Annotated in this window: 97 protein-coding genes and 1 riboswitch; of the genes, 60 read left to right on the top strand and 37 right to left on the bottom strand. The window is 37.9% G+C overall.

Going from position 1 to position 115,343, the window contains the following annotated elements; genetic code table 11:
- Positions 1–645 precede the first annotated feature (645 nt).
- Positions 646–1,380, top strand: a complete 735-nt coding sequence (locus OW492_RS09525; protein WP_290039724.1) for a hypothetical protein — start codon at positions 646–648, stop codon at positions 1,378–1,380.
- Positions 1,371–2,420, top strand: a complete 1,050-nt coding sequence (locus OW492_RS09520) for a 3-oxoacyl-[acyl-carrier-protein] synthase III C-terminal domain-containing protein (protein ID WP_290039723.1) — start codon at positions 1,371–1,373, stop codon at positions 2,418–2,420. Before OW492_RS09525 ends, OW492_RS09520 begins: the two co-directional genes overlap by 10 nt.
- 66 nt (positions 2,421–2,486) lie before the next feature.
- Here the strand turns inward: OW492_RS09520 and OW492_RS09515 are convergent, their stop codons facing one another.
- Positions 2,487–2,918 (bottom strand): hypothetical protein, encoded by a 432-nt coding sequence (locus OW492_RS09515; RefSeq protein WP_290039722.1) that lies wholly within the window; start codon positions 2,916–2,918, stop codon positions 2,487–2,489.
- Between the two features lie 1,138 nt (positions 2,919–4,056).
- Between OW492_RS09515 and OW492_RS09510 the strand changes: the two genes are divergently transcribed.
- The 4 genes from OW492_RS09510 (at position 4,057) to OW492_RS09495 (ending at position 9,699) form a co-directional block, all read left to right on the top strand.
- On the top strand, positions 4,057–5,334 hold the full coding sequence (locus OW492_RS09510; protein WP_290039721.1) for a hemolysin family protein: 1,278 nt from the start codon (positions 4,057–4,059) through the stop codon (positions 5,332–5,334).
- A gap of 322 nt (positions 5,335–5,656) precedes the next feature.
- Complete coding sequence (gene speA, locus OW492_RS09505; RefSeq protein WP_290039720.1) at positions 5,657–7,567, top strand: biosynthetic arginine decarboxylase; 1,911 nt, start codon at positions 5,657–5,659, stop codon at positions 7,565–7,567.
- The gene (speB, locus tag OW492_RS09500; RefSeq protein ID WP_290039719.1) at positions 7,568–8,533 is read left to right on the top strand and encodes an agmatinase; all 966 of its coding nucleotides are present in this window, start codon (positions 7,568–7,570) and stop codon (positions 8,531–8,533) included. It abuts the gene before it with no gap.
- Between the two features lie 227 nt (positions 8,534–8,760).
- On the top strand, positions 8,761–9,699 hold the full coding sequence (locus tag OW492_RS09495) for a LysR family transcriptional regulator (protein ID WP_290039718.1): 939 nt from the start codon (positions 8,761–8,763) through the stop codon (positions 9,697–9,699).
- A gap of 17 nt (positions 9,700–9,716) precedes the next feature.
- On the opposite strand, the gene OW492_RS09490 is transcribed toward OW492_RS09495, so the two are convergent.
- Positions 9,717–10,607, bottom strand: coding sequence for a LysR family transcriptional regulator (locus OW492_RS09490; protein ID WP_290039717.1), 891 nt, complete (start codon positions 10,605–10,607; stop codon positions 9,717–9,719).
- Between the two features lie 198 nt (positions 10,608–10,805).
- On the opposite strand from OW492_RS09490, the gene OW492_RS09485 reads away from it, so the two are divergent.
- The 5 genes from OW492_RS09485 (at position 10,806) to OW492_RS09465 (ending at position 14,718) form a co-directional block, all read left to right on the top strand.
- Complete coding sequence (locus OW492_RS09485; RefSeq protein ID WP_290039716.1) at positions 10,806–11,051, top strand: hypothetical protein; 246 nt, start codon at positions 10,806–10,808, stop codon at positions 11,049–11,051.
- On the top strand, positions 11,044–12,558 hold the full coding sequence (locus OW492_RS09480) for a sodium:solute symporter family protein (protein WP_290039715.1): 1,515 nt from the start codon (positions 11,044–11,046) through the stop codon (positions 12,556–12,558). Before OW492_RS09485 ends, OW492_RS09480 begins: the two co-directional genes overlap by 8 nt.
- 16 nt (positions 12,559–12,574) lie before the next feature.
- Entirely contained in the window at positions 12,575–13,504 is a 930-nt protein-coding gene (locus OW492_RS09475) for a carbon-nitrogen hydrolase family protein (RefSeq protein WP_290039714.1), read from the top strand.
- 252 nt (positions 13,505–13,756) lie between these two features.
- Positions 13,757–14,401, top strand: coding sequence for an alpha-ketoglutarate-dependent dioxygenase AlkB (locus OW492_RS09470; protein ID WP_290039713.1), 645 nt, complete (start codon positions 13,757–13,759; stop codon positions 14,399–14,401).
- 11 nt (positions 14,402–14,412) lie between these two features.
- The gene (locus OW492_RS09465) at positions 14,413–14,718 is read left to right on the top strand and encodes an NIPSNAP family protein (RefSeq protein WP_290039712.1); all 306 of its coding nucleotides are present in this window, start codon (positions 14,413–14,415) and stop codon (positions 14,716–14,718) included.
- Between the two features lie 72 nt (positions 14,719–14,790).
- Here OW492_RS09465 and OW492_RS09460 read toward each other — a convergent pair whose 3' ends face one another.
- From OW492_RS09460 to hydA, 5 genes are all read right to left on the bottom strand, one after another.
- The gene (locus OW492_RS09460; RefSeq protein ID WP_290039711.1) at positions 14,791–15,792 is read right to left on the bottom strand and encodes an ABC transporter substrate-binding protein; all 1,002 of its coding nucleotides are present in this window, start codon (positions 15,790–15,792) and stop codon (positions 14,791–14,793) included.
- A gap of 143 nt (positions 15,793–15,935) precedes the next feature.
- Positions 15,936–16,886, bottom strand: coding sequence for an ABC transporter permease (locus tag OW492_RS09455; protein WP_290039710.1), 951 nt, complete (start codon positions 16,884–16,886; stop codon positions 15,936–15,938).
- A complete protein-coding gene (locus OW492_RS09450; protein ID WP_290039709.1) occupies positions 16,879–17,751 on the bottom strand; it encodes an ABC transporter permease in 873 nt (290 codons plus the stop codon). The genes OW492_RS09455 and OW492_RS09450 overlap by 8 nt, the downstream gene beginning before the upstream one ends.
- Before the next feature lie 28 nt (positions 17,752–17,779).
- A complete protein-coding gene (locus OW492_RS09445) occupies positions 17,780–18,613 on the bottom strand; it encodes an ABC transporter ATP-binding protein (RefSeq protein WP_290039708.1) in 834 nt (277 codons plus the stop codon).
- A gap of 31 nt (positions 18,614–18,644) precedes the next feature.
- On the bottom strand, positions 18,645–20,084 hold the full coding sequence (gene hydA / locus OW492_RS09440) for a dihydropyrimidinase (RefSeq protein ID WP_290039707.1): 1,440 nt from the start codon (positions 20,082–20,084) through the stop codon (positions 18,645–18,647).
- Between the two features lie 468 nt (positions 20,085–20,552).
- On the opposite strand from hydA, the gene OW492_RS09435 reads away from it, so the two are divergent.
- Positions 20,553–21,782 carry a Zn-dependent hydrolase gene (locus OW492_RS09435; RefSeq protein WP_290039706.1) on the top strand — a complete coding sequence of 410 codons (1,230 nt, stop codon included), beginning with the start codon at positions 20,553–20,555 and terminating at the stop codon, positions 21,780–21,782.
- 96 nt (positions 21,783–21,878) lie between these two features.
- On the opposite strand, the gene OW492_RS09430 is transcribed toward OW492_RS09435, so the two are convergent.
- A complete protein-coding gene (locus OW492_RS09430) occupies positions 21,879–22,529 on the bottom strand; it encodes a TetR family transcriptional regulator C-terminal domain-containing protein (protein ID WP_290039705.1) in 651 nt (216 codons plus the stop codon).
- A gap of 296 nt (positions 22,530–22,825) precedes the next feature.
- Between OW492_RS09430 and OW492_RS09425 the strand changes: the two genes are divergently transcribed.
- From OW492_RS09425 to OW492_RS09400, 6 genes are all read left to right on the top strand, one after another.
- Positions 22,826–24,172 (top strand): NAD(P)-dependent oxidoreductase, encoded by a 1,347-nt coding sequence (locus tag OW492_RS09425; RefSeq protein ID WP_290039704.1) that lies wholly within the window; start codon positions 22,826–22,828, stop codon positions 24,170–24,172.
- A 1-nt stretch (position 24,173) separates the two neighbouring features.
- Complete coding sequence (gene preA / locus OW492_RS09420; RefSeq protein ID WP_290039703.1) at positions 24,174–25,448, top strand: NAD-dependent dihydropyrimidine dehydrogenase subunit PreA; 1,275 nt, start codon at positions 24,174–24,176, stop codon at positions 25,446–25,448.
- Positions 25,449–25,479: 31 nt separating this feature from the next.
- Positions 25,480–26,817 carry an aspartate aminotransferase family protein gene (locus OW492_RS09415; RefSeq protein WP_290039702.1) on the top strand — a complete coding sequence of 446 codons (1,338 nt, stop codon included), beginning with the start codon at positions 25,480–25,482 and terminating at the stop codon, positions 26,815–26,817.
- A gap of 37 nt (positions 26,818–26,854) precedes the next feature.
- Positions 26,855–28,348: a CoA-acylating methylmalonate-semialdehyde dehydrogenase gene (locus OW492_RS09410; protein WP_290039701.1), complete on the top strand. Its 1,494-nt coding sequence runs from the start codon at positions 26,855–26,857 to the stop codon at positions 28,346–28,348.
- A gap of 229 nt (positions 28,349–28,577) precedes the next feature.
- Positions 28,578–28,787 carry a hypothetical protein gene (locus OW492_RS09405; RefSeq protein ID WP_290039700.1) on the top strand — a complete coding sequence of 70 codons (210 nt, stop codon included), beginning with the start codon at positions 28,578–28,580 and terminating at the stop codon, positions 28,785–28,787.
- A gap of 133 nt (positions 28,788–28,920) precedes the next feature.
- Positions 28,921–29,787: a carboxylate/amino acid/amine transporter gene (locus OW492_RS09400; protein ID WP_290039699.1), complete on the top strand. Its 867-nt coding sequence runs from the start codon at positions 28,921–28,923 to the stop codon at positions 29,785–29,787.
- A 64-nt stretch (positions 29,788–29,851) separates the two neighbouring features.
- Here OW492_RS09400 and OW492_RS09395 read toward each other — a convergent pair whose 3' ends face one another.
- The 4 genes from OW492_RS09395 to OW492_RS09380 all read right to left on the bottom strand — a co-directional run bounded on the left by OW492_RS09395 (position 29,852) and on the right by OW492_RS09380 (position 33,916).
- The gene (locus OW492_RS09395) at positions 29,852–31,204 is read right to left on the bottom strand and encodes a PepSY domain-containing protein (RefSeq protein WP_290039698.1); all 1,353 of its coding nucleotides are present in this window, start codon (positions 31,202–31,204) and stop codon (positions 29,852–29,854) included.
- A gap of 224 nt (positions 31,205–31,428) precedes the next feature.
- A complete protein-coding gene (locus OW492_RS09390) occupies positions 31,429–32,244 on the bottom strand; it encodes a mechanosensitive ion channel domain-containing protein (RefSeq protein WP_290039697.1) in 816 nt (271 codons plus the stop codon).
- A 308-nt stretch (positions 32,245–32,552) separates the two neighbouring features.
- On the bottom strand, positions 32,553–32,843 hold the full coding sequence (locus tag OW492_RS09385) for a hypothetical protein (protein ID WP_290039696.1): 291 nt from the start codon (positions 32,841–32,843) through the stop codon (positions 32,553–32,555).
- Between the two features lie 5 nt (positions 32,844–32,848).
- A complete protein-coding gene (locus OW492_RS09380; RefSeq protein ID WP_290039695.1) occupies positions 32,849–33,916 on the bottom strand; it encodes a YHYH protein in 1,068 nt (355 codons plus the stop codon).
- A gap of 243 nt (positions 33,917–34,159) precedes the next feature.
- On the opposite strand from OW492_RS09380, the gene gloA reads away from it, so the two are divergent.
- The 3 genes from gloA (at position 34,160) to OW492_RS09365 (ending at position 36,712) form a co-directional block, all read left to right on the top strand.
- Positions 34,160–34,543: a lactoylglutathione lyase gene (gene gloA, locus OW492_RS09375; RefSeq protein ID WP_290039694.1), complete on the top strand. Its 384-nt coding sequence runs from the start codon at positions 34,160–34,162 to the stop codon at positions 34,541–34,543.
- A gap of 17 nt (positions 34,544–34,560) precedes the next feature.
- Positions 34,561–35,658, top strand: coding sequence for an alkene reductase (locus tag OW492_RS09370; protein ID WP_290039693.1), 1,098 nt, complete (start codon positions 34,561–34,563; stop codon positions 35,656–35,658).
- Between the two features lie 205 nt (positions 35,659–35,863).
- Entirely contained in the window at positions 35,864–36,712 is an 849-nt protein-coding gene (locus OW492_RS09365; protein WP_290039692.1) for a DMT family transporter, read from the top strand.
- A 68-nt stretch (positions 36,713–36,780) separates the two neighbouring features.
- On the opposite strand, the gene OW492_RS09360 is transcribed toward OW492_RS09365, so the two are convergent.
- The 3 genes from OW492_RS09360 to OW492_RS09350 form a co-directional block, all read right to left on the bottom strand.
- Positions 36,781–37,701, bottom strand: coding sequence for a bile acid:sodium symporter family protein (locus tag OW492_RS09360; protein ID WP_290039691.1), 921 nt, complete (start codon positions 37,699–37,701; stop codon positions 36,781–36,783).
- A 333-nt stretch (positions 37,702–38,034) separates the two neighbouring features.
- The gene (locus OW492_RS09355) at positions 38,035–38,697 is read right to left on the bottom strand and encodes a DUF3047 domain-containing protein (RefSeq protein ID WP_290039690.1); all 663 of its coding nucleotides are present in this window, start codon (positions 38,695–38,697) and stop codon (positions 38,035–38,037) included.
- Positions 38,698–38,943: 246 nt separating this feature from the next.
- On the bottom strand, positions 38,944–40,143 hold the full coding sequence (locus tag OW492_RS09350) for an MFS transporter (RefSeq protein ID WP_290039689.1): 1,200 nt from the start codon (positions 40,141–40,143) through the stop codon (positions 38,944–38,946).
- Between the two features lie 391 nt (positions 40,144–40,534).
- On the opposite strand from OW492_RS09350, the gene OW492_RS09345 reads away from it, so the two are divergent.
- The 4 genes from OW492_RS09345 to OW492_RS09330 are packed head-to-tail and all read left to right on the top strand — an operon-like array spanning position 40,535 to position 44,764.
- Complete coding sequence (locus tag OW492_RS09345; RefSeq protein ID WP_290039688.1) at positions 40,535–41,344, top strand: phosphate/phosphite/phosphonate ABC transporter substrate-binding protein; 810 nt, start codon at positions 40,535–40,537, stop codon at positions 41,342–41,344.
- A 17-nt stretch (positions 41,345–41,361) separates the two neighbouring features.
- On the top strand, positions 41,362–43,458 hold the full coding sequence (locus tag OW492_RS09340) for an ATP-binding protein (protein ID WP_290039687.1): 2,097 nt from the start codon (positions 41,362–41,364) through the stop codon (positions 43,456–43,458).
- A 3-nt stretch (positions 43,459–43,461) separates the two neighbouring features.
- On the top strand, positions 43,462–43,833 hold the full coding sequence (locus OW492_RS09335; RefSeq protein WP_290039686.1) for a response regulator: 372 nt from the start codon (positions 43,462–43,464) through the stop codon (positions 43,831–43,833).
- A 28-nt stretch (positions 43,834–43,861) separates the two neighbouring features.
- Positions 43,862–44,764 (top strand): HD domain-containing phosphohydrolase, encoded by a 903-nt coding sequence (locus OW492_RS09330; RefSeq protein WP_290039685.1) that lies wholly within the window; start codon positions 43,862–43,864, stop codon positions 44,762–44,764.
- A 140-nt stretch (positions 44,765–44,904) separates the two neighbouring features.
- Here the strand turns inward: OW492_RS09330 and OW492_RS09325 are convergent, their stop codons facing one another.
- Genes OW492_RS09325 through OW492_RS09315 form a run of 3 tightly spaced genes read right to left on the bottom strand, consistent with a single transcriptional unit; the run spans position 44,905 to position 46,131 of the window.
- Entirely contained in the window at positions 44,905–45,357 is a 453-nt protein-coding gene (locus OW492_RS09325; protein ID WP_290039684.1) for a YeeE/YedE family protein, read from the bottom strand.
- A 15-nt stretch (positions 45,358–45,372) separates the two neighbouring features.
- The gene (locus OW492_RS09320) at positions 45,373–45,774 is read right to left on the bottom strand and encodes a YeeE/YedE thiosulfate transporter family protein (RefSeq protein WP_290039683.1); all 402 of its coding nucleotides are present in this window, start codon (positions 45,772–45,774) and stop codon (positions 45,373–45,375) included.
- 39 nt (positions 45,775–45,813) lie between these two features.
- On the bottom strand, positions 45,814–46,131 hold the full coding sequence (locus OW492_RS09315; RefSeq protein WP_290039682.1) for a metalloregulator ArsR/SmtB family transcription factor: 318 nt from the start codon (positions 46,129–46,131) through the stop codon (positions 45,814–45,816).
- 357 nt (positions 46,132–46,488) lie between these two features.
- Here OW492_RS09315 and OW492_RS09310 point away from each other — a divergent pair, with 357 nt between their 5' ends.
- Entirely contained in the window at positions 46,489–48,153 is a 1,665-nt protein-coding gene (locus OW492_RS09310) for an FAD-dependent oxidoreductase (RefSeq protein ID WP_290039681.1), read from the top strand.
- 71 nt (positions 48,154–48,224) lie between these two features.
- On the opposite strand, the gene OW492_RS09305 is transcribed toward OW492_RS09310, so the two are convergent.
- Entirely contained in the window at positions 48,225–48,476 is a 252-nt protein-coding gene (locus OW492_RS09305) for a DUF2999 family protein (RefSeq protein ID WP_290039680.1), read from the bottom strand.
- A gap of 446 nt (positions 48,477–48,922) precedes the next feature.
- Here OW492_RS09305 and OW492_RS09300 point away from each other — a divergent pair, with 446 nt between their 5' ends.
- The 5 genes from OW492_RS09300 to OW492_RS09280 all read left to right on the top strand — a co-directional run bounded on the left by OW492_RS09300 (position 48,923) and on the right by OW492_RS09280 (position 52,765).
- The gene (locus OW492_RS09300; protein WP_290039679.1) at positions 48,923–50,125 is read left to right on the top strand and encodes an HDOD domain-containing protein; all 1,203 of its coding nucleotides are present in this window, start codon (positions 48,923–48,925) and stop codon (positions 50,123–50,125) included.
- Positions 50,126–50,338: 213 nt separating this feature from the next.
- Positions 50,339–50,914: a YceI family protein gene (locus OW492_RS09295; protein WP_290039678.1), complete on the top strand. Its 576-nt coding sequence runs from the start codon at positions 50,339–50,341 to the stop codon at positions 50,912–50,914.
- A gap of 158 nt (positions 50,915–51,072) precedes the next feature.
- Positions 51,073–51,603, top strand: a complete 531-nt coding sequence (locus OW492_RS09290; protein WP_290039677.1) for a redoxin domain-containing protein — start codon at positions 51,073–51,075, stop codon at positions 51,601–51,603.
- Between the two features lie 87 nt (positions 51,604–51,690).
- The gene (locus OW492_RS09285) at positions 51,691–52,335 is read left to right on the top strand and encodes a LysE family transporter (RefSeq protein ID WP_290039676.1); all 645 of its coding nucleotides are present in this window, start codon (positions 51,691–51,693) and stop codon (positions 52,333–52,335) included.
- Positions 52,336–52,366: 31 nt separating this feature from the next.
- Positions 52,367–52,765: an NUDIX domain-containing protein gene (locus tag OW492_RS09280; RefSeq protein WP_290039675.1), complete on the top strand. Its 399-nt coding sequence runs from the start codon at positions 52,367–52,369 to the stop codon at positions 52,763–52,765.
- Between the two features lie 60 nt (positions 52,766–52,825).
- Here OW492_RS09280 and OW492_RS09275 read toward each other — a convergent pair whose 3' ends face one another.
- Positions 52,826–54,022, bottom strand: a complete 1,197-nt coding sequence (locus OW492_RS09275; protein ID WP_290039861.1) for an MFS transporter — start codon at positions 54,020–54,022, stop codon at positions 52,826–52,828.
- Between the two features lie 271 nt (positions 54,023–54,293).
- Here OW492_RS09275 and OW492_RS09270 point away from each other — a divergent pair, with 271 nt between their 5' ends.
- Complete coding sequence (locus OW492_RS09270; RefSeq protein ID WP_290039674.1) at positions 54,294–54,746, top strand: hypothetical protein; 453 nt, start codon at positions 54,294–54,296, stop codon at positions 54,744–54,746.
- Between the two features lie 75 nt (positions 54,747–54,821).
- Here OW492_RS09270 and OW492_RS09265 read toward each other — a convergent pair whose 3' ends face one another.
- Entirely contained in the window at positions 54,822–55,205 is a 384-nt protein-coding gene (locus tag OW492_RS09265; protein ID WP_290039673.1) for a PaaI family thioesterase, read from the bottom strand.
- Between the two features lie 420 nt (positions 55,206–55,625).
- Between OW492_RS09265 and OW492_RS09260 the strand changes: the two genes are divergently transcribed.
- A complete protein-coding gene (locus OW492_RS09260) occupies positions 55,626–56,579 on the top strand; it encodes a sensor domain-containing diguanylate cyclase (protein WP_290039672.1) in 954 nt (317 codons plus the stop codon).
- A gap of 57 nt (positions 56,580–56,636) precedes the next feature.
- Here OW492_RS09260 and OW492_RS09255 read toward each other — a convergent pair whose 3' ends face one another.
- A complete protein-coding gene (locus OW492_RS09255; protein WP_290039671.1) occupies positions 56,637–57,263 on the bottom strand; it encodes a phosphoribosyltransferase family protein in 627 nt (208 codons plus the stop codon).
- 115 nt (positions 57,264–57,378) lie between these two features.
- On the opposite strand from OW492_RS09255, the gene OW492_RS09250 reads away from it, so the two are divergent.
- The 7 genes from OW492_RS09250 (at position 57,379) to OW492_RS09220 (ending at position 70,356) form a co-directional block, all read left to right on the top strand.
- On the top strand, positions 57,379–57,954 hold the full coding sequence (locus tag OW492_RS09250; protein ID WP_290039670.1) for a phosphoribosyltransferase family protein: 576 nt from the start codon (positions 57,379–57,381) through the stop codon (positions 57,952–57,954).
- 310 nt (positions 57,955–58,264) lie between these two features.
- Positions 58,265–59,890: a methyl-accepting chemotaxis protein gene (locus OW492_RS09245; RefSeq protein ID WP_290039669.1), complete on the top strand. Its 1,626-nt coding sequence runs from the start codon at positions 58,265–58,267 to the stop codon at positions 59,888–59,890.
- A gap of 581 nt (positions 59,891–60,471) precedes the next feature.
- Positions 60,472–62,121, top strand: a complete 1,650-nt coding sequence (ushA, locus tag OW492_RS09240; RefSeq protein WP_290039668.1) for a bifunctional UDP-sugar hydrolase/5'-nucleotidase UshA — start codon at positions 60,472–60,474, stop codon at positions 62,119–62,121.
- 164 nt (positions 62,122–62,285) lie between these two features.
- Complete coding sequence (locus OW492_RS09235) at positions 62,286–63,365, top strand: porin (RefSeq protein WP_290039667.1); 1,080 nt, start codon at positions 62,286–62,288, stop codon at positions 63,363–63,365.
- 47 nt (positions 63,366–63,412) lie between these two features.
- On the top strand, positions 63,413–66,550 hold the full coding sequence (locus tag OW492_RS09230; RefSeq protein WP_290039666.1) for an ExeM/NucH family extracellular endonuclease: 3,138 nt from the start codon (positions 63,413–63,415) through the stop codon (positions 66,548–66,550).
- Between the two features lie 93 nt (positions 66,551–66,643).
- Positions 66,644–68,620, top strand: a complete 1,977-nt coding sequence (locus OW492_RS17025) for an endonuclease (protein WP_354669229.1) — start codon at positions 66,644–66,646, stop codon at positions 68,618–68,620.
- Between the two features lie 677 nt (positions 68,621–69,297).
- On the top strand, positions 69,298–70,356 hold the full coding sequence (locus tag OW492_RS09220) for a porin (protein WP_290039665.1): 1,059 nt from the start codon (positions 69,298–69,300) through the stop codon (positions 70,354–70,356).
- A gap of 103 nt (positions 70,357–70,459) precedes the next feature.
- On the opposite strand, the gene OW492_RS09215 is transcribed toward OW492_RS09220, so the two are convergent.
- Positions 70,460–72,040, bottom strand: a complete 1,581-nt coding sequence (locus tag OW492_RS09215) for a BCCT family transporter (protein WP_290039664.1) — start codon at positions 72,038–72,040, stop codon at positions 70,460–70,462.
- A gap of 483 nt (positions 72,041–72,523) precedes the next feature.
- Positions 72,524–73,495, bottom strand: a complete 972-nt coding sequence (locus OW492_RS09210; protein WP_290039663.1) for a polysaccharide lyase family 7 protein — start codon at positions 73,493–73,495, stop codon at positions 72,524–72,526.
- A 510-nt stretch (positions 73,496–74,005) separates the two neighbouring features.
- Between OW492_RS09210 and OW492_RS09205 the strand changes: the two genes are divergently transcribed.
- The 5 genes from OW492_RS09205 (at position 74,006) to OW492_RS09185 (ending at position 79,337) form a co-directional block, all read left to right on the top strand.
- Positions 74,006–74,962 carry a TRAP transporter substrate-binding protein gene (locus OW492_RS09205; RefSeq protein ID WP_290039662.1) on the top strand — a complete coding sequence of 319 codons (957 nt, stop codon included), beginning with the start codon at positions 74,006–74,008 and terminating at the stop codon, positions 74,960–74,962.
- Between the two features lie 67 nt (positions 74,963–75,029).
- A complete protein-coding gene (locus OW492_RS09200) occupies positions 75,030–75,506 on the top strand; it encodes a TRAP transporter small permease (protein ID WP_290039661.1) in 477 nt (158 codons plus the stop codon).
- A gap of 20 nt (positions 75,507–75,526) precedes the next feature.
- Complete coding sequence (locus OW492_RS09195; protein ID WP_290039660.1) at positions 75,527–76,834, top strand: TRAP transporter large permease; 1,308 nt, start codon at positions 75,527–75,529, stop codon at positions 76,832–76,834.
- Positions 76,835–77,123: 289 nt separating this feature from the next.
- A complete protein-coding gene (locus OW492_RS09190; RefSeq protein ID WP_290039659.1) occupies positions 77,124–78,788 on the top strand; it encodes a methyl-accepting chemotaxis protein in 1,665 nt (554 codons plus the stop codon).
- Between the two features lie 153 nt (positions 78,789–78,941).
- Positions 78,942–79,337: an ATP-binding protein gene (locus tag OW492_RS09185; protein WP_290039658.1), complete on the top strand. Its 396-nt coding sequence runs from the start codon at positions 78,942–78,944 to the stop codon at positions 79,335–79,337.
- A 43-nt stretch (positions 79,338–79,380) separates the two neighbouring features.
- Here the strand turns inward: OW492_RS09185 and OW492_RS09180 are convergent, their stop codons facing one another.
- Positions 79,381–80,760 (bottom strand): ATP-binding cassette domain-containing protein, encoded by a 1,380-nt coding sequence (locus tag OW492_RS09180; protein WP_290039657.1) that lies wholly within the window; start codon positions 80,758–80,760, stop codon positions 79,381–79,383.
- Positions 80,761–81,029: 269 nt separating this feature from the next.
- Between OW492_RS09180 and OW492_RS09175 the strand changes: the two genes are divergently transcribed.
- From OW492_RS09175 to OW492_RS09165, 3 genes are all read left to right on the top strand, one after another.
- Entirely contained in the window at positions 81,030–82,034 is a 1,005-nt protein-coding gene (locus OW492_RS09175; RefSeq protein WP_290039656.1) for an ABC transporter substrate-binding protein, read from the top strand.
- Positions 82,035–82,186: 152 nt separating this feature from the next.
- Positions 82,187–83,077, top strand: a complete 891-nt coding sequence (locus tag OW492_RS09170; protein ID WP_290039655.1) for a proline/glycine betaine ABC transporter permease — start codon at positions 82,187–82,189, stop codon at positions 83,075–83,077.
- A 1-nt stretch (position 83,078) separates the two neighbouring features.
- Entirely contained in the window at positions 83,079–84,317 is a 1,239-nt protein-coding gene (locus OW492_RS09165; protein WP_290039654.1) for a glycine betaine/L-proline ABC transporter ATP-binding protein, read from the top strand.
- Between the two features lie 75 nt (positions 84,318–84,392).
- Here the strand turns inward: OW492_RS09165 and OW492_RS09160 are convergent, their stop codons facing one another.
- The 3 genes from OW492_RS09160 to OW492_RS09150 are packed head-to-tail and all read right to left on the bottom strand — an operon-like array spanning position 84,393 to position 88,924.
- The gene (locus OW492_RS09160; RefSeq protein WP_290039653.1) at positions 84,393–85,805 is read right to left on the bottom strand and encodes a TolC family protein; all 1,413 of its coding nucleotides are present in this window, start codon (positions 85,803–85,805) and stop codon (positions 84,393–84,395) included.
- A gap of 2 nt (positions 85,806–85,807) precedes the next feature.
- Positions 85,808–87,748, bottom strand: coding sequence for a MacB family efflux pump subunit (locus OW492_RS09155; protein WP_290039652.1), 1,941 nt, complete (start codon positions 87,746–87,748; stop codon positions 85,808–85,810).
- 3 nt (positions 87,749–87,751) lie between these two features.
- Positions 87,752–88,924, bottom strand: coding sequence for an efflux RND transporter periplasmic adaptor subunit (locus tag OW492_RS09150; protein ID WP_290039651.1), 1,173 nt, complete (start codon positions 88,922–88,924; stop codon positions 87,752–87,754).
- Positions 88,925–89,328: 404 nt separating this feature from the next.
- Between OW492_RS09150 and OW492_RS09145 the strand changes: the two genes are divergently transcribed.
- A complete protein-coding gene (locus OW492_RS09145) occupies positions 89,329–90,207 on the top strand; it encodes a crotonase/enoyl-CoA hydratase family protein (RefSeq protein ID WP_290039650.1) in 879 nt (292 codons plus the stop codon).
- A gap of 13 nt (positions 90,208–90,220) precedes the next feature.
- Here OW492_RS09145 and OW492_RS09140 read toward each other — a convergent pair whose 3' ends face one another.
- Both OW492_RS09140 and OW492_RS09135 read right to left on the bottom strand, forming a co-directional pair.
- Positions 90,221–92,794 carry a hybrid sensor histidine kinase/response regulator gene (locus OW492_RS09140; protein ID WP_290039649.1) on the bottom strand — a complete coding sequence of 858 codons (2,574 nt, stop codon included), beginning with the start codon at positions 92,792–92,794 and terminating at the stop codon, positions 90,221–90,223.
- A 123-nt stretch (positions 92,795–92,917) separates the two neighbouring features.
- Positions 92,918–93,967 carry an HD domain-containing phosphohydrolase gene (locus OW492_RS09135; protein ID WP_290039648.1) on the bottom strand — a complete coding sequence of 350 codons (1,050 nt, stop codon included), beginning with the start codon at positions 93,965–93,967 and terminating at the stop codon, positions 92,918–92,920.
- Positions 93,968–94,372: 405 nt separating this feature from the next.
- Positions 94,373–94,470, top strand: a riboswitch (guanidine-I (ykkC/yxkD leader).
- 51 nt (positions 94,471–94,521) lie between these two features.
- Here OW492_RS09135 and OW492_RS09130 point away from each other — a divergent pair.
- The 9 genes from OW492_RS09130 to ykgO all read left to right on the top strand — a co-directional run bounded on the left by OW492_RS09130 (position 94,522) and on the right by ykgO (position 104,798).
- Entirely contained in the window at positions 94,522–95,610 is a 1,089-nt protein-coding gene (locus OW492_RS09130) for a putative urea ABC transporter substrate-binding protein (RefSeq protein ID WP_290039647.1), read from the top strand.
- A gap of 20 nt (positions 95,611–95,630) precedes the next feature.
- Positions 95,631–96,443: an ABC transporter permease gene (locus OW492_RS09125; protein ID WP_290039646.1), complete on the top strand. Its 813-nt coding sequence runs from the start codon at positions 95,631–95,633 to the stop codon at positions 96,441–96,443.
- Positions 96,443–97,234, top strand: a complete 792-nt coding sequence (locus tag OW492_RS09120) for an ABC transporter ATP-binding protein (RefSeq protein ID WP_290039645.1) — start codon at positions 96,443–96,445, stop codon at positions 97,232–97,234. Before OW492_RS09125 ends, OW492_RS09120 begins: the two co-directional genes overlap by 1 nt.
- 9 nt (positions 97,235–97,243) lie before the next feature.
- Entirely contained in the window at positions 97,244–98,014 is a 771-nt protein-coding gene (locus tag OW492_RS09115) for an urea amidolyase associated protein UAAP1 (RefSeq protein ID WP_290039644.1), read from the top strand.
- A 2-nt stretch (positions 98,015–98,016) separates the two neighbouring features.
- Complete coding sequence (locus tag OW492_RS09110) at positions 98,017–98,655, top strand: urea amidolyase associated protein UAAP2 (protein WP_290039643.1); 639 nt, start codon at positions 98,017–98,019, stop codon at positions 98,653–98,655.
- 109 nt (positions 98,656–98,764) lie between these two features.
- Entirely contained in the window at positions 98,765–102,370 is a 3,606-nt protein-coding gene (gene uca, locus OW492_RS09105; RefSeq protein WP_290039642.1) for an urea carboxylase, read from the top strand.
- Complete coding sequence (gene atzF / locus OW492_RS09100) at positions 102,370–104,214, top strand: allophanate hydrolase (RefSeq protein ID WP_290039641.1); 1,845 nt, start codon at positions 102,370–102,372, stop codon at positions 104,212–104,214. Before uca ends, atzF begins: the two co-directional genes overlap by 1 nt.
- A gap of 201 nt (positions 104,215–104,415) precedes the next feature.
- Positions 104,416–104,664 carry a type B 50S ribosomal protein L31 gene (locus OW492_RS09095; protein ID WP_290039640.1) on the top strand — a complete coding sequence of 83 codons (249 nt, stop codon included), beginning with the start codon at positions 104,416–104,418 and terminating at the stop codon, positions 104,662–104,664.
- Between the two features lie 8 nt (positions 104,665–104,672).
- Complete coding sequence (gene ykgO, locus OW492_RS09090) at positions 104,673–104,798, top strand: type B 50S ribosomal protein L36 (RefSeq protein WP_113819944.1); 126 nt, start codon at positions 104,673–104,675, stop codon at positions 104,796–104,798.
- 47 nt (positions 104,799–104,845) lie between these two features.
- Here the strand turns inward: ykgO and OW492_RS09085 are convergent, their stop codons facing one another.
- Positions 104,846–106,021, bottom strand: coding sequence for an MFS transporter (locus tag OW492_RS09085; RefSeq protein ID WP_290039639.1), 1,176 nt, complete (start codon positions 106,019–106,021; stop codon positions 104,846–104,848).
- Between the two features lie 127 nt (positions 106,022–106,148).
- Here OW492_RS09085 and OW492_RS09080 point away from each other — a divergent pair, with 127 nt between their 5' ends.
- Positions 106,149–107,060 (top strand): LysR family transcriptional regulator, encoded by a 912-nt coding sequence (locus tag OW492_RS09080; protein ID WP_290039638.1) that lies wholly within the window; start codon positions 106,149–106,151, stop codon positions 107,058–107,060.
- A 135-nt stretch (positions 107,061–107,195) separates the two neighbouring features.
- Here OW492_RS09080 and OW492_RS09075 read toward each other — a convergent pair whose 3' ends face one another.
- Together OW492_RS09075 and OW492_RS09070 are read right to left on the bottom strand one after the other, a co-directional pair.
- On the bottom strand, positions 107,196–107,486 hold the full coding sequence (locus OW492_RS09075) for a DUF2218 domain-containing protein (protein WP_290039637.1): 291 nt from the start codon (positions 107,484–107,486) through the stop codon (positions 107,196–107,198).
- Between the two features lie 63 nt (positions 107,487–107,549).
- Entirely contained in the window at positions 107,550–109,538 is a 1,989-nt protein-coding gene (locus OW492_RS09070; protein WP_290039636.1) for a TonB-dependent siderophore receptor, read from the bottom strand.
- A 123-nt stretch (positions 109,539–109,661) separates the two neighbouring features.
- On the opposite strand from OW492_RS09070, the gene OW492_RS09065 reads away from it, so the two are divergent.
- The gene (locus OW492_RS09065; protein ID WP_290039635.1) at positions 109,662–110,672 is read left to right on the top strand and encodes an AraC family transcriptional regulator; all 1,011 of its coding nucleotides are present in this window, start codon (positions 109,662–109,664) and stop codon (positions 110,670–110,672) included.
- A 3-nt stretch (positions 110,673–110,675) separates the two neighbouring features.
- Here the strand turns inward: OW492_RS09065 and OW492_RS09060 are convergent, their stop codons facing one another.
- The 4 genes from OW492_RS09060 to OW492_RS09045 are packed head-to-tail and all read right to left on the bottom strand — an operon-like array spanning position 110,676 to position 114,285.
- On the bottom strand, positions 110,676–111,431 hold the full coding sequence (locus OW492_RS09060; protein WP_290039634.1) for an ATP-binding cassette domain-containing protein: 756 nt from the start codon (positions 111,429–111,431) through the stop codon (positions 110,676–110,678).
- 24 nt (positions 111,432–111,455) lie between these two features.
- The gene (locus OW492_RS09055) at positions 111,456–112,406 is read right to left on the bottom strand and encodes an iron chelate uptake ABC transporter family permease subunit (RefSeq protein ID WP_290039633.1); all 951 of its coding nucleotides are present in this window, start codon (positions 112,404–112,406) and stop codon (positions 111,456–111,458) included.
- Positions 112,396–113,334 carry an iron chelate uptake ABC transporter family permease subunit gene (locus OW492_RS09050; RefSeq protein ID WP_290039632.1) on the bottom strand — a complete coding sequence of 313 codons (939 nt, stop codon included), beginning with the start codon at positions 113,332–113,334 and terminating at the stop codon, positions 112,396–112,398. Before OW492_RS09050 ends, OW492_RS09055 begins: the two co-directional genes overlap by 11 nt.
- Positions 113,335–113,388: 54 nt before the next feature.
- Positions 113,389–114,285 carry a siderophore ABC transporter substrate-binding protein gene (locus OW492_RS09045; RefSeq protein WP_290039631.1) on the bottom strand — a complete coding sequence of 299 codons (897 nt, stop codon included), beginning with the start codon at positions 114,283–114,285 and terminating at the stop codon, positions 113,389–113,391.
- Positions 114,286–115,343 lie beyond the last annotated feature (1,058 nt).

Genomic DNA, 115,343 nt, shown 5'->3' with positions numbered 1-115,343 from the left:
AGATATAAAAACTTACTTTTTCGGTAATGATTATCATTAACGTGATTTGCAGGGGATTAGACTTTATATTGATATTAAAGGCAATCATTCTCATATGCATTTAAGAGATATTGATTATGCGCATAATAAATGTAAGTTATGTAAAGATTTTTATCATGTTGATTTTAATGTTTTTATTTTTTAATAGAATCATTGATAAAATAATGAAGCATTGTGTTGTATTAAATAATAATAACATTCGATGTTTAAATTTTGATTTTTTTGCTTATTCGGGGTTAGATCTAGGTCAATCAATACCTATAAGCAAATAAACTAAGTATTTCTCAACTTTCCCTTTTGCCCATCACCACTTTTGTCGTCACTTTTAAGCATTTAATGCGCTGAACGCATGCCATCACGATTGCTCTTTTTTATATCAGCAAAATATAAGTCATTTATTATGTTTGCCGTTCATCACGAATAATTGAATTAAAAACGGCTTTATTGAGGTCTTTTATTAGTAATAAATTATTTATATTACTGAGGAAAGTGAGCTGATGACTTTGAATGACAAAGGAAGCATTTATATGACTGTGTATGTACTGGTTTCTGTGAAATCCCAAGTAGTTTCCGCTGATGATTGTTGTATTCAGCAAGGTGGGTGGTATGCCTCATAATCAGTCGCGTTGCTTTCTATTACCTAATGCACATCAAGCTCATGTGCCGATAATATCTAACGCCAATGGCCAACGTATTAGTGACTGGATCAATAACCCTGATAATTGTGCTGCAGATTGGTCTGCTGACGAGCAATTCATCCTGGCTCATTTGATCCCGCTATTACTATGTGGTGAACAATCTGCACAGTTAGTTTTTAATCAAGAAATTACGCGCTTATTTTCGCAATCAACTGCTGAAAACCAAGTTATGATTAATAGCTTAATTGAGGTAGAACAAGACGAGTCTCGTCATGATCAAGCCTTGCAATGGATACTTGAGCATTTACCGGTTGTGCCAACACAGAAAAAGATACAAGGCCAAGCAAGATTGTTTTATGCCAAGTTAGGCAGGAGAGAGTGGCGGTGCCAGCATTTTATTAAAATTGCCGTATTAGATGCTTGTGTTACTCAAATTATGCATGAATTTGAGCATTCATTATTAGGCAGCTCTCATCCTTTTGCCATACTTTGCGGTTTGATTAAAAAAGATGAAGCTAAACACGTTTATATAGCAAAACATCATGCTCAAGTGCTAGGAGCAACATCTGCTATGTTTAAGTTAGAACAAGCAGTGGTTAGTCAGAGTTTACACAAACTACTAGCAACACAAGAGCAGCATTTTTCAGCATTAGGCGTAGATCTAGCACGTATCTTTAGTGCTTTGGAGGCCAAATGGCAGTAACTTTTGCACCGAATGACCTTAATTTATTATCAATTAATGCAGTATTACCTCCTCAACAAGTAACCAATAAAACTTTGTTTGATACCCTTGAAACCTTATGTGGTCGAACTATAAAAAGAAAGGCTGAAATCATTGCTAATCGCTTAGGGGTTCAGAAGCGACATTTGGTACGAGATTTAACTACCCCCCTGAGTGCCTGTATTCCATCAAGTATTGATATGAGCAGTGAAGCTTTAACAAATGCTCTTTTGTCAGCTAATCTATCTGCCTCTGATCTTGGTTATTTATTAAGTCATACTTGCACGCCACATACACAAGTTCCGCCTAATGCTTCATGGATTGCTGATAAGCTTGCGGTGAATGCTCCTTACTTGGAACTACGACAAGCTTGTACTGGTTTTGCTAATGCCTTACAAATTGCTAGCGCCTTTAGCTTAAGTGAGCCTAAGCCTTTAGCAATTGTCGGTTGTGAAACTGGCTCAGTATATTTTGATATCAATAAAGACTTTATTAGTACCTCTCAATTGGTCAATTATATGCAAATGGGGGATGGTTGTGCCGCGGCGATAGTGCAACATGCAACTCAATCAAAGCAACGTATTAGTGATATGTATATTGGTCAAATTGGCCATGGTAAGGAACCTGGTTTTTACTTAGATGGTGGATCAAATACGGTTGGCGCAGGAGAAATGGCGCGCTTTCACCATAATACTGAAGCGGTTAAAAAAAGCGGGGAAAAGCTGTTTGAGCTTGGTTTGCAGGCAGTGCTATCACGTGGTTATCAGGTAGAGGATTTTGATTATATTTTACCACATCAAGCTAATGGGCATATCGATACTATGATCGCAAAAAAACTAGGTGTCCCCATACAAGGTGTGATTAATGATGGCAAAGTGTTAGGTAATTTAGGCTCTGCTGCTATTTGGGTTAGTTTAGCAAGAATGATCAATTCAGGTAAGTTGAAGAGGGGAGATAAAGTGGTTGTATTAGGGGCTGAAGCAACTAAGTACCTCTATGGTGGCTTTGTGTATACTCATTAGAGTAAATAGGCAGAGTTTGTCAGCTTTATTTAACAAACTCTGTCCTTATTGTTCATACTATTTAACTTAATATTGGTATTGGTACTTTTGCGTTAATCTTTGTAGTTTAAAAAAGTATTCGTTGTTATTTATTTCACCGTTTTTGTATTGAAACTCTAATATTAACAGCTCTTCCTCATGTTGCTTTTTGAGGCGATAAGCGGTCATATCATAGTTAATTTTCATGGCGCCATTCCAACCATTGACTGGTTCCCACAAAATAGAAATTGGCCATAGCAGCAGGTTAGTAATACCGCGTCCTGGGTTGCCTGTATAAAAGGACCCAGCACCAGGTAATACACCTAGTAAGGCACCTAAAGTAGGTGTTTTTTCTTCTACTAATACACCATCGTTTTCAAATGCGGCATACTCTCTTTCTTGTCTATCAGTTAATCCACCCACACATCCAGATAATGTTAAAAAAGCACAATTTAACATTATAATTTTTGCAAACTTCATTATTTTTCCTTTTAAAATTTAGGACTGATAATTTTTAAAGGTGATATTGGTTGAAAAGTGTAGGGTTACCATTAACTAAACAGCATTGACTACCTTTAAAACTATCATTTTTATTATTATTGTTATTAAAAAATAATGAGTCTGTTCTAATACTAATTTCATTAATTAAATGAGCTATCTCCTGCTTTAAGTGACTTATTTAAAGGGGAATTAATTGTGCAAAAAGGGATCTATTTACATTAAATTCTACTTTTAGTTTAGCCATTGCTATTCAGGATACTATTCACTTTTTTAATGTTATCGGTATGACAAGCTATTTTCCTTCCTTTGATTAAATATTATGCTCAATAACAGCTATTTTATTATAATAATCGATGCCATTTGAGCAGCCTATTTACCTAATGTCACTTTAGGTATCGCTTGATGCGACTCACCTAGGTTTTTAACAATATTATTTTTGTTATAAAGTTTAAAAACCAGCGCACATAATAAACTAATTGAGATGAAGAATGCAGTGTTAGTTGTAGCAGTTTCAAATAAAAATTGTGTGTATTTAAAGCAAAGTGAAGATATTGAGCGCATCGTAGTGATGTATATTTACCTCCAGCAAGAGGGGTAATAAAGTATGTTAACCGCTTTTAAAATACCCAGAAGTCAATCATCTAAAGAGTTGATTATGTGAAATGGATTACAACGGTTATTCAACTTATTGCTTAATCGGCTTACACTTCATGTTATCGAATATTGATGAATTTAGTCGGATTACAATGTGGTTGATGGTGGATGTAATGTGGAAAATTAGAAGGATTTTGATTGCTCTCGAGGGCTTTTTATCTTTGTTAATTGGTTATAACAATACCTGACATTTATTCTCCTTTATAGTCGGTAGTTAGAGTACGTGCTTTTTGTTGTTGTCCGTTGCTTTTTAGACTCAGAAATAGCCACTTCATGTAAACTTATTTCTTTATATTCAGCCGGTTAAGTTTCGACTTAAAACAAACGCTTACTTTTCAAAAAATAAGCGTTGTCGAATGCTAAACTCACACTATAATGCGCCTGATTTTACGGCTAAATGGGTTAGCCTTTAATACAGTAACAATCGCCTTGAGCTGATTTGTTGCTATAAAAGGGTGTAAAAATGAGTGATGTGTTGAGCATTGTTTTATTAATATTAGCAGGCGCAGTATTTGCTATGTCAGAGATATCTATTGCTGCTGCACGCAAGATAAAGCTGCGAGTGATGGCTGATGAAGGCAATACAAAAGCCTTAGAAGTGTTGGAGTTACAACAGCAACCAGGTAACTTTTTTGCGATGATGCAAATCGCTTTAAATGGTATTTCCATCTTAGGTGGGATTATTGGTGAGCAAGCCTTAACACCTTATATTAAGCAGGTGATTAGCCTGTTTTATCAAGGCGCATTGTTAAATCAAATCAGTTTTATCCTCTCTTTTATTTGTTTGACCTCCCTGTTTATTTTATTTGCTGATCTGTTACCTAAACGATTAGCGATTATCATGCCTGAGTCAGTCGCAATTCGCATTGTATCGTTAATGCGCAGCATTACTTTCCTATTGATGCCGGCGGTATTTTTATTTAATGGTTTGACCAATATGATGCTACGTTTATTGCATATTCCAACTGAACGCACTGAGTTAGTGACCACTGAAGATATTATCGCGATGATGGATGCGGGTGCTGAAGATGGTAGTTTGCAAAAACAGGAATATCAGTTAATTGGTAATGTGTTTGACCTAGATGTTCGCACGATTGGCAGTGTGATGACTCCTCGTGATCAAATTATCTATTTTGACTTAGATGATAGCAGCGAAGATATTAGTCAGAAAATTATTGAACAACCACACAATGACTTCTTAGTATGTAATGGTGGTTTAGATAATATTGAAGGTAGTATCGAATCGAAGGAGATTTTGCGTTTAGTGTTAAAAGGAGAGTTAGCACAAATTCACCCTACACAAGTGGATAAAGATCTTTTCTATCTGCCTGAAACGTTAACTCTTTCTGAGGCATTGAATGCGTTCAAAGTGGCAACTCAGCCTTTTGCTGTGATTGTGAATGAATACGCTACTGTGGTGGGGATTGTGACGGTTAAAGATTTGTTAAGCAGCTTTATGGGGGAATTAATCACGCATCAAGATGAAGAGCAAATAGTACAACGTGATGAATCTTCTTGGTTAATTGAGGGGTTAACGCCTATTAATGATGTGATGCGCTGTTTATCTATTGAAGATTTTCCAGATCGGACTCAATACGAAACCATCGCTGGGTTTATGATTTATACCTTGAAACGATTACCAAAACGTACTGATCACTTTACCCATCAAGACTATAAATTTGAGGTGCTTGACCTTGAAGGGGTACGTGTTGAACAAATTTTAGTGACAAAACTTAAGTAAGATTAATCATTCTTAATTAACTATTCAAAACACTCGCCATGTTAAAAGCCTTTATTGGCTGTTCTTTATTTTACTCAAACACCGATATTACTTGGTGTTTGAGTTTGTTCTTTTGTTTAATTTCCCTTTTTCATGTTTCGTAATCAATAAAAATGTATATACACAACCTATCAAACAATTTTTTTGATTAAAAACTATAAAATTATTAGTTAGACGTCCTCGCTTTCTTCACCAATAATCCGCGCCAATAAAACGGTTTGTTAACAGATGGCTTCAGTTTTCTGGGTCATCATTATTTCTACCTTATTTGTGAGATACGAATTTGCAACATTCAATTGATATGGAACGCATCCGAGCTGAATACAATGTTCGCTACTGGAGCCAAGGCTTTTACGGCATTAACGATCAAGGTGAGGTGTATGTATCACCTCGCAGTGATAGTGAACATCAAGTCGCATTAAGTGACATTGCTGCGCAATTAGAAGCACGCAATTTAAGTATGCCTGCATTAGTGCGTTTCCCACAAATTTTGCATCAACGTGTGCATAATATTTGTGATGCTTTCAACCAAGCAATCAAAGAAGTTGAATACGATAATAGCTATTTATTAGTTTATCCAATTAAAGTGAATCAACAGAAAGAAGTGGTTGATGAGATCTTAGCGAGCCAAGCAAAGCTAGCACAAAAACAACTCGGCTTGGAAGCTGGTAGTAAACCTGAGTTATTAGCGGTATTAGCGTTAGCACATCAAGCGAGCTCAGTGATTGTATGTAATGGTTACAAAGACAGAGAATACATTCGTTTAGCCTTAATCGGTGAAAAACTAGGGCATAAGGTTCTGATTGTTTTAGAGAAACTATCAGAGTTAGATTTAGTGCTAGAAGAGGCACGTGCGCTAGGTGTTAAACCGCGTATGGGTTTACGTATTCGTTTAGCGTCACAAGGTGCAGGTAAATGGCAATCAAGTGGTGGTGAAAAGTCTAAATTTGGCTTAGCTGCATCACAGGTGTTAACTGTGGTTGAGCGTTTAAAAGCTGAAAACCAATTAGATACATTACAGCTTGTGCATTTCCATTTAGGTTCGCAAATGGCGAATATTCGTGACGTGCGTAATGGCGTTAGTGAAGCGGCTCGTTTTTACTGTGAATTACGTGCGATGGGCGTGCCATTAGATTACTTAGATGTGGGTGGCGGTTTAGCGGTAGATTACGACGGAACACGTAGTCAATCTCATAACTCAATGAACTATAGCTTAGCAGAGTATGCGCGTAATATCGTGATTACGATCAGCGATGTATGTAGCCTTTATGAGCAACCAAAACCAATGATTATTTCTGAGTCTGGTCGTTCGTTAACTGCACATCACGCGGTGTTAATTACTAATGTTATTGGCGCGGAAACCTATAAACCAGAAGTCATTGAAGCACCTGTTGAACAAGGTTCATTGTTGCTGCAAAACATGTGGAATAACTGGAGTTTATTATCTGGTGGCAGTGATGACCGTGCACTTATTGAGATCTACAATGATACACAAAGTGACATTGTGGAAGTACATAATCAATTTGCAACGGGTGTGATTAATCTTCAACAACGTGCTTGGGGTGAACAAGTTGCTTTACGTATTTATCACGAATTAAGCTTGCAAATGAGCACTAAAAATCGTTTTCATCGTCCTATTTTAGATGATTTAAATGAGCGTTTAGCGGACAAGTTCTTTGTTAACTTCTCGCTATTCCAATCGGTGCCAGATGCGTGGGGGATTGACCAAGTATTCCCAATTTTACCACTGTCTAACTTGCAAAATGCAGGTGAGCGTCGTGCAGTATTATTGGATATTACCTGTGATTCTGATGGTGTTATTGATCAGTATGTTGATGGTCAAGGTATTGAAACTACGTTACCAGTTCCTGCGTGGTCTGCGGATAAGCCTTATTTAATGGGCTTCTTCTTAGTGGGTGCATACCAAGAGATTTTAGGCGATATGCATAATTTATTTGGTGACACACACAGTGTGGTCGTAAATGTGAATGAACAGGGTGGTTTAGATATTGAGTCGGTGAATGAAGGTGACACGGTTGAAGATGTGATGAAATATGTACATATCGATGTGGAAGCTATTCGTGATAATTACCGTGCATTAGCATCTTCTCGTGTTTCACCTGAAGAGCAACAAAGTATTTTAGACGAGCTAGAGCAAGGTTTAGCGGGTTACACTTATTTAGAGGGTTTTTAGATGTCAGCTGTATCTCAAGTTGCACCTAAGCATGGTTTTGACGATTTATTTACTAAAGAGGACTTCTCTTTGTATTCTAATGCGATGACCTTTATGCGTCGTCCATTAGTGAAGAATCCAATACCGGTAGAGGCGGATGTTGTGGTGTTAGGTGTGCCATTTGATATGGCCACTTCGGGGCGTTCTGGTGCACGCATGGGCCCTGATGCTATGCGTCGAGCATCGGTAAATTTAGCCTGGGAAAGTAAAAAGTTTCCATGGCAATTTAAGCTGTTTGATCACACTAAAGTAATTGATGCGGGTGACTTAGTATTTGATTGTGGTGATGCAGAGGATATGACTCAACGTCTTGAAGCTGCAGCAGATCAAATTCTCAACAGTGGTAAAATGCTATTGAGTTTAGGCGGTGATCATTTTGTGACTCTGCCTCTATTACGCGCTTATGCAAAGCAACATGGCGAAATGGCCTTGATTCATTTTGATGCTCATACGGATACTTATAATAATGGTAGCTGTTATGACCATGGCACTATGTTTTACCATGCACCCAATGAGGGGTTGATTGATCCTGCTTCATCTGTGCAAATTGGTATTCGCACTGAATACAAACAGCAAGATCACGGCTTTAATGTGATTAATGCAATGGAAGCGAATGACCGTAGTGTCGATGACATTGTGGCACAAATTAAAGCAACAGTAGGCAATAAGCCTGTCTACTTGACCTTTGATATTGATTGTTTAGACCCTGCATTTGCACCGGGTACTGGAACGCCTGTTTGCGGCGGAATTAGTTCGGATAAAGCATTAAAAATTATTCGTGCTTTGCAAGGTATTAATCTAGTGGGTATGGACGTGGTGGAAGTCTCTCCCGCGTACGACCAAAGTGATATTACAGCCCTAGCTGCAGCGACTATTGCGTTGGAATTGTTGTATGTTTGGACTGCCAATAAATTAGCCGCTAAATAAGTGGTTTAAACTGATATCTGTGCATCATATTGTGCCTAATACAATAGCTCAATATGATGTAACAGATATGACTAATAGCTGGTCATCTCTTTTCTTATCTCTCAGAGTAAATCCCCCACATATCGTACATTGATAGTTTCTAAGGCTTTCTATATTAATTGATAGTTATTATCTGTTACAAGTTGATATAATAGTGATAATCAATAAGATTAATGTAAAGGATGACAATGAACCTCGCTCAAATTGATTTGAATTTGTTATATGTTTTAAAACATTTATTAGAAGAGAAACATGTTTCTAACACCGCACTAGCGCTTAATATGAGTCAATCTGCAGTTAGCCGTTCATTGCAAAAAATGCGTGTGTTTTTTGATGATGAGTTATTGGTGCGTAAGCAGTATGGATATGAATTAACCTCTAAGGCCGAAACGATTAAGCCAGATATTATGACGGTGATTGCGAGCTTAGAAAAGTTAGCGCATAAACAGTCATTTGATCTTGCTACGATTAGCAGTGAAGTGCGCTTTTATGGTCTGCAACCACAATTTAATGACTTCATGCCTAAGGTCATTGCTAAAGTCAGAAAGTTAGCTCCTAATATGGTGGTTAGCCTAGATTCTACGCCAAAGCGCCACTTTGAAGCTTTGATAGCGGGTGATGTGCATTTCTCTTTATCTGCTCATGAGCCGTCAACGTCAGAGCAGAATATCTATCGTATGAAGGTTGCCAGTAGGACATTTAAATTGTTGATGAATAAGCAACACCCTCTAGCAAATCAACCGTTAACGCCGGAACGACTAGTAAACTGTGACTTCGGACAAATCTCTTTGCAAGGTGAGAAGAAATTGCCCTTTGACCATAAGTTTCAAGAATTGGGCTTAAGCAGTAGCAAAAATTTATTGTCAGTACCTGTGCTATTAAGCAATTTTAGTTCCGCGCCGAGCATTGCCGCTGAAACAGATATTATATTTTATTTACCTGCTACGTTTGCTGAAGCTGCCTGTCACGATGATCGTTTAATCACCCGTGATATACCTGATGGGTTACAAATTGGTTTTGACTGTGTTTATTTATATTGGCATAAACGTTTTCACGATGACCCAATGTGTATCTGGATACGCTCATTATTTAAAGCATTATACGATAGTGAGCGAACCCTTACTTAAGATTTACTAGCCCTTTACTAATTAGTAATATCATGTCTAATTATATTCAAAAATTTTTCGGCAGCTTTGGTCATTCTTCGATCCTTTTTCACACATAAGACTGTAATGCTCTTAGGCATCTCTTGTTCACTAATATCTGCGATAACTAGATTGCCATTATGGATCTCTTCGGTAACTGCGTAGTCTGGGAGTATAGTTATACCATTACTTTCTAATACAAAACTTTTGAGCATGCCAATATGGTCTAGATTACAAGTAATAGTAAAATCTAATTGACGTTGAATAGCGATACTATTAAGTAATTGCCGAGTAAGAAAATTATCATTCAACATTGACAATGGGTGAGGTGTTAATTGCGGTAACGTTAAGGAATTAAAGCTGGCGAGTGAGTGGTTTGGTGACATAGCTGCCTTGAAACCAGTAGCAAATTTTTCAATGATCTCAATATCAACTCTTGGAATATCTTGCATTGCAATCCCAAAGTCCACTTGATCACTCGCAACAGCATCATATACAGCCTCTGAAGCGGAAATCCTCCCATCAAAATAGATATTAGGGTGCTGACTTTGAAAGCGATTCATTGCCGGTAATAACCAAGAGCTAATGACACCTTCTATGGAAGCAAATGAAACACTGCCACTTAATAAACCATTAATTTCATTAACTTCTGCTTCAGCTAATTCCATTTCTCGCATAGTGCGTTGCATATGCTGAGCAATAATTTTTCCTTCTTCAGTTAATACCATCCCTGATATACGCCTTTCAAAGAGAGTACATTTAAAACTGTATTCCAAGTTTTTAATTTGTCTGCTAATAGCTGATGCACTGACGTGTAAATTAGTGGCTGCTTTGCGTACTGAGCCTGTATCAGCGACAGCGAGAAAGTACGTAAAAGAAGATATCTGCATAATTTACCCTATCCTTTTGTCTTTAAAACTGTTTATTTAACAACCACTATTAATTTTCATGGTGTGCGGTTTTTTGCAACGAGTTGTACTCAAAATTGTTATATGTGAAACGCAAAATGTGAGCGTAATATAACAAAGGTTAAAGATTATTGAAGTAAAGGAACAGCTTTTAAAATATCTGTATTAGGAGAATACACTATGAAAAGAATGAGAAAACTATTATGGCTAGTTATCTGCGTTTGCTTAGTTTTAACTTGGCTACCTTATTTTGGCTTTTTTAATTCGCCAAATTTAATTGGCTTTATCCCAGAACCGTTGGCATTAACTCTAATTTGTAATGTGATATTAACCTTGTGTGTACTTGCTATGTACCCACTTTATTTTATCCCATTTGTTAATAAATTAAATGAAAAGCCGATGCCTTGGGGGAAAGACGATGAATAACTCGATTACGATTGTATTACTGGGCATTTTTATAGGTGCTTTTTTATTAATCTCTTTCTTAGCAAAGCAAAGTGATAAAGGAACTGGCGCAGGTTCTTCTGAAGACTTTGTTATTGGTGGGAGAAATACTGGCACTATCGTTTTATTGTTATCGATGGGGGCAACTTATTTTTCTACTTGGACACTTTTAGGTTCATTCGGTGCCTACTTTCGGGAAGGTATCTGGTTTATAGGCTTTGCCGTTTGGACCATTTTTCATGGCATATTTATCTGGCTATTCGGAGCAAGAATTTGGTTAGCAGGTAAACGATATAGCTTTATTACACCGGGGCAAATGGTAGAACATTACTATCAAGGTAAACGCCTTCGGACCACTGTGGCGCTTATTGGTATTCTAGCACTAGTACCTGTGATGCTCATTCAAGTCAGTGGTGGGGCGTTAGCGTTAGATACTATGACTAATGGTGCAGTACCCTATGTTGTTGGTGTAACCATTACCTCATTAATGGTGGGCATCATTGTATTATGGGCTGGTTTTAAAGGGACCGCCTGGACCGACTCATTTATGGGGCTTTTCTTTGCCACTATTCTTATTTGTACTGCTTTATACATCGCTTATCTTGCTGGTGGGTTTTCAATGTTCGAAAATGTAATGTCTTACAAACCAGAGTTAATGGTGAATTCAGGTAAACCACTAAAAATGATTGAGATATGGTTAGGCCTAGGTTTTGGTGCTTGGGTATTACCGCACATGTGGCAAAAGTTTTATTCGGCTTCATCTCCCGCTGTATTAGGGAAAGTAGCAATGATGACACCATTTTGGAACTCTTGGATGATGGCGATTATCCCGCTCGTCATCGGCACTGCTGCTGCGATTCCCGGTATTGTTCCTGGGGTAAGTAAAGAAACCAGTGACACCATTTTACCACTTATTTTTGCTGAATATGCGCCTATCCTAGGAGCATTTGTAGTAGCAGGTATTTTAGCGGCAGCCATTTCCACCATCAATAGCCAGTTATTGTCATCGGCAAGTATAGTTGCAGAGGATGTGGTTGGAAGTTTGCGTAAAAAGCCAATGTCTAGTAAAGGCGTGACAAAATTAACTCGTTTTGTGGTAGGAACTTTAACCCTATTAGTACTTGCATTAGCACTTGCCCCTGGCGGTGCAGGGTTGATTGTTCCGATTGCTTCATTAGGATTTGGTTTAGGCTTGCAACTTGTGCCTTCTGCTTTAGGCATGTTGCATTTCCGCTTTATCACCGAGTCAGGTGCTTTTTACGGTTTAATCAGTGGCGCATTTATCATGGCATTAATTGCAATAATTAAACCTGATATTCCTTTGGGGCCTGGCCTTTCTGCATTCATTGTTAATGTGTTAGTGACGTTAATAGTAAGTAAATTTAGTCAGTCAGTATCGAAACGTTCGATTTCGGGTTATCACGATATGTTTGATGAATATATGAAAAATAACATAGATGAAAATAAACGATCTATTGCCTCTAAATAAATAGTCGGAGAAAGAAATGATGAAATCAACATGTAAAGTTGCAGTTGTGCAAGATAGTAGTGTGCCTTTTGATGCGCAAGCAACCACTGAAAAGACCTGCATTTTAGTTGCTGAAGCAGCGAATAATGGCGCTGAACTAGTGGTCTTTCCTGAAGCATTTTTAGGAACTTATCCAAAAGGTTTGAATTTTGATACTCCCGTAGGTACTCGATTGCCAGAAGGCCGTCATGACTTTATGCAGTATTTTGAAGGTGCGGTGGATATTGATGGTAAAGAGTTACAACAGATTAAAGAGTGCGCTACAGAATATAATATATTTGTGGTGCTAGGAGTTATCGAAAGAGGTGGGTCAACACTTTATTGTTCCATTGCATTTATTGACCCGAAACTCGGTTTAGTAGGAAAGCGTCGTAAATTGATGCCAACGGGGGCTGAGCGTTTAATTTGGGGATTTGGCGATGGTTCTACGTTAGATGTTATCAATAGTGAATTAGGTAAGATAGGCGGTGTGATTTGTTGGGAAAACTATATGCCAGCCATTCGTTCTGCTATGTATGCTCAGGGGGTTGAAATCTATTGTGCTCCCACTGCTGATGACCGAGATACTTGGTTATCTTCAATGCAACATATTGCTATGGAAGGGCGTTGTTATGTATTGAGTGCTTGTCAGTATATAACTCGAGGAGAATATGGAGAAGACTACCGTAGCATACTCACGAATAACCCTGATGATGTAGTAATGCGAGGCGCAAGTGTTATTGTTGGTCCTTTAGGGGAGATAATTGCGGGGCCTGTATTGAATGAAAAAACTATTCTTTATGCTGAACTTGAGCGTGCGACATTAATTAAAAGTAAAATGGATTTTGACCCTGTCGGTCACTATTCTCGCTCCGATATTTTTTCATTAAATGTAGATAAGCGACAGAAAAAACCAGTTCATTATTAAAAGCTAATACTCACGTACTTTCATCAAGGATAATGTGATTAATTTGATCGCTTCCTTGATGAAAGTAATGAATCGAATAACAATTATATTTACTCTCTACCTCTTTGATCCTTTTTTGAATGTTTGCAGCTTCCCTGTTAAATTGTTAATTTATAATAACTGTCGTCTTTAACTTATTATGCATATTTAATCTTATAACGATCATTACTTTAAATAAGTCTTATTTGCTCTCGGATTTAAAAAGGCACTTAAATGTACAATATGGACTTGTTTGCTGAGTTGGCTCCCGCACCTATCAATATTATCGAACACGATGGTATTGTTGAGTATTACGGGATGATGCTGTCTTATCAACAAGCAGATGATTACTTTGAAAAATTGTTAACACAGATTCAGTGGAAACATGATCAAGCTAATATACAAGGTCAGTTTATTGTTACTGCTCGTAAAGTCGCTTGGTATGGTGATCAGCCTTTCCATTATACATACTCTAATACCACTAAAGTTGCACTACCTTGGACAGCTGAACTATTACAACTAAAGCAGCTGGTGGAGCAACAAACAGGTTATCAATTTAACGCGTGTTTACTTAATTTATACCACAGTGGTGAAGAGGGGATGACTTGGCATAGTGATGCAGAGAAAGACTTGCAAAAAAATGGTGCTATAGCATCTGTCAGCTTAGGTGCTGAGCGTAAATTCTCTTTTAAACATAAGTATAATCAACAAACCCTTTCCGTTTTATTACAACATGGTAGTTTATTAGTGATGCGAGGTGAAACGCAAAGCCACTGGTTACATCGTTTACCGCCGACTAAAAAAATCAGTACAGCACGTATCAATTTAACTTTTAGAATGATTAATCAGCGCAATATTAACCAGCCATCTATTTATTAGGAGACATCGTTTTGGTCACTTGTTATTTGAATTACGTTATCGATCCCTACAAAGTAAAAGAGTTTGAACGTTATGCAAAGCTCTGGATACCTTTAGTCAATAAATTTGGTGGGCAACATCATGGATATTTTTTACCTTCTGAAGGGGCGAATAATAAAGCATTAGCTTTGTTCTCTTTTGATAGTTTAGCCAGTTATGAACAGTATCGTATTGACTCTATGTTTGATGCGGAGTGTATTGAGGCTTTTAGGTACGCTGAAGAAACGCAATGTATTATCAGCTATGAGCGAAGCTTTTATCGTCCAGTTTTTGAGTAACGTTACACCTCAAAATAAAAAACACCGAATGTTTGCATTCGGTGTTTTTGTTTAAGTTATTTTATAAACTATTTAAAGCTCTTTGTATTTGTCATAAACAACATGAGAGTAGGCTCCGACTGGTTTTTTGGTAATAACCGGCGCTGATTCGCTACCTAATAAAATATCGACAGTCCGCTCATATGCAGCAGGATCTAAGTAACCCATATCATCACCAGAACCGAGCAGTTTAGCCACTTCGGTCATCATTCTCGTTTGGTGGGACTCTGTTTGTGCACCTGTATCATCGTATTCTAAAACAATCATAGCTGCTTCTTTTGGATTATCTGCTGCCCACTTCCAACCCTTTAATGAAGCTTTTAAGAACTTAGCGTAAGTTTCTACTTTCTTGTCATCTTTTAGGTCTTTTTCTAGTACATATAGGCCATCTTCTAATGTAGCAACACCTTCATCTTCATACTTAAAGAGCACTAATTCTTCAGGAGTTAAGCCGCCATCCATGATTTGTCCATACTCATTGTAAGTCATGGTTGAAACACAATCTGCTTGTCCTTGGAAGATTGGGTCTACATTAAAGCCTTGTTTCAAGACAGTAACACCTTCATCGCCACCGGTCGTAGGGTAGCCCAATTTTGACATCCAGCTAAGGAATGGGTATTCGTTACCAAAGAACCACACCCCTAAGGTTTTACCTTTAAAGTCTGCAGAAGTTTTGATGCCACTAGATTTCAAACAGGTTAGCATCATGCCAGACTTGCTATAAACCTGAGCAATGTTCACCATAGGTAAACCTTTTTCACGTGTTGCTAATGCTGAAGGTAACCAATCAACAATGACATCCGCACCACCGCCTGCTAATACTTGTGCTGGGGCAATATCCGGACCACCAGGTTTAATGGATAGGTCAATGCCTTCATCTTTATAATAACCATTCTCTAATGCAGCGTAGTAGCCAGCAAATTGAGCTTGTGTTACCCATTTTAATTGCAAAGTCAGTTTATCTGCAGCGCTAGCGCTGAAGCTTGACGCAAATAATGCCGCGCCCGTTGCAAGTGTGATTAGCGTTCTTTTCATAGTTTATTCCCTTTTCTATTGTAAAGTGACGTAAAACTAATTGAATTCAACAGCTTGTTGTATTAATTGGTGTTGTACCCATTGTGCACTACATGAATACAGCACCCATTTTTATCTTTGCTGGTTGAATTAATTAGATAGCATTAACTGTTTTTACCTTCTCGGTACGAGGGGTGCCAAAACAATAAGGACTTCTCTAATAAAGCAAGTGCCCCATAACTTAATGAACCTGCAATAGCAGCCACTACGATAGTGGCCCACACCAAGTCCATATTCATTCGACCTACCTCGGTCGAAATTCGAAATCCCATGCCAACGATTGGTGTGCCAAAGAATTCAGCAACAATCGCCCCGATTAAGGCTAATGCAGAATTTAACTTCAATGCATTAAAAATAAATGGAAGGGCATTAGGTAATTGATTTTTGAAGAATATTTGTGATTTTTTAGCTGCATAGGTATGCATTAAATCGTTATGTAGCGCATCAGTCGACTGTAAGCCTGTTAGAGTATTAATGAACATAGGAAAGAAGGTCATTATAACAATTACCGCCGCTTTAGACTGCCAGTCGAACCCAAACCACATCACCATGATCGGTGCGATACCAACAATCGGAATTGCAGACATAAAGTTACCTAATGGCATGAGCGCATCTTTCAGCACTTTATTTCTGACCGCCCATTGCGCCACCAGAAAACCAGAAAGACAACCAATGAAATAACCAGCTAATACGGCTTTTAAGTAGGTTTGTTTGAAGTCGGCCCATAACATTGGGATATTATTGATTAATGCATAAAATATATTACTAGGGGTTGGCATTAAAATAGGCGAAATAGCAAAACCTTTCACAATACTCTCCCAGGTTAATATCAGCATAAATGCAAATAGCCCTGGGATTAATGGTTTGATTGATGTGTGTTTATTTTCCAGTGAAGTTAATTGCCCTAAAAGCATTGCCATACTGTAGGCAGCTGCGATTAATAACAAAACGAGCAATGAAAAGGCATCGTAGAAACCTGTTTCGGTAAATATCACTAAACCCAATTGCAGTAGTATTAAAGCGATATAAATACAATTTTTTAATGTCTTAGGCATGATCAAGTTCTCCTCGGCGGCGTAACAGGACTCTTTCTGCAATGCCTACTAACCACACTAAAATAGAGCCTAAAGTAGCGGCAACAATCAGTGCAGACCAGATTTGTTCTGTTTGACCATAATAGGAACCACTGAGTAAGCGAGCACCTAATCCACCTTGTGCGCCAGTGGGTAATTCAGCCACAATTGCGCCGACTAAAGCAGCTGCAATAGCCACTTTTAAACTAGCAAACAGGTAAGGTTGTGCTGAGTACCAACGTAACTTCCAGAAGATATCCTTAGCAGTAGCGCTGTAGGTATGCATTAACTCTTCATGTAACTTATCCGATGAGCGTAAGCCTTTTACCATGGCAATGGTTACCGGAAAGAAAGACAAGTACATGGAAATAATCGCTTTAGGGATCACGCCGGTAATGTTAATCGCACCTAATACGACAACTATCATTGGAGCAATGGCTAAGATAGGGATGGTTTGAGAAGCAATTACCCAGGGCATTAAACTTGATTCTAAGGTTTTGTTATGTACTATGCCCACTGCAATTAAAATCCCTAATAAAGAGCCAAATACAAAGCCTAACAAGGTAGAGTTTAAAGTGATTTGCGCATGGTAAATCAATGAACGCTTAGAGGTGACAGGGCGATCGATAATCGATTTAATCAGCTCTTGTCCTACTTGATGAGGTGCAGGTAACATAGGGCGTTTCACATCATAAGCACCCGCGATGATTTGTTGGTAAGTCCATGATTGATTTTTACGCTCTAGATTATTAATCAATTGATTGCCGTTCATCAGTAATGCCGCGATATACCATATGGCAATCACGATGACGAATAAACTGACGAAAGAAAATAGCTTTTGTTTCATAAATGTCTAATCCTTTAGTCGGTTATGATTAATCGATAGCATGCTCGTGAGCAAGTGCCGTTCGAATCTCACTGGCCAACGCATGAAAAGCAGGATCGTCACGTAACGCTAAGGTTTTTAATCTTGGTAACGGGCTCTCAATCACTTTTACAACGCGTCCTGGGCGAGGTGACATCACTACAATATGCGTTGATAATAAAACCGCTTCATCAATAGAGTGGGTGACAAAGACCACGGTTTTTTGAGTTTCACTCCAGATCCGTAATAACTCTATATTCATGTGGTCACGGGTGATCTCATCCAATGCGCCAAAGGGCTCGTCCATTAATAATAAATCAGGGTTTAAACACAGTGCGCGAGCGATAGAAGCACGTTGCTGCATCCCACCAGACAGCTGCCAAGGGAATTTTTTATGGAAGTCTTGAAGACCAACCATTTTCAGATATTTATCAATCTGTTTGTTTTGCTGAGCAGGAGATAAACCCGAAATCTCCATAGGCAAGGCACAATTTTGTTGAATGTTACGCCAAGGTAATAAAGCCGCCGCTTGGAATACATAACCATATAAACGGTTTAAACGTGCATCTTGTGCATCGGTACCATTAACTTTTAAGTTACCTGATGTGGCTTTTTCTAAATCGGCGATAACCCGTAATAAAGTGGTTTTACCGCAGCCAGAAGGGCCGATAAAAGAAACAAAATCACCACTTTTAATACTTAAATTAATATTAGACAGCGCATGCACATCACCATCTTTACTGGGAAAAATAAGCGACAAATCATCAATGGCGATCATTTCTCGCTTAGGTTTATCAGTGGCTTCTGGCGTAGAAACAATTGTCGTTTCTTCTGTTGCTAACATATGACCTCTCTTATCTATTTGTTATTCAGTATTAACGTTCAACTGTATAAGGTGCATGCTCTTGGTTATATTTTTTAACCGCATCGAATATGGTTGGATAAGCAGGGCGTTTAATATAACGTCCAGCACCTTCAACAACATTTAGTTGGCCATCTTTAAAGACCACTTTTCCTTGGCTGATGGTAATACTTGGAGAGCCAGTAACGGTACGTCCTTCAAAAATATTAAAATCAATTTTTTGGTGGTGTGTTTTGGCTGAAAGTGTATGTTCTTTAGCTGGATCCCAAATCACGATGTCAGCATCAGAGCCCACTGCGATACAGCCTTTTTGTGGATAAATATTAAATATTTTGGCGGTATTAGTAGAGGTCACTGAGACAAATTCATTCTCAGTTAAGCGGCCTTTGTTAACGCCTGAGTCCCATAGCACCATTAGGCGATCTTCAACCCCAGCTGTGCCGTTAGGTATTTGTGTGAAGTTATCTTTACCCATGGCTTTTTGATCTTCACAAAAGCAGCAGTGATCGGTTGCTGTAGTTTGCACTGTGCCCCCTTGTAACGCTTTCCATAAGGCTTCTTGATGCCCTTTAGGACGGAAAGGAGGGCTCATTACATGTGCTGCTGCGGTTGCCCAATCTGGGTTTTTGTAGACGCTATCATCTAATTCTAAGTGGCCAGCCAAACATTCACCATAAACACGTTGACCTTCGGATTTTGCACGTGCAATTTCATCAATTGCTTCAGTACAGGAAACATGAACTAAATACAAAGGAACACCAATAGATTGTGCAATACGAATGGCGCGGTTTGAAGCTTCACCTTCAACCTCTGGGGGACGTGATTGTGGATGTGCTTCAGGGCCGGTAATACCTGCTTTAAGCATTTTTTGTTGTAAGTGGTGCACTAATTCGCCATTCTCGGCATGTACTGTTGGCATCGCGCCTAATTCTAAACAGCGGTTAAAGCTGTTTACCAAGGTTTCATCTTCGGCCATGATGGCATTTTTATAGGCCATGAAATGTTTAAAGCTATTTACGCCTTCTTCTGTCACTAAGGTTTGCATGTCTTTAGAGACTGACTCATCCCACCAAGTAACTGCTACATGAAAAGAGTAATCGGATACCGAGCGTGATGCCCAACCTTTCCACGTTTCAAATGCTTCCATTAGAGGTTGTTGTGGACTCGGAATAACAAAATCAATAATCATAGTTGTACCGCCAGCTAAACCAGCAGCTGTACCTGAATAGAAATCTTCGCTTGCTACTGTACCCATAAACGGTAATTGCATATGCGTATGAGGGTCAATGCCTCCGGGCATTACTAATTTTCCTGTTGCATCGATCACTTCGGTACCTGCGGGTACCTCAAGCTCATTACCTATTGCTTTTATAACGCCATCTTCACAATACACATCTGTAAACAGACTTTGATCTGCGTTAACTAGCTTTCCGCCTTTGATTAATAAACTCATTGTGATCAACTCCTCCATGAAGGTGGCCTTGCGCGCACCAATAATAAAATCGAGATGCTTATCTTGAACATGATATTTACAAGATAAGATTTGTGTTTATTAAGAGGTTTGCAATTAACAAGCCAATAACTAACTAACTGACCAATTGGACGGGAAATGTTGTTTTGATAGGCGTCATTACTTACTTGTAGGCAATTAAGCTCCCTTTTTAAAAGGTTTGGCAAATAGTAATGAGGAGATGGCCTTGCTCAATATCAGGGCATTTGCTCACCATAGTGGTGCACAAATATTGTACTGTTAATGATTGTTATCTATTCTTTTTGTTTTAAATGTATGCAGTTCGCTATATATAAGGCTTGTTGTTAAACTTAAAACTTGTTGTCCTGTTGGTCAGTATCTTGCATTGTAATAAATTAATTATGTTGTGTGCGTAATGTCCGTTTAAATCAACTTGTATTGGAGTCAAACATGGAAGCATTAAAAATTAATAGTGATCGTCTCTGGGATAGTTTAATGGTAATGGCGAAAATAGGCGGGACGGCTAAAGGCGGATGTTGTCGCCTTGCATTGACCGATTTGGATAAGCAAGGGCGTGAGTTATATATAAAGTGGGCAGAAGAAGCTGGCTGTACAGTCAAGGTCGATGCAGTAGGTAATATTATGTGTACTCGCCCCGGTGAAGATATGAGCCTACCGCCAGTGGGGACGGGTAGCCACCTTGATACACAGCCAACTGGGGGGAAATTTGATGGTGTATATGGCGTATTAGCCGGATTAGAAGTGGTGCGGTCAATGAATGATCAAGGCATTAAAACCAAACATCCCATTGAGATTTCAGTATGGACCAATGAAGAGGGATCACGCTTTGCTCCTGCTATGATGGGCTCAGGTGTGGTTTCTGGACGTTTTACTTTACAGGAAATATTAGATACTAAAGATGTTGATGGTTTACGTTTGGGTGATGAACTAGAGCGCATTGGGTTTGCGGGTGATACGCCAGTAACAGGTCGTCAATTTCATGCATTCTTTGAAACTCATATTGAACAAGGCCCTTATTTAGAGGCTGAAGAAAAGCAAGTGGGTGTAGTAACTGGCGGGCAGGGGCAGCGTTGGTATAATGCTGTATTAACTGGACGTGAATCACATGCAGGTACAACGCCTATGCACTTGCGTAGTGATGCATTAATCGCTAGCTCTCAATTAGTGTTGAAGGTTGAAGAGATAGCCAAAGCACATCCTCCAGGCTGTGGCACAGTGGGCTTTATGCAAGTTATGCCTAACTCACGTAATACTATTCCAGGTGAGATCTCCATGAGTATTGACCTGCGTCACCCGATTGATGAAGAACTGACTAAGATGGATGCCGCGTTAAAAGCTGCTATCAAAGAAATAGAGGCAACGGGCCCAACGATTGCTCTTGACCCGTTTTGGTATTATGAACCTATTCATTTTAATGAAGACTGTGTAAATGCCGTTCGCCAAGCGACTAAAGACTTAGGGTATAGTCATATGGATATCATTGCTGGTGCTGGGCATGATGCCTGTTATGTCTCTGACTTTGCGCCTACGAGTATGATATTTACACCTTGCTTAGATGGGATTAGTCACAATGAAATTGAAAGTACAACACAGGAAGAATGTGAAGGAGGCTGCTCTGTATTGTTGAATGCTATGTTAACCATGGCAGAAGTGGTTTAAGATTAGCCTTATCTAAGACAATCAATCAGTTGTTTAAACACATTGTAAATAAAGTTATAAATCCTTAATTTACAATGTGTTATTAAGAATAAAAGTTTACAATTGCTTAATGCCGCAACCTCTTAATACTATTTGTGTGATCAATTCTGCACCGGTTTCAAAATCATCATCATCCAATTCTGCTTTTCCCATCAATATACTACTTTGTAGCCCATAGTCCGCATAGGCCTGTGTTGATGACCAAATCATAAACAGTAAATGTTCTGGGCTTATAGGGTTCATCCACTGCTTCGCTATCCACTCACGAATCACTTGGCAGGTACTGATAAACTGTATTTTTAAGTCCGTTTGTAATTTATCACGTAAAAAGGGCGCCCCGTGAAGCAGCTCTGAAGCAAATATGCGGGAAGCATTAGAATGATCCTTAGACTGCCTTATTTTAAGCAGAATATAGTGTCTCAGTGCTTCTTTAGGGTGTTGCTCGGCAGTCATCTCTTCCATATCTACCATCCAAATCTTTAAAATTTGGCTAAGCACCTCTTTATAAAGCACCTCTTTGGTTTTGAAGTAATAGAGAATGTTTGACTTTGGCAGGTTAGCTTGTTCGGCAATAGAAGAGATAGTCGTGCCATTGTAGCCATATTCAGCAAAGCGTTGCTCTGCTACGGTTAAAATTAACTGTAGGTTATCTTTACGAATATCTGCTGATTTTCGGCGTTTTACTACACTTTTTTTAGTGTCATTCATTAATGATTCTCCGCACTGTTTTATCGCAACAGCCTTGTCATGGTGCAGTATTACTCCACATTCATATCTTAGATCGAAGTGATTACTATTTAAAGCCTTATAAGCGATCTCAGTAATTAATATAAGCTTAATTTTTATACTAAGCAAAACAATCGCTTAGACTCGTGTTTGTTTTTTAATCTAACTTGTTGACTTCGTGGTCAGGTAGTTGGCTTGTTGTTTGCATTGTCCAAAGGGTTAACCATAAAAAGATAGTGCAACATTAATTATAAATAGGAGAGGTTATAGTGATGAATATGGACAATTCAGTAAACTATTCACAGCAACAATTAGCATTAGACCAAATGTTTAAGGACATCAATCCAGCTTTAAGTGCGCGTCAGGCAGGTATCGAAAGTTCACGTTGTTATTATTGTTATGACGCACCTTGTATCAAGGCATGCCCATCTAAAATTAATATTCCTAGTTTTATCGCTAGTATTCATGCCGATGATTTAACCGGTGCTGCTAAAACTATCTATAAAGAAAATATTATGGGAGGGAGTTGTGCGCGTGTTTGTCCGACGGAAATTCTTTGTGAGCAAGCTTGTGTACGTAACCATGAAGCTGAGAAAGAACCCGTGAAAATAGGGCTATTACAACGTCACGCAACGGATAATGCTGAATTTGAAGGGCATCCTTTTGAGCGAGCTGCATTAACAGGCAAAAGGGTAGCGGTTGTTGGTGCTGGTCCTGCTGGATTAAGTTGTGCACATCGTTTATCTCTGCTAGGTCATGAAGTTGAAGTGTTTGAAGCACAGCAAAAAGCGGGTGGCTTAAATGAATATGGTATTGCTAAATATAAGTTAACCGAAAATTTTGCTCAGGAAGAAGTTGATTTTATCTTAAGTATTGGCGGTATTACTGTGCATTACGATCGCGCATTAGGCAAAGATATTAGCTTATCGGCACTCAAGGATGAGTTTGATGCCGTGTTCCTTAGTATTGGTTTACAAGATACGGCATCGCTTTATTTAGATCATGAAGATAACGATTCAGTATTAAACTCTGTTGATTTCATTAAAGAGTTACGTCAAGCCACAGATATCGAACAACTTGATATTCCAAAGGACAGTGCGGTGGTGATTGGTGCGGGTAATACGGCGATTGATATCGCGTGTCAATTGAAGCGATTAGGTACAGAAGAAGTGACCTTGGTTTATCGTCGTGGCGAAGCACAAATGAGTGCAACAGGGCATGAGCAACAAATCGCTAAAAACCACCAAGTTCGTATAAAAACATGGAGTCAACCAGAAAAAATTAACCTCGATGAGCAAGGTAAATTAAGCTCAATGACCTTTAGTAAAACTTACCTTGATGAAGGCAAGTTAAAAAGCACTGGGGAGCAGTTTGAAGTGCCTTGTAGTGCCGTGTTTAAAGCCGTTGGCCAAAAAATGGCTTACCCGCAAACGGAACAGCTTATCCCTACCATTAGTAACGGTAAAGTGGCGACTTTCCATAACCAATTAACCAGTATTGAAGGTGTCTTTGCTGGCGGTGATTGTACAGGGGTAGGGCAAGACTTAACCGTTGAAGCAGTGCAACAGGGAAAACTAGCGGCATTAGCAATTCATCAAGAACTAACTTCATCTGAGGAGAAATAATATGGCTGATTTATCAATTGATTTTGTAGGTATTAAAGCACCAAATCCATTTTGGTTAGCCTCAGCGCCACCAACAGACAAAGCGTATAACGTTGAACGTGCCTTTGAAGCAGGTTGGGGTGGAGTAGTTTGGAAAACGTTAGGTGAAGATCCTGCTGCCGTGAATGTTTCATCGCGTTATTCAGCACTGTATGACCATAATGGTAATGTGTCTGGTTTTAATAATATTGAATTAATCACTGACCGTAGTTTAGAGATTAACCTACGAGAAATTGAAGCGGTTAAAAAAAGTTGGCCTGATCGCGCGTTGGTCGTATCACTAATGATGCCCTGTGAAGAGCAAATTTGGAAAACTATTTTAAAACAAGTAGAAGCAACAGGTGCAGATGGTATTGAGCTTAACTTCGGATGTCCACATGGTATGCCTGAACGTGGGATGGGTGCTGCTGTTGGTCAGGTGCCAGAATACGTTGAAATGGTGACTCGTTGGTGTAAAGAACACAGCAAAATGCCGGTAATTGTTAAGTTAACCCCAAACATTACCGATGTACGTTTTCCTGCTCGTGCTGCTAAAAGTGGTGGTGCTGATGCAGTGTCGTTAATTAATACCATCAATTCTATTACTAGTATTGACCTAGATGCGATGGCTGCTCGTCCAATTGTCGATGGTAAAAGTACACACGGCGGTTACTGTGGTCCAGCTGTTAAACCAATTGCATTGAATATGGTGGGCGAAATAGCACGTGATCCAGAAACGGCAGGTTTACCAATTTCAGGAATAGGTGGTATTGGTAACTGGCGTGATGCAGCTGAGTTTATCTCTCTAGGTGCAGGTTCTGTGCAGGTTTGTACTGCTGCCATGATCTACGGATTTAACATTGTCACTGAAATGAAAGAAGGTCTATCAAATTGGATGGACAGTAAAGGCTACGAAACGATTGAAGATTTCAAAGGTTTGGCTGTACCCAATACAACAGACTGGAAAAAACTCAATATGAATTACAAGGTGGTTGCAACCATCGATGAAGATAAATGTATTGGTTGTGGTCGTTGTTACCAAGCCTGTGAAGATACTTCACATCAAGCTATCGAAGTTACCGCAAATGAAGATGGTACTAATAGTTTTGGCATTATCGATGATAACTGTGTGGGTTGTAACCTCTGTGAAATTACTTGCCCAGTTGATGACTGTATCACCATGGATGAGCGTTCAAAAGGCCAGCCATATATGAACTGGATGCAAGATGAGCGTAATCCGCATCGCGAAGAAGCTTAATAGGTTATTGATAGATTTTTTGAGGTGAATTATGAATAAAAAGCAAGTTAATCATAGTCTGACACAGTCACAATTAGATGCACATTGGATGCCTTATTCTGCAAATCGTGAATTCAAAAAAGATCCAAGAATAATTGCATCGGCGTCTGGTCGATACTTTACTGATGATGCTGGTCGCAAAATATTTGATGGTTTATCTGGGTTGTGGTGCACAGGCTTAGGTCATGGCCGTCCAGAGATTGCTGAAGCAGTTAGCGAACAGCTCAAAACACTTGATTACTCGCCAGGTTTTCAGTTTGGTCATGAGAAATCATTTCAATTAGCTGAAAAGATTACCGAGTTTATGCCACAAGGCCTAAACCGTGTTTTCTACACAGGCTCAGGCTCTGAAGCTGCAGAGACCTCTTTGAAAATGGCGCGTGGTTATTGGCGTAAAAAAGGTCAAGCGACTAAAACTAAATTGATTGGTCGTGGTTTGGGGTATCACGGTAGTAACTTTGGCGGTATCTCTGTGGGGGGGATTGGTGGAAATCGTGCAATGTTTGGCCCTGCTGTTGAAGCCGACCATCTGCGTCATACTATGCTGCCAGAAAATATATTTAGTCAAGGACAGCCTGAACATGGTAAAGCGTTAGCGGAAGAGTTATTGGATGTAATAGCATTACATGACGCTTCTAATATTGCTGCGGTGATCGTGGAGCCGTTATCTGGCTCTGCAGGTGTAATCCCTCCACCTATTGGTTACTTAGATCGTCTACGTGAAATCTGTACAGATAATAATATTCTACTGATATTTGATGAAGTCATTTGTAGTTTTGGGCGAATGGGGGCAAAAACTGGTTCGGAAGCTTTTGGTGTCGTACCGGATATGATTAACATTGCTAAACAAGTTACTAATGGCGCTATTCCGATGGGTGCTGTGGTGGCTAAGCAAGAAATTTACGATACCTATATGGATAACAGTGGTGGCGATCATATGATCGAGTTTCCACATGGATATACCTATTCAGCACATCCTGTTGCTTGTGCCGCAGGTTTGGCTACATTAGATCTGTTGCAGCAAGAAAAATTGCCGGAAAGAGTGAAAGCAATGAGCGATTACTTTCAACAGGCTGTACATAGTTTAAAAGGTTGTAAGCATATTGTAGATATTCGTAACTATGGTTTTGCTGCTGGCTTTACCATTGCGCCGAATAATGGCGATCCTGCACTACGACCTTATCAAATTGGTATGAAAATGTGGCAAAAGGGTTTTTTCATTCGTTATGGCGGAGCCACTATCCAACTCGGTTTACCCTTCACCACTGAAAAATCTGAAATTGACTCTTTAATAAATGCGTTAGGCGAAACATTTAACGAAATAGTTTAGAAAATTAATAGCGTGGTAAACCCACATGGAGATTGTTATGACACAAATAGTAGGCCATTTTATCGATGGTGAAGTAGTAGAAGATAGTAGCCGTACGCAAGACGTATTTGACCCAGCATTGGGCGAAGTTGCAACACAAGTTGCTTTAGCTTCAAAAGATACGGTAGAAATGGCGATAGCATCTGCTCAAAAAGCTTTTCCGGAATGGCGAAACACTCCACCTTTAAAACGTGCACGCATTATGTTCCGCTTTAAAGAGTTGTTGGAAGAAAATAGAGATAAAATTTGTCACCTTTTAGGTAAAGAACACGGAAAAATTTTGCATGATGCAGCGGGGGAGTTGCAACGTGGTATCGAGAATGTTGAATATGCTTGTGGTGCCCCTGAGTTATTAAAAGGTGAATACAGTAAAAATGCGGGCCCCAATGTCGACTCTTGGAGTGAGTTGCAATCGATTGGTGTGGTTGCTGGGATCACCCCATTTAACTTCCCTGCTATGGTGCCGATGTGGATGTTTCCACTTGCCATTGTGTGCGGTAACTGTTTTATTTTGAAACCTTCTGAAAGGAACCCAAGTGCGCCATTATTTTTAGCGCAGTTATTACAACAAGCGGGCTTGCCTAAAGGAGTCTTAAATGTGGTGAATGGCGATAAACAAGCTGTTGACGCCATACTAGAAGACAAGCGTGTCAAAGCGGTCAGTTTTGTTGGATCGACTCCGATTGCTGAACATATTTATACCAAGGCAACGGCAAGTGGTAAACGTTGCCAAGCATTGGGTGGAGCTAAAAACCACGCGATTATTATGCCTGATGCTGATATGGATAATGCCGTTAATCAACTGCTAGGGGCTGCTTTTGGTTCATCTGGCGAGCGTTGTATGGCCTTATCTGTGGTAGTGGCAGTAGGCGATAAAGCCGCTGATGCATTGATTGAGAAAATGACAGCTGCAATGCAGAGCTTAAAAGTAGGGGTGTTTGATAATACTGATAATGATTTTGGTCCAGTGATCACTAAACAACATCAGCAAAAAGTAATGGGTTATATTGATAGCGCAGAGGCCGATGGTGCAAATATTGTTGTCGATGGCCGTAACCTAATAGTTGAAGGTTATGAAAATGGTTATTTTGTTGGCGCAACCTTAATTGATAACGTTAAAGCTGAGATGGATAGCTATAAAGCTGAAATATTCGGTCCTGTATTACAAGTGATGCGTGTTGAGTCTATGGAACAAGCAATGCAGTTAATCAATGACCATGAATACGGCAATGGTACTTGCATCTTCACTCGTGATGGCGAGGCCGCTCGTTATTTCTCAGATAATATTGAAGTGGGTATGGTTGGAATTAATGTGCCATTACCAGTGCCTGTTGCCTACCACAGTTTTGGTGGTTGGAAACGTTCACTGTTTGGTGATTTAAGTGCTTACGGTCCAGATGGTGTTAAGTTCTACACAAAACGTAAAACTATCACACAACGCTGGCCATCAAGTGGAGTAAGAGAAGGAGCAAGTTTTGCTTTTCCTAGTTAAAGCGTAATCATTAACGGGGGTAAAATTAGATCATTAAATAGAAAGCCTTTGTTTGTTAAATGCAAGCAAGGGCTTTTTATCATCAGTTTGCTAATTATCATACTTTGTACTTACTTAGGGGTGTTTGTTTCATTTATTTTTCTCTTTAATGTGCTATATTGACTTTTTTATTCTATTGCATTGATTTGTAATGGGTAATTAGCTTTTAATATTATTAATGGATTATAAAATGAAAAAAGAATTAAATATTTTGGTTTGTGGTGCAGCTTTAACAGTTTTAACCGCTTGTAGTATTCCGACTTATCAGAAAACAATTTCATCTGAATATAACGCTAAAGGCGAATTAGTTAGTAAAACTGTGACAGAGACTATTACACAGCCTTCACCTGTATCTGCCCCAATGAAAGTTAAAATTACAGAAGGTGAATTAGAGAAGTAATTTTAAGTATAAAAATTACTAAATAATATTCACTTACTAAAACCCTATATTTTATAATATAGGGTTTTTTTATGACGTTGATTTATATATCCAGTAAACTACACAGCCTTATTTAATTGAAAATGGATTTACTATGGCTTATTTATTATCAGTGACGTTACTGTGGGCGTTCTCTTTTAGTTTGATTGGCGTGTATTTAGCTGGGCAAGTTGATGCTTGGTTTAGTGTATTTATTCGTATAGCGTTAGCAGCATTAATTTTCCTACCTTTTTTAAAAATAAAGCAAGTTGATAAGCCTTTGGCCGTACGCATTATGCTGATAGGTGCGGTGCAATTAGGGCTAATGTATGTGTTTTATTACCACTCCTTTTTATTTTTATCGGTACCAGAGGTGTTGTTGTTTTCGGTCATGACGCCTATTTATGTCACCCTACTGAATGATGCGCTGGATAAACGCTTTAAGCCTCAATTTTTTCTCGTTGCTGTTATTTCTGTCGTAGGAGCGGTAGCTATTCGTTACGGTAATATTAGTAGTGACTTTTGGTTTGGTTTGTTATTAGTGCAAGGCGCTAATCTTTGTTTTGCGATAGGTCAGGTGGCATATAGTCGTTTAATGTCTGAAAGTGAGTTAGATCATAAAACGATATTTGGCTGGTTCTTTATTGGTGCTTTGTGTGTTGCCACGGTTTGTTATGCTTTGTTTGGCGATACCAGCAAATTGCCTACAACGAGTACACAATGGGGAATATTACTTTACCTTGGAACTGTTGCATCTGGTCTTGGTTATTTTGCTTGGAATAAGGGGGCGACTATGGTGAATGTAGGCACCTTAGCTATCATGAATAATCTGTTAATCCCCGCTGGTATTTTAGTTAATTTACTTATTTGGAATAAACAAGCCGATTTACTTAGGTTAAGTATTGGTGCAATTATTATTGTTAGTGCGTTAATTCTTAATCATTATTTAAATAGAAGATCAGTAATTAGCTCTGTGAGATGATCTTTCATAAGTGTTAACCAAGCGACTACATTAAGTATTGAGCTTGGTTAACTTTAATGGTTATTTAATCAAATAAGGCTCTTGTTTTAGGAGAGATAAACAATACAATTCGGTCCAATATTAAAACAGCAACTATTGCGGCAGCTGCAAGTGGAAATAAGAATGAAACCGGTAATAATAACCAAGTTGCTTGTTTCCAACGTGTTAGGTTCTTAGGCTTTTGAGGTGCTGCTAATAGCATTTTTCCTTGTGGTCGACGCATCCACCACATTACAACACCTGTTATAGATATCAATAAGATAGATAAACAAAATAAGGTGTTAACTATATAGTTCCAAATACCCCATTGTCCCATGTGTAAAGAGATACCCACTGCCATTGATTTTGCAGCTAAACTATATTCAGCATAACCAACATCGGCTAATATTTTTCCTGAGTATTGATCAAAATGCACAGTACGATCATCAGTTGCATTCTCAATATCTTTACTCATCGAACTGGCTGAAGTGGTATAAACACCAGTATCACCTGATGGGAAAAACACTTGGAATTGCGTGAAACCTAAGGCTTGGGATTGCTTAATGATGCTATCCAGGCTTATTTGGTGTGTTGCCTTGGTTTTTTCAGACTCTGGCAATAAAGACTGTTCTAATCCCCAAGGGATTTGCTTTAATCCTGGTACATTTAAACTTTCGTGAGTGATAGTTGATGAAACACTGCTTGCACTTTTTTGCATTGGAAAAGTGCTCCAGGCTTGTAACATTGAGCCACCCCATACGCTTGCCCAAGCTAACCCTGACACACAGAAAAATAATAAAATTACTGAAATCCAGACACCAATTACTGAATGCAAGTCACGCCAAAAAGCGCGCCCTTTATTCGCGGTGATGGAGAGTGCCTCTTTGAGTGTTTTACCAGACTCTGGCCACCATAGGTAGATGCCTGTGATAACTAATAAAATAGTAAAGCTAACTGCAATTTCAATCATTTTATCACCAGTATCTCCAATCATGAAAGTACCATGTGTATCGTCAGCCCACGCATAAAGAGAATCTGAAATTGATAGTTCACCTAAAATTTTTGCTTGGTAAGGGTCTACGAAAACCGTTAAAGCATCACCATTATGCATTACTTGGAAACGTGTTGAATTATTAGGGTTGCGCGGAGAATGTATAGATTTAATAACATCACCAGGATAAGCCTGCGCCACTAATGATTTTTGTGCTGAGTAGGTAATAGGTGATTGAGAAACTTGTTCAACTTGATATAAATCTTGATTTGTCCACTTTTCAACAACAGGGGAGTAAAGCATTAATAAGCCTGTTACGGCGAGCATTATTAAGAATGGAATAGTGTAAAGTCCTGCATAAAAATGCCAGCGCCAAACTGACATATAGAAAGATTTTGGGTTACTCATAGAAATCCTTGAAAGAATGGTATTGTTTCATTATTTTTAAATTATTCGGTTCAATGACTGAAGTAGGTTTTAAGTAATGAGATTCATTATTTAGTAGTTAAAAGCGGGGGCAAATTATACGTGATTATCTATCTAATTAATTGAAAAATTAGGCATAATTTTAATTTTTAGGCATAAAAAAACCGAATGTAGTACATTCGGTTTTAGAAGGGGCTTAAGTAAGATTAACCTTGTTTGTGTACATGTACATCCATTTGTGGGAATGGGATACTAAGTCCTTCATTTGCGAATGTTTTGTATACATTTTCATTCATAGCGAAGAATACACCCCAGTAATCTGGTGCTTGAACCCATGCACGGACAGTGAAGTTAACTGAGCTATCTGCTAGTGCAGATACAACGATAACTACTTCAGGATCTTTAAGAATACGTGTATCAGCATCACACATTTGTTTGATTACTGCGCGTGCTTTATCAACATCATCACCGTATGCAATACCAATTGTCCAATCTACACGACGCTTCTCTTCCGTTGAGAAGTTAGTCATTGAACCAGTTGAAAGACCACCATTTGGTAAAATGATTGTTTTATTATCACCTGTTTTTAAGATTGTGTTGAAAATTTGAATTTCACGAACAGTACCAGCATGCCCTTGTGCGTCGATGAAATCACCCACTTTGAATGGTTTGAATAGTAAGATCATTACACCACCTGCAAAGTTTTGCAGCGTACCTGATAATGCCATACCTACTGCTAAACCAGCTGCAGCTAGAATTGCAACAAATGATGTCATTTCAATACCAAGCATGCCCAGTACTGTAATACCTAACATCACTTTCAAGATCATGCCTGTTAAGCTATTTAAAAATGGCTTTAACGAGGCATCAACTTTACTTTTAGTCATTAATTTATCTAAACCACTTAATAGCAGCTTAATAATCCAAGAACCGACGATCCAAACCACAATTGCAGCTATTAGTTTAGGTCCATATATCAGCGCGATTTCTGTTGCTGAATCAATCATTCCATTTGCGTCCATCTTTCTTTCCTTAGTTTTAGAAGTACATAAAATTGATAATGTATAGAAAACTGTGAAATACATCCAGTACTGAATTGAATTAATACTAATTGCAGTGAGCTATATCATATTTGTACATATAATTGACACTTTTTTGCTTGATTACTACTCCAAAGGAGGTGTGTTTTGTAGTGGGTAAATTACTCGAAAAGTCTGTTTATTCGATTCTCAACGCGTTAAATAAAGAAAAAGCAAAGGCACTATAAACGCCTGTTCATAGTGCTTTTGCTTGCCATTATAGAAATACACATTATCAATTTTTGAAAAAGTTAGTCATGGTTATGTGTTGTTTGAGGCTCAGTTTGTTCTTTTACAATTTTTTGAATAGGCTGATTTCTAACACACATTAGTTCAGTTGGCATATATTGGCATGTACCAATATATAAATCATTGTGCATACCTTCATATTGGCAAATTTGTGATCGTTCTTTTTCTTTGCAGGCTGTTAATGCAAATTTATTCAAAGGGCCTGAATGAGCAAAGGCAGTATTAGACGCGATTAATGACATTGTGGTTAGTGACAATAAAAACCATGGATGTTTTAATTTTCGTTTACTCATTATGCTTACTCCTGCGGTTTTGGTGGACGTTGCCCATTCTGCGGACCACCGTCTGGTGGACCGCCAGCAGTTCGAACTGTTTCACCGTGCATACAACCGATAAACATATTTTCGCTTGGGCTGGCAGCATGGTAATGATAACCGCGGATTGTATCCGTGGTTCCTCGACACTCATCAAGCATTTCTTCTTCCCCTTTAGCATTTTTCATCGCATATATAGGGTAACCGTCCATTGCATAACCAATTAATGGTGCATGCCCATCGTTGGTCGTTTCTGATTTATCGGTACAACCATTTGTCGAGTGGTAATGGTAGCCTTGGTGAGCATTAATATGTCCGCCACAATCATCGAATGCGGCAATGGTATAACTACCTAAAATAGCATTAATGGGGGCTGGGCCAGATAATTCAGCTCCATCTAGTGCAATTCCCACTGTATGTACTCGGCCTGCGGTTTTAGTTGCAGGAATAGGCGAGGTTGGAATTAAGTAAGTTACATTAAAGTCATCGTCAAGGTAAGCGAGTTGGCATTCAATACAATTTTGTTTGTATTGTTCTTCAACGTCTGGCCGAGCAGCACCTAAACAAGCGGCTTTAGTGGCTGTGTAGCGTACTTTGTTAGTTTTTGCATCGTACACCGCCCATTTATCATCTTCATAGTATTCATTTAATTTTAAAATAAACTCACCGGTAATATCGACTAATTCTCCCGAACCTTCTTTACTAAACCATTTCCCGCCATCTTCTGGGCCATCACTAGTGGTTCTTGGACAAAATGGACCTGGCTCTCTACCTGCAGGTGCGCCAGAGGTCACTAATTTGTAACAGGTTGTTTCTGTACCTTCTGCTGTTGTGCAATCGACTATGGTTGGATCTTCAGTAAATGCTCCTTCTTTAAACATTGAAAGGTTGATTCCTTGAGATACTTGATTGACTTTAGCGATTGGAGTTGTTGTTTCTACAGTCGTTGATGTACCAGCATTTACTTCTGTTTCACTGTTACATCCTAGTAAAGTGGCTAATGCACTAAAGGTAACGAGTCCTGTTAATATTCGCTTTTTTGTTAAGCTCATGATGAGATCCTTTTTATTGAGGGCACTGGTTTTGATACTACTTATTCTAGATATGTATGAGTTAATGAAAGGTTAATGTATGCCATTGATAAACCGCTTTTTACCTTGATATCGACAAGGTGATTTTTTGAAAGTTCCTACCTCATAATTTTTAATTATTATGATCATAATAAATGATAATTTTATTCTTGCTGTGAGCCACAGTACTATCACTCGAATGATGTAATCATTAATAGGACTTCAATGAAATTTTTGCATACCATGCTCAGAGTGAGCGACCTTCAACAATCTATCGATTTTTATACCAAGGTATTAGGTATGAAGGTGTTAGAGAAAAGCATCAATGAAGCCTACCGTTACACTTTGGTTTTTGTTGGATATGGTAGCAAAAATAAAGGAGCGAGTATTGAGTTAACCTTTAATTGGGATACCAATGAATATGAATTAGGCAATGCGTTTGGTCATATCGCTTTAGGTGTTGAAGATATTTATGCGGCTTGCGAAAAAATAGAGAGTTTGGGTGGGAAAGTGACACGCGAACCAGGACCAGTAAAAGGTGGAACTACCCATATTGCCTTTATTACTGATCCAGATGGATACCAGATAGAGTTAATCCAATTAGGTTAATGTAGAGGAGTTATAAGATGAAAGAAGCATTATTTCAAAGTATACAATTAGGTAAATTTACCTTAAAAAATCGTATTGTTATGCCACCAATGACCCGCTCTCGTTCTACCCAGCCGGGTAACATTGCAAATGATATTATGGCTGAATATTACGCACAACGCGCAGGTGCTGGTTTAATTGTCAGCGAAGGAACACAAATTTCGACACTGGGGCAAGGCTACGCTTGGACACCAGGTATATACAGTAAAGCACAAATTGCAGGATGGAAAAAAGTAACCGATGCAGTACACAGCAAGGGCGGTGTCATGTTTGCACAACTTTGGCATGTGGGCCGTGTGACACATACAGATAATACTCAAGGTGTGCAGCCTATTTCATCATCTGCGTTAGCAGCAGAAAATGTGAAAGTGTTTGTGGACAATGGTATTGGTGAGCCGGGGTTTGTTGATGTTGTTGAGCCACGTGAAATGACCAAAGCAGATATTCAAGAGGTGATTGAACAATATCGTCAAGCAGCATTAAATGCACTTGAAGCTGGTTTTGATGGAATTGAATTGCACGCAGCTAATGGTTATTTAATTAACCAGTTTATCGATTCAAATGCGAATAACCGTACAGATGAATATGGCGGCAGTATTGAAAACAGATTACGTTTCCTAGGTGAAGTCGTTGCCGCTATGGTTGAAGCGATTGGTGCCGATCGAGTCGGCGTTCGTTTAGCACCTTTTACGTCGTTAAATGGTACGGTTGATGAAACACCTGTAGAAACGTATGTTGCAGCCGCCGCATTATTAAACCAACATAAAGTGGTTTATATCCATATTGCGGAAGTCGATTGGGATGATGCACCAGAAACACCACTAGCTTTTAAGGAAGGTGTTAGAGAGGCATATCAAGGTATATTAATTTATGCAGGACGTTATGACGAAAATAAAGCTGAGCAAGCTATACAAGATGGTTTAGCAGATATGATTGGTTTTGGTCGCCCATTTGTGGCTAATCCAGATTTACCAAATCGTATTAAACAGGGGTACCCATTAGCAGAGCATAATCCAGATACCCTATTTGGTGGTGCTGAAGTTGGCTTAACAGATTACCCTGAATATAGTGCTTAGTATCAAAATAATATAATGATAAGTATTTCGTTTTAAAGCATAATGCGCTCTTATAAAGTGAACCATGTAAAAGCAACCTTGCAATTTTGTTAGGTTGCTTTTGTGTTTTTATTTATCACATTTTTATTAACGAACGTATCAAGCTTATTGTTTAAAGCAAATATGTTAATTAATTTCATTGGTCATTATCATAAAAGAGAAAATTATGCGTGGAGAAATCCATTTAGTCTTAGCTACCTTACTCGCTGGCATCGGTTGGATCGCCTCAAAACTTGTAATAACAGGCATACCTGGCGACCTTTTTATTGCTACTCGTTTCTTAATTGCTAGTTTTATTCTACTGCCTTTTTGTTATAAAAGTGTCTTCCGTTTAAGTTTACAACAAGTGCTTTCGGTGTGTGGTGTTGGGTTAATGCTCACCGTGGGTATACAGGTCTGGATCTACGCAGTTTCTATTACTAATAGCCTTTCAGAAGGGGCATTTATCATGAGTTTAGCGATGATAATTGCGCCATTTACTGCTTGGATATTTTTTAGAGAAAAACCCAACAGGGCGTTTTGGCTCGCGTTACCGATTGCGGTTGTTGGTATGATGTTACTAACCTTGACAAATGGGTGGCAAGTAGAAAGCAGTCAATGGTGTTTTCTACTCTCATCGGCACTTTTCTCTGTGCATTTTATCTTTAATAAACGTGTTGTTACCAATACAGTTAAACCTTTAGTCTCTATCTATCTTCAGTTGCTTACGGTAGGTTGTGTCAGTTTCATTTATGTATTCTTAACCCAAGAGATTGAATATCAGTTAAATAATACCGTTATTTTTTGGTTTATCGTCTCGACTTTAATTGCTACATCGATTCGTTACCTTTTCCAAAGTGTTGGACAATTTTCAGTAAAGATTGAAACAGCGGCACTGATTATGATTTTAGAGCCGATTTGGACATTATTATTAAGTATAAGTATGCTAGGTGAAGAGATTAAATTGCAAAAACTATTAGGTGCTGCGGTGATTTTCTTATCTTTATTTGTTTATGTAAAATTATCTCGAAGATAGTCCCTCATTGATAAAGCTGACCACCTCGCCCTCGAATATTATCGTTCTAGGGCGAGGTGAATCATAGGTTAGGCTTTACCTTGCTTAGCGCTACGTGACCAATAACCCGCTAATAGAGAGCCACTAATGTTATGCCACACAGAGAAAATTGTACCTGCAATAGCAGCTGTTGGTGCGAAAAACTTCATGGCTAATGCCGCCGCTAACCCTGAGTTTTGTAAACCCACTTCGAAGGCGATAGTACGACACACCTTTTCTTCAAAGCCTAGTTTTTTGGTAATAAAGTAACCAGCCAGTAAACCAAATGAGTTATGTAATATAACGGCTATCGCTACCATTGGCCCTACAGCAATCAAGTTATTAACATTTAGAGCTACTACTATCGCGATGATCACCACAATTGCAGCCATCGAGATAAGCGGCAAGGTTGGTGCAATAAAGCTAATCGGCTTATGTAGGAAAGTGTTAATTACAACGCCTAATACCACCGGAATTAGCACAATTTTAATTAAGCTGATGATCATACCGGCGACAGGGATATCAATTGCTTTTCCTGCTAGTAATTCAACTAATAGTGGTGTGAAGATAACACCTAATAAGGTGCTGATAGCTGTCATCGAGATTGATAAAGCAACGTCACCTTTGGCTAAAAAACACATCACGTTACTACTTGTACCGCCTGCAACAGCACCAACAAGCACTAAACCAACGGTTAGGTTAGCATCAAAATTGAGTAGAATGGCGATTGCTAAGGCGACGATTGGCATGACTGTAAATTGTAATATTACACCCACAGTGACGGCTTTGATGTTTTTGCTGACTTGTGCAAAATCTTTAGCTGTTAAGGTTAAGCCCATTGCTAACATAATAAGTGTTAACAATGGCACAATGTAAGCCTTTAAGGCGATAAATAAGCTAGGTTGAAAGAAGGCTAACACAGATAATGTGATAGCCCAGATTGGAAATAAGTTGGTTATTGTTGCGATCATAATGATTCCGATTTTACGTCACTGATACTAATTAACTGACCTATTTTACTTGTTAAAATAACTTATTTTTTCGTTGTAAGTTTGGTTAATTCTTTCACTTACACCTTAAACTAAGTCATTTTTTCTATGTAAAATGTAGAGCACTTATTTAATATAGTTGGTATTAGATATTTTTAAGGACAGTGAGAATAAACAGTTGATTTTAAATATGCAATAAAGGCTTTCTTAATATGCGCTTTAAAAAGACAAAAAAGAAGTGGAGCCACCTAAGAAAAGGGTAAAGTGGCTGTCTAATAGGCTGATTCGAAATATTAAGAAGAGATTCAATGTCAGTTATTGAGCACTAAAACTAATATCTCCATAATAAGATTCAGCCTGTCTGCCGCTATTATCGGTATCCGTCATGATCGCTATGACATCAATATAACGGTAAGCTTTTTGATTCTTTTGTTCACTGCCTTTATCCCCAAATTGATCGATTAGATCTTGATAAACGTTGCGTTTCTCTTGGTACCATTGGTTGATATTGTCTTGTTCGCCGCGCACAGCAATCATTCTTACCCTATCGCCTATAAAGGCGTTATTCCATACTGTTCCTTGTGCTTGATTACTGGACCAAACATAACTTAGACATTTGCTGCTCCAAACTGCAAAACCACCATCGATCACCACATAGATTCTAGCGACATAATCGTCGCCCGGTTTTGCTTGCTCATTTAATCCAGAAAGCTTAGAGGTAGTGAGCCAATCCCACTGTATGTAAGGTGTTTTGAGTAGATCAACACGTTTCTTTAACACTAGCCCGGAAGCACTGTTATTACTTTCTGCTTTAAGTACTGTGCGTTGCCCATATTTCACAATGTTATAGGTTGATTGGCCTTCAAAGGATTCCTCTTCCCAGTTCGCTAGGCCATTATTAGCAAATACACTGATTTCCGTTGCTGCAGTAGCCTGTAAACTTATTAAAAAACAAAATAGTAATAATGTTATGCGCATGTTATTTCTCTTTGATTGACAGCTGAGTTTGCATCATAGCGCTCTATAAAGTCATAGTGCAATGTGCTTTTACCGCAATGATAATCTATTGATTAATACGCGATATTGTCTTTGTAATTTTAATTTAATTGCTCATTGAAGGGTGATTGAATGTGAAAGAGGAGAGTGCTAAATAGGAAAATGCTAAACAGAAAGGCACTAAATAGAGGGGTAAAATGCCTCTTCAACAACAAGAGGCATCTTAATTTATGAGGTAAGCATAGATTGGTTTTTGCGACTCAGTTGAAAGTAACTTAGCCCCCACATGATAAATCCACCTAAGAATAGGGCTGCTGCTACATACCCTGTTTGATTTGGTTGGGCACCTTGTGCAATGGCCATTCCACCAACCCAAGGACCAATTGCATTGGCAACATTAAAGGCACATTGTACCAGAGCACCAATCATCGCATGACCATCCGGAGAAACATCCATTAGTAGGGTTTGAATTAACGTTGCTAATCCGATACTGCAACCAATTAAGAAGATCACCGCATATAATTGCCAGATGTTATGACTTGCGCCCACATACATCAGAGCAAAAATTATGGTAAATACTAGGCTTAATCCTGTTGCTTTTATCGCTGAGCCATCGGCAGCTTTTCCTAAAAAGTAATTACCGATAGTACAACCAATACCAAACATCACCATGGCAATAGAAATAGTATAGGCAGGGCTATGCGTGACATCCAAGATAGTGTCAGCAATATAAGTATAGATACAGAATACGCCACCAAATCCAACAATCACTATGCCTAGAATCGACCACACTAACTTGTCTTTTAATACACTCAACTCATTAAGTAGATTAGAAGGTTTATTGTTGTCCATATTGGGTACTACAAAGTACACCAAGATCAGGGCGATCAAAGATAATACCGATGCGCCTGCTAAACAGTATCGCCAACTTAAATTCTGTCCAATTAACGTCACTAATGGCACACCAACAATAGTGGCTATGGTTAATCCCATAAATATTTTAGACATAAAAGTAGCACGCAGGCCTTTGGGGGCAATATCTGCAGCAAACAGTATTGCAGCTCCAAAATAGGCTCCGTGTGGTAAGCCACTTAAAAATCGGAATAAGATGAGTTGATTTAAAGAGGTTGAAAGAGCACTTAATCCATTGGCTATAAACATTAAGCTTAAGAAAATAAGCAATGCTTTACGTTTTCGCATATTAGCCGTGGTAAGCATTAAAACTGGTGCACCTACCACAACCCCCATCGCGTAGGCACTGATTGCGTGTCCTGATTGTGTGGGAGTCACATTAAAAGTATCACTGATTAAAGGCAACATCGGCATCATAGAGAATTCGGTTAGCCCTAGTATAAAAGTGCCGAGCGCGAGAACTATCATAATAGTAACTCGGTTAATAGGTTGTGCTACGTGGCCTGAGGTCATCATTTTCCTTGTGTCACAAGTATGGTCTTCGATCAAATCGATTTATACATACAAGTGATAAATATCATTATTTTATAAAAGTAAATAGTAATTGGAAATGTGACCTTAGTCACCTTAATTTTTGGGTGTTTAATCAGTGCAAGCTATTTAAATTTGCTAACGGTCAAATTGTTGGAAAAGTAATCTGTTTTTCATTAATCATCACATTTTTCATCTTAAATCAGTAGGCTTTCTTTGATTTTAATCTACACTTAAGGAGTAATTATTATATTTATAAATGATCTTGGCTTGTGATTTTGCTGTATTAATTGTTGCCACGTTTTATTCTAGTGTCATCAAGTGATTAATAGAAGCGTAGCAACTAGATTTTTCATTCACATTGGAGGTGATTGATATGCAGAAATTTTTTATTGCAATAATCATGATGTTTTTATCGAGCAATATCTTGGCAGAAGGAAAGGTATTAAAGCTCGGTGTTGTTCCTCAGCAATCAGCTTCTAGCTTAGCTAAAGTTTGGTTGCCATTAACTCTCTCTTTATCTGAGAAAACCGGGTATCAAATTCGTTTCGCTACTGCCCCTAATATTCCGGAGTTTGAAAAGCGAGTTGCGGCGGGTGAATACGATATTACTTACTTAAACCCTTATCATTATACCGTGTTTAGTAAATCTATCGGTCTACGTGCGATTGCTCGTCAAAAAGACAAACGTATTCATGGCATTATGGTGGTACGTAAAGACAGTGATATTTCGGATTTATCGATGTTATCAGGTGTTGAAGTGGCTTTTCCTGCTCCCGCAGCCTTTGCTGCAACCGTTTTACCGCAAGCACATCTTCGCCTAGAAGGCGTTTCATTTATGCCTCAATATGTTTCATCTCATGATTCTGTTTACAGTGGCGTTGTAAAAGGTTTATTTCTTGCCGGTGGTGGGATTGACCGTACTTTATCTACTTTCCCTAAGGCGCAGTCAGACCAATTAAAAGTTATATGGCGCTCTAAAGGTTATACACCACACGCATTTGCTGTTTCTGAGGAGTTAAGTGATGAAGAAACTGAACGTATCCAAAGCGCATTGTTATCGTTAAATAGTCAACCAGAAGGCATGGAAATATTGACCGGATTAGGGTTCAAGACTGGGTTAATGAAAAGTGAAGACAGTGATTGGAATGATGTTCGTGCTTTAGAAATTGACTTGCTCAAGTAAGTAGAGAAACGACTTATATGCTGAACTTTAAATTCTCTTTTAAAATGAAAACGATTTTCGGTATTGCTATTATCGAAACATTCTTTCTGTTTATATTAGTACTGAATAGCCGGTCTATTCTATACGAAACAATTGAATTAGATATTAAAGATCAAGCGAGTAATATCTCTACTCTGTTAGCGACTGCATCTGTAGATGCAGTGGTATCTCAAGATATTGCGACACTAGACTCTATTTTAAATTCCACTATTAACACTTCCAAAATATTGTATATTCGAGTTGTAGGGCTCGATGGAGTTTTAGCTGAAGTTGGAAACCAACATTTTTTAAACCAGCCTTTTAAAGAAGACAACTCGATTGTTGATAGTGAAAGCGATGGGACTTACGACGCTTATGCCAATATCATGATCGATGGATATCAGTTTGGTCGGGTTGAGATTGGGTTATCTATCGAAGAGCAGCAATCGATCATCGACCAAGCAACGAATCACCTTTCTACGATTGCATTTGTTGAAATGTTATTCGTTGCCCTGTTTTCATTGTTATTAGGTGTTGCGTTAACCAAGCGATTAACAGTGTTGCAGGAAGCTACATTAAAAGTGTCACAGGGGGAGACTGGGTTACAAATACCGATTGAAGGCAGTGATGAAGTAACAGATGCCTCCAATGCATTCAATCTGATGTCTAAAAAAATAGGCCAAGTCACCCAAAAATTAAAATCCGATAATTCTCGTATGGATACGGTAATGAATACGGTCACCGATGGTATTTTTATGGTAAGTATCGAAGGTGATATCCATTCAATGAATCGCTCTGCTTATCGATTGTTTGGACTTGAAGAAAGCTTAATAGTGACGCAGAGTATTTTTGATTTTATTCCCGAGTTTAATTTGAATGGCATTATTAATTCAAAAGAAAAGCATATACAAAATGTAGAAGGTCTTACCTTAAAGGGTAAGCATGTTGCACTTGAAATACATTGTAATCAGATGGAGTTCAATAATCAGCAATATATTGTTGGCGTCATTCGTGATAAAACTGAAATTAATCGTCTTCAATATGAGCTTCAAGCTGTATTTAATTTGAGCCCGAATGGTTTTTTGATATTAGCTAATGACCTAAGTATCTCTTATGTTAACCCTGCGTTTTATTCTATGTTTTCTATTGCACCTGAACGTTGCTTTCTAGGTGGAAATAATTGGGCTTGTTTTACTGATTTAATAGATAATTCTATCGATTATTCTCACCATAAAGATTTGTCATTATTGGATGAATTATTAACTGAGAATATTTTATATTTAAAATCCCCTGTTGAGAAAGTGTTAACTATTTCTCGCCAGAAAATCGATATAGCTGACCCAGATTCTTCGGATATTCTTTTCTTTGTTGATATCACCCATTTAACCATTGTCGATAAGATGAAAAGTGAATTTTTGACTACTGCAGCTCACGAGTTACGGACACCTTTAGTAAGTATTTGTGGTTTCTCGGAGTTGTTACTAGCTCGAGATTACGATAAAAGTACTGCACATGAAATGTATAGCATTATTCATCGCCAATCACTTCACTTGAAATACTTATTAGATGAGTTGTTGGATTTATCTCGGATTGAGGCGAGGGCTGGCAAGGGTTTTAATATTTCTATACAAGATATTGAAGCTGTTATTAAAGAATCTTGCGTGGAAGTTGAAGGCGCCTTTAAAGGGCGAAAAGCCATTATTAATCCTGCTGTAGCATGGCCAACTGCGCTCGCTTTTGATATTGATAAAATACGCCAAGTTTTAAGAAACCTATTGAGTAATGCGTTTAAGTATTCATCTAAAGATATCACCTTAGTAACTCATTTAAAGGAAGAGCAAGGTAAGACGTTCTTTGGCATAAGCATTATTGATAGAGGCATTGGTATGACGCCGCAACAGTTATCGCGTTTGGGTGAACGTTTTTATCGTGCCGATGATTCTGGTGCAACGCCAGGTAGTGGTTTAGGGGTTTCTTTAGTTAATGAAATTGTCTCTATCCATGGTGGAAAAACCGAATATAGCAGTGAAAGTGGGCAGGGTATGACAGCAACCTTCTGGTTACCACTGACAGTCCATAAATTTAATAAGGAGTAACTAATGAATAAAAAAAGGGTGCTTATTGTCGATGATCAAGGTGAGTTGCGAAAGTTGGTACGTATGACATTAGAGTTTGGTGGCTATGAACTTCATGAAGCCGGTTACGGTGAACGGGCATTGGAGCTAGCAGCAGTTATTCAACCTGATTTAGTTATTTTAGATGTCATGATGCCTGGTGAGATTGATGGTTATCAAGTCTGTGAAAAACTAAAAAGTGGTTCATATGAAAAGGTACCTTACGTGATCTTGTTAACCGCAAAAGGTCAAAGTTCTGATCTACAAGAGGGCAATCGTGTCGGTGCTGATGATTATTTAATTAAACCATTTAGCCCATTACAACTGATTGATACGGTTAAATTAGCATTGCAATAATGGTGTTAATTTGATTATAGGAGGACTTATGTCTGTTAAATATAGCATTGATACTAGTGTTAATTCATTAGTCAATAAACTTGATTTTACTTTATCTTCACTTGAGCCATATCATCATGCATTGAATACGTTAAAAGCTGAAAATGCGGCATTACAATCACAGTTATTTCGATATGCGGAGGATTTTCAAAAGCTATTAAGTGATCGTAATTTAGCCGAAGAAAGTGAAAACGAGAAAAACGCCGCCTATAAACAATTAGAAAGGTTCAATCAAGACTTTATGATTTTGTTAGAGCAAAAAGAGAAGTCTTATCGTGCTCTAGAGTCTTCACACTTAGATACTATTAGGCGATTAGCTACTGCCGCCGAGTTTAAAGACGATGATACAGGCGTTCATATTGTAAGGATGAGTCGGTTTTCAGCCATGATTGCTGATGCTTATGGTCAAAATAATGAGTATTGTAATTTGCTTGAACAAGCCAGCCCAATGCATGATATCGGCAAGATCGGCGTGCCTGATAGCATTCTTAAAAAATCAGGGGTGTTAACGCCTGAAGAATGGGTTGTTATGCGTAAGCATCCAGAATATGGTGCAAATATACTCAGTGGATCCGATGTCCCTGTTTTAAAAATGGCAGAAGAAGTTGCTCTTGCGCACCATGAGAAATACGATGGTTCTGGTTATCCTTCGCAACTTAAAGGAGAAGAGATTCCTTTAAGTGGGCGCATTGTCGCTTTAGCTGACTTTTTTGATGCTTTGACAATGGATAGATGTTACCGAGCTGCTTTTTCTGATCAAAAAGCATTAGCAATGGTTGAAGAAGGCAAAGGAACACATTTTGATCCGAAAGTAGTTGATGCATTTTTCTCTGTCAGCGATAAAATAATTGAAGAGCGAGAAAGAATTAATGAAGCTAACAAGACGAATTAAATTGCAATGTTTGAAGCGGTATAGACTCTACTTTCAGTCATCTAACGACAGTATCTAATTGGTTTCTCATTATTTATTTTATGTGATTATGAGTGATTACTTTAATTGCCCAAGGATATTGTATTCGGTCAATTGTGTTGTTATCGACCCATGATTTGATTTTTAACATTTATTGTTAATTTTTTAAATACTTTCTCTACCAATAGCATACCTATCGACATGCTTATTATAAAACATAATAAGTATAAAGACCCGCTTCCTATGCTGGTTAATGCTGGACCCGGACATAAGCCCACTAATCCCCATCCCATGCCAAATAAAGTCGCACCTAATACTAGTTTTCTATCGACAGCGGTATTTGTTGACCAATTCATTTTATCGCCATTCAGTGCATGAGTTCGTTTTTTAATCATTAAGTGATAGCAAGGTGCAAAGACGACTAATGCACCTAAGATAACAAACGCTAAACTTGGATCCCATTGCCCTGTTATATTTAAAAAACCAATCACTTTAGCTGGATCAATCATGTTGGAAACTATCATTCCGGTACCAAATAGTAGGCCTGAAATTGATGCAGACAGTAATTTTAACATTAGTGACTCTCTCTATTATCTGAATAATACAACAATAATGGCACTACTAATAAATATACAGGTAGCGAAGATAGAACGTTTTGATAGGCGTGCAATACCTATAATGCCGTGTCCACTTGTACAACCATTTCCAAGTTTTGTCCCTATACCCACTAATAAACCAGCGATGGTATACAAGACTATAGAGGGAGTGATTAACGAAGAAGAAGGTAGTGTAGGTGATAAAATAAAGAAACTGATCACCATACCGCCAATAAAAAGCAGACGCCATAAAAAGTCTTTTTTATGAGGTTGCAAGAGACCACTAAAAATGCCACTTATACCTGCCACTTTACCAGAAAATAGCAATAAAATAACTGCTGAGCATCCTAGTAAAGCTCCACCTGCTAGGGATGACCAGGGTGTAAAATTTTCCATAATAGGCCTTTCTTCTTGCTTATATTCTACGTTAATTGGTTATTCTTCGGAGACTAATGTTGGACAGAAGGCTTGTTGCATTGCCTTAAGTAAAATATTAACTCTTTCATCTGCTAAAGAATAAAAAACGGCTTGTGCTTCTTTTCGAATGCTTACCAGCTTATTTTTTCTCAATACAGTTAAGTGTTGTGAAAAAGCTGATTGGCTTAATTTTGTATGTTCGCGTAACTCTGCTACGCCCATCTCACCTGCAGACAATAAACATAAAACCACCATACGATCTTTATGAGCCATTACTTTAAGTAGCTCACTCGCTTCTCCGGCATTTTCATGAATCAGTGCTAATTTGTTGTGCATATAAACTCCTTGGGATAACTGGGAGCACATTATACTCATTAGTGGCCATTTTTATTGGTAAAGGCGGTTTTTTTAGTGCTTTAGTAAATAAAAATAAACTCTTACAGGTTACTCACTCTCTGTAAAAAATCTAAAAATGAGTTGGTCGCTAATATCATTATTACGACACTGTTTATTATCTTAGCAATATAAATTAGATTGATCTACATTAATTAAATCTAAATTAGATTTTTCTATATTAGTTTTATCTAATTTTGTTTGTTATGCTCTCGTATGAATCGTTCATTATTGGTTATTTGATCAATTGTTACGTTTAAATATGCCATTTTGTATTTAGCATTTGTATTGGGAGGTTTTATGTCTAAAAAAATATTAATTGTTGGTGGTGTTGCTGGTGGCGCTTCTGCTGCCGCGCGAGCTCGTCGACTAGACGAACAGGCTGAGATTATTATGTTGGAGCGTGGCGCTTATATCTCATTTGCGAACTGTGGTTTGCCATATTATATTGGCGGCGAAATAACCTCGCGTGATGCATTAATTTTGCAAACACCGGAAAGTTTTAAAAGTCGTTTTAATGTTGATATTCGTGTGCAACATGAAGTGTTGTCTATAGACAAACGGACTAAAACAATCACAGTTAAGAACCTTGTTACTGATATTGAATATGTAGAGTCCTATGATGCGCTTATTTTAAGCCCTGGAGCGAGTCCTTTTGTGCCTAATATTGATGGAGTCGATAATCACTTAACCCATCGCTTACGTACTTTGCCAGATATGGATGTGATAATGACTTCTATAGAGGCTCATAAACCACAACATGCAACAGTATGTGGTGGTGGTTTCATTGGATTGGAGGTAGTAGAAGCACTGCGTCATCGGGGCATAAAGGTGACTTTAGTAGAGTTTGCGCCACAGGTGATGAGCACAGTAGATATTGAAATGGCGAATATGTTACATAATGAATTAATCGCACAGGATGTTACTTTACTACTAGGAAAAGCCTTACAACAAGTTAAACCCTGTAACACTAGTGATACTTCGTTAACTCTAGTATTAAATGATCAGACACAATTAACCACAAATTTGTTAATTATGGCTGTAGGTGTTAAACCTGAAACATCATTAGCCGTTGATGCAGGACTTACTATTGGTGCGTTAGGTGGAATTCAAGTGAATGAATTTATGTGTACCAGTGATCCATCAATATATGCCGTTGGTGATGCGATAGAAACGCCTGATTATGTCACTGGTGATGCAGTGCTCGCGCCATTAGCAGGCCCTGCAAACCGACAAGGGCGATTAGCGGCGAATAACATATTTGGTGCAAAGGAGCATTACTCAAAAACACAAGCAACGGCTATTTGTAAAGTCTTTGATCTAGTTGTGGCGAGTACAGGTTTGAATGAAAAGACGTTATTACGTAAACATATCCCTTATCAAAAAATATATGTGCATACCGCGAATCATGCTGGGTACTATCCTGGTGCTCACCCTGTTAGCTTAAAGTTATTATTTTCACCAGAAAAAGGAGAAATATTAGGTGCGCAAGCTGTCGGCAAAGAGGGAGTTGATAAACGAATTGATGTTATCTCTGTTGCACAACGTGCTGGTATGACGGTATTTGATTTACAAGATCTTGAGTTATGTTATGCGCCTCCATTTGGTTCCGCACGTGATGTCGTCAATCAAGCTGGGTTAGTTGCTTCGAATGTGATTAAAGGTGAAGAAATTGTTTTTCATAGTGATTTTTTAAGCAAGGGTTCTGAACAATATTTGTTAGTAGATGTGCGTGGTGAAGGTGAAGTTGCTAACTCTGGTATGATACCTGGTGCTATTAATATTCCTCTTGATCAACTTCGACAATCGTTAGCTAAATTATCAAAAGATAAAGAGTTATTGGTTTATTGCCAAGTAGGGTTACGTGGTCATGTTGCATCATGTTTGCTAACTAATTTAGGGTATAAAGTGAGAAATATGAGTGGCGGTTATAAAACCTGGCTATTAGCCAATCAAGGGTTATAAGCACAGTTGTTCTCAGTTTATTTATCAAGCATTGAGTCAATAACAGAATGACTCAATGCTTGTATTGATAATTATGAATTTAACTTTTCTTTGGCTGCTTCAACCTTAGCAAAATCTAACCCTAGCTCATCTGTTGCTTCTTTAATCAGCTCTGGATTTGCCATGATTGTTGCCATTAATTGCTTTAATTGCTCTGGTGGAATACCTAGTTGTTGCACTAAACCGAGTGCCATCATCGGGTTGTCAGTAAGTGCTTCAAATAACGAGGCGATCTTTTGGTCGCTAACATTGTGTTTTTTAAGAATAGCTAAAATTGGGTTCATGGGAGACCTTTCTATTTGGTGAATCTGTTATAGCCTATGTAACAGGCGTAATATAGTAGATGAGCTATTATTCAACGAGTCAAATCACTTTACCAGTTATTTCACTATTTACTCACATACTATGCATCTTTTAGGGTTAAAAAAGTAATAACCTGGAAATTTGTAAATGACACTTTTAATACCTAAAAATAGGATTTTAAAGCTTTATTCTTTGTGTTTTTACGGCTATCTGTAAAGGCTAACATTTATCCGTGTTATGCTATATTTTTTACGCTTAATGATCTCCTATTTGTATTTTTAGTGATATAGTTTCTTAAAAAATCTATCATTCTTGTTAAATATCAATTGTTAGCATATTTATTACTAGCATACTTAGCAACAAGGAAAAGGTTGCTAAACTCATGATTAGTTAGCCAAGGAAATGATCATTTTATTATGGGTGGGATATGTCTTCTTATGTAGCGCGACAACCGATTGTCGATATAGATAAAAAAACCGTTGCTTTTGAGTTATTGTACCGAGATGGGGAAGAGAATTCGTTTCCTGATGTCAGTGCAGATTACGCAACTAAAAGTATACTGGTTAATCAAATACTCGTTCATCAAAAACGTATTCTTGATGAGAAAACTGGGTTTGTAAATTTTGGTTACGATAGTCTTTTAGAACGCCTGCCATTTGATTTTCCACACAAAAACTACGTTATTGAAATATTAGAAAACTGCCCACCTAGTGAGGAGTTGTTTAATATAGTTGTTGAGCTTAAACAGAAAGGTTATACCGTTGCACTAGATGACTTTGTACCTAGTAAAGAATGGCGTCGTTTTTATCCTTATATCGATATTATCAAGTTCGATATTACTACCTACCCGTTAAATAAAGCAGCGGAATATTTAAAGAAGCTGGCAATTTACGATATCAAGTTCTTAGCTGAAAAAGTAGAAACTTATGATGAGTTTAATCAAGCTAAAGGTGCCGGTTTTGAGCTATTTCAAGGGTACTTTTTTAGTAAGCCTGAGATTATTCAAAGTAAAATTTTAGATTCTACGGTGAGTTCAAAAATTCAGTTGTCAGTTGCTATTTCACAGGAAGAATTAGACCTTGTTTTAATAGAAAATATCATTGCAAGTAATCCTGGCTTGTCTTTTAAACTGTTAAACTTTGTTAATGAATATTCAATGTTAAGGTCTCCTATAAAATCGCTGCAACAAGCATTAGTTTATCTCGGAGAAGATAGAGTTCGTAAATTTATCACCTTTGCCGTTATCAAAACATTAAATTCTGATAAGCCTTCTATATTAAGTAATATGTCACTGCAACGTGCAAAATTCTTTGAAATGTTATTGTCTTCAATGGGGTTAGAGCATAAAAAAGAGTTAGGCTATTTATGTGGGATGTTATCAATCATTGATGCGTTGTTGGATGCTGATATGGAAGCTATTTTAACCCCGCTTAATATCAATCAAGAGATAAAAGATGCGTTGTTAGGAGGTGAGGGGATCTTGAATAAGCTCATTAAACTAGCCGAAGCTGTTGAAATATCTGATTGGAAGACAATTGATCAATTAACGAAAGTATTGGGTATTACTGAATCACAAGTTATTAACTCTTCTGTTGAATCTACTCTTTGGGCTGATGAAATATCTGCCTGATCCTCATACCGATTATGTGCATTAACTAATCGGTATTATTAAATCTCTGTTAACTGATTGATTAAATGTTCATCTTTGATATTGTTGTTAGGCTTTACTATAAGCACTGTAGTCAACTATCCACCGTAAATATGGAATGATTGTACTTAACATGATGTTAAGACGATGGTATTTGTAGGTTTTTTAATTTAACTAAAATTAATGGAGATTTTCATGAAAGTGCTATCAGGACTTGCATTATTTCTTACTTTTTTATCACCAAATGTTTGGGCTCAATGGGACTTATCCAATGAAGACTCTCAACTTAATTTTGTAACAGTAAAAAGTTTGAAAATAGGTGAAGTTCATCGCTTTGAACATTTAATGGGGTCGATTAGCGATACCGGCCAAGTGACTTTAAGTATTGATTTAGATAGTGTTGAAACCAATATTGGTATTCGAAACGATAGAATTAAAAAAGAGTTGTTTGAAACAGACAGCTTTTTAAAAGCGACAGCTAGTGGTTTTATTAATGTTAATAAACTGGGTCGATTGGAAGTTGGCGATACCTATAAAGAGTCGGTGCAACTTACCTTGTCTTTCCATGGTATTGCGCATAAAGTCATTAATGAAGTGCAAGTGACCAAACTTAATAATAACAAACTATTAGTCACATCATTAATGCCGGTAGTACTTAATGCAAGTAACTATGGTATGACTGAGGGGGTTGAAAAGCTGAGAGCATTAGCTGGGCTACCTTCAATCAGTGATGCAGTACCAGTTACTTTTAGTTTGATCTTCAATCCTTGACACGTTCTTAGGTCTATTACATCCATCACTCTCAATGATTAACTCAAAGTAAATGGGTATCATTAATGATCGGTAATATGTAAGCAAATTGAATATTACTGATAGTCGTTAAACTAAATATATTCACTTATCTTCACTATTTTAAGGAGTCATATAAGATGCATTCATCATTAACAGCGGGTTCATTGTTTCCTAAACTAATGGTTACTGACCTAGACGAAAATACCATTGAATTAGGTAAAATATCAGCTAATGCCGATTGGAAAATGGTTGTTGTTTATCGCGGAAAACATTGTCCATTATGTACAAAATATCTTAATTTATTAGAAACTTATAAAGAAAAAATAGAAGCGAATGGCGTTGAAATTGTTGCCGTATCTGCAGACAGCAAAGCACAACTAACAGAGCACTTGTCAGCCTTAGAAGTCTCTTTTCCTGTTTATTACGGTTTAACTATAGAGCAGATGCAGTCGTTAGGTTTATATATTTCTAACCCTCGTTCAGAGAAAGAGACCGACCATCAATTTGCAGAACCTGGCATGTTCGTTATTAATGAAAAAGGGCAGGTACAAGTCATTGATATTTCTAATGGCCCATTGGCGCGTCCTGAAATAGGCACATTAGCGGCAGGCTTAGAGTTTATTAAATCACCGGAAAATGATTATCCTATCCGCGGGACTTACCAATAAACCATTAGCTTTCAGGTAAACAGTATTAATGTTTACCTGAAACTGTTAGGTAATTAAGGGACTTAGTCGTTAATAAGAGTTAATAAAATGGAATTAAATGTTTGGTTAGTTTATATCAGTGTAATCAGTTTATTGCTATTTAGTCCCGGTCCCTCTGCTATTTTGTGTATTTCAGACGGTGTTAAATTTGGTTATAAAAAAGCGATTCCAACCATTTTAGGTGGCGCATTATCAGCGTTAATTTTGATGACTATCTCTGCTATAGGGTTAGGTGCGGTGTTGGCCGCTTCTGAGACCTTATTTTTAGTGATTAAATTACTTGGTGCAATCTACCTTGTTTATTTAGGTTGGAGTGCGTGGCGGGAAGGTGCGATTAAACTACCTGAGACCCAGATGAATACACCTGTTTTAGCAACTTACGCCGCCCATAAGTTATTTAAAAAAAGTTTTATGGTTGGGATCAGTAACCCTAAAGATCTGTTATTTTTTATTGCTTTGTTCCCTAGTTTCATGAGCTCAGAAGCACCTCAATTGCCGCAGTACATTATTTTAGCCAGTACTTGGTTTTGTCTCGAATACTTGTTTATGTCTATTTATACCGGTTTAGGTGCAAAAATGGCACCGTTGTTTACTAACCCTCGTCCAATGCGTTGGATAAATCGTATTTTAGGCAGTGTATTTATTAGTTTAGGCAGCATGTTGGCTATTTCAGCATTATTAGGCAGAAAGTGATAAATCTTATTTATGTTAGTTAAGGAAAAATGTGTCAAAAGAAATAGATAAATTAGCTTGGTTATTGGTACATGACGGTAAGTTATTAGTTGCTCGATCACATAACAAATCTTTGTTTTATTTACCCGGTGGAAAGCGTGAATCAGGGGAGTCTGATCAGCAAGCTTTAAGCCGTGAGGTAAACGAAGAGTTATCGGTTAACCTGATTAGCAATAGCATTGATTACGCAGGTACATTTAGTGCAGTGGCAGATGGTCAACGAGAGCCTGCTACCGTTAAACTTACTTGTTACTTTGCGAAGTTCGCAGGGGAATTAAAGGCTAGTGCAGAAATAGCCGAAATTAAATGGTTAACTTATCAGGATAAAGCACTTTGTTCAGAAGGGGCGATTCAGGTATTAGAATGGCTTAAAAAGAAAGGGTTAATATAATTGTTATAACCCTTGAATTGATTTTAAGTAAGCGACAGGTAGCCATTACCTGTCACGTCATTAGACATCTTTATCCAGTTTAATATCACGTCCCCCTAGATAGCCAAACACACCCGATAAAAGGCACGTAATAGCGCATAACCAAATAGTTGTTGTCCAGTTTTCAAAATAAGCGTGTAGCATACCTGTGAACATTGGCCCTATCGCAGCTAAGCTATAACCTACACATTGTGCCATGCCAGATAGAGATGCTGCCTGCTGCGAGTGATTTGTGCGATAACTAATATAGGACAATCCAAGAATAAATATAGCTCCAGAAGAAAAGCCTATAAAAATAGACCAAATTAATGCCGCACTTGGTAAATACAATAAACCTAAGAAGCAGATAAAACCAATCAGCGCTAAAGAGATAGCTAAAATACGTTGATCTTTTAGCTTTGCTAGTAAGGGGATCAAAACAAGTCCGGGCGTTGCCGTTGCTAATTGGAAGGTCCCATGTAAAACACCTGCTTGTTGTGCTGAATAGCCGCCATCCATTAGGATGTTTGGCAACCAGGCGATAATGATGTAAGTAAAAAATGAATTTAGGCCTAAGCATAAAGTGATTTGCCAAGCTAAGGCATGATGCCATATTTTACTATTTGGCGCGGACGCTAAAATATCTTTGGTCGGTTTTGTATGTAGTTTTAATTGTGGCAACCAGACAATTATACTTGCTAAAGTCATGACGCCATAACAAGATAAGGCAACAGCCCAACCGATATTTTTAAAAGTAGCTAATGGAATAATTAACGCTGAATAACTCCCTGCAAATATACCCATGGCCAGTACATAGGCAGAGGTCATCAATGCAACTTTATGTGGGAAGTCACGTTTAATTAAACTCGGCAACAACACATTACCAATCGCAATACCGACACCAATAATCGCAGTACCAATATAAAGGATAAATACAGAGTCAATAAGGCGAGAGCTTAAGCCTATACCAATCAATATTAAGGCAATAAATAGTGATATTTCTAAGCCTTGCTTCTTGGCTAAATTAGCGGCAACCGGAGAGGCAAGGGCAAAGGCTACTAGTGGTAAGGTTGTTAACATTCCAGCCTGTGAAGAGTTAAGTCCAAAATATATAATGATTTGATCTAATACTGGGCCAATACTGGTGACTGGACCACGTAAGTTAGCAGCTATTAGCAATATACCTAAAACTAAAATAGAAGTGGCAAAACGAGAACGTGTGGGCATGGGCAATGACATAGTAAGCTCAGGTAATAAAAAAGAACCAGGATAATAGCAGATAGGCATAGTTAATCGTATGATCTTCATACTTTTTATTGATTTATTTTTAGGTAATAAAATAGATACTTGTTGAGATTAAATTTTACATGTCTTATTAGCTTCGCTTCAGGTAAGATCTTGCCTATTTTTATCCATAATACTCAGCAAGTGATCGTGATGATTCTGTTGAATACAAGTTATTTCAAAGCATATGATTGAAGTAACCTTATAAATCTTTAATAGGAATAACATGTTAATTGTTGATTACCAAAGTAAAAGCTACTTCCGTTTTTTAAGTAATTTGCCGCAAATTGCACTGCATAAAACGCGTTTTTTAATTACCTTTAATGGTGGAGATGAATCTCAACTTTCTGATTTTAACAAAGCACTAACCTCTGAAACGAATAGTGGCATACAAAGTAATAATGTCATTGAACAAAAAGCATCTGAAGAAGAGGTTGCTGCGCTATTTTCTCAAGCACGTGATACGCGAGATATATTAATTTTTGAAAAGGCAGATCGTTTATTCGATAAAAAAACTGCTGTGAAAGCATCGCATGAGCGTGATAACGGCTTTGATTTAAACAATCTATTTAAGCAGATAGCTAAACATAACGGTATTATCGTACTAGCACCTCAACACAAACAAATTTTAAGTGCTTCTATGTCAACAAAAATGGACGTAATGATTCGTTTTAAATAAATGACATAGCAATGACAATGAGCATATTTGATAGTTCATTGTCACAGATATTTCAATCTCTAACGAACAGTATTACTAAGTGTCTGCGATAACAGCATAAGTTCCAGTGGCATAGGCAACTAACACTTCTTTTTCATCGAATAATTCAATGGTCACAAATGTGGTTGTTCTGCCTTGTCGCTTAACACTTGCCGATGCTAATAAATACTTTCCTAATGCAGGCTTTAAGTAGTTAATTTTAATTTCCATGGTAACTGCGGTAAAGCCTGCATCTAAGTTGGAAACAGCTGCATACCATCCCGTATTGTCCATTAATGTAGAAATAACTCCCCCATGAACAAACCCTTTATGCTGAAGGTGATAAGGCTCAACATATAATTCAACGTTTGCTTGGCCATGCGTAAAATCTTTAAGTTTAGCGCCAGTGTGCTCTAAAAAAGGGAAGTAGATCTCTTTCATTAATAGGTTCCTTAAGAAACATTAGATTTATTTGTAATATATTGTTTGCTAGATAACTAGCGAATCAGGTGAGATATCTTTTAGTTATCTCGGACAGGTAATCAACAACACAGGTAATCTTTCACTGGTATTAATATACATTATTCAGGCATTGTATAAGGTGAGAAATTGATTACAACTAATTGTTGTTTAGAGAAAAATAACTTAATTGAATGCTCGGTAAGTTTCAAATAGTTTACTTTGCCGAGTTACTTTAATAAGCTTGAAATCTCTATCTTAAACTAAGTTATTTTTAAGTATTATGGATAAAATCAATACTGGATGTTATTGTTTCAATATATCAAAATTAACACTTAAGTATTAATTTCAGTGTTTAAGTTGCTATAGTCTAAGGGCTTGATTTTTTATTTAGGATTATTTATGAATAAACCAGATATTCCGAGTAATGAAAAACAACGTTTGGCCATGCTTAGGTCTTTGGAAGTATTAGACACATTGGCAGAAGAGCGTTTTGATCGCATTACTCGACTTGCTAAACGTTTGTTTGATGTACCGATTGCTTTAGTGAGCCTAATAGATGAAAACCGTCAATGGTTTAAGTCATGTATTGGACTTGACGTTAATGAAAGTCCGCGCGAAACTTCTTTTTGTGGTCATGCGATTTTAGGTGATGATGTATTCGTTATTCCAGCTGCAAGTGAAGATTTGCGTTTTTATGATAGCCCGTTAGTCGTTGATGAACCTAAAGTAGAGTTTTATGCTGGTTGTCCTTTAGCGATCAATGGGTTCAGATTAGGAACAATGTGTATTGCCGATCATCAAGCACGTGAATTCAGCAAAGAAGATTGTGATATTTTAAAAGATTTAGCGAAAACAGTTGAGTTAGAGTTATCTGCTATGCAAATGGCGACTCATGATGACTTAACTGGATTATTGAATCGCCGTGGTTTTCTTTCTTTAGCACAAAACTCTCTAAACCTATGCAATAGAAACGAACTCCCAGCGTCTTTAGCTTATCTTGATTTAGATCGTTTTAAAGCCATTAATGACAATTTTGGACACGCAGTTGGTGATCAAGTAATAAATATTTTTGCAAAGTTACTCGGGGATACATTTCGTTCTTCAGATGTGATTGGACGTTTAGGAGGCGATGAATTTGTGGTGCTATTTAGTAATACTGATGCGGATAATGCTGAGCAGTTAATGTCAACTTTAGCAATGTCTTTAAAGGTTGAACTTGATAATAATAATGTAGACTTAGATGTTTGTTTTTCATTTGGTATTACTGAGTATGAGGTAGAAAAACATCGAGATATACAAGCTCTATTATCTGATGCAGATAAAGCCATGTATAAATTTAAGCATAAGGAATAAAACGAGAAAAATAACTAAGTGGTTAAAGGTACTAACCACATTAACTAGCTTATCGACTCAGGCGTTAGTATTATTTACTTGACCAATCGATTTTTCAGTGAAAAGTTCTGGCACGATAGAAGTATAAGCAAAAGATTTATGTTGTTTTATCTCGTCTAATGATAACCCCTGAAGCTCATAGGGAAACACTACCCAATCATCTGTAGCGTGTATAAAATAATCAGGCCCAGTGGCATCTTCAGCTAATGTTTTTTTCTTCCATACGGTGGCAATACGTACATCCTCAGGCATATTGCGCTTGAGCCTTGCTTTTAATTCATTGATAACCGCATCTGCATTTTTTCCTGAGCGATACATATCATCAACTATCAGTAGTTTATCTTCAGCATTAAGCTTTTTAACCAAGTAGGTAAGACCATGAACATGAATCGGGTGATCTCCTTTTGCTTGCTGGTGATAACTATCGAAACCACCGTAAGAGGTGCGGATTGATATATGATCAGTATGTACACCTAATGTTTGTAAACACTCTTGTACATAAATACCCACAGAACTACCGCCTCTCCATAAGCCCACAATGAACGTTGGTTTAAAGTCACTGGCAATAATTTGTGTTGCTAATTGGAAGGATTCCTCGATTAAGGTGTCTTCATCTAAAAATATTTTTTCGTCGTATTTAGCCAAGAAATCACCCATATATTATGATATGTTTAAAGGAATTTAATCAAAAAATTAGAACATAAAGTCACTTTATATTCAATCATTAGTGGCATTATCTTTAACTAGATTTGGAAGTCATATGGCAGAAAAACAATATTTAACCGCACAGAATTTATTAGAAGACTCTTATGCATTAGCTCGGCAAATATTGGATAGTGGTTTTAAACCTACCTTTATTGTTGCCATATGGCGTGGTGGAGCACCTATTGGGATTGCTGTCCAAGAATTTTTAGCAGTACACGGTATTGATTCTGACCATATTGCTATTCGTACTTCTTCTTATGCTGCGGCGATTGACCAGCAGCAAAAAGAGGTTAAAGTGCATGGTTTAAATTATCTGGTTAAAAACCTTGAACATCATGATCGCTTATTATTAGTCGATGATGTTTATGATACGGGGCGTTCAATTGAGGCTATTATCCAAGAGTTACAACGTAAAACACGATTAAATATGCCAGAAGATGTGCGCGTTGCAGTACCTTATTTTAAGCCTTCACGTAATCAAACCAATAGAGTACCTGATTATTATCTACACGAAACCGATGCTTGGTTAAAGTACCCTCATTCTTTAGAAGGCTTATCGGCTGAAGATATTGCAGTTAAACGTCCACGTTTATATGAAATTATTAAAGACTTTTTGCCTACTGAAAAATAAGTAACGTTGGCAATATTTATAATGAAGAGCGGGCTTCCTGTACGCTCTTTTTGTTTTTCCTAGATAGATCTCAATAAAGAGGCGACTATTCAACCGTTTTTAAATAAAACTACCTTCCTATGACACCTTGATTTTCAATAAACTAACTAATCTAACCTATTAAATCTAATAGAACTTTTTTACTTTTTCTCTTTTTTATATTTTATCTCAATATAAGTAATTTTTTTATCTTTAAGTGGATTAATTGAGAGTTACACACTAGGCTCATTAATTGAATAATCCTATTTACCCCCTTATTTTGAGAAACTATATGACCATTAATTTACGGTTAGTCATTGGCTTTGGTGTTGTTATTTTAATGATGCTTGTTTTGAACTTTATTAGTATTCACCGAGTTAACTTTATTGATTCAACGATCACACAGATAACCGATGTAAACTCTGTTAAACAACGTCATGCTATCGATTTCCGAGGTAGTGTCCATGATCGCGCTATTGCGCTTCGTGATATTACGTTAGCTAGGACAGAAGTGGAGCTAAATACAGCTATTGATGATTTACAACGACTAGGTAAAAGTTATCAGCGCTCAGCGGTAGAGATGGATAAGATTATCTCGTCTGATAAAGCGACTAACAAAGAGAAAAACATTTACGAAAAAATTAAAAAAGTTGAATCTCAAGCAATGCCATTGGTGTCTCTAATCATTGAAGCTAAGCGAGCTGGTGGTATGACTGAAGCTAATAATATACTACTTAATCAGGCAAAGCCTGCTTTTGTATCTTGGCTATCTACCATTAATCAGTTTATTGATTATCAAGAATTGGCGAATCAAAATGCAACAAAGGAAGTAAGGCTTGTTGCTAGTACATTTCAAGGATGGATGCTTAGTCTAACAAGTATTGCGATTATCTTAGGGGGATTCATTGCATACCGTATTAGTTACCAAGTCAAGATGTCTGTTGGTGGAGATCCACAAGAAGCGGCAAAAGTAGTCTCTAAGATTTCTCAGGGCAATTTAGCTGGTGAGGTAAAGTCATGTTGTCCTAACAGTATGATGGCTTCTATCGGAGTCATGCAGCAGCAACTAAAATCAACAGTGAATAATATTATGGCTTCTTCTTCTGAATTATCGGAGCGAGCTACTTCAGTTGCAGCCGGTTCTTTACAAGCATTAACGGCCGCTGATAAACAAGTCGAACAGACTCATAGTGCACAACTAAGCCTAGAGTCGATGAGTCAGAGCATAGATAATGTTGTTGATACAGTGAGACAAACTGAGGACAACTCAAAGGTTACTGCAGAGTTAACACAACACGGTAAATCAGCAGTTCAGAATGTCGCGACTGAAATTGAAAACATATCCACCACGGTTAATTCTACAGTTAAACAAATCAGTGTATTACAAGATAGAACACGAGAGATTGGTGAAATTATTAATGTAATTCGAAGTATCTCTGATCAAACAAATTTATTAGCATTAAATGCAGCAATAGAAGCTGCTCGTGCTGGTGAATCTGGCAGAGGGTTTGCCGTTGTTGCTGATGAGGTACGTCAATTAGCGATAAGAACAGGCGATGCGACTGGTGAAATTGAAGCTATGATTAACCAAGTTCAGGGAGATACAGAAGCATCTGTAGCTGCAATGGAAACAACCGTACCACAAGTTGAAAAAGGATTAACGTTAACTCATCAAGCCAATGAGTTACTAAATGATATTCAGCGCCAAGCAGATGATTCCTTAGTTAAAGTGCTTGAAGTGGTCAGTGCAACTAACCAACAGGTTGCTACTATATATGAGGTCTCTAAAGGAGTTGAAGCGATATCTGTTATGTCGAAAGAGACAAGTGAAACTTTACAAAATAACTTCAATCAAGCAGAGTTATTGGAAACCTTATCTAAAAGCCTAAAAAAAGAGACTGAATACTTCAGTGTTTAAATACGAATCAAAGCGAAAAAAGGGGGGGGTATAGCGTTAATAACCTCTTTTTTACGCTTATATTGTATGATTTATTATTCGATTTTTGATTATACTCTGAGCCGTAATTAAGAGAATAAATTATTCCGTTATTGGGTGCTTAACATCCAAAATTATCAACGCATAAACTCTCCTAACAAAAACTTGAAATACCCTACAGAGTGTTATACGTGCTCAAAAATAGTTATTTTAAGTCAATAAAATGTCATTTATTAATTAATTTGAATAAATGGTCAAGATTGCTTAGCACCAATAAAGAGCGTTACTTGACCTTTTGGTCAGCAATGATTTCCCTTTTAGCTATTCATATCGCACATTTTTTAAACTTCCAGCCTTTTTATTACCCTTCTCTTTCACCAATTTGGGGCATTAAAGCACCAAAATTGGACTATTTTTGGATATCAATTAACCATAAGTTGTATTGATTTTGATCAATATTTGTTAGATGGTTTAAGTAGCGATTGGGTTCATGGAGCGGTAATAACCCATTTAATAAAACACCTATTGAGCAAATAGTTTACCGAGTTTAAAGGATTAAATTGATGGATAAGAAACAGATTAAATACTCAAGTTTAGCGTTGATCATGCTTGCTGGTAGCACTAGCTTACAAGCTGAAACTTCTATCCAACATGATTGGGTTGCGGACCAAGAATACAAACTCACCATATTACATACCAATGACAATCATGGCCATTTTTGGCAAAACAAATACGGTGAATATGGCATGCCGGCTAGGGCAACATTAATTAACTACATTCGTGCCGAAGTTGAGGCCGATGGTGGCTCAGTTTTATTGCTGTCTGGTGGTGATGTTAATACTGGTGTGCCTGAATCTGATCTGCTTGATGCTAAGCCTGATTTTATTGGTATGAATATGATTGGCTATGATGCAATGGCTGTAGGCAACCATGAGTTTGATAACCCTTTAGACGTTCTCGCTCAGCAAGCAGACTGGGCTAACTTCCCCTTTTTAGCCGCTAATATTTATAAAGATGGTAAGCGTATGTTTGATGCTTACAAAATTTTTGATAAGGCTGGTATTAAAATAGCCGTGATCGGTTTAACTACTCAAGATACGGTTAAAATTGGCAACCCAGAATTTATTAAGCAAGTTAAATTTACTGACCCTAAAGTAGAAGCTAAGCAAGTGATTGCTGAATTAAAAGCAAGTGAGAATCCTGATGTCATCATAGCAGCAACACACATGGGGCATTACCTTAATGGCGACAGTGGTGCGAATGCACCGGGAGATGTGCAATTAGCTCGTTACCTTGAACCTGGTGACCTTGATATGGTCGTTGGTGGACATTCTCAAGAGCCTGTTTGTATGGAGGGTAAAAACCAATATGCAAAATTTAGTGCAGGTGATGATTGTACGCCAGACCAACAAAATGGCACTTATATTGTGCAAGCTCATGAATGGGGGAAATATGTAGGACGTGCAGATTATACTTTTAAAAATGGCAATTTGACTTTGCAGTCATATAAATTGATTCCCGTTAACCTTAAACAAAAAGTGGTTGGTGAAGATGGTAAAAAAGTACGTGTTTTTGTAGAGCAAGAGATTACACAAGATGAAAAAGTACTTAACACCTTAAAACCATTCCAGGAACAAGGCCAAGAAGCCTTGAATATCGTTGTAGGTAGCAGCGATGGACTTTTACAGGGCGAGCGAAAAGTCGTGCGTAATAACCAAACTAACCTTGGGTACTTAATTGCAAGCTCACATAAGCAACGCGTACAAGCTGACTTTTCAGTCATGAATTCAGGTGGCATACGTGCTTCTATTGAAGCCGGTAATATTACTTATAAAGATATTTTAACTGTGCAACCTTTTGCTAATACTATTACTTATGTTGATATGAGTGGTGCTGAAGTAATGGAGTACTTAAAACAAGTTGCCACTAAACAGAAAGATTCTGGCGCTTATCCGCAATTTGCTGGTATTACTATGGACGTAAGCGATATGCAGGTTAGTCAGGTGATTATTTCAGGTAAACCAATACAACTTGATCAACAATATCGTTTCAGTGTCCCCTCATTTAATGCCGCGGGTGGAGATGGATACCCGAATATTACTCAGCATACTTCCTATGTAAATACCGGTTATGTAGATGCGGAAGTGTTGAAGGATTATATTCAGTCTCACTCTCCAATTAAGACTGCTGCCTATACACCTAAGTATCAATAATCACATACGATTCCCTAATCACTTATGAAATAAAAAGTAAATAATTTATCAGTTAAACAAAACTGTCATAAAGCCCTGTTACTTTCATGCGCTTTGTGACATCTGGCGCGTCTATTTTTATAAGGGTTCGTCATATATCAAAAACATTATATAAGGATGATGAAATGTTAAACAAAACAATGCTCAGCATTGCCGTCGCAACGGTATTAGCTAGCCCTATAACACATGGCGCGACTATCTATGAAAAAGATAATGGTGATAATTTACAAGTCTATGGTGAAGTGGGGGTAGGTGGACATATCGGTGCAGATTATGAGTACGGTGAATTTTATACTGATGATGAATCTTACATTGATGATAGCTTTGCGACCTTAGGGCTAAAAGGTGAATATGACGATGTTTATTATCGTTTAGAGCTGGATTATGAGCGTGAAAACTGGGAGTACGGATCAGGTGATATGGTTCTGGCAATCGATAAATTGTTTATTGGTTACAAGTTTTATAAGCAACATGCTATCGAAATTGGTTTAACCGATACGGCGTTAGACGATTACGATAAATTTGGCGACTTTACTTTTGATACCACTGTAGAAACTGGTGAAGGTGGTGACCAAGAGAATACCGTTAAATATGAAGGCATGATGTCTAACTTCAAGATGGGCCTATCTTATACTTACGATGGTAAAAGCTCTTCTGGCTCTGAATTAGGTGATGTGATCAATGGTTATGTTGGTTACTTTAGTGATTATGCAGATGTTGTCCTGGGTGCAGAAACACGTACCGGATCCGAAGGCATTTCTAAGTATGGTGAGCAAATGCTCTATACCTTAGGGCTACGCGCTTATTTAACAGATGATTTATCAATAGGCTTAAATGGTTTTATTGAGTATGAAGATATTGCACAAGATTCAACACTGGTCTCTATCAGCGATGACCTAGAAGAAACATACAGTTATAACGATTATCAAACCCTCGAGAATAAAGGTGCTTTAATTTCAGCACGCTACATTGCTAATGAAAAAGTAGAATTAACAGGTTCGTTTAACTATGAAGCCTATGAAGAGTGGGATATTTATAGCCCATACGGTGTTGCACCTGATGATGAATATTCATGGGGTAAAGAGCGTATTTGGGGCACATTAGGGTTTAATTTTAAACCTACAAAATCAGTGGTTTTTGCATTGGAAGCTAACTTTGGTGAAGCGGCTCAAGACGCTTATGCATATGGTCGTGTTTATTTCTAATTTGCGAAGCGCAGTTAATAATCAAAGAATAATTTAAGGATAAAGTGATGAGTAAAAATCTAAAAAGGACCACACTAGCCCTCGCTATTGGTGGTATTTTTGCAGCCAATGCTAACGCGGCGATAACCGATATTATTATTAGTGAGTATGTTGAAGGCTCTGGTGATAATAAAGCGATAGAATTAACTAATACAGGTACAAGCAGCTACACATTCACTAGTAATATTGAATTACAATATAGCTCTTACGATAACCAAGTTCGCACACCAGATGGTGACAATGTACTTGATGGTGTAACGATTGCTGGTGGTGCAACATTAGTCATTTATAATAGTGCTGCGGATGCAGATTTATCAGCCGCTATTGCGAGTTCCGCTTCGACTGTCATTGCGGCAAGTTATGACGAGCAATCTTATTATAGTTTAAGTTTTAATGGCGATGACCATGTTGCCATTATTGATACTGATACTAATACTACTTATGACACTATTGGTACTGATGGAACTTACTGGGGTAGTGGTCAAACCTTACGTCGTCGAGCTGGAGAGGGAGGTGCAACACCCGTTCAATCATCATCTTATTCTTCTTCTGATTGGGAAGACTTTGGGGAGGATGTATTTGATGATCTAGGTACTGCAACCTATTCAGATTATGTGGAAGTCGTTGCGTCTACGTGTTCTTTAGATACGCAAACCACCATTGCCGAAATTCAAGGTTCTGATTCAGCTTCTCCAATGATCACTAGTGGTTTTGAGTCAACTGAAAGTTATAATGTCACAGGTATTGTTACTGCCGTTACTACTTACCCTGAAAAAGGTTTCTACTTACAAGATATTGTTTCAGATGGTGATGAAATGACATCAGATGGTATTTTTGTCAGCACTGCAAATGCAAGTGATGACATGGTTGGTAATACTGTTTGTGTGACTAGTACCGTGACTGAATATTATACATTGACGCAGTTAGAGACTGATGAGTGGGATATCATCGATACCAGTACCTCAGTCCCTGCGGCAACTGATATTGAAATGATTGCTGATGATAACGGATCATTTAATGCCACTTTAGAGCGCTACGAAGGTATGTTGGTTAATTTACCTGAAGATATCGATATGACCACTAGTGGTAATCAAGATATGCGCGTCACTAAAACGTTTGGTTTTAACTACGACAGCTACCGTAATGATTTAATCTTGTCTTATCTACGTCCTAATATGAACCCTACACAAAATAATGTTGCGGGTAGTGATGAAGCATTTGCTGCAGAAGATGAAAATGATGATTATCGTTTAATTATAGAAAGTAGTGAAAGTGCCGATGATGGGGAAATCCCATATTACCCTAACTTTAATTCAAACCCTGAAGATAACTATATTCGTATTGATGATAGCGTGATCGGTATGGAAGGGGTAATTACTTATAGTTACGGTAACTTTAATATGGTTGTGACTAACGAGTTAGTGAGCAGCAACTTTACTCATAATACGGATAGAACATCGTCACCAGATCTCAGTACAACAACTGATGATGATAGCTTTGTGATCAAAGTAGGCACACAAAATTTACTTAATCTATTCAACTCACCATACGGTGGAGATAGCAATAGTTTTGGTGATAATCGTGGCGCTGATGATGAAGATGAGTACACCAAGCAGCTTGCTAAATTAGTTTCCGCTATTAAAGGTTTAGATGCTGATATTGTCGGTTTGATGGAAATTGAAAATAATGGCTTTGGTAGCGATAGTGCTATTCAAGCACTTGTTGATGCGATTAATGATGAATACTACGATGAAGATCCTAAAGATGTAGATAGTGATGTGTCAATCAGCAACCGTTATGTATTTGTTGGCTATGATTCAAATAACGACCTAGTGTTAGACGACTTAGATGCCTTAGGCTCTGATGCGATTAGCACAGGTTTATTATACCGCCCAACAAAAGTTAGCATTGAAAGCATGCAAGTTATTTCTATGCCTGAGCAGCATGCACCTGTCGTTGTTAATGACAGTAACGTTGTTGTAAAAGATAGCAGCGGTGAAGTGTTAGAGAGCGGTGATAACTACCAACGAGAAACAATAGCAGCAACGTTTAAAATTCCTAATACAGGCAAAACCTTAACTGTTGCAGTCAACCATTTTAAATCAAAAGGCTCAACATGTTGGGAAGATTGGGATGGTGTTGAGTTTGGCGACGAAAGCACGTGGAGTGATGATGCACCAGATGCTGATTTACAAGGATCTTGTGAAAATCTACGTGTTGCTGCAGCTGTTCAATTAGGTGAAGAACTTGAAGAAATTGGTGGTGACCTTGTTATTGTCGGAGATTTAAACTCTTACGGTAAAGAAGACCCAATCCTAGTATTAACAGAAAATACAACGGGTAAAGAGATCACAACTGCACGTGATACATTCATCGGGGATAAACCACAATTTAATGTAGATGGTTCGGCTGAAACTATCACTAAAACTTATGGTTATCTAAATGCAGTTGCATTAAAAGATGCAGAAAAAGATCAACAAAGCTGGAGTTATTCTTACGATGATGAAATTGGCTCGTTAGACCATATCTTAGTAAGTCCTTCATTAGAAACTCGTCTTATTGATGCCGTTGATTGGCATATCAATGCTGCAGAGTCTGCTTTGTACGATTATAACAGTGAATATAAAGGTGATGTACCAGATAACTTCTATGTCGATGATGAATACCGTTCATCTGACCATGACTCTGCAATTATCTCATTAAGCTATGAATATGGTGAGGTAGGTGAAGGCGAGCCAGTTTATCTAACAATCAGCAGTAGTTCAGTGACTGTGCCTTATGTGCTTGCTGAAGGTGCATTGGTCGGTGATGTTGTACAAATCGCTTTATCGTCTTCTGAAGATATGAGTGATGTTGTATTACCAAACATTACCATTACTGAGGATGATCAATCGTTAGTAGAAATCGAAGTTTATGGTATCGAAGCGGGGACTTATACAGCTAAGATGACACTAACACGTGATGCAGAAGTGCTTTCTGAATACACACAATCGATGACTTTTGAAGCGGCCTCTGAAGATTCAACTTCTGCAACAATTGCTCCAGCTGAGGAATACGATGGTTCTGGTGGTGGTTCGTTTGGATTGTACAGCTTATTGTCGCTTTTCGGTTTAGCATTCTTACGTCGCCAAAAAGCAAAAATCTAACAGGGATCATAATGATGCCAATACAGTGTCAATTAACACTTTGTTGGCATCGCTATAACGTTTACTTTTAAATGGTATTTTAAGAGAGATAAAATGGATAATAAATTAAAAGCAGCATTACTGTTATCATTGATGGGTGGGTTAACGGCTTGTGAAAGCAGCGATGACAACTCAACGATCACGAGTAATGACTATATTACAGCGATTCAAGAAAGTGAGTCGACTGAAGAAGCAACAGACATCGAAGACGAAAGCAGTACTGACGACAGCACAAGCGAAGATGCAAGTGATGATAGTACTACAACTAGCTTATTATTAAATGGTGATTTCGAAAGTTGGACAGAAGGTGTCCCCGATAGTTGGACAACCATTGAAGATGGGATCACTGTTGCACAAAGCACCGATGTATTTAATTCAGGTGAAAGTTCTGCAGAAATTACAGTTACAACAGCCACACAGGGGGACACAGATTTTCGTCAATCGTTTGATGTTGAAGCGGGAGTTACTTACACAGTAACCACATGGATTTATCATACGGAAGGCATGGTCAGTGCTCGTTTGTATGTGGATGGCTATCAAAACTATTCTGATGCAGATTTAGTTTATCAATGGCAAGAAATGACCTATAGCTATACTGCTGATGAAGATAAGAACATCGAAGTAGGCTTGCGTTTTTATGATCAAACTGGTTTTGATGAAGAAGAGATTGTTTATGTAGATAGTTTCTCGTTTATTACTGAAAGTGAAGACGATACAACAGAAGAAGCTACTGACGAAACATCAACAGAGGAAGTCGTAGAAGAAACTACGGAAGAAACAACGACTGAAGAGTACACAAGTGACGAGAGCGAGAGCACTTTATTACTCAACGGTGATTTTGAAAGCTGGACTGATGCTATACCTGATAACTGGACAACTATTGATACAGGTATCGTGGTTTCTCAGAATACAAGTACCTACTACGAAGGGACTTCTTCGGCACAAGTGTCTGTTAATACGGGAACTCAAGGCAGCACTGATTTTCGTCAAAGTATTGATGTGGTGGCGGGTTCTACATATACCTTTACTACTTGGATTTACCATACCGATGGTTTTGTAAAAGCAAGGTTGTTCCTTGGTGATTATGCCACTTATTCTGATAATGCAATTTTGAATGAATGGCAAGAGGTGACTGCTACTTATGAAGCTTCAGAGACTACAAGTATAGAAGTGGGAATGCGTTTTTACGACCAAACTGGATTCACCGATTCTGAGATCGTTTATATTGATGGTTTGTCAGTGACTACTGGTTCAAGCTCAGATACTTCTGTTTACTATGCGAGTGCTGAAGGTCTATCTGACCTTGAGTTAAAAACTGCGTTATATAACATCATTAAAGACCATACCACTAAAACTTACAGTAATATTTGGGATTTCATGGGGACGAATTCATTAGATAGCTACTATGAAAATGATGGTACTATTTTAGATATGTATTCTGAAAATGTATCGACATCAGATAGTTATAACTATACGCCTGTTACTGATCAGTGTGGTAATTATATTGATGAAGGGAGCTGTTATAATCGTGAGCATTCATTTCCAAAGAGTTGGTTTGACGACGAATATCCAATGTATACAGATATTCACCATATCTATGCCACTGATGGTTATGTGAATGGTCAACGTAGTAGTTACCCATACGGTGTAGTTGGAACAAGTACATATGTTTCAGATAATGGCAGCAAAGTAGGCTCTGCTAGCAGCGACTTAGGATATTCTGGTACGGTATTTGAACCAATTGATGAATTTAAAGGTGATTTTGCACGTGCTTATTTCTATATGGCAACACGATATGAAGATATTATTTCTACTTGGGAAGCTAATTCTGACAATGCAGCTGCAGTTTTAGATAGTAGTTCTGATTATGTATATGAGGAATGGGTAATAACACTGCTTAAAGAGTGGCACGAAAGTGACCCAGTAAGTCAAAAAGAGCTTGATAGAAATGAAGCGGCTTATGAGTTTCAGGGTAATAGAAACCCATTTATTGATCACCCTGAATACGTCAGTGAAATATGGGCTGATTAAGCAATTAATAAAATCGTTGTAAGTCAATTAACTTACTCTATTTCCACTTCCCAAAGGCCTGTATTGTACAGGCCTTTTTATTATTCTTTTACTGCATTCATCTCCATAGCCTATTAAGTAACTTACTGCAGTTTTTATGAGCTGTGCCGTTTATAATCTATTTCACACATCAGCCTATCTCAATAAAATAACTTATCTCATCACGCTTAAAATTTAATCAAGTGATTGATTGTTAAGCTTAAAAGTTAAAGTTCCATAAATATTAGTCATTATTAAATCATTTATTTGGAAAGTTTTAAATATCAACTTATTATGCAAAAAGTATGCGATTTATATCTATTTTGTATGCATTTATTGTTGCTTTATAGACCCGCTTTAAGTCTATTAAGTGATCTCAAGCGTGTAGTATCAATCACATCAATAAGGGATCTATTTTTCTGGTTAAACGACTTATTTTCATGTTTTGTCGTTAAGGGAAGAACCATAATAGGGACAACCTTTTATTATTTCCTCTAACAGTTATGCCTTACCATTAATCTTCATAGGTATTCATTTACGGGGTAAGTTAAGTTCTTTGTTTAACCCAAATCTAGTTCAGCTGCTTGTTGTGCTTGATATCAATTATTATAAAAAGAGATGCACGTGGTATTTAAAACATTAAATTAAGGAACTTTTCAATGTTCAAAAAATCGATTCTTTGTATGTCGATAGCAACCGTATTAACTCATTCTGTTGCGCAAGCTGCCACTATTTACGAGAAAGAAAATGGCGATTACTTAAAGGTATATGGTGAAGTTGGTGTAGGTGGTCATTTTGGGGCTGATTATGAATATGGGGAATTTTATACGGACGAACAATCATATATTGATGATAGTTTTGCCACATTAGGATTAAAAGGTGAAACCGAAGGGATTTATTACCGTTTAGAGCTTGATTACCAACGTGAAAACTGGGAATACGGTTCGGGTGATATGGAACTGGATGTAGATAAACTATTCTTAGGTTATAAGTTTTACAAGCAGCATGCTATTGAGGTTGGTTTAACCGATACCGCATTAGATGATTACGATAAGTATGGTGACTTTACCTTTGATACGACAGTAGAAACTGGTGAAGCGGGTGACCAAGACAATACGATTAAATACGAAGGTGTGGCTGACGCGTTTAGAATGGGTATCTCTTATACCTATCAGGGCGAGAGCTCATCAGGTTCTGAGCAAGGTGATATTATTAATGGTTATGTTGGTTACTTCAGTGACGTTGCTGATGTGGTGATTGGCGCAGAAACACGTAGAGGATCTGACGGTGCTTCAAAATACGGCGAGCAAAACTTGTTTACTTTAGGTTTACGCGCGTATGTATTAGAAGACTTAGCGATTGGTGTAAATGGTTTTATTGAGAATGAAGATATCTCACAAAACAATACAACAGACACTGATGGCGATACAATTTACAACGATTACCACACACTAAAAAATAAAGGTGGTTTAGTCTCTGCACGCTTTAATGCAACAGATAAAATTGAACTGACAAGCTCAATTAACTATGAAGAATATGAAGCCTGGGATAGCAGCAGTGCTTACGGTGATGGAGTTGATTATTCTTGGGGTAAAGAACGTATTTGGGGAACTGTTGGCATCAACTTTAAACCTAGTCGACCAATTATTTTAGCCATAGAGTTAAACGTAGGTGAAGCTGCTCAAGATGCTTATGCTTACGGACGTGTTTATTTTTAATTGTTAACCAGCACAGAGGTTAGTTAATAAATGCAGTTATAAGTAATAAAAAAGCTATCAAACTGAGTTTGATAGCTTTTTGTGTTTTAGGTGTGGATATCACTTATTTGTATAGAGTACGTTCAGTATTTAAGCCTTTAATCAAACTTACGCACATAATAAGCAATACAAAGGTGAAAGGTAGTGCTGTGGCGACTACACCTGACTGTAAAGCTTGTAATGCTTCTTTACCACCAATCCATAACATTACCGCTGCAATAGCACCTTCTGTTGTTGCCCAAAAAATACGTTGTGGCACAGGGGCATCAATTTTTCCGCCTGCCGTAATACTATCTATTACCAGTGAGCCCGAATCAGAAGAGGTCACAAAAAAGATCAATATTAATACAATCGATAAAACTGAAATAACATTTCCAAAAGGAAGTTGATCATAAACATGGAACAAAGTTAACGAGATATCTGTTAAGCCATTAGTACCTAGTTCACCTACTTTATTAACCACTTGATCTAATGCAATACCACCAAATACGCCCATCCAAATGATGGTTAATAGTGTCGGCACAAAAATCACACAAAAAAGGAATTGACGGACGGTACGGCCTTTAGAGACGCGAGCAATGAACATACCAACAAATGGTGACCATGAAATCCACCATGCCCAATAGAATACAGTCCAGCCATGCATCCAAACTTCATCTTCACGGCCATGGGGATTACTTAATGGGATAATATTGTTTAAATAAGCCATTAATGTTTCTGGAATAGAGATAATAACGACATCAAAGCTCACCGCGGTCACAAATACCAGTAATGCAAAGGCAAAAAACATATTGATATTACTGAGTAGCTTTACACCTCCCTCTATACCACGAATAATAGATAAAATAGCAATGAAAGTAACAAAGGCAATCACAGCGAACTGCATACCAATACCGCCGTCAGTTCCAAATACATGATTGATACCACTGGTTGCTTGTTGTGCTCCTAACCCTAATGAGGTCGCTAGACCAAATAAAGTGGCTAATACCGCTAAAATATCGATGATATGACCTAACCAACCCCAAGCTCTATCACCAAATATCGGATAGAAAACCGAGCGAATCGATAGAGGTAAACCTTTGTTATAGGCGAAAAAGGCTAGTGCCAAGGCTACGATTGCATAGATAGCCCAACCGTGAATGCCCCAGTGAAAAATAGTAGTGCCCATAGCTAATGCTTTTGCCTCTGGTGTATATGGCTCAACATTAAAAGGGGTTCCCCACCAATCGGTGAAATAGGCTGTTGGTTCTGCAACTCCCCAAAACAGTAATCCAATACCCATTCCTGCAGCAAATAACATCGCTAGCCAAGAGCCTGTTGTGTATTCTGCCTTGGCTTCTTTTCCACCAATACGAATTTTACCTAATGGACTAAGCATTAAAATGATAGCAAACACCAAAAAGAAGTTAGTTGACCACATAAATAGCAAATCAAAATCTTTCATGATGCCATTTTTAAGGTCATTTAATACTGCTTTCGCTGTTGCTGGTTCAACCATTAATGTCATAGTAATGAATAACAATATCAGGCCTGCACTTATTCCAAATACTGGGTTATGTATATCAAATCCCCATTTTTGAAGGTTATCTTGACCCACCTGGTAGTCGGTTGTCTCAATACTGTATTTATTTTGTTGATTATCCATAATATTTCTAATGTCTGCCCTTAAAGCGATGATTGATTATAAAAAGAGAGGTAAGGAGTTATAAATGAAAATTTAATAAAACTAATTTACTAACGCTAAATTAATATTAACAAAATGAAATCTTTTATCATCTTTTATTACTAATTCGTTCTCATACGGAAAATACACCAAATTGGATTTTTGATTATCATACCAATCACATTCATTAACATTTTTTCGTTCATTCTCAGGCCGAAGATTAACGTAGTTAATTTTTGATAGGTTCAACTTACACCTTAAATTAAGTCATGTTTCATACGCAAAATCAGCGCACTTATTTAATGTCATTGATATTATTAGCTTTGCTAAAATATTAGATAAATTTCAAGTGGGTAGGGTAAATATAAGAGTCAATATATTGTGAAAGGAGAGGGCACGACTGAGAAGTAGAAAAAAGGCTGGAAAACCAGCCTTACTTATTTTGCAACGAACACTAATTAGACATTAGTGTGTAACTTTTAAATCGTAGAAGGTTGCTTGAACATAGTCTTTAGCATTACCGGTTTTGTTTTGGTTGTAGACACCTGCTTTAAAGTACATATATTGCCCGCCTACATCATAGCGACTTTCAGACATATCAACATGTTTAGTGATATCTGCTTTACCTGGACGCATCACTGTTACTGCTAAATCATGTCCAGTGACCCTGATACGGTAGCTGAATTTCTCGCCTAATTTGATACCATCTTCTGGCTCTGCTGGCATTGTATCCTGATTCCAGTAGTTTGGTAATGAGTTACCTATGATATCTACCCATTGCTCTTCTGCTTCACTGTTTGGTTCGTGTGCAAAGTAGATTGACCCTTTTTCATGTTGTGGTAATTTGCGGTAATACAAACGAATTGGTTCATCGTCATTGGCATGAATTTGGCCTATGATCACTCGTCCTTGTTGCCAGTTAACACCTGTAGTTGTGACGTGATTAACTGCTAGTGTTGCTTCCAATGTACCGTCCACTCCACCGGCATTTTTTAGATCTGCAGCTGGAGCTGTAGAAAATACCCAGTTATTACCACCCACGCCTTTTGTACTGTATGAAGTATTGCCTCGACGTATCATTTCACGTAATTCTGAACGGGTATATTTAGTGTTTTTAGAGGTTTTAGCTCCTTTAACGGGGGACTTAAAGACCATACCTCCGTCATCGGCTAGATAAAAATATTCTGGATCAGAATAACCTGCGGCTAACGCTTTCTCTTTAATTTGGTCAGATTTACCATTGCCATCAGAGTCAACCGGTACACTGATAGTCCAACCTAATAGGTCAAATTGACTTGCAGGAGACCCTACTGTAGCGAGTATTTTTGTGTCCTTGTCTGCCGTATTTGCACAACCAAGTAATGCAAATGAACAAGCTATTGCAGCTATTTTATAGCTATTTTTAACGACAGTATTAGGAGTTTTTTTAATTAACATGTGAATGCCTATTTTAATAATTGATTGGGTTCAACAGTTAGAAGCACTAATAATATGGTTTGGTTGCTAACCTTTAGAGGAGGAGTAAATTCGTTCGAGATATTATCCATTAACATTATGTGATTAGCTTTATTATCTAATAATGTTCTAACTATGTTTATATTGTCATACATATAGGAAGTGTTTCGTTACTTATCTCTCTAAATTGAGATTTATTTAAAATACTCATCTATTTATTTAATTCTTGAATTAATGGCTATTCTAAGTAATTGAATTTGTAGTTTTAATTAAATTTCAGTGTGTTACATAACACTTTTGATTTTATTTATACTATTAAGTAATTTGTGGTGACAAAGATCTGATTTTTATATAAGTAAAAGTGAGCAATGTCATAGGAATATATTTTATTATTGTAATACTTAATGTTGTTTGTAATATCTGCGTTGTTTGTCATTGATGCATTAATGATGTTCACAAAATATTGCCACTTTAAATAAGGAAATGAAGACAATGAAAAAGATACTGCTACCTTTACTTACTACCTTACTTCTTAGTCCAAGTGTTTATGCAAAAACATTAAATTTGGGTCATGCCATGTCATTAGAAAGTGCTGCACATAAAGGCATGATGATCATGGCTGAAAAAGTAAAAGAAAAATCGGATGGTGAATTAACTATTCGTATATTTCCGAATGCGCAACTAGGTTCAGAGCGTGACCAAGCTGAACAGGTAGTAACTGGTGCAATTGATATGGCTAAAATTAATGGTGGTTTAGCAGAGTCTTTTGAACCAACGTTTAAAGTGAATGCATTACCCTTCTTATTTCGCGATGTGCCGCACATGAGAAAATTCATGAAAAGTGATGTTGCTGAAGAGATGCTGATGTCGAGTAAAGGCAAAGGCTTTATCGGATTGACATTTTATGATTCAGGCACGCGTAGTTTTTATGCAAAAAAAGCAATTAACTCTCCAGCTGATCTTGCCGGCATGAAAATTCGTGTTCCAGGGTCACCAACTATGATTGAAATGGTTAACTTATTAGGTGGTAAAGCAACACCTGTTCCATTTACTGAAGTTTACACGGCACTACAACAAGGTGTCATCGATGGCGCTGAAAACAATATTTCTAGTTTAGTTGAAATGAAGCACAGTGAAGTTGCTAAGTTTTACTCGATGGATCAACATTTAATGACACCTGATGTGATTATTATTTCTGAAAACGCATTTAACTCACTAACTCCAGAAGAGCAAAAAATATTAAAAGAAGCGGCTGCAGAATCGCTTGAAGAGCAAATCAAAATCTGGGATGCAACTGATGAGATGAATAAAGCGAAGGGAATTAAAGCAGGCGTGACATTTGTAGAAGTGGATAAAGCCCCATTCCGCGCAGCAGTTAAACCTATGATTGATGAAGCTAAGAAAGATCCTAAATTAGCTACATTTATTGAAAAAATTGAAGCGCTTTAAATAAGTAACAGTAACACTATCATTTTGCTCTGGCTTTGCTAGAGCAAAATTTTTGAGGTATGTAGACATGTTAACAACGTTAAGAAACCTATTGGATAGGATCATTCTTGGTATTTCCTCCTTTGCATTGATGCTGTTGGTGGTAACGGTAACTTGGCAAGTTTTTAGTCGTTATGTTCTAAATGATCCGAGTAATTGGACTGATGAGCTTTCTCGTTACATTATGGTGTGGCTTGGTTTATTAGGAGGAAGTTATTTATTTGGAGCAAAAGGGCACTTAGCGATTACGTTGCTTGATAATTACCTCAAAGGTAAAGCACATATAGCATTGCAATTATTGATTAATGCGATCTGTTTTTCATTTGTATCCTTAGCTATGTTAAAAGGTGGCTTAGCATTGATGGAAAGAACAACACAGCAATTATCACCCGCGTTACAACTCCCGATGTCTACTGTTTATTCGATATTACCCATTTCGGCAGTCATTATTCTCATTTATTTAGCTTTAAATACCTTAGATTTATTTAAAAACAAAGCAGTATAAAATTTAAAAGGACTTATATTATGGACTTGTCCATTGGTGTTTGGTTGTTATGCCTCTTTTTATTCATGATTGCGATAAGCGTTCCGATTGCGGTGGCAATTGCAATGTCGTCATTAACCATCATGTATTTTATTTTACCCTTTGATGTGGCAAGTATAACAGCAGGCCAAAAAATCATTACGGGTATTGATAGTTTCAGTTTGTTAGCAATTCCATTCTTTATTTTAGCCGGCAACATAATGAATGTCGGAGGTATTGCTGGGCGATTAATTAACTTAGCCAAGCTTATGGTAGGTTGGATCCCTGGTTCTTTACTACATGTAAATATTTTTGCCAACATGATGTTTGGTGCGGTTTCTGGATCTGCAGTAGCAGCAGCGGCAGCCGTGGGTAAAACATTAGGCCCTGAATTAGAGAAAGAAGGCTACGATAAAAATTTAGCAACAGCCGTAAATGTTGCCTCTTGTCCTGCTGGATTATTGATTCCACCAAGTAACTCTTTAATTGTATTTTCAGTCGTATCTGGTGGAACCTCAGTTGCTGCATTATTTATTGCAGGTTATGTCCCAGGTATTTTGATGGGATTAAGTTGTATGGTTGTTGCTTATTTCATTGCTAAGAAGAAAGGCTACAAAACCAGTGCTAATGATGGTTTTACGGTACGGGATGTACTACGTATTATTTGGGAAGCTGTGCCCAGTTTAGGGCTTATTTTTGTAGTTATTGGTGGCATTATTGGCGGTGTATTTACGGCTACGGAAGGGGCATGTATAGCGGTTCTTTATTCCTTTGGTTTGTCACTCTGCTATCGAACACTGAAGTGGTGTCATTTCTCCAAAATTTGCAATGAAACAACGCAAATTACTGGCATTATGTTATTCCTGATTGGTGCTTCAACCATTATGTCATGGGCAATGGCTTTCACAGGTTTGCCAACTATGATCAGTGATTGGATGCTATCTATTTCTGACAACCCGATCATCATATTTATTTTAATGAATATTATCTTACTCATTATTGGTATGTTCATGGATTTAACGCCTGCAGTTTTAATCTTTACACCGATCTTTATGCCGATTGCAACCACGCTTGGTATGGATCCGATTCATTTTGCAATGATGATTATTTTTAACCTATGTATTGGTATTGCAACACCGCCGGTCGGTACAGCACTGTTTGTTGGGTGTAGTGTCAGTGGTACTAAAATAGAAAATGTAATAAGAAGCATTATGCCGTTTTGTGCAGTATTGATTGTAACCTTATTATTAATTACGTTTATTCCTGAAATCAGTTTATTCCTACCAAGATTTTTTGGTTTAATTAACTAGCCAAGTCAGATATTACTGAATGTTTACAGCCAACTTTAATAGTTGGCTTTTTTATTGCTTATTTCTTTTCGACGATCGATTAATGACGCTTTATTTCCGCTATTTAATCACTCTATGTACTTTTTTAATCCGATAGGCTAATTACTTAAAGTGATACATCACAGTTTTCTGACATTTTATAAAAAGTTCGCAACTAAGATGAGACGTATTTGGAATTTGCCAATATACTCACTAAAACTAACTATCTTTAGGTATTTTATTAACCCTTAATAAAAGGGATGGAATCTACATGAATAAACTAACTATGCTTCAAAAATTACTACTTTTAACCTTAATTCCGCTGATTAGTATATTAGCGTTATTATCGTTCATTTCTTTTTCTTTAGAAAAGAAAGGATTAGAGGATAATATTGCTGAGTTCCGCAGTGCGTTAATTAAAGAGAGAGAGCAGCAACTCAGGGAAATTACGGAAGTGGCATCTAATGTCGTGTCGCATCAGTTATCTTTGCCTAACCAAGGTAATGTTAACGCTGCTTTACGTAATCTTCGTTTTGGCAACGCTGGTTACTTTTATATTTACGATACTAAGGGTGTCAATATTTTCCACGCAATTAAACCGGATCTAGAAGGTAAAAATCTGATTGATTTAACGGATACTAAAGGCAATAAGTTGATTGTGGGTCTGTTAAATGCAGCACAAAAAGGTAATGGGGTTTATTCATTTTATTTCCAAAAACCAGGATCTCAGGAGCAGTTTGAAAAATTAGGTTTTGCCGCAATGGTACCCAATACTAATTGGATGATTGGTACCGGTGCTTATATTGATGATATCCAAACCGTTATTAATGCTTATACAGCCACTACGACTGAGAGATTAAAAGGTAAGCTCTGGTTGACCTTATATATTTCTATCGCATTAATTGTATTAACGGTTGTGATTGTTGTATTTGCTGCCTCTCGAATGGTTAAACCAATTAAAGGCATGGCTGATAACCTTAATGATATTGCACAAGGTGAAGGGGACTTAACTTTACGTCTTGAGATTAATGGCCAAGATGAGATTGCACAATTAGGACGATCTTTTAACTTATTCGTGGATAAATTACGTAATACCATCACTGATATTAATACTGCCACCATAGGTATCAATCAGGCTGGTCGAGATATGAATGCGCAAAGTACAGAAATTGCATCACAGTTACAGCATCACAACAATGAAACTGACCAAGTTGTTTCAGCGATCACAGAGATGTCTTCAACGGCAAACGAGGTAGCGAATAATACCAATCAAGTTGCGGAAGCAACGCAAGCGGTAACATTAGATGTGATAAATGCACAAGAGTGCGTTGAAACTTCATTAGCAGAAGTGACTGCCTTAGTGGAAGAAATAAACGGTGCAGCAATGAGTGTCAGTGCATTAAGCGATCAATCACAAAAAATTAATCAAGTATTAAGTGTTATTGGCGCAATTGCTGAACAAACCAACTTGTTAGCATTGAATGCGGCCATTGAAGCTGCTCGCGCAGGTGAACAAGGTCGAGGGTTTGCGGTTGTTGCCGATGAAGTACGTAGTCTGGCAAGTCGTACTCAACAAAGTACATTAGAGATTAATGAAATGCTTGATGAGTTACATCGGTTAGTGAAAGTGTCAGTTAATGCTATGTCCTTAAGTCAAGAGCGCAGTACGCGCACTGTTGATTCATCTCGTACTATTTCTGAAAGCTTAGTGTCAGTGACAAACTCTATTACTTCTATTAATGATATGAGTACACAAATTGCAACAGCGACCACTGAACAAAGCTCGGTAACGGAAGAGATTAATCGTAATGTTTATGAAATCCAAAACATTGTGAATAGTTTAACATCGAGCAGTGTTGAAGCGGAAAAAATTGCCAGTGATGTATTGTCGGAAGGTGGGAAATTAGAAAAACTCGTCGGTCAATTTAAAATTTAAGTTTATTAAACCCTCACCCTTACTCAAGTGATCTAATTAGAAACAATATGTTAGGTCACTTGTTTATCCCAAACACTGTCATTAAAATGGTTTGATTGTGCCAATTACAATCAAACCATTTTTTATTTACTTTTCTTATGATAAAGCGCCTTCATGTCTCAACTTACACTTACTTTAATCAGAGGTTTACCAGGAAGTGGCAAAAGCACACTTGCTAAAAAACTGCTCCAAGAATCACAACAGAATACGCTGCATGTTGAAGCTGATATGTATTTTATTGATCGAGGTGGGGTTTATCTATTTCAGCCTGAAAAGTTATCGGAAGCGCATCACTGGTGCCAACAACAATCTTTGATGGCCTTAAAAAACAAACAAAATGTGATTGTTGCAAATACCTTTGTTAAGCGTTGGGAAATGAAGTTCTATGAGCAGTTAGCGACGCGCTTCAATGCAAGATTGAAAGTGATTAACTGCACAGGAAAGTTTACTAATATCCATGAAGTGCCTAAGCCTGTTATTGCAAAAATGCGTAAAAATTGGCAAGTCTAAAACAACTAAACTTACCAATTTTATGCTTTATATACAGAGATGTTTATAAAGTAATATGCTGCTCAAAAATCGATAAAAACTCATCTTTACGATGACTAACTAAAAGCATGGTACTGTGTTTCTGTGTTGCTAAGTGCTCTAAGAAATTTAATACTCGATGACGATTTAACTCATCTAAGCCCTGTGTTGGTTCATCTAAAATAAGTAGGTAAGGGGACTTCACTAATGCTCTGGCAATCAAGGCTAATCGCTGCTCTCCATAGCTTAGACTTTGGAAAGGTGTTTTTTGTTTATCTTGCATCCCAATTTTAGTTAACCATTGCTCAGCAAGATCAATATGAGCAGCACTTGGTTGTTGATAAACGCCAATGGAATCATAAAAACCCGATAAAATAACACTGATAAGATCACTATTAATGCGGTATTGTCTGTGTAACTCTGAACTAACAATTCCCATATTCTCTTTGACTTGCCAAATGGTTTCGCCTGAGCCACGTTGATAGCCTAATACCTGAATATCGTTGCTGTAGCATTGTGCGCAATCACCGGTGATTAACTGCATTAAAGTAGACTTACCACTGCCGTTAGGCCCTGTAATTAAAGTGTGTTGGAGTGGTTTAATCGCAACATCAAGATTTTCAAAAACATTCACACCGTTATAATGCACCTTACCGTTATTCAACTTAACCAGATAAGGGTGTTTGAAATCAGCCAACTCACATTGATTTTCTGGCCATTGTGTATGATCCGGGGTTGGCGCTAACAGTGCATCGAGTTGTTGTTGAGTTTGTGGATCAGTCAATTCGCCAATTTCCGTTAAGTAACCACGCTCAATAAAGGCGATATGATTACACCATACGGGGATATCTTGGCGGTTATTAAGCATCAGTAAAACATTAACACCACTTTCACTGAGTTTGTGTAATGCTTGCGATAGTGCTTCACAGGAGCCTACATCTAAACTATCAAAAGGGTTGTCGCAGACTAATAACTCAATGCCGCTGAAAATGGCCTGTAACATTAATAATTTTCTACTCTCACCTGTACTTAACTTCAAATACCCCGTGTCCATTCGGTGAGCTAAGCCAAATTCAACAATTAACGGGTCATGCCATTTTGCTTCAGGTAAAAAATCTCGTGCTTTGGTAGGGGCTTGTTCTGGATCTACAAAGTCAGGTGCTTCAATGTCTAACGCATTCTCATAAGTGGCTTGTTGTTCCTCAAACGAGATAATGCCTATTTTATCCAATTCTGGTAGCGATAATGATTCTACTTGATCTGCTTGTAAGGTTCCTTGGAATAATTGGTTGATATACTGTTTACCTGACCCATTTCTACCTAATACACACCAGTTTTCATTAGGTTCAATTTGCCACTGTTTAATATTCAATTTTGGATGAACTAAATTTCTAATTTTTAACATAAATAATGCCGTTTAAGTGTATTGGGGAGGTAAAAATTATTGTGCCATAAACAGAGCTTATGAGTAAGAGTGGAAGTTCGCTTTTCTAGCTATATTTAGACACAACTAAATAAAAGTTATTGAAAAATAATGCTTTATTTATCATTCGTTTGGAAGCGTATTCTTTCCGAAGCCGGCGTTGACCTTCATGTAAAGCCCATTTTAGTGTATGATGCTTATGTTTTATCTCAAAAATTCGATTAAATTCACTAGTTAATAAGGATATTAATATGCGTAAAATCATTTCCTCTTCTATCTTACTTGCCTGCGCTTCGTTTACACTGCCAGCTGCTGCAAGTGAATGTGGCAAAGTCACAATTGCGGATATGAATTGGGCTTCTGCAACTGTTGTTGCCAACGTTGATCGTTTCATCCTCGAGCATGGTTTTGGTTGTGATGCTGAGCTAGTACCTGGCGATACAATGCCAACGGGTGCAGCTATGATTGAAAAAGGTCAACCTGATATTGCTCCGGAATTTTGGAGTAACTCAATGCGTGACGCATTAGATAAAGGTGTTGCTGAAGGTCGTATTCGTTATGCGGGTACCACTTTGACCGATGGCGGTGAAGAAGGTTTCTGGGTACCGGCTTATATGGTTGAGAAAGATCCATCTTTAGCAACTATCGAAGGCATTAAAGCCAATGCTAAGCTGTTTAAGCACCCTGAAGACCCTGATCTGTCAGGCTTTATGGGATGTCCTGCTGGCTGGAACTGTCAAATTTCAACGAGTCAATTGTTTACCGCGCTTGATTTAGAATCAGTTGGATTTGAATTATTAGATCCAGGTTCTGGTGCTGGTCTATCTGGTTCAATTGCAAAAGCTTACGAACGTGAAGAAGCTTGGTTAGGTTACTACTGGGCACCAACAGCCGTTTTAGGTAAATATAAAATGGTTAAAGTTGACTTCGGTACAGGCATCGACAAAGAAGAGTTTCTTAACTGTACAACTCAAATCGACTGTTTAACGCCTAAAGTGACTATGTACCCACCATCTGCTGTTGATTCAGTAGTGACGGAAGAGTTTGCTCAGCGCGCACCTGAAATCGTTAAATACTTAGAAGGTCGTGAGTACACTAACGAGCAAATGAATGGTTTATTAGCTTGGATAGAAGAAGAGCAAGCAGACGGTGATTACATCGTTGAGCACTTCCTAACTGACTATGAATCTACATGGACAACTTGGGTTGATGCACCAACAGCTGCAAAAATTAAAAAAGCATTAGCAGAGTTATAAATCCGCAGTATTAAGCCTAGTTTTTTCTAGGCTTTTTTATCATTCTAGGTAAGTAAATAACCTTTATTTTCTTATAATGTCAGATGACCATCACATGGTTGGCTAGATATTTACCTAGGTTGGTTAAACTTTTTTCAGGAGAGAAAAAGAAAATGTCAGACAAGTCATGGATCTCAGAAATCCCGCAACTTGATCGTAAAGAATTAAGAGACTTCAAAAAACTACTCGATGGTTTATTTCGAGACTTTTCACGAGAATACGGAGATGCAATCCAATCTTTCTTCGACCCACTATTAGCTACTCTCATTTGGTTTGAAAAATTATTATTATCCACTCCTTGGTGGCTGGTTATTATTACTGTAGGCGCCTTTGCGTATGCAGCTAGTCGTTCATTAAAATTAACTGCCTCAGTGATCGTTGCCTTTCTACTTATTGGATATTTTGGAATGTGGGAAGATACCATGCGTACCATGAGTATGATCATCGTCTCAACCTTGCTAGCAATATTTATTGGGGTTCCGATAGGTGTTGCGATGGCGCGCTCTAATCGCATACAGTCTATTGTTACCCCTATTTTAGATGTGATGCAAACTATGCCTGCTTTTGTATACTTAATTCCGGTTGTTATGTTGTTAGGTATCGGTAAAGTGCCGGGTGTTATTGCGGTTATTATCTATGCAATCCCACCGGTTATTCGTCTAACCAACTTGGGGATTCGCTTAGTAGATAAAGAAGTATTAGAAGCCGCCACCGCTTATGGAGCAAGTCCAATACAGCGTTTATTTGGTGTACAAATTCCACTGGCTATGCCCACTATTATGGCTGGCATTAATCAGACCATTATGATGGCATTAGCTATGGTAGTTATTGCATCTATGATCGGTGTTAAAGGCTTAGGACAACCGGTTTTACAAGCGATTAGTAATCAATACTTTACTCAAGGTTTATTAAATGGTCTTGCCATTGTTGCGTTAGCGATTATCTTTGATCGAATCTCTCAAAGTTATGCTAAACGTACATTACAGAATTTTGGAGACCATTAAGATGAGCACAACAGATAAAAAAACACCTTTAATTAGTATTAAGAATCTATATAAAATTTTCGGTAAGAATGACAAAAAGGTGTTAGAACAAGTAAAAGCAGGAAAATCTAAAGAGGCCATTTTAGCTGAAACTGGCTATACGGTAGGTTTAGCGGATATAAATTTAGATATCTACCCTGGTGAAATATTTGTGATTATGGGACTTTCAGGTTCAGGAAAGTCCACATTGATTCGCCACTTCAATCGTCTTATTGACCCAACAGCAGGTGAGATTGTTGTTTCAGGTGAAGATGTGATGAAACTCAATGATAAAGAGTTACAAAATTTCCGTCGTAATAAAATGTCCATGGTATTTCAACGCTTTGGCTTAATGCCACATCGTACTGTAATCCAAAATATTGCCTATGGTCTGCAAGTGCAAGGTGTGCCTAAAACAGATCGTGAAGCGCGTGCTGAAGAATGGTTAAACACAGTGGGACTTGGTGGGTATTCAAATCAATACCCAGGTCAACTTTCTGGCGGTCAACAACAACGTGTTGGTTTAGCTCGTGCATTATGTACAGATGCTGATATCTTATTAATGGATGAAGCCTTCTCGGCATTAGATCCATTGATCAGAAGTGAAATGCAAGATCAGCTCATTGAATTACAAGATAAGCTACATAAAACCATCGTATTTATTACTCATGATTTAGATGAAGCATTACGCATTGGCGATAAAATTGCTATTTTACGAGATGGTTTCTTGATTCAACAAGGCACACCAGTTGATATATTGTTAAATCCGGCTGACGATTATGTTGAAGCCTTTGTTAAAGATGTTAACCGCGCGCGCGCATTAACTGTTGAAACAGTGATGCAGCCACAGATTTGTCGTATCTCAAGTGAGAATATTGGGGAAGCGGTAATGCAGATGCGTAAATCTAAGCATAACTACGGCTACGTAGTTAATGACGATGGTTATCAAGGAGTGATTACACAGGAAACATTAGAAGGTGTTGAACAAAGTGATTATGGCAATGAAATCACAAATTCACTATTGGAAGATGTTCCATCAGTACAAAGTGATGCACTATTAGAATCTGTAATTCCAGATATGTTAGACAATGAACACCCATTAGCCGTTGTGAATAACGCCGGTGAAGTGGAGGGGCACATATCGAGAAGCACCTTATCTGATATCTTAAGTGACCAGCCTTCAGAAACAGAAGTTGAGGTTAAACCGTTGGAAAAAGTTTAACTAATTCAAAATATTAATTGATTGAAAGCCACCATCATGGCATCCATGATGGTGGCTTTTTGTTTTCATATCGGACTAAGTAGGCTTTTGTCCTGAAATAGTCACTTCAGGAGCAATATCTGAGCCGCCTAATGCTTGATATAAGACCGCTTGTATATTGAATTGATTATAGCGGTTTTCTAAAATATCTTGCTCAGTATCACGTAATGTATCTTGTGCATCTAACCAGTCTTGAATGCCAATGGCACCATAGCGATATTGGCTTGCATAGATGCGTTCTGCGGCTTCTGCTGCATTATATTGCTCTTGTAATCTTGCCCCTTGATATTGGTATTGTTGTCTTGCTGAAATAGCATTATCTACTTCACTAAATGCACCATATAAAGTATCTCTATAGGTAACAATCGCCGATTCCACATCAATTTGTGATAGCTTTTTGTTTAGTTCCATCTCATTCCATTGCAGGAAAGGTAACATTAAGTTCGCGCCTAATGTGCCAATTGGATTGGATAATAGATCTTTGAGTTGATCAGAAGATGAACCTATCGCGCCGGATAAGGTTAAACTCGGCAGATATCCGGCAAAAGTGGCGTCCTTAGTCGCATAAGCAGATTTCAAACTGTAAAGCGCTGACTTCACATCAGGGCGGCGGATTAACAGGTCTGCAGGCACACCAGCAGCAATCATGGGAATATTGCCTTCAGGTAATTTATCAATGGTGATTGGCATTTTCATCGGTGGTTGATTATATAAGATAGCCAATGCGTTTTGTGCTTCAATAAGATCCTGTTGTGATTCACTATAGGAGACCTGTTGCTCTGCCAAACTGCGTTGTGATTCAAAAATATCTAGTTGGGTAACTGCACCTGAACGATATTGGCTTTCAATAATCGCTAAGCTTTGTTTGGCGGAATCTATATTATCTTGGCTTAGGGCTAGGCTTTGTTTTAAATAACCAATTTCCCAATACAGAGAAGCAGTGGTTGCAGCGAGACTTTGCGCAGTACTTTCTCTATCCTCGGCATTGGCAAAGCTAGTCCATTTTGCGGCATCAACTTCAGAGGCAACACGTCCCCATAAATCCAGTTCATAACTGATCGATAGGTCGGTACTGTAACTGCTGCTACTGTCACTGCTATTTAGTGACGTTTCGCGGCTCGCATCGGTACTTGAACTGATCTGAAATGAACCTTCTGCTTCCGTTAGGCCTGCTTTTAAACGAGCACTGCGTAAGGTTAGTGTTGCTAATGCTAAATCGTTATTACTGATTAAGACTTGCTCAATCAAGGTGTTGAGTTCCGGGTCATTGAAACGTTCCCACCATGGATCAAGTTGCACTTGCTCTGTCACACTCAAGCTTTGCCAGCTATCTGGAATAGTCACTTCAGGCTGGTAGTCCTGGTCTGGTTGACTTGTACTACAGCTACTGACTAACAATGTAATACCTAAAGCATAAGTACAACGTAATAATGAAGATGGTTTGATCATAATTATTCTCTCGCTAATGCATCAACAGGGTCAAGCTGCGCTGCATTTCGTGCAGGTAAAAATCCAAAAAGAACACCAATTAAGGTAGAGCAGGCAAAGGCTGCGACAATAGAGCCCGTTGAGTAAATCATTTGGAAATTACTGCCAGTGGAAGCAAATATAAAACCTATCAGATAGGCGAGGGCAATACCAATGGCACCACCGCATAAACATACTAAGACGGCTTCAATTAAAAACTGTCTTAAAATATCACTTTGCCTTGCACCAACTGCCATTCTAACGCCTATTTCACGAGTACGTTCAGTTACAGACACGAGCATGATATTCATTACGCCAATACCACCGACAATTAATGAAATAACGGCAATAGCTGAAATTAATAGGGTCATAGTTTGTGTGGTTTTTTCGATACTCTGACGAATTGAATCTGTGTTAACAGTAAAGAAGTCTTGGCTACCGTGACGCATTTTTAACAGAGAAGTTATTCCTTGTTCAGCGGCACTACTTGATGCCGATTCATTAACCCTAACCGTGATGCTATCAAGGTAGTTTTGATTGATCATGCGACTGGCTACTGTGCTATATGGGATCCATACATTTAAGGCATCACTGTTTCGGAAAGTACTGGTTTTAGGTTTAGTGACACCAATAATACGTACCGGCAACTCGCCAAGGAAAATCACCTCACCAATTGCTGACTTATCTAAGAACAGTGCTTTACGAGTGTTATCATCAATAACGGCATCTTGCGATAAACTTGCTACATTAGTTTCATCCCAAAATTGACCTTCAGCAATTTCATAGCCTTTAACACGGAAATAATCAGATCCCACACCATTAAAACTGGCTGATACACCTTGGTTTGCATAGCGGATCGTACCTGAACTACTGATCGAGGGAGTAACGCTGTCTACGTAGGTTAAGTTTTTGAGCGCGTCACTATCTAACGAAGTTAGAGTACGTACTAAATCTGAGCGTCGGTCACCAAATCCAGAACCAGGACGAACGTCAATGGTATTGGTGCCCATCTCACTGATATTTTTTAATACTGCCTGCTGTGAGCCTTCACCTAATGCCACCACAGACACTACGGAGGCGATACCAATAATGATGCCAAGCATGGTTAAAAAGGTACGTAAACGATGTGATGACATGGCTAATAAAGCCATTTTAAAGGCTTCAACATAACGACTAATGCTATTATTTTTTTTACTGTCAGCATCAAGTTGAGGCAGGGTATTGGTTGTTTTTATTTGCTCTTTTTGTGCATCTCTGATGATCACACCATCTTTGATTTCGATGATGCGATCAGCAAAGTTAGCGACATCCATATCATGTGTAACTAAGATAATGGTATGTCCATCATGATGCAGTTCTTGTAATAACTTCATCATCTCATCGCCACTTTGGCTATCTAAAGCACCTGTTGGCTCATCGGCAAGAATAACATCACCACCATTCATTAAAGCTCGGGCAACACTAACACGTTGTTGCTGACCACCACTTAATTCACCGGGTTTATGGTCAAGTCTATCTGCTAATCCTAAACGAGTTAAAAGCACACGTGCGCGACTGTCTCGTTCGTTTTTGTCTTTTCCTGCATAAATAGCTGGGATTTCTGCGTTTTCAATGGCGTTTAGGTCACCTAATAAATGGTAACGCTGAAAGATAAAACCAAAATGCTCTCGACGCAGTTGAGCTAACTGGTCAGCATCCATTTCTGAGGTATCTTGTCCATTGATAAAGTAACTACCTTGGCTAGGTTTATCTAAACAACCTAATATATTCATTAAGGTTGATTTACCTGAACCTGATGCACCAACAATCGCGACCATTTCACCACGTTCAATGGATAAATTAACATCATTTAATACAGTTAGTTTTTGATCTCCCGCGGCGAATGAGCGGAACACGCCTGAGATCGCTAATAGAGGATTATCCATTATTTAAAACCCCATTGGTGAACGCGGTTTACGAGTACGTGATGGGGAGTTAGCTGCTGCAGAACCAACCACTATTTGGTCGCCTTCTGCTAAACCATCGGTCACTTCTGTATAAATTTTATTGCTGATGCCTACTTGCACATCTTTATAAGTCACTTGGTCATTTTCAAGTACTGGTACTTGGTAACGTACTGGACGACCTGGTCGTTTTTGCAATACTTGTGAAGGCACTAAAAGTACGTTGTCCGCTTTATTTAAAACAATTGATACTTGTGCTGTCATGCCAATACGTAAAACACCATCTGGGTTGGCTACTTCAAACAAACCATTATAATAAATAGCATCTGAATCACTGGATTCCATATCACTATCATCACCATCCATTGATGTCGGACCTGGCTCGATAGCACGTAACGTCGCTTCATAACGTTTATTGGGTTGACCTAAAATAGTGAAATAGACGGCTTGGCCAGGGTGTGTATTGATTACATCTGCTTCTGAGATTTGTGCCTGTACTGTCATTCGACTCAAGTCTGCTAATTCGACCAATGTTGGTGTTGTTTGGCTGGCGTTTACTGTTTGACCGACTTCAACTGAATGATAGACAACCACACCCTCCATCGGGGCTTTGATGACGGTGTAGCCTAAGTCTAACTCGGCGCTTGCAATGCTGAGTTTATCTTGTACTTGTTCTGCTTTTAATTTATCAAGTTCCGCTTTATAGACAGCTAAATCAGCTTCCGCTGTTTCATAATCTTCTTTTGAGCTTGCATTATCTTTAAACATCGCCTTTTGACGATTAAAGGCTTTTTGTGCTTGATTGATTTGTGCTTGCTTCGCCTTATATTCGGCATTGGTACTAGCCAGTGACGCTTTAGCGGTTTCTAAATCATTTTTTTGCGTTAAATTATCGATTTCTGCAATTAAGTCACCTTTATTAACATGCTCTCCAAGTGGAGCGGGTAAGCTGATAACTTGCCCTGATACCTGTGAACCCACACTAACTAGCTTAGAGGCTTGTAGCATGCCTATTGCGAGTACGCTATTTTCGATATTTCCTCGCTGAACGGGTTGGGTAGCATAGCCTTGCGCAGGCTCTTCATTTTCAATAAAGTAAAATGCCCCAGCGGTTAATAAAATAGCTGCAATGACAATAATGATTAACATTTTTTTCATGGGTTAAAGGTATCCATAATGCATAAAAAGTATCAGTAAATTACTTTAAAAAGTGGTTAATTTGACGCTGCAAATAGGAGCAAAAAAGTAGAGTGGAAATGTAATGACAAGGTTTAAATTCATTACTGTTTCACTCCTAACAAGCACCAATTTGCTCACTTTATAAAGAGATTAAAGGTATTATTACTATGATATTCACCTCTAAGTTAAGGGGCGGTTAAGGTCATAGCTAAAACTTAATGATATTCTTGTTTTTATAGTAAGTTGTTGATATTCCGGAAAACTATGTCAGCTTAAGTGAGATTTATATTGGTACACTTTAAGTACATTTATCAATTCAGATGAATGTTCGATTTAAGCGAGCTCTTAAATTGATTTAAAAAAACTTAAAGGAAATATACATAATGAATAACTTAGCACGCGTTACTAAATTACAATCAGTTACTAAGAAACCTTCTGCAGAACATCAGTACTCTCAACTATCAGTATATTATGATGCGAAATACAAAGCAGGATGGTATTACATGCACGCAAGCCCTCGACCATGTTTTACTGCACATTTATTAGAAGAAATAAATAAATATCAAAATTCTGTTAAATCAGAAATGAAAGCTAGCCTACAACAAAAATACAACTATTTAGTTCTTAGCTCAGATATTGAAGGAATTTTTAATTTAGGTGGAGATTTGGCTGTATTTCAGATGTTGATTCAAAATAAAGATAAAGATAGTTTATTAAGTTACGCAATTAAATGTATTGATGTTCTTTATAATAATATCGTACACCTTGAATCAGAGTTAACTACTATTGCATTAGTGCAAGGAGATGCATTAGGGGGAGGGTTTGAAGCAGCCTTATCAAGTAACCTTTTAATTGCGGAAGAAGGAGTCAAAATGGGTTTGCCTGAGGTACTTTTTAATTTATTTCCAGGTATGGGTGCTTATACTTTATTAAGCCGAAAAATTGGGCAAGTTAAAGCAGAAGAAATTATATTAAGCGGAAAGCTATACTCTGCTGAAGAATTATTCGAGCTTGGCATTGTTGATATTTTAGCAAAAAAAGGAGAAGGCGAGATGGAAGTTTATCGCTACATTAATTCTGCAGATAGAAAGTCGAATAGTTATCAAGCTATAAGAAAAGTTAAAGATATATACAATCCTATTACTTATCAGGAACTAATTGAGATCACTAAAATATGGGTAGACTCAGCATTAAATATAAATGATAAAGATCTACGAATGATGGATAAATTAGTGATGCGCCAAACCGCAAACCAAGCTTAATCTGAACTAAGATTTATGTATGTTCTGTAGAAGCGTTAATTAAAATAGTATTCAACGTTTCTACAGTTTTATCATAGGTGAATTCTATTTCCTTAACTAATAGAGTCAGTCTTTGGCTATTAAGATCACTGGGTTTATAGGATTCCCCTTTTACACACATTTCCGATAACGTGTTAGCTCCCAATTCAGCTGCGGCCCCTTTAAGTGCATGTAATGATTCTCTTAATTGAAGGTAATCATCAATGCTAGCTGTTTTTAGATGTTGAATGTGTTTGTTGGCATCTGTGGTAAAAGCAACAACGAGTTGACGCATAAACTGCTGATCATCATCTAAAGCAAATAATTCAGTAAGAGTATCTAAATTACACCATTGGTTTTCAGTCTCTTTTTGACAGGGAGCTCCTGAAGAAGGGGAAATGCTTTTTACATTACCTGTTTTAAGTCCAATGACTGAGGATATTCCTCGGGTTTTCGGTTGAATAGATTGAGATAAAACGGCTATTTTTTTTAATAGGTCATGAGAGTCGACTGGTTTTGTTAAAAACTCCTTCACTCCTAAGCTAAGCGCCAATTTTCTTGCGTCTGTTGTTGCATCTGCAGTTAGCATGATGACAGGTAATCGGTTATTGGTATCTATAAATTGCAATGCTTTGATTGCCTCATCACCAGAGCATTTAGGCATGTTTTTATCAGCAATGAATAGGTCTATTTCATCAAATCTCTTGGTAATAACATCTAAAGCTTGCTCTCCATCATCAACAAGGATAACGGCATGCCCTGCTCGTTTTAATATGCCAGCAATAACTTGTTGGTTCACTTTATTGTCTTCTGCTACCAAAATAGTTAATTGCTTAGCATCTTCTTGAGCAGCATAAAATTCATTAAAAGATACAATATTAGTCTCCTGATGAGCTTTCTTTTGTAGACAAAAATAGAAAGCATTAAACAGTTCTCTGTTATCCTTTAAATTTACTATTATTCTAGTCACTCTGTTTTTAATTGCACTGGATGTTAAGTCCTGTGAAGGTGGGTTTAGTAGAATAATAGAAAAGTTTATCGCATCTGTTTCAGCCTTTACACGATCTAAAAATTGCTCTAGTGATGTCAACGCAGATAAACTCAAACTATCAATGATAATGGTTTTATAAGGTTTTTTTCGAGTTAAGCTTTGCGATAAGAGTGTCAGACTTTCATCTGCTGATTGAGTAAAGGTCGCTTTTATATTCCAAGTATTTAAAAACGGTTGTATGGTTTGTTGAGTTTCAGGCGTCGCTAAGATTAATAAATTACTACTATTTATTTTCTTTAAAGGATTTGGAGTGAAATTAAAAGGGAGTTCAAACCAAAAAGTTGATCCTTTACCTAACTCACTGCTAACACCAATTTCACCTCCCATTAATTCAACCAATTCTTTTGAAATGGTCGTACCCAATCCTGAACCACCAATATGACGGTTGTTTGTTTCTCCAACTTGTGTAAAGTCATTAAAAACACTATTTAACGCACTTTTATTAATTCCTATACCGGTATCAATAATCTCAAATCTTAGTGTGGTGGACTGCTCAGCTCTTGTTACCGTTTCAATATTAAGGGTAATTGTTCCTTGATCGGTAAATTTAATGGCATTACCAATTAAGTTAACAAGTACTTGGCGGAGATATTGTTGGTCTCCTTTTAATAGGTAGGGGATATTGCTCGCGATGGAAGACTTGATCTCGAGTGACTTTGCTTTGGCAATTAACTTTTGCGTAGCCATAACAGAATTAATAACAGAATAAAGTTCAAAATTACTTTCAGTAATAGTTATTTTTCCCGCTTCAATTTTAGATATATCGAGTACTTTTTCTATTAAATTGAGTAATATTTTTGCTGAGCTTTGCATCGTGTTGACTAAGTTGCGTTGCTCATCTTCTAGTTTAGTTTCTCTTAATAAATCACCAATCCCTAATACCCCATTTAAAGGCGTTCTTAACTCATGTGACATATTAGCTAAAAATCGACTTTTAGCCTGGTTCGCTTTTTCAGCCATATTGATTGCTGAATATAATTTATTAATTAAAAAAATTGAATATAATGGAATTAATGTGATTATAAGTAATAAACTTATTGAAATATTTAAGTTATTTTTCCAATACTCACTCAAAAAAATAGTTGTTATAAAGCTTATTAATCCTATTATGAGTGAAGTATATAAATAATTTACCCCGAATCTAAAACCATTCCCTAAAATGACCCATAGATAAAATACAAACAAATATACAGCTTGATTGCCTGCTATTCCCATTAGAATAGATAAAGGTATAAGATCTAAAAATATACCAAAAACTCTCCTAGATGGGCTAATTTTGGGGTTCATTATGATTAAAATGAAAGTTATTATTGCTAGTAAAGTTGTTGATAATATAACTACATTTTCTGGAGACATTAAAACATCAATAAAATTTTGATTTGAATTCCAAGAAGTTAAAATATAAACACTCAATGATAGCTCAATAAACACACGTACTAGTGCTTGTTCTATTTCAGGGTCGTTATGTTTCCTTAGGTACTTCTTTACAGCATAGATTCTTTTACAAAAGACGTTCATTAATAGATATAGCCTGTATTATTGATTATGTTAAAGCAAATAAGTGATCTAACTTTTGCGTAACAAAAAGTAAGTTATTTTAACAAGCTAAATAGATCAGTTAAATAGTGTGATTAGTATTAGTTAAATATCAGGATACTCACTTTGTATTTTTAAGATCGTTGGAAGGCGTCGAATAAAAGCGTCAACGCACTTTGGGTCAAACTGAGATCCTGAATTAGCCGTAATAAAGTTTATAGCATCTTGGATAGGCCATGCTTTTTTATAAGGTCTCACTGAAATTAATGCATCAAATACATCCGCCACAGAAACGATGCGAGCAATTAGAGGGATATCTTTGCCTGCCAATTTATTTGGGTAGCCCGTGCCATCAAAACGTTCATGGTGATTAAGTGCAATGATAGCCCCCATTTGCATATATTTTGATTCACTGCCTGATAATATTTCAAACCCAATAGTTGCATGAGTCTGCATGGTCGCCCATTCATCAGGTTCAAACTTACCCGGTTTGAGTAGTATATTATCTGGAATACCTATCTTACCTATATCATGCATCTGTGCCGCATGCTCTAAATCACTGCATTCTGCTTCCGTTAAACCCATTTCACAGGCAATTTCTTTTGAATATTTAGCCATTCTAATAACGTGATTACCGGTTTCTTCATCACGGTATTCACCTGCTTTAGCTAGCTTTAAAATAGTTTCTTTTTCTCGTTGCAGAATTTGCTCAGTGGCAAGCTCAACTTGTTGTGAAAGCCAATCAGCTCTATTTTGAATAATTACATGTTGTTGGTGTAGTTTAAGTAAATTTCTACAAGTGGTACGGCACTCAATCTGGTCGATAGGACGCGTTAAAAATGCAGTAACACCTGCCTCTAGAGCTTCATAGCGAATTGCTTTTTCACTCACAACGGTAATCATCATGATGGGGACATGTTGACCATGACTTAATTCCCGTACTTTTTGAATAAACTCAATGCCATTTAAGTCGGGCATTTTATAGTCAGTAATAATAAGATCCACAGGGTGCGTTGTTAACCATTTTAACGCTTCGTTAGGATCTGCAAAATCAATGACTGTAATGTCATCTGCGATTTGTAAAATTATTTTTTTTAGAATAATTCTGCCTGTTGATTGGTCGTCAACAATAACCACATGTCTTTGTTTATTCAAAACGCTGCTTCCATTTGAGTATTGATATGAATGAAATGATATCTTTAGAGGTATATATTAACTAATAGTTATTATTATTTATACTTACATCTCATAGATAACCCTTATTAATCGCTTATGTTTATAATATTTTATTAATAATTGATGAATATAATCATTCTCATTATTTTTTATATTCTACTTTTTATCCTAATTACTATCGAATCACCCAACTTTTTGTTTCTTAATGGTGCAATTATTGTTTTTTTCTGGTGCATTTCTCAAAAATATTTTAATCTAATTTTTATTAACAATTGAAAATAAAGGTTTTTTGTTTTTGGCATAGTGATTGCTTCTATTAGATTGTTAAATTGCTCGTATGAGAGACATTGGCCGCAGTTGTAAGTGTTGCCGATATACAATATAAAAATAGACATCTAGGGTTCCGGCTGTTCGCAGTGACTGGTCCGAGAGTTGTCGACCTTTTTTCTAAGGTTACACGGAGGGATAAAAGCCCGGGAGAAGACGCAACAATGTCTCTCATGCTTTTAAATGTGTAACTAAGGAGAAAAGAAATGGAATTAACTAAATACCTACGTAAATCAATCACTAAAGTACTTACCGTTAGCACATTATGTAGTGCCTTAATTGTTACCCCTTCCACTGCCTTCGCAGAAACTAAATCAGAATTCCGGTTAGCTTGGACCATCTATGTAGGGTGGATGCCATGGGATTATGGTGCGACTTCAGGCATTGTTAAAAAATGGGCTGATAAATACGATATTAAAATCGATATTGTTCAAATCAATGACTATGTTGAGTCAATTAATCAGTACACAGCGGGTCAATTTGATGCAACTGTAATGACTAACATGGATGCTCTAACCATTCCAGCTGCCAGTGGTGTTGATTCAACTTCACTTATTATCGGAGATTTCTCTAATGGTAATGATGCGGTTGTTTTAAAAGGCACTGATAACTTAGCTGATATCAAAGGCCAAAACGTCAACTTGGTTGAATTAAGTGTTTCTCACTATCTCCTTACCCGTGCTTTACAAACTGTTTCACTAACAGAGCGTGATGTACGTGTTGTTAATACTTCTGATGCCGATTTAGTCGCTGCATTTACTACTGATGATGTTACTGCCGTCACAACTTGGAATCCATTATTAAGTGAAATAACTGCGATGCCAGATACTAATAAAGTGTTTGATTCTTCACAGATCCCTGGTGAGATCATTGACCTATTAGTGGTTAACTCAGATGTGTTAGCTGATAACCCTAAACTAGGTAAAGCATTAACCGGAGCATGGTACGAAATAATGCAAACCATGCAAGGCGATGATGCAAAAGCAACTATGGCTCGCAGCGCAATGGCTGATGCTTCAGGCACTGATTTAGCCGGCTACGATGCTCAATTAGCGTCAACTAAAATGTTTTATGATGCAAAAGATGCCGTTGAGTTTAACAATAGCCCTGCACTGTTAAGTACTATGGATAAAGTTGCTGAATTTTCTTTTGAACATGGTTTATTAGGCGAAGGCGCAGCTGATGCTAAATTCATCGGTATAGAAACACCAACAGGGGTTTACGGTGATAAAAGTAATATTAAGTTACGTTTTGACCCAAGCTTCATGCAAATGGCTATTGATAACAAACTATAAGGCTGATCATTATGAGATTAATGAATAGCAAACCAAGTCGTACCACACGATTCTTATTAACGCTGTTACCGTTTGTTATCTTGATAATTGCTTATACGATGGCATCTGATGCACGTCTATTAGAAAACCCAAGTGACAAGTTGCTACCTGCCTGGTCTAGCTTTTATGATGCAATACACCGTATGGCCTTTGAACCGAGTAAACGAACTGGTGAATATCTGTTATGGGTTGATACTGGTGCAAGTTTACAGCGTTTATTGCTAGGCGTTGGTATAAGTGCATTGATCGGCTTAGTGATTGGTGTTGTAAATGGCATGCTACCGATTATGCGTGCCACATTCTCTCCCCTGATCACTGCTATCTCATTAATCCCGCCGATGGCTATTCTACCAGTATTATTTATTGTATTTGGTTTAGGTGAACTATCAAAAGTGATGTTAATTATCATTGGAATCTGTCCGATTCTAATTCGAGATTTACAGTTACGTACAGAGTCATTACCTTCAGAACAATTATTGAAGGCTCAGACGCTAGGTGCAAATAGCTGGCAAATCATGGTTAGAGTGGTGTTGCCACAAGTATTGCCTGCTTTATTAGATGCTGTGCGTTTAACTTTAGGTAGTGCTTGGTTATTTTTAATTGCAGGTGAAGCGATTGCAGCAACAGAAGGGTTAGGTTATCGCATCTTTTTGATTCGTCGATACCTTGCGATGGATGTCATTCTACCTTATGTGTTGTGGATTGCGGTATTAGCCTTTGTGATGGATGCACTATTACGGTTGCTTTCTCAACGTGCTTTCCCTTGGTACCACGGTAAGCGAGGAAATGATTAATGAAAAATAACATTATTGAAATGAAACAAGTGTGGAAAGAATATGGTTCTACAGTGGTTTTAGAGAAGGTAGATTTAAGTGTAAAAGCCGGTGAATTTGTAAGTATTGTTGGCGCATCAGGCTGCGGTAAAACAACTTTATTAAATATGTTGTTAGGAACTGAAACACCAAGCCGTGGCAATATTTTGTTAGATGGTGAAACGATGCCCGCTGAGCCTAATGAAACACGTGGCATAGTGTTTCAAAAGTACTCTGCTTTTCCACACCTCAATGCACTAGAAAATGTCATGTTAGGAGGGGAGTTTGCGGCTTCTCCATTACTAGGCAAAGTCTTTTCAAAAAATAAACGTAATAAACTAAAAGCAGCGGCATTAGAAATGCTAACGGCGGTTGGGTTAGGCCATGCAGCGCAACGTTATCCTAACGAAATGTCCGGCGGTATGCAGCAACGTCTAGCCATTGCACAAGCCTTAATTAAAGAACCACGTATCCTATTATTAGATGAACCTTTTGGTGCTTTAGATCCTGGTATTCGTAAAGATATGCACGAATTAATTCGTGATCTTTGGAAAAAGCGTGGCTTAACCGTATTTATGATCACGCATGATTTATCAGAAGGTTTTAGCCTAGGCTCTCGTGTTTGGGTATTAGATAAACCACGTATTGATCCCCAAGCTCCCGAGCGATTCGGAGCTCAAATCGTCTATGATATCTTGCTGGAAACCGGGCAAGCAGTCCCTTCATCACTGCAACATTTAGTTAAAAATACAGTTACGGAAAAAACTGTTTAGGAGAATAAAATGCAACAAAATCAACAACCACAAAGTCGCGTTGCAGATGCGATTTATGAAGAGCATATACCCGGTGCAAGTCACTGGTCACTCGTTGTGCCAGCAGGGCATTTATTGACCGTTACTGACTTGGAGGGTGGTGCAAACGCATCCATGTTGTTTTATAACCCAAATAATTTATTAGAACGTTATAACGCGCCAGATACATTAAAAGGGCAGCACACCTTTAAACTGACACAGGGCCACTGTTTATATTCTGATATGGGAAGAATCTTCTGTTCTATTGTTAGTGATGATACGGGGTGGATTGATAGTGTTGGGGGCGTGGCTAACAAGCAAAAAGTGTTAGATAAGTGGGGCGTACGTGATTATCAAGGTGACCACAATAACTGGTTACAAAATGGCTATGATAGTTTGTTAGTAGAAGTTGCTAAATATGGATTAGGAAAACGCGACCTTGCTGCCAATATTAATATTTTTAGCAAAGTGACTACCGATGACCAAGGCGACTTAAATTTTGTTGAACAGCACAGTAAAGCAGGTGATAGTGTTGGATTGCGTTTTGAAATTGATACTTTGGTGGTTATTTCAACTTGTCCGCATCCTATGAATCCAAGTAATAAATACCCAAATTTACCTGTTTTATTATCAGTCAGTAAAGCTGCGCCTATTGCCGATGATGACCTTTGTGCAAATCTATGTGGAGAAAATACACGTGGATTTGAAAATAACCGTCGTTATCAGTGCCAACACACTCACACACACACTGTAGGAGCATAATTATGATCGCTGAAAGTCCACTACAAGCTGAACAAGCGGTACGTCGCGATACAGTTCCTGCCGGTGATTACTACATGAAAGTAGTGAAAGCAGGACAAACCTTACGTATTTTAGATTTAGAAGGAAACCAAGCCGCTGATACCTTATTTTATAATGCTAAGGATCCAAGTGAGCGTTACAGCGCAATGGATACGATTCGCGAGCAAGGGAATGTATACCTCACAGCGGGTACCAAACTACTATCGAACGATGGTAATACTCTGCTAGAAATTACTGCTGATACCTGTGGTCGTCACGATACATTAGGCGGTGCATGTGCAACGGAAAGTAATACCGTACGTTACTCGCTAGAGAAAAAGTGCATGCATGCTTGTCGTGATAGTTGGTTATTAGCGGTTGCTGAGAACCCACAATATGGTTTAAGCAAGCGAGATATTACCCATAACATTAACTTCTTCATGAATGTACCTGTAACCAAAGAGGGCGGGCTAACCTTTGAAGATGGTATCAGTGGTGCTGGTAAGTATGTTGAAATGAAAGCTGCAATGGACGTGATCGTATTATTATCTAACTGCCCTCAGTTAAATAATCCATGTAATGCTTACAATCCAACTCCTGTAGAAATGTTGGTGTGGGACTAAAGGTTACGCACAAATTGATTCAATACAATCAATGAGAATACAAGGACGACCTTGTTACTAATTTCTCAGTATTAATTCGGGACGACCCGACCTGTAAAAGGTCACTATTATGTTTACTAAAGTATTAATTGCCAATCGTGGTGCTATCGCTTGCCGTATTATTAGAACACTCACTGCCATGGGGATCGAAAGTGTATCTATCTATAGTCAAGCAGATGCTGATAGCCTTCATGTTTCACAAGCTGACCATGCATTCTCCTTAGGGGAAGGCAATGCTAAGCAAACCTATCTTGATATGGATAAAGTGATCAACATTGCTAAACAATGTGGTGCACAGGCTATTCATCCTGGGTATGGTTTTTTAAGTGAAAATGTAGATTTTGTTGCTGCCTGTGAAGCCAATGGACTGGTGTTTTTAGGACCAACTGCTGAACAGATGTTGCAGTTTGGTCTAAAGCACCGAGCACGTGAATTAGCAGAACAAGCAAACGTTCCATTATTGCCGGGTAGTGATTTATTAAACAGTGTAGAAGAAGCATTGCAACGTGCTGATGTAATTGGTTACCCAGTGATGTTAAAAAGTACTGCTGGTGGTGGCGGTATTGGCATGCAACGCTGCAATAGTGCTGAAGAGCTAAGCCAAGCTTACGACTCAGTTAAAAGGTTAAGTGAAAATAACTTCAGCAATAGTGCGTTGTTTTTAGAAAAGTTTATTGTGCAAGCACGTCATATTGAAGTGCAAATTTTTGGTGATGGTAAAGGCGGCGCAATCGCACTAGGTGAGCGTGATTGTTCGGCACAACGTCGTAACCAAAAGGTGATTGAAGAAAGCCCTGCACCGAATTTAAGTGAACAGCTGCGTAGCGAACTCCATCAAACAGCGACACGTCTAGCAGCGATGGTGAACTATCGTAGTGCAGGTACTGTAGAGTTTGTATTTGACCAGCAAGCACAGCAATTTTACTTCTTAGAAGTAAACACTCGTTTACAAGTAGAGCACGGTGTCACGGAAATGGTGTACGGTGTTGACTTAGTGAATTGGATGGTTAGCTTAGCGGCTAATACCTTACCTCCAGTGGTAGAGTTGGGCAGTAACTTAGCTGTTAATGGTCATGCAATTCAAGTACGTCTTTATGCAGAAGATGCGAATAAAGATTTCCAACCAAGTGCCGGTTTAATCAGCCATGTAAAATGGGCTACAGAAGTTGAACAAGGGCAGTTACGTATTGATCATTGGCTAGAAAGTGGGGTAGAAGTATCACCATTCTTTGACCCTATGCTAGCTAAAGTGATTTGTCATAGTGAAAACCGCTCTCTTGCATTAAATGGTTTGAAACAAGCATTATCCGACAGCCAAGTGTACGGTATTGAAAGTAACAAAGACTATTTATTGCAGCTATTAAATAACGATATTGTTGAAGCGGGCGAGTTATTAACACAAACCTTAAATCAGTTTACCTACTTACCTTGCTCTATTGATGTTTTAGCTGGAGGCACGCAAACCACTATTCAAGATTATCCCGGACGTAAAGGCTATTGGGATGTCGGGGTACCGCCATCAGGCCCAATGGATAGCATGAGTTTTTGCTTAGGTAATACTTTATTAGGAAACGAAAAAAGTGATGCAGGATTAGAGATTACCGTCAGTGGTCCTACATTAAAGTTTAATAGTGCGACGCGATTTATTCTGACAGGGGCAACTATTCAAGCTGAGTTGGACCAAGAGAGCATCAAAGTTGGTAAAATCATTACAGTACAAGCCGGTCAAACGCTGACTTTAGGTAATATTCAAGGTGCTGGTGCTCGTAGTTACTTAGCTGTGCAAGGTGGTATTCAATGCCCTGATTATTTAGGTAGTAAATCGACCTTTACCTTGGGGCAATTTGGCGGTCATGCAGGGCGAGCTATCCGAACTGGCGACGTATTACATATTGAAGATTTAGCTCAAACTGCACCTGTGGAAAATAACCTAACTGCTCAATTACCTGAAATCAGCGATGACTGGACTATTCGTGTTATTTACGGTCCTCATGGCGCGCCTGACTTTTTCCAGCCAGAAGATATCGACGCATTTTTTAATGCTACATGGAAAGTGCATTTTAACTCAAGCCGTACAGGTGTCCGTTTAATGGGACCAAAACCAAAATGGGCTCGTAATGATGGTGGGGAAGCTGGGTTACACCCATCGAATATCCACGATAACGCTTATGCAGTTGGTACCATAGACTTTACTGGTGATATGCCGGTGATTTTAGGACCAGATGGCCCAAGCTTAGGTGGGTTTGTTTGCCCGGTCACCATCATTAAAGCAGATTTATGGAAAGTTGGTCAGCTGAAAGCTGGTGCAACCATTCGCTTCCAAGCCGTCTCTATCGAAGATGCACAACAGTTTGAACTAGCACAATTAGCGGCAATCGAACAAGGGCAATATCTAGCACAAAAATTACCAACTGTTTTACCAGAAAGTGCGATTATTAAACAACTTGATAAAACGGCATTAAATGAACAAGTGGTATTTCGTGCCAGTGGTGAAGACTACCTATTAGTGGAATATGGGCAACAGGTATTAGATGTTGCATTACGTTTTCGCGTGCATGCATTAATGTTGAAATTGCAAAGTCTGAAACTACAAGGCATGCAAGAGTTAACTCCGGGTATCCGATCGCTGCAAATTCATTACGATAATTTACAATTACCACTTAAACAGTTACTCGACATCGTTGTAGATGCTGAACAGAGCTTAGGTGATGATAGTCAACTTTCAGTGCCATCACGAATCGTTAATATCCCACTTTCTTGGGATGATTATGCGACACGTTTAGCGATTAAAAAATACGATGAATTAGTGCGCAAAGATGCACCTTGGTGCCCTGATAATATCGAGTTTATTCGTCGTATTAATGGCCTTGAGTCCGTTGAACAAGTGAAAGACATTGTATTCAATGCCAGTTATCTTGTGATGGGGTTAGGAGATGTCTATTTAGGCGCTCCGGTAGCAACTCCCTTAGACCCTCGTCATCGTTTAGTGACTACAAAATACAACCCAGCAAGAACTTGGACGCCAGAAAATGCCGTGGGTATCGGTGGTGCTTACTTATGTGTTTATGGTATGGAAGGTCCTGGTGGTTATCAGTTTGTGGGACGCACATTACAAATGTGGAATCGTTACCGCCAAACAGAAGAGTTCAAAAAACCGTGGCTATTACGCTTTTTTGACCAGATCCGTTTTTACCCTGTGAGTAGTGAAGAATTAACGCAAATCCGTAAAGATTTCCCACGCGGTGATTACCCCTTAAAAATCCAAGAGACCACCTTTAGCCTTGCTGAATACCAAGCACAATTAAGTGCAGATCAAGAATCGATTGTGACCTTCAAAGAAAAGCAACAACAAGCTTTTGAAGCGGAACGTCAACGTTGGCAGGAGACCGGACAAGCTAATTTCGTGGCAAAAGAGATGACACAAATCGAAACCGATATTGCCACATTAACCGAGCAGCAACGTGGAGTAGACAGCCATGTAGCTGGCAATATCTGGCAGGTATTAGTAAAACTTGGTGAAACAGTCAAAGCAGGACAAACCCTGTTAATTTTAGAAGCAATGAAAATGGAGATAGAAGTGGTTGCGCCTGCCGATGGTAAGGTCATGAATATTGTACAAAAAGAGGGTGCACAAGTACATGCAGGGCAACGCTTAATGATTTTGGAGAAACTATAATGGACAAGTTAATGCTACAACAAAATATGAATATAGACCTGTTAAAAGCGGCTTACCGTAGTGGTGAGTTAAACGTTAAAACATTCTTAAAAGAAAAGTTAGTACAGGCAAAAAACGATACCAGTAATGTTTGGATCTGCACCATTTCTGAAGAACAACTTGATCAGATGTTAACGGTACTTGAGTCTAAATCTATCGATGAGTTGCCATTATATGGAGTGCCATTTGCAGCTAAAGATAATATCGATTTTGCTATGTTACCCACTACCGCTGCTTGTGAAGCCTATTCATTTCAACCTACTGAGTCATCAAGTGTTGTAAAACTATTGATTGAAGCGGGAGCTATCCCACTAGGTAAAACTAACCTTGATCAGTTTGCAACGGGTTTAGTGGGTGTGCGCAGTCCTTGGGGAGCAGTGAATAATAGCTTTGATCCTGACTATGTTTCTGGAGGCTCAAGCTCTGGTAGTGCAGTTGCCGTTGCAACTGGGCAGGTTAGCTTTTCTTTAGGCACTGATACAGCGGGCTCCGGTCGTGTACCAGCCGCATTAAATAACATTGTGGGTATGAAGGCAACTAAGGGATTAATTAGTTGTACTGGTGTGGTGCCAGCCTGTAAAAGCTTAGATTGTGTGACTATTTTTGCTAACAGTACCAGTGAAGTGAATCTGGTGTTAGATATAGCATCAGAGTTAGATGCTGATGATTGTTATTCACGTGATAATTTACTAACCAACAGTGCAGAGCATTATGATACAAATAGAACACTGACTGGTTTAAAAGTTGGAATACCTGAAGCATCACAGTTGAATTTTTTTGGTGACTATGGTGCTCAAATGTTATTTGAAACCAGTGTTGAGCGTTTAAAAGAGGCTGGTGCAGAGATTATTATTATCAATTTCCAACCATTTTTAGATGCGGCGAGATTACTCTATGAAGGACCTTGGGTGGCTGAACGTTATGCTGCGATTGAAGCGTTTTTTAAAGCGGATCCAACACAGTGTTTACCAGTGATACAAACTATCGTGGGCGGTGCAACGGCACATTCAGCAGTAGATACTTTTAAAGCAATGTATCGTTTACAAGCATTTAAAGTACAGTGTGACGCTATTTTATCGGAATTAGATTGCGTATTAACCCCTACGGCAGGCACTGCTTACCGCATAAAAGAGGTTGAAGCAGACCCAATTCAACTTAATTCAAATCTAGGTTATTACACCAACTTTATGAACCTGTTAGACTATGCCGCAATTGCGTTACCTGCTGGGTTATTGTCTTCAGGTTTACCATTTGGTATTACGCTGTTTGGCCCTGCTTTTAGTGACCGCTTGTTATTAAGTGTCGGTGCTCAATGGCAAAAAACAACCAATTTCACTTTAGGTGCGACAGCACATAAACTCAGTGATGTTGAGCAAACATTAAGCTCAGAAGCAAAAGAGGGACAGGTTGATATAGCGGTATGTGGTGCACACCTCACTGGTTTTCCACTCAACCATCAATTGACTGAGCGTGGGGCGTATCTAGTAAAAAGCACTAAGACCTCGGCCGATTATCGTTTTTATGCGTTAGCGGGGGGGCCTCCATTTCGTCCTGGTTTAATCAGAGTAGCAGAGCAAGGTGCAGCCATTGACGTTGAAGTATGGCGTTTACCAGAAAGTACTGTGGGTAGTTTTTTAACAGGCATCCCTCAACCACTAGGACTAGGTAAAATTCAACTCGCCGATGGAAGCTGGGTAACTAGTTTTATCTGTGAAGGTTATGCTATTGAATCAGCAAAAGATATTACAGAGTTTGGTGGTTGGGAAGGGTATATGGCAACACTTTCTATTGATAAAGTTATTTAATTGATCTTCTTTAACTATTCATAGCCACGCTGATCGTGGCTATCTCCTCCTTTTATCATTCATTTTTATTCTTTTGAACAGAAGTATTTTAAATAATTTAAAATTGACTAGTGATAACTATTATCAAAAATATCTTGCAAAAGCCGCCGCTCTAAATTAAATTGCTATGTTATAACATTTTAATTTAATTAGAGGCTTTTTATGAAAGAGAATATTCACCCTAAATACCAAAAAGTGGCTTTTCACGACACATCTGTGGATAAGTACTTTATCGTCGGTTCCACTCTACAACCTAGTAAAACCGTCGAGATAGATGGACAGACGTACCCTTATTACGCGATTGAGGTGTCAAGCGAATCTCATCCTTATTACACTGGTAAACAGACTGTTGTTGCACATGACGGTCGCGTTGCTAAGTTTAATAATCGCTTTGGTAAATTAAAGTCTTAGGGGGCAAGATGAAAGTATTGAGTTCATTAAAAAGTGCTAAAACACGCCACCCTGACTGTCAGATTGTGAGAAGGAAGGGGAAATCTTACGTTATTTGCAAAACTAACCCGCGCTTTAAAGCAAGGCAGGGCTAGTGTATAAATCACGAAATCGATGCATTATAGTGCATCGATTTTAATGATTAGGTTCTTTTAGCCAATGCATTAAAACATCCGCTGCCTAATAAAAACAGTAAACTCACCGAAATCACTCCAGGCCATTGATATAACGCAAAGGCTTTTAATCCAACCACTGAACCTATCGCGCCACCTAGGTAATAACCGAGCATATAGATACCGTTGATACGACTTTGTGCATTCGGGTCGATACTAAATACTCGTACTTGGTTTGCTACTTGTGCACTAAAAATACCGAAATCAATTAAGATGATACCGACAATTAAGGCGATAAGATTACCCGCGAATAAACCTGTAATAACAAAGCCCAATGCAATCAAGACTAAAGCAACCATTACTACATTTTTAGAGCCAAGTTTATTGATCCATCTGCCGGCTAATTTAGCACCAATGACGCCGGCCAAGGCTATGACACCAAATAATCCTGCTTGTTGGGCATTATAGTTAAAAGGGGCATCGCTGACATGGATAGCTAAAGTAGCCCACAGCACATTAAAAGAGGCAAACCAACAGGCACCTGAAAAAGTGTATTTTTGTAATGACTTATGTTTAATAAATAAGCTTAAAGTACTCTTAATTAATGCCCAATAACCTAGATTACTGTGTGGTTTATTGAGTGGTAAAAAGCTAAATAATAGCAGCCCAAACACAGCAGATAGCCCAGCCGACATAATAAATACAGCACGCCAGCCAAATTGTTCACCAACAAAACCACTTAAGGTTCTTGATAATAAAATACCTAATGTTAATCCCACCATTAAAGTACTTAAAGTTGCGCCTTTGTTTTCTGGCGAGACCATGGAGGCGGCAAAGGGAATTAGTTGTTGTGTAATATTAGCGCTTACCCCAATTAAAAATACAGCAATTAATAATAGTATGAGATTAGGGGAAAATACCGCGAGTAAAGAGGAAGCAACCAGTAGACTAGATAAGCAAGCGATTAAACGACGTCTTGCTATGGCATCGCCTAATGGTGAAATAAACAATAATGCAAAAGCGTAACCGAATTGAGTTAACGCTGGAATGCTACCTAATTGACCACTAGTAAGTTCAAACTCTTGTGCAATTAAAGGCAAAATTGGCTGGTTATAATAAAGATTCGCCGCTGTGGCAGCAATCGCAGTGGTCATTAATAATAAAATAAAGCGACTTAAAGATGGGCTAGTGGTGTTTGTTGGCATTTTCGACTCTCAGACTATGAACATAGGCGAAGCATAAAAGAACATTGGTTATAACAAAAATGTTATTATTTTATTGAATCTATACAATAATGGTATTGGTGGAGTTGTTTAAATAAGGATCCTCACGATGGATATTAAATCCTTAAAAAGTTTTGTTGTGGTGGCTAAGCATAAAAGTTTTTCTGAAGCTGCACGCGAGTTAAATACAGTCCAACCAGCGATAAGTCGCCAGATAGCGGCTTTAGAAGATGAGTTAAGCGTCAATTTATTTAAACGAACTTCCAGAGAGGTAAATATTACCGAAGTAGGAAAACAGTTATTAGTAGATGCAACTGCTATTTTAGCGATGACAGAGCAAGCTAAATCACAGGTGAAACGTGCTAATAATGGACAAATTGGGACGCTGCATATTGCTCACCTTAGCTCTGCCTGTTTCACCTTTATGGCGAAATTGGTACGCCGTTATAAACAGCAATACCCAGCAGTAAATGTAGTTTTATTGGAGATGACTGCAACGGAGCAAATTGATGCGTTGCAAACAGGACGAATAGACATTGCTTTTTCACGTCCTTTACCAAGTGGGATTGCACAAGACTTTGTTACTCACTCTATTTACGTTGATAAATTAGTCGCTATAGTCAATCAGGATCATCCTCTGTCGAACCAGAAAAATATTGCTTTAGCTGAATTAAAAAACGAATCTTTTATTATTTTTAATCGTGATGAAGCTCTTGGTTTATTTGACGAAACCATTATGCAATGCAAGCAAGCCGGGTTTTCTCCTAGTATTGTGAGTCAACCACGCCATATGCAAACCTTAGTGACAGAAGTAGCGGCAGGGTTAGGGGTAGCCATTGCCCCATTTTGCGTACGTAAATTATATAGTGATGCTTGCCACTTTATTCCCTTGATAAAAGTGCAAACGGCCATTCCTTTACAATTACAATATAGGCGTAATGAGGAGAGCGCAATCATTGATGCGTTCACTGATATCGTGTTGGATTGTAAAGAAGATATTCAAAAGAGTATGGAAACTTAAACAAGATTACCGTTAGTAAAGGTGAGATCTAAATCTTATGCTAAGAAACTAGAGCGATTGGTTGGTGCTACGAATGTTATTTGTTAATGAACAGCACAGTCATGCTTCTTCAGAGTGTGGAAGAAGCATATATTATCAGCCTTCTATCCAAACAATATGGATCGTTTCTCTTCTGGATAGCATGGTTACATGTTGTTCTAAAATACGTTGAACTGTGGTTAATTTAGCCAATGAATCAGCGCTACAAATAACAGCTAATTCATTACTTTCTGTTAAGTTAGTTAGTTCACAGTTGCCCATTGCAAAGTTAACTTTACCTGTTTGCTCATTCCATTCTGCTGGCACTTTTCTTGAAAAGTGTCGACATAGGGTTTGCAAGTAACGAGCGGCATTTTCTGATTTTATTAATGTTTTACTATAATGCATTGTTTGGCTTCCAGTATAAAAAAGAGAGCCGTTAGGCCCTCAACATGGGTAATAAAAAATAAATTAGAATTGATAAGCGGCTGATAGTTTAAAGTTACGGCCTGGTTCATAATCATCTAATGTGTAACCACGAGCTGATCCAGTTCTGGATGCATGAGAGGTGTATAATTCATCTGTTACGTTATCAATGCCAAAGGTTAATTGTAGTCCTTCGATACTTGATGGCTTCCATTGTGCGTATAGATCATGTGTGTTGTAAGCTTCTTTAACCGCGCTATCATCTTCAACATTATCTTCTTCTAATACAAAGTTTGATGTCCAGCCTACTAATAAATTGATCGATGATAGTTCGTAATCTAATGATAATGAGATACTATCGCCGATATCCATACTACGACCATTGGCATCAAGAAGTGGGCCACCTGTCGTTGTGTTGTCTGAATCTGAACGTGAGTAAGATAACTTGGTAAAGAAAGCGTCGTACCCATAACTGGTACTTAACTCAAAGCCTTTTATTTCCGCATCTCCAATATTTTCGATTAAGTACGAGCCATCATCTTGATAGGTTTCTGTAATGTAATCATCAATATTAGTCTGAAAGACAGTGGCGCTAGCGCTGACTGAGTGCTCACCAAAGAATTCTGAGTAACGTATTCCCACTTCACTGTTTAAACCTGTTTCTGCTTTTATATCATCATCCAAATAGGCAACGTCTTGATACTGTATAAAGGTTTCAAGTAATTCTGGGCCTTTAAACAGACTTCGAGCACTGGCAAATAAACTGACGGACTCTGTTACATCCCAATCAACGCCTAAAGCCCAAGTAATATCATCAAATGTTTTATCGCTGGTTTCGGCATCACGACGGAAATTATCGTAACGGAGACCGGCTGTCACAGAGAAGTTATCGGTAAAGTAGAAGCGGTCTTCAATGAAAATGGCGCTAGAGATAGCATTTTCATCCATATAGTCGGTATCACCATAAGTGCTACTGCTGTTTTGGTGCACAAAATCGACACCATAATTGAGTTGGTTATCAAAACTGCCTACCACTAGGTTAGATTCAAATAGGGTATTTATCCCTATATTTTGGTTTTTAGCGGTATTAACTGAAACACGGTTAGTTGGCCATACTCCTTCCATTACTGTTTCGTCACGTGTAATTTCAGTGGTACTGATGTAAACATTTGCTTTACCGGTGTGTTTTTGACCTTTTAATTGATAGGAAGCGGTAATTGTGTCACGGTCATAATCGGTAGGGATCAATAAGTCACCACTTAACCCTAAGTTCGCATCACCAGACATATCTGGACGGGGATTGTAGTCGCCACTATCTCGATACATGTCATAGCTCAATTCAAAACGATGCTGAGCAGAAGGTTCATAACCCACTTTAAATAAGATATTAGATACTTTACCTGCTGAACCGTAGGTTTCAGTGCCATCACCATCTTCAAAATTATTGCGGTCGACTATATTACCGTAAATCATTGCGTCAACTTTATCGCTTAACATACCGTATACCGTTAAAGAACCTTGTTGGTTATCATTGCTTGCGTAACCACCATAAACCCGAGCACCAACTTGCTCTCCATTACGTAATAGATCTTTACCGTCTTTAGTTTCAAAAAGCACTGTGCCACCTAAACCTGATTGAGTAACAGAGTTATTACCTACCTCAATATCAACAGATTTAAGAATATCGGGATTTAATGTTAAGTTACCAATATGATGAAACATATTCGCATGTTGAGATGCACCATCCAAACGAATATCTAAGTCACTTTCCCCTAAACTACGTACGTTGATACGCTGTGTTAACGAATGCGTTCCACCTACATCTACCCCTGGAATATCACGAAGAAGATCTGACATATGATCCGCTTGCTTTAATGAAATATCTTGGTCACCTAAGTTTTCTGAATTACTTGATACGCTGGTTCCCCATACCACTATCTGATCCATTGTTTGTGTATCTTCTGCAATAACTTGTGTACTTAAACCAAGTAATACTGCTACACAAACCTTATTTTTTACCGCTTTGAATTCCATTTACTTCCCTTAAATTATTAATTAGTAATGATAGTTATTCGCGTTTATAATAGGGGAGTTGATGGAGGCAGAACAGCTTAATCAATTATGCAAAATAACCATTATGTTATGAGGAAAGCGCACATGGAAGAGGCTAATAAATATACCCTTAAAGGGTGTGGGACACGTTGTCTCGAACAGCAGGATCACCAAACTGTTATCTCTGAACACTACTCTCGTCATATCTCATCTTCACAAAAAGCACCGCCTTTAGCATTGTCGGAAGGCCAACTTATCTCTTATCATGTTAATAATGGTTTTACTTTACAGGGAGGAAAAACACACGAACTGATCGATTTTGAAGTGTTGTCTACTGTACAAAAATCGTTAGTAATTGTTGTTTTATTAGAAGGTAAGTTGGAGTTTGGTTATGACTCACTTAATTTTGAGTTAGATGCAGATACAAGTTGTAATGCAGTGTTAGTTAACCTCAGCAAACCAGCTAGTTTCCATCGTCAATTATATGCAGATAATCATGTTACTAAACTCAATATTAGTTTACCGATTGAGTGGGTAGAAAGCAGGTGCGATCGAGAAGAATCTTTTTATGCCTTTTTAACGCAACACTTAGCTTATTTTAAATTGCGGTTGAATGAGCAGGTCTTGTCTTTGAGTAAAGATCTGATTCGCTTAAGTTCTCCAACGAATTTTATGCAGAGAATGCAAGTTGAAAGTTTAACCTTAACCCTGTTTATGACTATTTTTGAACAGCTAAAAAACATCAATATCCAAAATACAATTCAAGCAGGTTCCAATCTATCAAATATCGACAACCATTTTGACCAACGGTTAGATGCCCTAATGGTCTATATTGAGTCACATATCAACGATTCAATTTCAATACAAACCTTGTCTGAAGTATCTGCCATGAGTGCTTCTAGCTTGCAAAGGAAATTTAAAGCCACGTTAGGCTGCAGCGTTAATAGTTATATTCGTCGTCGACGTTTGGAAATAGCGAAACAGCAGTTAGGAAGAGGTGCTGTTTCAATTACCGAAGTTGCTTATAACGCAGGCTATCGCCACCCTTCAAACTTTACTAATGCGTTTAAAAAGCAGTTCGGTTATTCACCAACAGAATCAGTAAAAAATAGTTAGGTATTAATAATAAACACAGACATTTTGGTTGTCTAAGGTCACAACTTTAAAAGGAGTGTCGTAAATACTTTCTAATACCGGCGCTCGAATCACTTCTTGCACACTACCGGCAATGGCAACTTCACCATTTTTCATGGCGATGATGTTATCGGAATAACAGGAAGCAAAGTTAATATCGTGGATAACAATCACCACGGCTTTATTCATATCATGTGCTAGGCGACGAATGTTTTTCATGATCTGTAGGGAGTGTTTGATATCTAAATTATTCAAAGGTTCATCGAGTAAAACGTAATCTGTATCCTGTGCCATTACCATTGCAATAAATGCTAATTGTTTTTGTCCACCACTCAAGTTATCAAGGTACTTATCTTGAATTACTTGTAAGTCTAAATATTCAATTGCATGTTGTATTACCTGTCGGTCGGTGTCTGTTAACTTACCCTGTGAATGTGGAAAGCGTCCAAATGAAATGAGCTCTTTAACGGTAAAGCGCATATTTAAGTTATTAGTCTGTTTTAACACTGCCAGTCTTTTCGCTAGGGTTTTAGTCGCCCATTTTTCTAACTCAGTTCCATCTACATAAACACTGCCTGAATCCTTATCAAGTAAGCGACTCATGATAGATAATAAAGTGCTTTTTCCCGCACCATTAGGCCCAATAATGGAGGTGACTTTGCCTTTTTCAAAGGCGACATTGATATTGCTGGCAACCAGTTTACCGGCATATTGTTTGTTAATATTTTCTACTTTTATCATGTGCCTACTTACCTATTACTATGTTTAGACAATTTGGTTTTTGAGTAACATTCTTAAGAAATAAAGCCCGCCAATAAAGTTAATAACCACACTTAAAGTCGTTTGTAATGCAAAGACATGTTCAACAATGACTTGACCACTGAGTAAAGCTAACATGGAGATTAAGCTACAGCCTATAAAGAGCGTTTTATGTTGGTAGGTCGTGAACCATTCTCGAGTCAAATTAGTGACTAAAAGTCCTAAAAATAAAACAGGGCCGACTAATGCTGTCGACACCGCAATTAATAAAGCACTGAGTAATAAAGCACGTTTGGTGACTATTGGTACATCTACACCTAAGCTGGTGGCATTATCATTTTCTAGCCATAACACATCGAGCACATTAGCATGTTTAAATAGCGCTATTGCCGCTAACAGAATAATTGGGATACAAAGGTAAACTAATTGCTTCGATACCGTGCCAAAGCTAGCAAACATATTAGCTTGTACAACGGCATACTCATTAGGGTCTAACATCATCACTAACATATTAGCGATATTAAAAAGTAGCTGGCTGAGTACAACCCCAACCAACAGCAGTACGATAATATTGCGCCTTCCAGAACCAAAATAAAAGTGGAAGAGTAGGGTAGAGAAGCTCACCATAATAAAGGCTGAAATAGAAAAGTTGATATAAGGATTGAGTGCAACCACACTTAAACTACCAGTGATAAAAACAATGCTGACCTGTATTAATAAATATAAGGCATCAAATCCCATGATACTCGGAGTTAAAATCCGATTATGGGTTATGGTTTGAAATGCAAAAGAAGATAAAGCAATGGCAATACTCGCTAAGATCATCGCGAGTATTTTAGGAGTTCGTTTAGACAAAAAATATTGATAATTATCAGCTGTTAGGCCATGACCCAGCAAGAACACTGCAAAACTAACGATTAAAATGATGAGCAAGCATATTTTGGATTTATCTGTCATTAGCTTCTCTCTTTAACAGTAAAACAATAAAGACTAAACCGCCAATAATACTGATAAACATGGACACAGGTAATTCGTAAGGGAAAATAATAATTCGGCTGATTAAATCACAAACCAGTACCACACATGCCCCTAATAAAGCAGTATTGGGTAAATTTTTCTTTAAATTATCACCTTGATAATAAGCAATAATATTAGGCACGATTAAACCTAGGAAAGGCAACTCGCCGACAATCATCACTACAGTGGCGGCCATCATAGAGACTAAAATGACGCCGATCGTGACTATTTGTCCGTACTTTAAACCTAGATTGGTGGCGAAGCTTTTGCCAATGCCTACAGCAGAAATTTGGTTGGCATATAGATAGGTGATAATAGCGCAGGGAATGGCGATATAAAGTAACTCGAAGTCGCCTTGTAAAATATTAGAAAAGTTGGCCAAGCTCCAGTTTGACAAATTTTGCAAGGCATCAAACTTATAAGCAATAAAGGTAACCAATGACTGAATAATATTACCGAATATTATTCCAATTAAAGGCACAAAAATGGCATTTTTAAACTGAATTGATTGTATTAACTTAACAAAGACCAAGGTACCAATAATAGCGGTTAAGAAAATTAGCCATAATGCATCGCCATTGCCAAATAGTAACAGGCTTAACATATAGCCTAACATTGCACATTCAATCGTGCCTGAAGTAGAAGGGGCTGCAAACTTATTTTGACTGATTTGTTGCATGACTAAGCCCGCAATACTTAGCCCCGCACCTGCCAATAAAATAGCTAATAATCGAGGAAGTCTACTAGTAATAAGCAGATCCCAGGCATCTGAATCTAGTTCAATTAAAGAGATAACAGACAGCTGGCTCACACCGACAAAAAGTGAACCTAAACTTAATAAGCACAGAGAAAAGAATAACCACTTCACAGTTTTGTTCCGATAATAAAATGCCCATCAATGAGACGGGCAAGGAGAATAGAATTAGTGAGAAATATCTTTAATCATTTGTTGAGTCGCGGTCACTCCACCTACGGTTAAGTACCATGCGTTTATATCTAAAAATATCATGCGTTTATTTTGGTAAGCTGGAGTTGCCTTGATTAAATCGTTTTCAAATTGTTCACGTGTTTCACTTTTACCTTTATTTACTAATTTATCTCTATCAAGTACAAACAAGTTAGTCGGTTGTGCATCACGAATGAACTCATAAGAAACTAAGTCACCATGGCGGCTATTCTTAATATTTTTGACTGTTTCTTGGTAGCCAAAGTCTTTGTAAATAGCTGAAAAGCGTGATTTCGCCCCAAAGGCTGAAATATTACCTCCAGAGCCCATGATAGTTAAGGCATCCACTCTATGTTGCTCATTATGTGATTTAATAGCGCTAATTTGCGTACTAAGTTGTGTAATGGTTTTTTCTACTGCTGGTGATATAGCAAAGAGTTTACCAATGTTTCTCCATTGAGTTTGTGTACTTTCCCAGTAGGTTTGTTTTTCATCTAAAGCATAAAGTAGTGTTGGTGCGATCTCAGATAACTCTTTGTAAGATTGTGCACTGCGTGGTCCAACGATAATTAAATCTGGCTTTAAATTATAAATAGCTTCGAAATCCGGTTCAAATAATGAGCCTGAAGACGCTACATTATCTTTATCATACTGCGCTAGATAAGGTGGAAATGCTGTTCCTTTGGTCACTGCAATAGGGTGGATACCAAAATAGTCTAGGGTATCTAAAGGTCCTACACCGATTACCACCACACGCTCAGGTATATGATCTATCGTTGTTATGCCTAAATTATGTTTAACCGAGACAGTTTCTGCGGTCGTACTTAGGCTAGTTACACATAAAAGTAGTAATAATGTTTTTTTAATATTCATGACACCTTCAGACTTTGATAGTAATGATAATAGTTATTATTAGTATAATTTTTTTTAGAGCCTAGGTGCAAGAAAAGTTGTTGTTATATTTTCATTATTAATTTAATTATGTTTTGTGGTCGATTGAAATTACTTAACTAGTTATAGAGGTGAGTAATAATTGAATCTTAGGTCTTTACTATTGTTTACAGGAACCGAGTGCGACCCTTACTGGATATTATTTTTCTTTAAAGTCCCAAAAGGTTTTGGCTTACGAAGTCAAAATTGTTGAAAGGGGTGGTCTATAGACCCATTATTTATAGAGAGTCGTGTTTGATGAGCTACTAAGCTGTTGTATATATTAAGCTTAAGACTGAAAATAACATTAAGTTATGGGGACTTTAGATAAAGGAAGTAATAAATAAGAAGTGGTTGCGAGAGCAGGATTTGAACCTACTGCTTTCGCTATTATTTACTGAGAGTTGAGCCCGACGAGCTACCAAGTTACTTTGAATTAGTTTCTAATATACATTAGCTCTAATTAATTAGATTGCTTTTGAAAGTTTTAATAAAGGGTTTATATAGTTTGGAGTTGAGTTGATTTTTGATAATAGAGAGTTTAAAAGGTATTAAATAAGAAGTGGTTGTCAGAGCAGGATTTGAACCTACGGCCTTCGCCATTGTTTACTGAGAGCTGAGCCCGACGAGCTACTAAGCTGCTGCATTTCTCAATTAAATATTTAAAATGAAAATAATATAGCTTTAGATGGATTATTTAATAAGTAAGTAATGAGTTTTAGGGGGATTTTCATAAGAAGTGGTTGCGAGAGCAGGATTTGAACCTACGACCTTCGTCATTGTTTACTGAGAGTTGAGCCCGACGAGCTACCAAGTTACTTTGAATTAGTTTCTAATATACATTAGCTCTAATTAATTAAATTGCTTTTAAAAGTTTTAATAAAGGGTTTATATAGTTTGGAGTTGAGTTGATTTTTGATACTAGGGAGTTTAAAAGGTGTAAAATAAGAAGTGGTTGCGAGAGCAGGATTTGAACCTACGACCTTCGGGTTATGAGCCCG

The sequence above is a fragment of the Psychromonas sp. 14N.309.X.WAT.B.A12 genome (genome assembly GCF_030397575.1).
Classification (GTDB): Bacteria; Pseudomonadota; Gammaproteobacteria; order Enterobacterales; family Psychromonadaceae; genus Psychromonas.
This window is presented reverse-complemented; position numbering and strand designations above follow the sequence as displayed.

What these genes read in the sequence shown, in the direction of transcription:
- OW492_RS09260 (WP_290039672.1), top strand. Translation starts at nt 55,626, where the DNA reads ATGAATAAACCAGATATTCCGAGTAATGAAAAACAACGTTTGGCCATG.
- OW492_RS09145 (WP_290039650.1), top strand. Translation starts at nt 89,329, where the DNA reads ATGAATAACTTAGCACGCGTTACTAAATTACAATCAGTTACTAAGAAA.
- OW492_RS09490 (WP_290039717.1), bottom strand. Translation starts at nt 10,607, where the DNA reads ATGCAGATATCTTCTTTTACGTACTTTCTCGCTGTCGCTGATACAGGC.
- OW492_RS09060 (WP_290039634.1), bottom strand. Translation starts at nt 111,431, where the DNA reads ATGATAAAAGTAGAAAATATTAACAAACAATATGCCGGTAAACTGGTT.
- OW492_RS09115 (WP_290039644.1), top strand. Translation starts at nt 97,244, where the DNA reads ATGCAACAAAATCAACAACCACAAAGTCGCGTTGCAGATGCGATTTAT.
- OW492_RS09345 (WP_290039688.1), top strand. Translation starts at nt 40,535, where the DNA reads ATGCAGAAATTTTTTATTGCAATAATCATGATGTTTTTATCGAGCAAT.
- hydA (WP_290039707.1), bottom strand. Translation starts at nt 20,084, where the DNA reads ATGAGTTTATTAATCAAAGGCGGAAAGCTAGTTAACGCAGATCAAAGT.
- OW492_RS09080 (WP_290039638.1), top strand. Translation starts at nt 106,149, where the DNA reads ATGGATATTAAATCCTTAAAAAGTTTTGTTGTGGTGGCTAAGCATAAA.
- OW492_RS09235 (WP_290039667.1), top strand. Translation starts at nt 62,286, where the DNA reads ATGTTAAACAAAACAATGCTCAGCATTGCCGTCGCAACGGTATTAGCT.
- OW492_RS09250 (WP_290039670.1), top strand. Translation starts at nt 57,379, where the DNA reads ATGGCAGAAAAACAATATTTAACCGCACAGAATTTATTAGAAGACTCT.
- OW492_RS09175 (WP_290039656.1), top strand. Translation starts at nt 81,030, where the DNA reads ATGCGTAAAATCATTTCCTCTTCTATCTTACTTGCCTGCGCTTCGTTT.
- OW492_RS17025 (WP_354669229.1), top strand. Translation starts at nt 66,644, where the DNA reads ATGGATAATAAATTAAAAGCAGCATTACTGTTATCATTGATGGGTGGG.
- OW492_RS09315 (WP_290039682.1), bottom strand. Translation starts at nt 46,131, where the DNA reads ATGCACAACAAATTAGCACTGATTCATGAAAATGCCGGAGAAGCGAGT.
- OW492_RS09370 (WP_290039693.1), top strand. Translation starts at nt 34,561, where the DNA reads ATGAAAGAAGCATTATTTCAAAGTATACAATTAGGTAAATTTACCTTA.
- OW492_RS09480 (WP_290039715.1), top strand. Translation starts at nt 11,044, where the DNA reads ATGAATAACTCGATTACGATTGTATTACTGGGCATTTTTATAGGTGCT.
- OW492_RS09070 (WP_290039636.1), bottom strand. Translation starts at nt 109,538, where the DNA reads ATGGAATTCAAAGCGGTAAAAAATAAGGTTTGTGTAGCAGTATTACTT.
- OW492_RS09310 (WP_290039681.1), top strand. Translation starts at nt 46,489, where the DNA reads ATGTCTAAAAAAATATTAATTGTTGGTGGTGTTGCTGGTGGCGCTTCT.
- OW492_RS09165 (WP_290039654.1), top strand. Translation starts at nt 83,079, where the DNA reads ATGAGCACAACAGATAAAAAAACACCTTTAATTAGTATTAAGAATCTA.
- OW492_RS09155 (WP_290039652.1), bottom strand. Translation starts at nt 87,748, where the DNA reads ATGGATAATCCTCTATTAGCGATCTCAGGCGTGTTCCGCTCATTCGCC.
- OW492_RS09045 (WP_290039631.1), bottom strand. Translation starts at nt 114,285, where the DNA reads ATGAATATTAAAAAAACATTATTACTACTTTTATGTGTAACTAGCCTA.
- OW492_RS09305 (WP_290039680.1), bottom strand. Translation starts at nt 48,476, where the DNA reads ATGAACCCAATTTTAGCTATTCTTAAAAAACACAATGTTAGCGACCAA.
- OW492_RS09185 (WP_290039658.1), top strand. Translation starts at nt 78,942, where the DNA reads ATGTCTCAACTTACACTTACTTTAATCAGAGGTTTACCAGGAAGTGGC.
- OW492_RS09360 (WP_290039691.1), bottom strand. Translation starts at nt 37,701, where the DNA reads ATGATCGCAACAATAACCAACTTATTTCCAATCTGGGCTATCACATTA.
- OW492_RS09230 (WP_290039666.1), top strand. Translation starts at nt 63,413, where the DNA reads ATGAGTAAAAATCTAAAAAGGACCACACTAGCCCTCGCTATTGGTGGT.
- OW492_RS09445 (WP_290039708.1), bottom strand. Translation starts at nt 18,613, where the DNA reads ATGTTAGCAACAGAAGAAACGACAATTGTTTCTACGCCAGAAGCCACT.
- OW492_RS09245 (WP_290039669.1), top strand. Translation starts at nt 58,265, where the DNA reads ATGACCATTAATTTACGGTTAGTCATTGGCTTTGGTGTTGTTATTTTA.
- OW492_RS09125 (WP_290039646.1), top strand. Translation starts at nt 95,631, where the DNA reads ATGAATAGCAAACCAAGTCGTACCACACGATTCTTATTAACGCTGTTA.
- ushA (WP_290039668.1), top strand. Translation starts at nt 60,472, where the DNA reads ATGGATAAGAAACAGATTAAATACTCAAGTTTAGCGTTGATCATGCTT.
- OW492_RS09285 (WP_290039676.1), top strand. Translation starts at nt 51,691, where the DNA reads ATGGAATTAAATGTTTGGTTAGTTTATATCAGTGTAATCAGTTTATTG.
- atzF (WP_290039641.1), top strand. Translation starts at nt 102,370, where the DNA reads ATGGACAAGTTAATGCTACAACAAAATATGAATATAGACCTGTTAAAA.
- OW492_RS09385 (WP_290039696.1), bottom strand. Translation starts at nt 32,843, where the DNA reads ATGAGTAAACGAAAATTAAAACATCCATGGTTTTTATTGTCACTAACC.
- OW492_RS09435 (WP_290039706.1), top strand. Translation starts at nt 20,553, where the DNA reads ATGGAAGCATTAAAAATTAATAGTGATCGTCTCTGGGATAGTTTAATG.
- OW492_RS09510 (WP_290039721.1), top strand. Translation starts at nt 4,057, where the DNA reads ATGAGTGATGTGTTGAGCATTGTTTTATTAATATTAGCAGGCGCAGTA.
- OW492_RS09330 (WP_290039685.1), top strand. Translation starts at nt 43,862, where the DNA reads ATGTCTGTTAAATATAGCATTGATACTAGTGTTAATTCATTAGTCAAT.
- OW492_RS09110 (WP_290039643.1), top strand. Translation starts at nt 98,017, where the DNA reads ATGATCGCTGAAAGTCCACTACAAGCTGAACAAGCGGTACGTCGCGAT.
- OW492_RS09515 (WP_290039722.1), bottom strand. Translation starts at nt 2,918, where the DNA reads ATGAAGTTTGCAAAAATTATAATGTTAAATTGTGCTTTTTTAACATTA.
- OW492_RS09365 (WP_290039692.1), top strand. Translation starts at nt 35,864, where the DNA reads ATGCGTGGAGAAATCCATTTAGTCTTAGCTACCTTACTCGCTGGCATC.
- OW492_RS09085 (WP_290039639.1), bottom strand. Translation starts at nt 106,021, where the DNA reads ATGCCAACAAACACCACTAGCCCATCTTTAAGTCGCTTTATTTTATTA.
- OW492_RS09525 (WP_290039724.1), top strand. Translation starts at nt 646, where the DNA reads ATGCCTCATAATCAGTCGCGTTGCTTTCTATTACCTAATGCACATCAA.
- OW492_RS09130 (WP_290039647.1), top strand. Translation starts at nt 94,522, where the DNA reads ATGGAATTAACTAAATACCTACGTAAATCAATCACTAAAGTACTTACC.
- OW492_RS09075 (WP_290039637.1), bottom strand. Translation starts at nt 107,486, where the DNA reads ATGCATTATAGTAAAACATTAATAAAATCAGAAAATGCCGCTCGTTAC.
- OW492_RS09215 (WP_290039664.1), bottom strand. Translation starts at nt 72,040, where the DNA reads ATGGATAATCAACAAAATAAATACAGTATTGAGACAACCGACTACCAG.
- OW492_RS09295 (WP_290039678.1), top strand. Translation starts at nt 50,339, where the DNA reads ATGAAAGTGCTATCAGGACTTGCATTATTTCTTACTTTTTTATCACCA.
- OW492_RS09180 (WP_290039657.1), bottom strand. Translation starts at nt 80,760, where the DNA reads ATGTTAAAAATTAGAAATTTAGTTCATCCAAAATTGAATATTAAACAG.
- gloA (WP_290039694.1), top strand. Translation starts at nt 34,160, where the DNA reads ATGAAATTTTTGCATACCATGCTCAGAGTGAGCGACCTTCAACAATCT.
- OW492_RS09200 (WP_290039661.1), top strand. Translation starts at nt 75,030, where the DNA reads ATGTTAACAACGTTAAGAAACCTATTGGATAGGATCATTCTTGGTATT.
- OW492_RS09290 (WP_290039677.1), top strand. Translation starts at nt 51,073, where the DNA reads ATGCATTCATCATTAACAGCGGGTTCATTGTTTCCTAAACTAATGGTT.
- OW492_RS09055 (WP_290039633.1), bottom strand. Translation starts at nt 112,406, where the DNA reads ATGACAGATAAATCCAAAATATGCTTGCTCATCATTTTAATCGTTAGT.
- OW492_RS09275 (WP_290039861.1), bottom strand. Translation starts at nt 54,022, where the DNA reads ATGTCATTGCCCATGCCCACACGTTCTCGTTTTGCCACTTCTATTTTA.
- OW492_RS09270 (WP_290039674.1), top strand. Translation starts at nt 54,294, where the DNA reads ATGTTAATTGTTGATTACCAAAGTAAAAGCTACTTCCGTTTTTTAAGT.
- OW492_RS09120 (WP_290039645.1), top strand. Translation starts at nt 96,443, where the DNA reads ATGAAAAATAACATTATTGAAATGAAACAAGTGTGGAAAGAATATGGT.
- OW492_RS09475 (WP_290039714.1), top strand. Translation starts at nt 12,575, where the DNA reads ATGATGAAATCAACATGTAAAGTTGCAGTTGTGCAAGATAGTAGTGTG.
- preA (WP_290039703.1), top strand. Translation starts at nt 24,174, where the DNA reads ATGGCTGATTTATCAATTGATTTTGTAGGTATTAAAGCACCAAATCCA.
- OW492_RS09430 (WP_290039705.1), bottom strand. Translation starts at nt 22,529, where the DNA reads ATGAATGACACTAAAAAAAGTGTAGTAAAACGCCGAAAATCAGCAGAT.
- OW492_RS09350 (WP_290039689.1), bottom strand. Translation starts at nt 40,143, where the DNA reads ATGATGACCTCAGGCCACGTAGCACAACCTATTAACCGAGTTACTATT.
- OW492_RS09220 (WP_290039665.1), top strand. Translation starts at nt 69,298, where the DNA reads ATGTTCAAAAAATCGATTCTTTGTATGTCGATAGCAACCGTATTAACT.
- uca (WP_290039642.1), top strand. Translation starts at nt 98,765, where the DNA reads ATGTTTACTAAAGTATTAATTGCCAATCGTGGTGCTATCGCTTGCCGT.
- OW492_RS09150 (WP_290039651.1), bottom strand. Translation starts at nt 88,924, where the DNA reads ATGAAAAAAATGTTAATCATTATTGTCATTGCAGCTATTTTATTAACC.
- OW492_RS09140 (WP_290039649.1), bottom strand. Translation starts at nt 92,794, where the DNA reads ATGAACGTCTTTTGTAAAAGAATCTATGCTGTAAAGAAGTACCTAAGG.
- speB (WP_290039719.1), top strand. Translation starts at nt 7,568, where the DNA reads ATGTCAGCTGTATCTCAAGTTGCACCTAAGCATGGTTTTGACGATTTA.
- OW492_RS09160 (WP_290039653.1), bottom strand. Translation starts at nt 85,805, where the DNA reads ATGATCAAACCATCTTCATTATTACGTTGTACTTATGCTTTAGGTATT.
- OW492_RS09470 (WP_290039713.1), top strand. Translation starts at nt 13,757, where the DNA reads ATGTACAATATGGACTTGTTTGCTGAGTTGGCTCCCGCACCTATCAAT.
- OW492_RS09265 (WP_290039673.1), bottom strand. Translation starts at nt 55,205, where the DNA reads ATGAAAGAGATCTACTTCCCTTTTTTAGAGCACACTGGCGCTAAACTT.
- OW492_RS09195 (WP_290039660.1), top strand. Translation starts at nt 75,527, where the DNA reads ATGGACTTGTCCATTGGTGTTTGGTTGTTATGCCTCTTTTTATTCATG.
- OW492_RS09495 (WP_290039718.1), top strand. Translation starts at nt 8,761, where the DNA reads ATGAACCTCGCTCAAATTGATTTGAATTTGTTATATGTTTTAAAACAT.
- OW492_RS09335 (WP_290039686.1), top strand. Translation starts at nt 43,462, where the DNA reads ATGAATAAAAAAAGGGTGCTTATTGTCGATGATCAAGGTGAGTTGCGA.
- OW492_RS09065 (WP_290039635.1), top strand. Translation starts at nt 109,662, where the DNA reads ATGGAAGAGGCTAATAAATATACCCTTAAAGGGTGTGGGACACGTTGT.
- OW492_RS09410 (WP_290039701.1), top strand. Translation starts at nt 26,855, where the DNA reads ATGACACAAATAGTAGGCCATTTTATCGATGGTGAAGTAGTAGAAGAT.
- OW492_RS09455 (WP_290039710.1), bottom strand. Translation starts at nt 16,886, where the DNA reads ATGCCTAAGACATTAAAAAATTGTATTTATATCGCTTTAATACTACTG.
- OW492_RS09460 (WP_290039711.1), bottom strand. Translation starts at nt 15,792, where the DNA reads ATGAAAAGAACGCTAATCACACTTGCAACGGGCGCGGCATTATTTGCG.
- OW492_RS09390 (WP_290039697.1), bottom strand. Translation starts at nt 32,244, where the DNA reads ATGGACGCAAATGGAATGATTGATTCAGCAACAGAAATCGCGCTGATA.
- OW492_RS09380 (WP_290039695.1), bottom strand. Translation starts at nt 33,916, where the DNA reads ATGAGCTTAACAAAAAAGCGAATATTAACAGGACTCGTTACCTTTAGT.
- ykgO (WP_113819944.1), top strand. Translation starts at nt 104,673, where the DNA reads ATGAAAGTATTGAGTTCATTAAAAAGTGCTAAAACACGCCACCCTGAC.
- OW492_RS09340 (WP_290039687.1), top strand. Translation starts at nt 41,362, where the DNA reads ATGCTGAACTTTAAATTCTCTTTTAAAATGAAAACGATTTTCGGTATT.
- OW492_RS09190 (WP_290039659.1), top strand. Translation starts at nt 77,124, where the DNA reads ATGAATAAACTAACTATGCTTCAAAAATTACTACTTTTAACCTTAATT.
- OW492_RS09320 (WP_290039683.1), bottom strand. Translation starts at nt 45,774, where the DNA reads ATGGAAAATTTTACACCCTGGTCATCCCTAGCAGGTGGAGCTTTACTA.
- OW492_RS09170 (WP_290039655.1), top strand. Translation starts at nt 82,187, where the DNA reads ATGTCAGACAAGTCATGGATCTCAGAAATCCCGCAACTTGATCGTAAA.
- OW492_RS09520 (WP_290039723.1), top strand. Translation starts at nt 1,371, where the DNA reads ATGGCAGTAACTTTTGCACCGAATGACCTTAATTTATTATCAATTAAT.
- OW492_RS09300 (WP_290039679.1), top strand. Translation starts at nt 48,923, where the DNA reads ATGTCTTCTTATGTAGCGCGACAACCGATTGTCGATATAGATAAAAAA.
- OW492_RS09395 (WP_290039698.1), bottom strand. Translation starts at nt 31,204, where the DNA reads ATGAGTAACCCAAAATCTTTCTATATGTCAGTTTGGCGCTGGCATTTT.
- OW492_RS09400 (WP_290039699.1), top strand. Translation starts at nt 28,921, where the DNA reads ATGGCTTATTTATTATCAGTGACGTTACTGTGGGCGTTCTCTTTTAGT.
- OW492_RS09095 (WP_290039640.1), top strand. Translation starts at nt 104,416, where the DNA reads ATGAAAGAGAATATTCACCCTAAATACCAAAAAGTGGCTTTTCACGAC.
- OW492_RS09415 (WP_290039702.1), top strand. Translation starts at nt 25,480, where the DNA reads ATGAATAAAAAGCAAGTTAATCATAGTCTGACACAGTCACAATTAGAT.
- OW492_RS09325 (WP_290039684.1), bottom strand. Translation starts at nt 45,357, where the DNA reads ATGTTAAAATTACTGTCTGCATCAATTTCAGGCCTACTATTTGGTACC.
- OW492_RS09485 (WP_290039716.1), top strand. Translation starts at nt 10,806, where the DNA reads ATGAAAAGAATGAGAAAACTATTATGGCTAGTTATCTGCGTTTGCTTA.
- OW492_RS09405 (WP_290039700.1), top strand. Translation starts at nt 28,578, where the DNA reads ATGAAAAAAGAATTAAATATTTTGGTTTGTGGTGCAGCTTTAACAGTT.
- OW492_RS09210 (WP_290039663.1), bottom strand. Translation starts at nt 73,495, where the DNA reads ATGTTAATTAAAAAAACTCCTAATACTGTCGTTAAAAATAGCTATAAA.
- OW492_RS09450 (WP_290039709.1), bottom strand. Translation starts at nt 17,751, where the DNA reads ATGAAACAAAAGCTATTTTCTTTCGTCAGTTTATTCGTCATCGTGATT.
- OW492_RS09205 (WP_290039662.1), top strand. Translation starts at nt 74,006, where the DNA reads ATGAAAAAGATACTGCTACCTTTACTTACTACCTTACTTCTTAGTCCA.
- OW492_RS09355 (WP_290039690.1), bottom strand. Translation starts at nt 38,697, where the DNA reads ATGCGCATAACATTATTACTATTTTGTTTTTTAATAAGTTTACAGGCT.
- OW492_RS09425 (WP_290039704.1), top strand. Translation starts at nt 22,826, where the DNA reads ATGGACAATTCAGTAAACTATTCACAGCAACAATTAGCATTAGACCAA.